At 41.3% G+C, this 115343-nt stretch carries 117 protein-coding genes, 5 tRNA genes, 1 other RNA gene and 1 other annotated feature (1 of these 124 running past the window's edge); of the genes, 85 read left to right on the top strand and 38 right to left on the bottom strand.

Annotated features, from left to right (window positions below; translation table 11 throughout):
* From ABID56_RS09685 to ABID56_RS09590, 20 genes are all read right to left on the bottom strand, one after another.
* A protein-coding gene (locus ABID56_RS09685; protein ID WP_354220646.1) for a S1C family serine protease crosses the window boundary here: on the bottom strand, window positions 1-1003 show its 5' portion. Its footprint begins 260 nt before the window's first position; the window shows 1003 of its 1263 coding nt (coding positions 1-1003); it begins with the start codon at window positions 1001-1003; its stop codon lies beyond the left edge, outside the window.
* A gap of 63 nt (window positions 1004-1066) precedes the next feature.
* On the bottom strand, window positions 1067-1861 hold the full coding sequence (locus ABID56_RS09680; protein WP_354220644.1) for an MBL fold metallo-hydrolase: 795 nt from the start codon (window positions 1859-1861) through the stop codon (window positions 1067-1069).
* Window positions 1858-2694 (bottom strand): two-component system regulatory protein YycI, encoded by an 837-nt coding sequence (locus ABID56_RS09675; RefSeq protein WP_354220642.1) that lies wholly within the window; start codon window positions 2692-2694, stop codon window positions 1858-1860. The genes ABID56_RS09680 and ABID56_RS09675 overlap by 4 nt, the downstream gene beginning before the upstream one ends.
* Before the next feature lie 2 nt (window positions 2695-2696).
* Entirely contained in the window at window positions 2697-4031 is a 1335-nt protein-coding gene (locus ABID56_RS09670) for a YycH family regulatory protein (RefSeq protein ID WP_354220640.1), read from the bottom strand.
* A gap of 5 nt (window positions 4032-4036) precedes the next feature.
* Window positions 4037-5857, bottom strand: a complete 1821-nt coding sequence (walK, locus tag ABID56_RS09665) for a cell wall metabolism sensor histidine kinase WalK (RefSeq protein WP_354220638.1) — start codon at window positions 5855-5857, stop codon at window positions 4037-4039.
* 5 nt (window positions 5858-5862) lie between these two features.
* Window positions 5863-6570, bottom strand: coding sequence for a response regulator YycF (gene yycF / locus ABID56_RS09660; RefSeq protein WP_354220636.1), 708 nt, complete (start codon window positions 6568-6570; stop codon window positions 5863-5865).
* A 167-nt stretch (window positions 6571-6737) separates the two neighbouring features.
* Complete coding sequence (locus ABID56_RS09655; protein ID WP_354220634.1) at window positions 6738-8309, bottom strand: LysM peptidoglycan-binding domain-containing M23 family metallopeptidase; 1572 nt, start codon at window positions 8307-8309, stop codon at window positions 6738-6740.
* 304 nt (window positions 8310-8613) lie between these two features.
* A tRNA-Phe gene (locus ABID56_RS09650) sits at window positions 8614-8689 on the bottom strand.
* Between the two features lie 173 nt (window positions 8690-8862).
* Window positions 8863-8939: transfer RNA gene (locus ABID56_RS09645), tRNA-Asp, on the bottom strand.
* A 238-nt stretch (window positions 8940-9177) separates the two neighbouring features.
* Window positions 9178-10467, bottom strand: coding sequence for an adenylosuccinate synthase (locus ABID56_RS09640; RefSeq protein WP_354220632.1), 1290 nt, complete (start codon window positions 10465-10467; stop codon window positions 9178-9180).
* A gap of 163 nt (window positions 10468-10630) precedes the next feature.
* Entirely contained in the window at window positions 10631-11995 is a 1365-nt protein-coding gene (dnaB, locus tag ABID56_RS09635) for a replicative DNA helicase (RefSeq protein ID WP_354220630.1), read from the bottom strand.
* A 33-nt stretch (window positions 11996-12028) separates the two neighbouring features.
* Window positions 12029-12475: a 50S ribosomal protein L9 gene (gene rplI / locus ABID56_RS09630; protein WP_354220628.1), complete on the bottom strand. Its 447-nt coding sequence runs from the start codon at window positions 12473-12475 to the stop codon at window positions 12029-12031.
* Window positions 12472-14445, bottom strand: a complete 1974-nt coding sequence (locus ABID56_RS09625; protein WP_354220626.1) for a DHH family phosphoesterase — start codon at window positions 14443-14445, stop codon at window positions 12472-12474. The genes rplI and ABID56_RS09625 overlap by 4 nt, the downstream gene beginning before the upstream one ends.
* Before the next feature lie 33 nt (window positions 14446-14478).
* Window positions 14479-15420: a YybS family protein gene (locus tag ABID56_RS09620; protein WP_354220624.1), complete on the bottom strand. Its 942-nt coding sequence runs from the start codon at window positions 15418-15420 to the stop codon at window positions 14479-14481.
* A 231-nt stretch (window positions 15421-15651) separates the two neighbouring features.
* Window positions 15652-15879, bottom strand: a complete 228-nt coding sequence (gene rpsR, locus ABID56_RS09615; protein WP_167261504.1) for a 30S ribosomal protein S18 — start codon at window positions 15877-15879, stop codon at window positions 15652-15654.
* Window positions 15880-15907: 28 nt separating this feature from the next.
* Window positions 15908-16390 (bottom strand): single-stranded DNA-binding protein, encoded by a 483-nt coding sequence (gene ssb, locus ABID56_RS09610; RefSeq protein ID WP_354220621.1) that lies wholly within the window; start codon window positions 16388-16390, stop codon window positions 15908-15910.
* Between the two features lie 12 nt (window positions 16391-16402).
* Window positions 16403-16690, bottom strand: coding sequence for a 30S ribosomal protein S6 (gene rpsF, locus ABID56_RS09605; RefSeq protein WP_354220619.1), 288 nt, complete (start codon window positions 16688-16690; stop codon window positions 16403-16405).
* A 128-nt stretch (window positions 16691-16818) separates the two neighbouring features.
* Entirely contained in the window at window positions 16819-17919 is a 1101-nt protein-coding gene (gene ychF / locus ABID56_RS09600; RefSeq protein ID WP_354220617.1) for a redox-regulated ATPase YchF, read from the bottom strand.
* 194 nt (window positions 17920-18113) lie between these two features.
* Window positions 18114-18308 carry a DUF951 domain-containing protein gene (locus ABID56_RS09595; RefSeq protein ID WP_354220615.1) on the bottom strand — a complete coding sequence of 65 codons (195 nt, stop codon included), beginning with the start codon at window positions 18306-18308 and terminating at the stop codon, window positions 18114-18116.
* A gap of 29 nt (window positions 18309-18337) precedes the next feature.
* On the bottom strand, window positions 18338-19363 hold the full coding sequence (locus ABID56_RS09590) for a YkvI family membrane protein (RefSeq protein WP_354220613.1): 1026 nt from the start codon (window positions 19361-19363) through the stop codon (window positions 18338-18340).
* An 81-nt stretch (window positions 19364-19444) separates the two neighbouring features.
* Between ABID56_RS09590 and yyaC the strand changes: the two genes are divergently transcribed.
* Window positions 19445-20035: a spore protease YyaC gene (gene yyaC, locus ABID56_RS09585; protein ID WP_354220611.1), complete on the top strand. Its 591-nt coding sequence runs from the start codon at window positions 19445-19447 to the stop codon at window positions 20033-20035.
* A gap of 23 nt (window positions 20036-20058) precedes the next feature.
* Here the strand turns inward: yyaC and ABID56_RS09580 are convergent, their stop codons facing one another.
* From ABID56_RS09580 to rpmH, 11 genes are all read right to left on the bottom strand, one after another.
* Window positions 20059-20778 carry a DUF554 domain-containing protein gene (locus tag ABID56_RS09580; RefSeq protein WP_354220609.1) on the bottom strand — a complete coding sequence of 240 codons (720 nt, stop codon included), beginning with the start codon at window positions 20776-20778 and terminating at the stop codon, window positions 20059-20061.
* Between the two features lie 109 nt (window positions 20779-20887).
* Window positions 20888-21721 carry a ParB/RepB/Spo0J family partition protein gene (locus ABID56_RS09575; RefSeq protein ID WP_354220607.1) on the bottom strand — a complete coding sequence of 278 codons (834 nt, stop codon included), beginning with the start codon at window positions 21719-21721 and terminating at the stop codon, window positions 20888-20890.
* Entirely contained in the window at window positions 21702-22475 is a 774-nt protein-coding gene (locus ABID56_RS09570) for a ParA family protein (protein WP_354220605.1), read from the bottom strand. The genes ABID56_RS09575 and ABID56_RS09570 overlap by 20 nt, the downstream gene beginning before the upstream one ends.
* A 364-nt stretch (window positions 22476-22839) precedes the next feature.
* Window positions 22840-23700: a nucleoid occlusion protein gene (gene noc, locus ABID56_RS09565; protein ID WP_354220603.1), complete on the bottom strand. Its 861-nt coding sequence runs from the start codon at window positions 23698-23700 to the stop codon at window positions 22840-22842.
* A 212-nt stretch (window positions 23701-23912) separates the two neighbouring features.
* Window positions 23913-24635, bottom strand: coding sequence for a 16S rRNA (guanine(527)-N(7))-methyltransferase RsmG (gene rsmG / locus ABID56_RS09560; protein WP_354220601.1), 723 nt, complete (start codon window positions 24633-24635; stop codon window positions 23913-23915).
* A 9-nt stretch (window positions 24636-24644) separates the two neighbouring features.
* The gene (gene mnmG / locus ABID56_RS09555; protein WP_354220598.1) at window positions 24645-26534 is read right to left on the bottom strand and encodes a tRNA uridine-5-carboxymethylaminomethyl(34) synthesis enzyme MnmG; all 1890 of its coding nucleotides are present in this window, start codon (window positions 26532-26534) and stop codon (window positions 24645-24647) included.
* 18 nt (window positions 26535-26552) lie between these two features.
* Window positions 26553-27929, bottom strand: coding sequence for a tRNA uridine-5-carboxymethylaminomethyl(34) synthesis GTPase MnmE (mnmE, locus tag ABID56_RS09550; RefSeq protein WP_354220596.1), 1377 nt, complete (start codon window positions 27927-27929; stop codon window positions 26553-26555).
* Between the two features lie 286 nt (window positions 27930-28215).
* On the bottom strand, window positions 28216-28839 hold the full coding sequence (jag, locus tag ABID56_RS09545; protein ID WP_354220594.1) for an RNA-binding cell elongation regulator Jag/EloR: 624 nt from the start codon (window positions 28837-28839) through the stop codon (window positions 28216-28218).
* The gene (gene spoIIIJ / locus ABID56_RS09540) at window positions 28836-29615 is read right to left on the bottom strand and encodes a YidC family membrane integrase SpoIIIJ (RefSeq protein WP_167263027.1); all 780 of its coding nucleotides are present in this window, start codon (window positions 29613-29615) and stop codon (window positions 28836-28838) included. The genes jag and spoIIIJ overlap by 4 nt, the downstream gene beginning before the upstream one ends.
* 91 nt (window positions 29616-29706) lie before the next feature.
* Window positions 29707-30048 (bottom strand): ribonuclease P protein component, encoded by a 342-nt coding sequence (gene rnpA / locus ABID56_RS09535; protein WP_354220592.1) that lies wholly within the window; start codon window positions 30046-30048, stop codon window positions 29707-29709.
* A 125-nt stretch (window positions 30049-30173) separates the two neighbouring features.
* Window positions 30174-30308 carry a 50S ribosomal protein L34 gene (gene rpmH, locus ABID56_RS09530; protein ID WP_354220589.1) on the bottom strand — a complete coding sequence of 45 codons (135 nt, stop codon included), beginning with the start codon at window positions 30306-30308 and terminating at the stop codon, window positions 30174-30176.
* 689 nt (window positions 30309-30997) lie between these two features.
* Here rpmH and dnaA point away from each other — a divergent pair.
* The 15 genes from dnaA to ABID56_RS09455 all read left to right on the top strand — a co-directional run bounded on the left by dnaA (window position 30998) and on the right by ABID56_RS09455 (window position 47796).
* Window positions 30998-32344, top strand: a complete 1347-nt coding sequence (gene dnaA / locus ABID56_RS09525) for a chromosomal replication initiator protein DnaA (protein WP_354220587.1) — start codon at window positions 30998-31000, stop codon at window positions 32342-32344.
* Window positions 32345-32529: 185 nt separating this feature from the next.
* Window positions 32530-33675: a DNA polymerase III subunit beta gene (gene dnaN, locus ABID56_RS09520; protein WP_354220585.1), complete on the top strand. Its 1146-nt coding sequence runs from the start codon at window positions 32530-32532 to the stop codon at window positions 33673-33675.
* A gap of 137 nt (window positions 33676-33812) precedes the next feature.
* Window positions 33813-34034: a S4 domain-containing protein YaaA gene (gene yaaA, locus ABID56_RS09515; protein WP_354220583.1), complete on the top strand. Its 222-nt coding sequence runs from the start codon at window positions 33813-33815 to the stop codon at window positions 34032-34034.
* A gap of 18 nt (window positions 34035-34052) precedes the next feature.
* Entirely contained in the window at window positions 34053-35162 is a 1110-nt protein-coding gene (gene recF, locus ABID56_RS09510; protein WP_354220581.1) for a DNA replication/repair protein RecF, read from the top strand.
* Window positions 35163-35180: 18 nt separating this feature from the next.
* Window positions 35181-35468 (top strand): extracellular matrix regulator RemB, encoded by a 288-nt coding sequence (gene remB, locus ABID56_RS09505; RefSeq protein WP_354220579.1) that lies wholly within the window; start codon window positions 35181-35183, stop codon window positions 35466-35468.
* A 41-nt stretch (window positions 35469-35509) separates the two neighbouring features.
* Window positions 35510-37432 (top strand): DNA topoisomerase (ATP-hydrolyzing) subunit B, encoded by a 1923-nt coding sequence (gene gyrB, locus ABID56_RS09500; protein ID WP_354220577.1) that lies wholly within the window; start codon window positions 35510-35512, stop codon window positions 37430-37432.
* A 57-nt stretch (window positions 37433-37489) separates the two neighbouring features.
* Window positions 37490-39964 carry a DNA gyrase subunit A gene (gene gyrA, locus ABID56_RS09495; RefSeq protein ID WP_354220575.1) on the top strand — a complete coding sequence of 825 codons (2475 nt, stop codon included), beginning with the start codon at window positions 37490-37492 and terminating at the stop codon, window positions 39962-39964.
* A gap of 44 nt (window positions 39965-40008) precedes the next feature.
* The gene (locus ABID56_RS09490) at window positions 40009-41076 is read left to right on the top strand and encodes an HD-GYP domain-containing protein (RefSeq protein WP_354220573.1); all 1068 of its coding nucleotides are present in this window, start codon (window positions 40009-40011) and stop codon (window positions 41074-41076) included.
* A 178-nt stretch (window positions 41077-41254) separates the two neighbouring features.
* Window positions 41255-42577, top strand: a complete 1323-nt coding sequence (locus ABID56_RS09485; protein ID WP_354220571.1) for a serine hydrolase — start codon at window positions 41255-41257, stop codon at window positions 42575-42577.
* Between the two features lie 28 nt (window positions 42578-42605).
* Window positions 42606-43490, top strand: coding sequence for a pyridoxal 5'-phosphate synthase lyase subunit PdxS (pdxS, locus tag ABID56_RS09480; RefSeq protein ID WP_354220569.1), 885 nt, complete (start codon window positions 42606-42608; stop codon window positions 43488-43490).
* Window positions 43491-43502: 12 nt separating this feature from the next.
* Window positions 43503-44090 carry a pyridoxal 5'-phosphate synthase glutaminase subunit PdxT gene (gene pdxT / locus ABID56_RS09475; protein ID WP_354220567.1) on the top strand — a complete coding sequence of 196 codons (588 nt, stop codon included), beginning with the start codon at window positions 43503-43505 and terminating at the stop codon, window positions 44088-44090.
* 35 nt (window positions 44091-44125) lie between these two features.
* Window positions 44126-44336: a binding site (T-box leader), on the top strand.
* 78 nt (window positions 44337-44414) lie between these two features.
* Window positions 44415-45692 (top strand): serine--tRNA ligase, encoded by a 1278-nt coding sequence (gene serS, locus ABID56_RS09470; RefSeq protein ID WP_354220565.1) that lies wholly within the window; start codon window positions 44415-44417, stop codon window positions 45690-45692.
* A 558-nt stretch (window positions 45693-46250) separates the two neighbouring features.
* A tRNA-Ser gene (locus tag ABID56_RS09465) sits at window positions 46251-46343 on the top strand.
* A gap of 110 nt (window positions 46344-46453) precedes the next feature.
* Complete coding sequence (locus tag ABID56_RS09460; RefSeq protein ID WP_354220563.1) at window positions 46454-47386, top strand: M23 family metallopeptidase; 933 nt, start codon at window positions 46454-46456, stop codon at window positions 47384-47386.
* A gap of 14 nt (window positions 47387-47400) precedes the next feature.
* Window positions 47401-47796, top strand: a complete 396-nt coding sequence (locus tag ABID56_RS09455) for a bactofilin family protein (protein ID WP_354220561.1) — start codon at window positions 47401-47403, stop codon at window positions 47794-47796.
* 39 nt (window positions 47797-47835) lie between these two features.
* Here ABID56_RS09455 and ABID56_RS09450 read toward each other — a convergent pair whose 3' ends face one another.
* Both ABID56_RS09450 and ABID56_RS09445 read right to left on the bottom strand, forming a co-directional pair.
* The gene (locus tag ABID56_RS09450; RefSeq protein ID WP_354220559.1) at window positions 47836-48507 is read right to left on the bottom strand and encodes a deoxynucleoside kinase; all 672 of its coding nucleotides are present in this window, start codon (window positions 48505-48507) and stop codon (window positions 47836-47838) included.
* Window positions 48504-49151: a deoxynucleoside kinase gene (locus ABID56_RS09445; protein WP_354220557.1), complete on the bottom strand. Its 648-nt coding sequence runs from the start codon at window positions 49149-49151 to the stop codon at window positions 48504-48506. The genes ABID56_RS09450 and ABID56_RS09445 overlap by 4 nt, the downstream gene beginning before the upstream one ends.
* Before the next feature lie 174 nt (window positions 49152-49325).
* Here ABID56_RS09445 and ABID56_RS09440 point away from each other — a divergent pair, with 174 nt between their 5' ends.
* The 16 genes from ABID56_RS09440 (at window position 49326) to ABID56_RS09365 (ending at window position 62183) form a co-directional block, all read left to right on the top strand.
* Window positions 49326-49880, top strand: coding sequence for a CotY/CotZ family spore coat protein (locus tag ABID56_RS09440; RefSeq protein ID WP_354220555.1), 555 nt, complete (start codon window positions 49326-49328; stop codon window positions 49878-49880).
* 247 nt (window positions 49881-50127) lie between these two features.
* A complete protein-coding gene (locus tag ABID56_RS09435; RefSeq protein WP_354220553.1) occupies window positions 50128-50388 on the top strand; it encodes a metal-sensitive transcriptional regulator in 261 nt (86 codons plus the stop codon).
* Window positions 50389-50486: 98 nt separating this feature from the next.
* Entirely contained in the window at window positions 50487-50714 is a 228-nt protein-coding gene (locus ABID56_RS09430; protein WP_354220551.1) for a sulfurtransferase TusA family protein, read from the top strand.
* Window positions 50715-50784: 70 nt separating this feature from the next.
* Entirely contained in the window at window positions 50785-51012 is a 228-nt protein-coding gene (locus ABID56_RS09425) for a sulfurtransferase TusA family protein (protein ID WP_354220549.1), read from the top strand.
* Window positions 51013-51068: 56 nt separating this feature from the next.
* Window positions 51069-51548, top strand: a complete 480-nt coding sequence (locus ABID56_RS09420) for a DsrE/DsrF/DrsH-like family protein (RefSeq protein ID WP_354220547.1) — start codon at window positions 51069-51071, stop codon at window positions 51546-51548.
* A gap of 73 nt (window positions 51549-51621) precedes the next feature.
* Window positions 51622-51918, top strand: coding sequence for a rhodanese-like domain-containing protein (locus tag ABID56_RS09415; protein ID WP_354220545.1), 297 nt, complete (start codon window positions 51622-51624; stop codon window positions 51916-51918).
* 21 nt (window positions 51919-51939) lie between these two features.
* Window positions 51940-52509: a sulfurtransferase TusA family protein gene (locus tag ABID56_RS09410; RefSeq protein ID WP_354220543.1), complete on the top strand. Its 570-nt coding sequence runs from the start codon at window positions 51940-51942 to the stop codon at window positions 52507-52509.
* A gap of 35 nt (window positions 52510-52544) precedes the next feature.
* The gene (locus ABID56_RS09405; protein ID WP_354220541.1) at window positions 52545-53675 is read left to right on the top strand and encodes an MBL fold metallo-hydrolase; all 1131 of its coding nucleotides are present in this window, start codon (window positions 52545-52547) and stop codon (window positions 53673-53675) included.
* Window positions 53676-53746: 71 nt separating this feature from the next.
* Entirely contained in the window at window positions 53747-55414 is a 1668-nt protein-coding gene (locus ABID56_RS09400) for a SulP family inorganic anion transporter (RefSeq protein WP_354220539.1), read from the top strand.
* A 64-nt stretch (window positions 55415-55478) separates the two neighbouring features.
* A complete protein-coding gene (locus ABID56_RS09395) occupies window positions 55479-56261 on the top strand; it encodes a sulfite exporter TauE/SafE family protein (RefSeq protein ID WP_354220537.1) in 783 nt (260 codons plus the stop codon).
* A gap of 122 nt (window positions 56262-56383) precedes the next feature.
* Complete coding sequence (locus ABID56_RS09390) at window positions 56384-56740, top strand: YidH family protein (RefSeq protein WP_354220535.1); 357 nt, start codon at window positions 56384-56386, stop codon at window positions 56738-56740.
* Between the two features lie 136 nt (window positions 56741-56876).
* Window positions 56877-57179 carry a rhodanese-like domain-containing protein gene (locus ABID56_RS09385; protein ID WP_354220533.1) on the top strand — a complete coding sequence of 101 codons (303 nt, stop codon included), beginning with the start codon at window positions 56877-56879 and terminating at the stop codon, window positions 57177-57179.
* Between the two features lie 440 nt (window positions 57180-57619).
* Window positions 57620-59341, top strand: a complete 1722-nt coding sequence (gene acsA, locus ABID56_RS09380) for an acetate--CoA ligase (RefSeq protein WP_354220531.1) — start codon at window positions 57620-57622, stop codon at window positions 59339-59341.
* Between the two features lie 136 nt (window positions 59342-59477).
* Window positions 59478-60791, top strand: a complete 1314-nt coding sequence (locus tag ABID56_RS09375; RefSeq protein ID WP_354220529.1) for a lysine N(6)-hydroxylase/L-ornithine N(5)-oxygenase family protein — start codon at window positions 59478-59480, stop codon at window positions 60789-60791.
* Between the two features lie 80 nt (window positions 60792-60871).
* Window positions 60872-61381 carry a type 1 glutamine amidotransferase domain-containing protein gene (locus ABID56_RS09370; RefSeq protein WP_354220527.1) on the top strand — a complete coding sequence of 170 codons (510 nt, stop codon included), beginning with the start codon at window positions 60872-60874 and terminating at the stop codon, window positions 61379-61381.
* A gap of 49 nt (window positions 61382-61430) precedes the next feature.
* Window positions 61431-62183 carry a DUF3891 family protein gene (locus tag ABID56_RS09365; RefSeq protein WP_354220525.1) on the top strand — a complete coding sequence of 251 codons (753 nt, stop codon included), beginning with the start codon at window positions 61431-61433 and terminating at the stop codon, window positions 62181-62183.
* On the opposite strand, the gene ABID56_RS09360 is transcribed toward ABID56_RS09365, so the two are convergent.
* Window positions 62175-63458, bottom strand: a complete 1284-nt coding sequence (locus ABID56_RS09360; protein WP_354220523.1) for a glycosyl hydrolase family 18 protein — start codon at window positions 63456-63458, stop codon at window positions 62175-62177. The two genes, ABID56_RS09365 and ABID56_RS09360, sit on opposite strands and share 9 nt — an antisense overlap.
* 93 nt (window positions 63459-63551) lie before the next feature.
* On the opposite strand from ABID56_RS09360, the gene tadA reads away from it, so the two are divergent.
* The 7 genes from tadA to ABID56_RS09325 all read left to right on the top strand — a co-directional run bounded on the left by tadA (window position 63552) and on the right by ABID56_RS09325 (window position 67809).
* Window positions 63552-64016, top strand: coding sequence for a tRNA adenosine(34) deaminase TadA (tadA, locus tag ABID56_RS09355; RefSeq protein WP_354220521.1), 465 nt, complete (start codon window positions 63552-63554; stop codon window positions 64014-64016).
* A gap of 98 nt (window positions 64017-64114) precedes the next feature.
* An RNA gene (gene ffs, locus ABID56_RS09350) (signal recognition particle sRNA large type) lies at window positions 64115-64382 on the top strand.
* 155 nt (window positions 64383-64537) lie between these two features.
* Complete coding sequence (gene dnaX / locus ABID56_RS09345) at window positions 64538-66277, top strand: DNA polymerase III subunit gamma/tau (protein ID WP_354220519.1); 1740 nt, start codon at window positions 64538-64540, stop codon at window positions 66275-66277.
* Between the two features lie 33 nt (window positions 66278-66310).
* On the top strand, window positions 66311-66613 hold the full coding sequence (locus ABID56_RS09340; RefSeq protein WP_354220517.1) for a YbaB/EbfC family nucleoid-associated protein: 303 nt from the start codon (window positions 66311-66313) through the stop codon (window positions 66611-66613).
* A gap of 15 nt (window positions 66614-66628) precedes the next feature.
* The gene (recR, locus tag ABID56_RS09335; protein ID WP_354220515.1) at window positions 66629-67225 is read left to right on the top strand and encodes a recombination mediator RecR; all 597 of its coding nucleotides are present in this window, start codon (window positions 66629-66631) and stop codon (window positions 67223-67225) included.
* A gap of 67 nt (window positions 67226-67292) precedes the next feature.
* Window positions 67293-67556 (top strand): pro-sigmaK processing inhibitor BofA family protein, encoded by a 264-nt coding sequence (locus ABID56_RS09330; protein ID WP_354220513.1) that lies wholly within the window; start codon window positions 67293-67295, stop codon window positions 67554-67556.
* Between the two features lie 67 nt (window positions 67557-67623).
* Window positions 67624-67809: a sigma factor G inhibitor Gin gene (locus tag ABID56_RS09325; RefSeq protein WP_354220511.1), complete on the top strand. Its 186-nt coding sequence runs from the start codon at window positions 67624-67626 to the stop codon at window positions 67807-67809.
* A gap of 73 nt (window positions 67810-67882) precedes the next feature.
* Here the strand turns inward: ABID56_RS09325 and murB are convergent, their stop codons facing one another.
* Window positions 67883-68806, bottom strand: a complete 924-nt coding sequence (gene murB / locus ABID56_RS09320) for a UDP-N-acetylmuramate dehydrogenase (RefSeq protein ID WP_354220509.1) — start codon at window positions 68804-68806, stop codon at window positions 67883-67885.
* Between the two features lie 187 nt (window positions 68807-68993).
* Between murB and ABID56_RS09315 the strand changes: the two genes are divergently transcribed.
* From ABID56_RS09315 to rsmI, 9 genes are all read left to right on the top strand, one after another.
* Window positions 68994-70427, top strand: a complete 1434-nt coding sequence (locus ABID56_RS09315) for an aminotransferase class I/II-fold pyridoxal phosphate-dependent enzyme (RefSeq protein WP_354220507.1) — start codon at window positions 68994-68996, stop codon at window positions 70425-70427.
* A gap of 13 nt (window positions 70428-70440) precedes the next feature.
* Window positions 70441-71076, top strand: a complete 636-nt coding sequence (gene tmk, locus ABID56_RS09310; RefSeq protein ID WP_354220505.1) for a dTMP kinase — start codon at window positions 70441-70443, stop codon at window positions 71074-71076.
* 88 nt (window positions 71077-71164) lie between these two features.
* Window positions 71165-71494, top strand: coding sequence for a cyclic di-AMP receptor DarA (gene darA / locus ABID56_RS09305; protein WP_354220503.1), 330 nt, complete (start codon window positions 71165-71167; stop codon window positions 71492-71494).
* A gap of 15 nt (window positions 71495-71509) precedes the next feature.
* Window positions 71510-71950, top strand: coding sequence for a YaaR family protein (locus ABID56_RS09300; RefSeq protein ID WP_354220501.1), 441 nt, complete (start codon window positions 71510-71512; stop codon window positions 71948-71950).
* Between the two features lie 19 nt (window positions 71951-71969).
* Window positions 71970-72962 (top strand): DNA polymerase III subunit delta', encoded by a 993-nt coding sequence (gene holB, locus ABID56_RS09295; RefSeq protein ID WP_354220499.1) that lies wholly within the window; start codon window positions 71970-71972, stop codon window positions 72960-72962.
* Window positions 72963-72968: 6 nt separating this feature from the next.
* Entirely contained in the window at window positions 72969-73796 is an 828-nt protein-coding gene (locus ABID56_RS09290) for a PSP1 domain-containing protein (protein WP_354220497.1), read from the top strand.
* Between the two features lie 13 nt (window positions 73797-73809).
* On the top strand, window positions 73810-74142 hold the full coding sequence (gene yabA / locus ABID56_RS09285) for a DNA replication initiation control protein YabA (RefSeq protein ID WP_354220495.1): 333 nt from the start codon (window positions 73810-73812) through the stop codon (window positions 74140-74142).
* A gap of 99 nt (window positions 74143-74241) precedes the next feature.
* Window positions 74242-74979 carry a tRNA1(Val) (adenine(37)-N6)-methyltransferase gene (locus tag ABID56_RS09280; protein ID WP_354220493.1) on the top strand — a complete coding sequence of 246 codons (738 nt, stop codon included), beginning with the start codon at window positions 74242-74244 and terminating at the stop codon, window positions 74977-74979.
* Between the two features lie 16 nt (window positions 74980-74995).
* The gene (gene rsmI / locus ABID56_RS09275; protein WP_354220491.1) at window positions 74996-75877 is read left to right on the top strand and encodes a 16S rRNA (cytidine(1402)-2'-O)-methyltransferase; all 882 of its coding nucleotides are present in this window, start codon (window positions 74996-74998) and stop codon (window positions 75875-75877) included.
* A 50-nt stretch (window positions 75878-75927) separates the two neighbouring features.
* On the opposite strand, the gene abrB is transcribed toward rsmI, so the two are convergent.
* The gene (gene abrB / locus ABID56_RS09270; RefSeq protein ID WP_354220489.1) at window positions 75928-76200 is read right to left on the bottom strand and encodes a transition state genes transcriptional regulator AbrB; all 273 of its coding nucleotides are present in this window, start codon (window positions 76198-76200) and stop codon (window positions 75928-75930) included.
* 257 nt (window positions 76201-76457) lie between these two features.
* On the opposite strand from abrB, the gene metG reads away from it, so the two are divergent.
* From metG to ABID56_RS09145, 25 genes are all read left to right on the top strand, one after another.
* The gene (gene metG / locus ABID56_RS09265; protein WP_354220487.1) at window positions 76458-78419 is read left to right on the top strand and encodes a methionine--tRNA ligase; all 1962 of its coding nucleotides are present in this window, start codon (window positions 76458-76460) and stop codon (window positions 78417-78419) included.
* Between the two features lie 63 nt (window positions 78420-78482).
* A complete protein-coding gene (locus tag ABID56_RS09260) occupies window positions 78483-79250 on the top strand; it encodes a TatD family hydrolase (RefSeq protein WP_354220485.1) in 768 nt (255 codons plus the stop codon).
* A gap of 202 nt (window positions 79251-79452) precedes the next feature.
* Entirely contained in the window at window positions 79453-80670 is a 1218-nt protein-coding gene (locus ABID56_RS09255; RefSeq protein WP_354220483.1) for a resuscitation-promoting factor, read from the top strand.
* A gap of 94 nt (window positions 80671-80764) precedes the next feature.
* A complete protein-coding gene (rnmV, locus tag ABID56_RS09250) occupies window positions 80765-81325 on the top strand; it encodes a ribonuclease M5 (protein WP_354220481.1) in 561 nt (186 codons plus the stop codon).
* A complete protein-coding gene (gene rsmA, locus ABID56_RS09245) occupies window positions 81322-82194 on the top strand; it encodes a 16S rRNA (adenine(1518)-N(6)/adenine(1519)-N(6))-dimethyltransferase RsmA (protein ID WP_354220479.1) in 873 nt (290 codons plus the stop codon). The genes rnmV and rsmA overlap by 4 nt, the downstream gene beginning before the upstream one ends.
* 133 nt (window positions 82195-82327) lie before the next feature.
* A complete protein-coding gene (yabG, locus tag ABID56_RS09240) occupies window positions 82328-83227 on the top strand; it encodes a sporulation peptidase YabG (protein ID WP_354220477.1) in 900 nt (299 codons plus the stop codon).
* Window positions 83228-83395: 168 nt separating this feature from the next.
* Window positions 83396-83650 (top strand): biofilm formation stimulator Veg, encoded by a 255-nt coding sequence (veg, locus tag ABID56_RS09235; protein WP_354220475.1) that lies wholly within the window; start codon window positions 83396-83398, stop codon window positions 83648-83650.
* A 136-nt stretch (window positions 83651-83786) separates the two neighbouring features.
* Window positions 83787-83945 (top strand): small, acid-soluble spore protein, alpha/beta type, encoded by a 159-nt coding sequence (locus tag ABID56_RS09230; protein WP_354220654.1) that lies wholly within the window; start codon window positions 83787-83789, stop codon window positions 83943-83945.
* Between the two features lie 113 nt (window positions 83946-84058).
* Complete coding sequence (gene ispE, locus ABID56_RS09225) at window positions 84059-84913, top strand: 4-(cytidine 5'-diphospho)-2-C-methyl-D-erythritol kinase (protein WP_354220473.1); 855 nt, start codon at window positions 84059-84061, stop codon at window positions 84911-84913.
* Window positions 84914-84972: 59 nt separating this feature from the next.
* On the top strand, window positions 84973-85788 hold the full coding sequence (gene purR / locus ABID56_RS09220; RefSeq protein WP_354220471.1) for a pur operon repressor: 816 nt from the start codon (window positions 84973-84975) through the stop codon (window positions 85786-85788).
* 186 nt (window positions 85789-85974) lie between these two features.
* Complete coding sequence (spoVG, locus tag ABID56_RS09215) at window positions 85975-86262, top strand: septation regulator SpoVG (protein ID WP_354220469.1); 288 nt, start codon at window positions 85975-85977, stop codon at window positions 86260-86262.
* A 218-nt stretch (window positions 86263-86480) separates the two neighbouring features.
* Window positions 86481-87854, top strand: coding sequence for a bifunctional UDP-N-acetylglucosamine diphosphorylase/glucosamine-1-phosphate N-acetyltransferase GlmU (gene glmU / locus ABID56_RS09210; RefSeq protein ID WP_354220467.1), 1374 nt, complete (start codon window positions 86481-86483; stop codon window positions 87852-87854).
* A 56-nt stretch (window positions 87855-87910) separates the two neighbouring features.
* Window positions 87911-88864 carry a ribose-phosphate diphosphokinase gene (locus ABID56_RS09205; protein ID WP_354220465.1) on the top strand — a complete coding sequence of 318 codons (954 nt, stop codon included), beginning with the start codon at window positions 87911-87913 and terminating at the stop codon, window positions 88862-88864.
* Between the two features lie 85 nt (window positions 88865-88949).
* Window positions 88950-89597, top strand: a complete 648-nt coding sequence (locus ABID56_RS09200) for a 50S ribosomal protein L25/general stress protein Ctc (protein WP_354220463.1) — start codon at window positions 88950-88952, stop codon at window positions 89595-89597.
* A 104-nt stretch (window positions 89598-89701) separates the two neighbouring features.
* Complete coding sequence (gene pth / locus ABID56_RS09195; RefSeq protein WP_354220461.1) at window positions 89702-90262, top strand: aminoacyl-tRNA hydrolase; 561 nt, start codon at window positions 89702-89704, stop codon at window positions 90260-90262.
* A 72-nt stretch (window positions 90263-90334) separates the two neighbouring features.
* The gene (locus ABID56_RS09190; protein WP_354220459.1) at window positions 90335-90559 is read left to right on the top strand and encodes an anti-sigma-F factor Fin; all 225 of its coding nucleotides are present in this window, start codon (window positions 90335-90337) and stop codon (window positions 90557-90559) included.
* A gap of 377 nt (window positions 90560-90936) precedes the next feature.
* Window positions 90937-94476: a transcription-repair coupling factor gene (gene mfd, locus ABID56_RS09185; protein WP_354220457.1), complete on the top strand. Its 3540-nt coding sequence runs from the start codon at window positions 90937-90939 to the stop codon at window positions 94474-94476.
* A 92-nt stretch (window positions 94477-94568) separates the two neighbouring features.
* Window positions 94569-95102 (top strand): stage V sporulation protein T, encoded by a 534-nt coding sequence (gene spoVT, locus ABID56_RS09180; protein ID WP_354220455.1) that lies wholly within the window; start codon window positions 94569-94571, stop codon window positions 95100-95102.
* Between the two features lie 75 nt (window positions 95103-95177).
* Complete coding sequence (locus ABID56_RS09175; RefSeq protein ID WP_354220452.1) at window positions 95178-96743, top strand: polysaccharide biosynthesis protein; 1566 nt, start codon at window positions 95178-95180, stop codon at window positions 96741-96743.
* 18 nt (window positions 96744-96761) lie between these two features.
* Window positions 96762-98207 carry a bifunctional methyltransferase/pyrophosphohydrolase YabN gene (gene yabN, locus ABID56_RS09170; RefSeq protein WP_354220450.1) on the top strand — a complete coding sequence of 482 codons (1446 nt, stop codon included), beginning with the start codon at window positions 96762-96764 and terminating at the stop codon, window positions 98205-98207.
* Window positions 98208-98219: 12 nt separating this feature from the next.
* Entirely contained in the window at window positions 98220-98486 is a 267-nt protein-coding gene (locus tag ABID56_RS09165; RefSeq protein ID WP_354220448.1) for an RNA-binding S4 domain-containing protein, read from the top strand.
* A 59-nt stretch (window positions 98487-98545) separates the two neighbouring features.
* Entirely contained in the window at window positions 98546-98851 is a 306-nt protein-coding gene (gene yabP, locus ABID56_RS09160; protein ID WP_354220446.1) for a sporulation protein YabP, read from the top strand.
* Window positions 98848-99462 carry a spore cortex biosynthesis protein YabQ gene (gene yabQ / locus ABID56_RS09155; RefSeq protein WP_354220444.1) on the top strand — a complete coding sequence of 205 codons (615 nt, stop codon included), beginning with the start codon at window positions 98848-98850 and terminating at the stop codon, window positions 99460-99462. Before yabP ends, yabQ begins: the two co-directional genes overlap by 4 nt.
* A complete protein-coding gene (locus ABID56_RS09150) occupies window positions 99428-99829 on the top strand; it encodes an FtsB family cell division protein (protein WP_354220442.1) in 402 nt (133 codons plus the stop codon). Before yabQ ends, ABID56_RS09150 begins: the two co-directional genes overlap by 35 nt.
* 73 nt (window positions 99830-99902) lie before the next feature.
* Complete coding sequence (locus ABID56_RS09145; protein WP_354220440.1) at window positions 99903-100277, top strand: S1 domain-containing RNA-binding protein; 375 nt, start codon at window positions 99903-99905, stop codon at window positions 100275-100277.
* Window positions 100278-100943: 666 nt separating this feature from the next.
* On the opposite strand, the gene ABID56_RS09140 is transcribed toward ABID56_RS09145, so the two are convergent.
* Window positions 100944-101015 (bottom strand) — tRNA-Glu (locus tag ABID56_RS09140).
* 15 nt (window positions 101016-101030) lie between these two features.
* Window positions 101031-101104, bottom strand: a tRNA-Met gene (locus tag ABID56_RS09135).
* Between the two features lie 263 nt (window positions 101105-101367).
* Between ABID56_RS09135 and spoIIE the strand changes: the two genes are divergently transcribed.
* From spoIIE to lysS, 12 genes are all read left to right on the top strand, one after another.
* Window positions 101368-103815 carry a stage II sporulation protein E gene (spoIIE, locus tag ABID56_RS09130; protein ID WP_354220438.1) on the top strand — a complete coding sequence of 816 codons (2448 nt, stop codon included), beginning with the start codon at window positions 101368-101370 and terminating at the stop codon, window positions 103813-103815.
* A gap of 63 nt (window positions 103816-103878) precedes the next feature.
* Window positions 103879-104628: a vWA domain-containing protein gene (locus ABID56_RS09125; RefSeq protein ID WP_354220436.1), complete on the top strand. Its 750-nt coding sequence runs from the start codon at window positions 103879-103881 to the stop codon at window positions 104626-104628.
* Window positions 104594-105514 carry a serine/threonine protein kinase PrkT gene (prkT, locus tag ABID56_RS09120; protein ID WP_354220434.1) on the top strand — a complete coding sequence of 307 codons (921 nt, stop codon included), beginning with the start codon at window positions 104594-104596 and terminating at the stop codon, window positions 105512-105514. The genes ABID56_RS09125 and prkT overlap by 35 nt, the downstream gene beginning before the upstream one ends.
* 76 nt (window positions 105515-105590) lie before the next feature.
* Window positions 105591-106961, top strand: coding sequence for a tRNA lysidine(34) synthetase TilS (tilS, locus tag ABID56_RS09115; RefSeq protein WP_354220432.1), 1371 nt, complete (start codon window positions 105591-105593; stop codon window positions 106959-106961).
* 11 nt (window positions 106962-106972) lie between these two features.
* Window positions 106973-107509 carry a hypoxanthine phosphoribosyltransferase gene (hpt, locus tag ABID56_RS09110; RefSeq protein WP_354220430.1) on the top strand — a complete coding sequence of 179 codons (537 nt, stop codon included), beginning with the start codon at window positions 106973-106975 and terminating at the stop codon, window positions 107507-107509.
* Between the two features lie 149 nt (window positions 107510-107658).
* Window positions 107659-109680, top strand: coding sequence for an ATP-dependent zinc metalloprotease FtsH (ftsH, locus tag ABID56_RS09105; RefSeq protein ID WP_354220428.1), 2022 nt, complete (start codon window positions 107659-107661; stop codon window positions 109678-109680).
* Between the two features lie 183 nt (window positions 109681-109863).
* Window positions 109864-110646, top strand: coding sequence for a type III pantothenate kinase (locus ABID56_RS09100; protein ID WP_354220426.1), 783 nt, complete (start codon window positions 109864-109866; stop codon window positions 110644-110646).
* Window positions 110643-111512, top strand: coding sequence for an Hsp33 family molecular chaperone HslO (hslO, locus tag ABID56_RS09095; protein WP_354220424.1), 870 nt, complete (start codon window positions 110643-110645; stop codon window positions 111510-111512). Before ABID56_RS09100 ends, hslO begins: the two co-directional genes overlap by 4 nt.
* Before the next feature lie 29 nt (window positions 111513-111541).
* Entirely contained in the window at window positions 111542-112375 is an 834-nt protein-coding gene (folP, locus tag ABID56_RS09090; protein WP_354220422.1) for a dihydropteroate synthase, read from the top strand.
* Window positions 112368-112742 (top strand): dihydroneopterin aldolase, encoded by a 375-nt coding sequence (gene folB, locus ABID56_RS09085; RefSeq protein WP_354220420.1) that lies wholly within the window; start codon window positions 112368-112370, stop codon window positions 112740-112742. The genes folP and folB overlap by 8 nt, the downstream gene beginning before the upstream one ends.
* Complete coding sequence (gene folK, locus ABID56_RS09080; RefSeq protein ID WP_354220418.1) at window positions 112729-113250, top strand: 2-amino-4-hydroxy-6-hydroxymethyldihydropteridine diphosphokinase; 522 nt, start codon at window positions 112729-112731, stop codon at window positions 113248-113250. The genes folB and folK overlap by 14 nt, the downstream gene beginning before the upstream one ends.
* 19 nt (window positions 113251-113269) lie before the next feature.
* Window positions 113270-114760, top strand: coding sequence for a lysine--tRNA ligase (lysS, locus tag ABID56_RS09075; RefSeq protein ID WP_354220416.1), 1491 nt, complete (start codon window positions 113270-113272; stop codon window positions 114758-114760).
* Window positions 114761-115343: the final 583 nt, after the last annotated feature.

Genomic DNA, 115343 nt, shown 5'->3' with positions numbered 1-115343 from the left:
GCCAATGGTATTGCGGAATATCCGCTAATGACATTGGTGAAATACCGACGTAAGAACGGGTTACTGTACCGTCTTCTTCGAGTTCATCCATGATTGGTTTCGCTGAATTAATTGGGATCGCAAAGCCTAAGCCTTCTAATTGGGCTGATGAGATCTTCATCGAGTTAATCCCGATTAATCGTCCGTCCATGTTCACGAGTGCGCCACCTGAGTTACCAGGGTTAATCGCGGCATCGGTTTGGAGGACTTCCATTTGCCAGTCTTGCGTACCGTTTTCGTCTAAATCAACTGGAATTAAGCGGTCTTTCCCGCTCACGACACCTTGTGTGACAGAGCCTGCGAACTTAAGGCCTAATGGGTTACCAATCGCTACGACAGGTTCACCGACTTCGAGTGAATCCGAATCGCCTAGCTCGATCACTTGGGAGACGTGTTCATCATCGACGCGTAACACGGCTAAGTCTGTGTACATATCACTGCCGACGATTTCCGCTTCAACTTGTGTTTCGTCTGGGAATACAATCTCAACAGCATCAGCTCCTTCAATGACGTGATGGTTCGTCACGACATAGGCTGAGCCGTCTTCTTGTTTATAAACAACACCAGAGCCTGTGCCGCCTTGTTGAGAACCTTGTTGAGGTTGTTGACCGAAAATATTATTTTGGTTTTGGATATTCACAACACCGACAATCGCGTCCGATACATTTTCGACGACGTCTGTTGTCTGTGTCGCAATATCAATATTCATGCTGTTTTGACTCGATGAGTTGTCATTCGCTTGATTGTCGTCGCTACTTGATTCATCGGTGTTCTCCTGTTGCTCATCTGAATTATTGGTATCATCTGATGACGCCACATTTTGTCCTGTGAACGTCGTCAATAAGAAAAACATTAAGACAGAGCCGAGAATAGCACCGACGATCGCGGCAAACCACGGCTTACCTGGTTTTGATTTGGATTGGGTATCATGATGTTGATTGTACTGTTCATCTTCATAACTCATTGTTATCACCTCACTAAAGCTTGTTTTTAAAAAATACCCACTATTTTATCACGTTAAACATCCTCACAATTTCGTGATCGGCGTTGGCTCAATCGGGCTGGTTGATTCTAGTTGTAGTTTGTCGCCAACAGGATAATCGTATTGCGATAATGTTTGCGATACGCTCATTTGGGCCAGGTCTACCATATTGTTATCTTGGCTTAAATGCCCTAAAAATATTTTCTTCGTCTGATCACCGATGACATCCATCATGGCCCATGCGGCATCGTCATTCGATACGTGGCCTAGGTCGCTTAAAATGCGCCGCTTCACATTCCACGGATAACGACCCATTTGCAACATACCCACATCATGGTTCGTTTCAAACAAAATCGCATCGGCATTTTCGACGGTCCGCTTCATCCGCTCAGAAACGTAGCCGGTATCGGTTAATAAGGCGACTTTCTTACCTTCATGATGGAACACGTAAAACATCGGATCAGCTGCGTCATGCGAAACACCGAAGCTTTCGACGTCTAAATCGGCAAATGTCCGGACAGTTTCCATATCGAATTCGAACTTTTGGTCGTCACTTACCTTCCCAATTGATGACGCCATCGCTTGCCACGTTTTTTCGTTCGCATAGATCGGTAACTCGTAGCGACGCGCCATAATGCCGAGTCCCTTAATGTGGTCGCTATGTTCATGTGTGACTAAGATACCGTCTAGATCGTGCGGGTTGACCTGGACTTGGTCGAGTAAGGTTTCGATTTTTTTGCCACTTAAGCCGGCATCGACGAGCCATTTCGTCTGGCCTGTCCCGATGTAAAATGCGTTGCCTGAACTCCCTGATGCTAAAACACTAAATTCTAAACTCATTCTACTTCACTCCGGATTAATTCTTCTACTTGATAGTCGACGAAGTACGTCATCGATTCCACGAATTCTTGTTCCTCTGTCGTAATTAATTGTCCTTCTATCGCATTGACAAAATGAATGTCTTCATGATTGATCGTAATCTTCCACGTCGGGGTAAAAATTTGTTCCCCTTCTTCTAATGGCACTAACGTGTGATAACCCAGGCTCATATCCGTGATCTCATCGCCTCGTTCTAGGACGTCCGAATAAAGCACTTCGATTGCGCTCATCGGGGCTAGCACCGTTTGCGCATCACTTTCGACTTGGGCTTCGTTTAATAAGGTTTGGGCGTAACTCGTGACGTGCCCTTCCTCGTTTAATTTCACCGCTAACACCCCGGAATAGTTAAAGAAAACGGGGCGGCCGTTTTGCTTTTGAAAAAACAGCACGAGGTTATCGTTATATTCTTTCCAAAATTGATATTCATCGCCTCTAAACACGTAATCGAGGACATCATTATCGCCACCGTCTAGTTCCAGTGGCTCGTTAAATTCACTGACGATCGTGTCGTTGTTCATGATCACCATACGCTGATTATCGAAGTTCGATTCAATCTCATTTAAGTCATCTTCAGTTAATTCATAACGGCTTGATGACACGTAAACTTCTTCTTGCCCTGATTCTGGTAAATCACTGTATTCAATGTTTTGCGCTTCTAATCGATCTTCAAAACTGGTTTGTGACAATGTTTCGAGATTGGTGTCGCTTATTTTCTCTAAAAACTGCTGTGCTAAGAAGATATTTAGCACTAAGAAACTGATGATGAATAACGTTTTGATCTGTCCCCATTGCATGACTATCCATCCTCCTGCAAGGTGATACGTTCATTAAAGTATTCTAATGGACGCCAAATGCCTGCGTACTGTATAAACCATGTCGGCTCTAAAAAGAGGACATTATTCAAGCCATCACCAGCACTAATGTCATAACCTAATTGAATATCACTCACTAATGACCACGAAATAGACTGTGAACTCTCATGCAACAACTCATGGACTGACACTCCTGAATCAATCTCAATCATTTCACCTTGTTGAAATGGGGCTGTCAGTTTAAACAATGGACGCGATAACGATTGCAGTTCGATGTTTGACCATTCTTGTTGCATCGTCATATAGCCATTACGATCAAAAATCGGATAACCCGCAAAATGGTTACGATATTGAATGACTTGATTCGACTCATTTAATTGATTCACGCGAAAATCATCTGTCCAACCAAGATAATCATTCGTATGACTTAAACTGTTAAGCAATAATTCAGTATGCGTTAAACTATTCGTTTCTTGTGACGGAGGTTTATGATACGACGCATACTGATTCACGCCAAACGCATCGTTTAACCGTAACAAGCGCGTCCCGTCAGTTAAATATGTTTCTGAAGAATTTCCAGAATTTTGTTGGCGAACGAGCGACGGATTATTAAAAAGCACATTAATTAATGGCTGTCTGTCTAAGCGGTCCACTAACACGGTTTCTTCTGGCAAGCTTATACTTTCATTTGTCACATAGACATAGTCTTTCGCTTGATCCTCATGTAGTTGTACTCGTTCCATACTCGTCATATCATTTTCGGTAAAATACGATTGTAATTGATCATAAGCACTAACCGAATCAACCCGTCCGTTTAACACATTCGGTTGTACGTCCGACGTAAAACTAACACGAATTCGTTCTTCCGACCCTCTCGTTAGTTGAAAAAATATACGATTAAACGTATCCGAACCTTCATAATCTAATTCGTCTACATTAAACAACCGACTAATAACATTAAACGGTACTTCTGTAGGCATTACGAGTTCAATATTCGGATTCCATACATCAGTGGATCGGTTTGTCGGAAATTGGTCGATCTCTGAAAACGTCCACTCAGACATATCATTAAAGAGTTGTTTTTCTTCTTGTTTGGATGTCAACATACTATACTGACGCGATTGATTAAAAATCATTTTATCCGGTAAAACAACGTCTTTCAACACTTTTTGTTTACCGTCTAATTCCGTCTCTTCTAAGTACGTGATTTGGCCTGGCTCTTCATATTGGGGCTGATACGTCCATAAGGCAAAGGTTAACCCTAAACTACTGATCACGAGGATGAACAGTATGCCTGATTTAAAATGTTCTTTCGTCATGTCGATCACCCACGTTTCTTCCGCATCAACGGTAAACTAAATGAAATCGTTGTCCCTTGTCCTTCACGACTATCAGCCCAAATCGCCCCATCATGCGCTTCGATGAGATCTTTTGCAATCGCCAGGCCTAGTCCTGTACCGCCCATTTGACGCGTTCTAGCTTTGTCCACGCGATAAAAGCGGTCAAAGATCTTGTCTACTTTTTCTTCTGGAATGCCGACTCCTTCGTCTGACACTTTCGTCACGATGTGGTGTTTTTGTACTTCAACCGTCACATCGATATCGCCACCTTCAGGCGAATACTTCATTGCATTGGAAATGATATTATCAAGCACTTGCGTTAATTTATCAGAGTCCATATAAACATAAGACGCTTTAGACGGTAAATGACGTTTAATCGTCAGCCCTTCTTTTGCATTAAACGCAAAACGCTCAATAATATGATCAATAAATTGAACGTATTCGACGCGATGTTTTTCGATGCGGTGGTCTTGGTTATCCATCTTCGACAATTGCAACAAGTCATTAACGAGACGGATCATTCGTTCTGATTCGTTTTGAACGACATGTAAAAACTTCGGCGCAATCGTTTCGTCTTTCCACGTCGTGCCGTCTGTTAATGCTTCTAAATAACTGCGCATCGTCGTCAGTGGTGTGCGCAACTCGTGCGAGACGTTCGCCACAAATTCACGGCGTTCGCGTTCGACTTTTTGTTCTTCTGTCACGTCACTCAAGACCGTTAAAAATCCGTTCATTTCTTCCGCTTCATCTTGGAAAACAGAGAAATTCGCTTTTAACAATAATTCTTGGTTGTCATCAGAAAAATCAATGATGGTACTGCTTAATGTTTTAATTTCGTCTAACTGATCGACATGGTCGTGTAAACCTAGTACATCGAGCAATGGTTCGCCTTGGACTTCGACGTAATGCTTCCCGATTAATTTCGACGCTGGTTCGTTCATTAATATAATATCACCGTGATCATCCGTCGCAATCACGCCGTCTGTCATATTCGATAAAACGGAACTTAACTTTCGCCGTTCTTCTTCTGTCGTCGCTTGAGCGAGCTGCAATTGTTCGTTTAATTCGTTGAAACTGACAGCCAATTGTCCGATCTCATCTTCACCGTGGACATTGACTTTGCTCGTATAATCACCTGTTGCCATCACTTTCGTCTGCTTACGCATTTCCATAATCGGACGCGTAATCGTTCGAGCCACTAAGACACCGAGTAGCGCAGAAATCGTAATTGCAAGCATAGTCCCGTTGGCGAAAATCCGGTTAATATCATCTAACTGCGAATAAACACTTTCAATCGATGCCTCTAGTGATAGCGCACCAACGATATTGCCATCGACCTCAATCGGCGTCGAAATAACGAGCGTACGATGACCTATCTCAGGATTGTAGACGACTTTCTCTTCTCGGTTACCCGCTGACAACGCTCGTTGAATCCTCGTTTCAGTCGTTCGGTTCCCGACAATTTCTTGGTCGAACTGGCTCGTCGTACCGAGCACACGATTGTTACTATCAATCACTTGAATTTCAGTAATTTCGTCTGAGTCAAAGTCATAAATAATCGACTCGACGTCTTCCTCTAATGGTTGATCGTCATCATCTCGCTCAGCGACCAATGCCTGTTCTAAGTTATAGTTCAACAATTCGACACGGTCGTTGATCGATTCAGTGAAATTTTCGAGTAATTGCGTTTCAAGTTGGCGCGCAAAATACGCACCGATCACTTGAATCGCTATAAGTAACAACAAAATATAGATGATAATAAACTTTAACTGAATCGATTTGAAAAAGGTTTTTAGCCTAGCCATGTCATCTACTCCCGCTCAGGGTTGCGAAGGTAATAACCAACTCCCCGTCGTGTCACAATCCAAGTTGGGTTACTCGGACTGTCTTCGATTTTTTCACGTAGTCGGCGGACGGTCACATCTACTGTGCGCACGTCACCGTAATAATCGTAGCCCCATACCGTTTCAAGTAAGTGTTCACGGGTCATGACTTGTCCGATATGTTTCGCTAAGTATAATAACAATTCAAACTCACGGTGCGTCAGATCGACAGGCTCCCCGTAGCGGGTAACCGAGTAATTTTCACGATTAATGTCTAATCCGCCAATTTGAATATTAGGAATGGATCCAGTTGAGTGTTCTTGGCCTTCTGAGCTACGACGACGTAAATTCGCTTTCACCCGTGCAATCAATTCTCGGTTACTAAACGGCTTCGTGACATAGTCATCAGCACCAAGTTCGAGGCCTAACACTTTATCAATTTCTGAGTCTTTCGCCGTTAACATAATGATTGGGATTTGGTAGTCTTGACGAATTTCACGGCACACTTCCATGCCGTCTTTTTCGGGTAACATGATATCTAATAAGATTAAATCGGGTTCTTCCTGTTTCGTAAGTTCAATGGCTTCATTTCCATCATATCCGATTAAAACATCGTAACCTTCTTTTTCGAGGTTAAATTTTAATATATCTGCAATGGGTTCTTCATCATCGACAACTAATATCGTATGTCGCATTGTCTGACACCATCCTTCGTGTATTTACTTTCTATTTTAACGTACTTCCTCGTTAATGTCTTACGTGACTACCATTTTTTGATTTATTGTAGTGTGTCATAGCCAAAACAGAATAAGCCTTTAAGTGTAATAAAACCTCTAGCTACCATAGCTAGAGGTTTTACTGTTTATCTGAAATACGGTCCTGGATTAATCGTTCGACCATTCTTCTGTAATTCTAAATGTAAGTGAACGCCTGTTGAACGTCCGGTTGAGCCCATTTGACCAATAGCTTGGCCTTTACGTACTGTTTGACCAGGACTGACGCTAATTGATGATAAATGTGCGTATAGTGTGCGGTAACCGTTGTTGTGGTCAATGATGACTCGATTACCGTGGCCACCTGAGTGGTAACCCGCTTCAACGACTGTTCCATTATCAGCCGCTTTAAGTGTACGGTTGCTTACACCCGCAATATCCATGCCATTATGGTGTGAGCCCCATCTTGGGCCGTACGTACTTGTTACATAACCACCTACAGCAGGCCATACAAAGTTACCCGTTCCGCGCGATGGTACCACTTTCGTACCTTCTTTAACGATTTTATCTTGCGCTTCTTCGATGACATTTTCGTCGACTTTTTCACGGCTCACTTCTTCACCGTTTTCGACTTCTACTTCATATGTGACTTCTTTTTTACCGTCTGAACCTTGTTGCGCAACTTCTGAGTCACCTTTGTACAGTTCATCTGTCTTCTCAACGACTTCTTCATATTCTATCGTTTCTTCTTCTGTTACCGTTTCTGTGTATGACACGTCTACTAATGAACTCATACCTGTTACTTTCATTTCTTGGCCGACTTGAATGACGCTATCTTCTTCTATGTCTGGGTTTAATTCAATGAGTTCATCTGTACTTATATCATGCTTACTAGCTACTGTTGTGATTGCATCGTTTTCTTGGACTGTGTACGTCTGTTGCGTTTCCGTGCCACGCTCTAATAGTTTTACCAATTGCTGGACCTCTAGTAACTGTTGAGCATCAACTTTTGTTTCTGTTACTGTAACATCTTTCGTAAATCCAACGTCTATGACTGTAGAACCGTCATCAAGTTCGATCGTTTCGTTAAAACTCGAGTCGTCGTTTTGTTCTCTGTTTTGTAATGTCCCTGTTTGTAAGAGATTATCTGGTAATAGAGACGAAAGTGACGTTGTTTGGTCTAAGTCATTGGAATCGTCTTTTAATAAATTAATGCTTTGATCGACGCCTTCCGGTAAGTATTGCGAAATGACCTGATTGACCGCTTCGTTCGCTTCATCTAAGTTATTGACGTAACCGAGTACTTGATCGCCTGCTTTAATTTCAATTGCTGAAGCAACGAAAGATAAATCTTCTTTTAACGTCGACTTAACCTGATCTGATTGATGTTTTGTCGAGAACACCATTTCTTCAACGAAATCAATTTCTTCTGATGGAACTAAATCAACATTGTCTTGATAGTGATCATTTTCAGCTTGTTTCTCTTGTTCGTCGATAAAATCTTGAATAGTTTCTTTTTGATCGAATGTTCCTATATGTTTATCACCCATATAGACGTGGTATACAGATGATAGATTATCGTTAGTTGATTGATTGTTCATAGAGTCAGCATAAACGGAACCGACTATAACACCGCTACCGATAACAGCCGTTAGGGTTACTTTTTTCGCCCATGATGGCTGGAAGATGCGACGTGCTCCACTCGATACTAACTTTCTCAAGTTATTCACTTCTTTTTCCCCCAATAAGCGTCTACATATTTAATTATCTATATCGTTCAATTGTATATAAAACTCACATTTTATAATCTACCATAACTTTATCGTGTTAATAAACCTTTTTAACATACTTGTAATGAAATTGTATAGAAGTTGGTATAATTTTGAATTTGAGATGTTCGTTTGGTAGGTGTGGCCGTCATTTTTCAATGACATTCGACAAGGAGCTGTTATGTCGAGTTGATGATGATGATTTTTCGAAGGTTATTCTACTAAAAAAACACAGTTCATTACTGTGTTTAAAAAATGGTGGCTCGGGACGGAATCGAACCGCCGACACACGGATTTTCAGTCCGTTGCTCTACCGACTGAGCTACCGAGCCAATGGAAGATAAAAGGGTAATCTTATAAATTAAATTGTCTTTTGAATAGTTAAGTACTGTGCTCACAGACTTAGCATTCCAAAGAAGTTTTCTTGCTCGCAAAGCTACGGAGCCAAATAATATAATCGACTTGTTTGGGCCATCATTTTTTCACGTGAAACATTGAATAAAAATGGCGGTCCGGACGGGACTCGAACCCGCGACCTCCTGCGTGACAGGCAGGCATTCTAACCAACTGAACTACCGGACCATTTTGCCGACAAATTAAATATTACCACAGCATTTTTTATTTTGACAAGCTATTTCGGAAAATATTTTTGAAAAAGTGACATCCCCGTGTTCAGACAAGCTGATCACGGGGATTTATTGTGTATTACATTAAGATTGTTAGATAATTCAGGCCAATTGTTAGACAATGTCCTGACATTGTTAGATAGTTTGAAGAGATTGTTAGACAATCTACAAGGATTGTCTAACAATCTTCAATTTTACTGAAAGATCGGTTCGCGGACGATGGTTTGGTCGCGGTCTGGACCAACTGAGAAAATCGACACGCGTGTTTGTGTTAGGGCTTCGATTCGTTCAATATAGTGCTGAGCCGCTTCCGGCAACGCTTCAAATGAGCGAACATTCGATAAATCGCCGTGCCAACCAGGGAGCGTTTCGTAAACAGGTGTACACTCTGTTAACGCTTGGTGCGTCGCTGGATAGCTGCGGATCGTCTCACCGCGATACTCATAACCGACACAAATCTTAACCTCTTCAATCCCCGAGAGAACATCGAGTGAATTGAGCGACAGATCTGTCACACCGCTTGTACGACGAGCGTGATTAATCACAACAGCATCAAACCAACCGACACGGCGCGGGCGTCCAGTCGTCGTCCCGTACTCACGACCGACTTCGCGAATCGTTTCACCAATCTCATCCTCTAATTCAGTCGGAAATGGGCCGTCACCGACTCGCGATGTATATGCTTTAGACACGCCGATAATCCGATCAATTTTATTTGGACCAATGCCGCTTCCCGTCGCAACGCCTGCAGCGGACGTGTTCGACGATGTGACATACGGATACGTGCCTTGGTCGATGTCGAGCATGACGCCTTGAGCACCTTCAAACAACACGTTGTCCCCATTCGTTAATGCTTCATCAAGTGTGAATGATGTATCCGTGACATAAGGCGCTAGTTGTTCGCCATATTGACGATACGTGTCATAAATCGCTTCAGCATCCAATGGTTCAGCCTGATAAAGCTTGGTTAACCATTCATTTTTCTCTGCCACTTCACGTGTCACGCGATCGTACAATTGATTGGCATCCAGTAAATCGGCAATACGAATACCTGACCGATTGATTTTATCACTATAAGCTGGGCCGATCCCTTTTTGCGTTGTGCCGATTTGTTCGTCTTTGCCTTTACGGGCTTCTTGTAAACGATCTAACTCAATATGATAAGGCATAATGACTTGAGCGCGGTTGCTGATTCGTAAATGATCGAGTTCAATACCCGCTGCCTGAACATACGCCATTTCCTTTATTAACGATTCTGGATTAATCACCATTCCGTTTCCTAATAAACATAATTTATCTGGGTTAAAGACCCCTGAAGGAATGAGGTGTAACTTATATGTATCCCCATTAAACTGAATTGTGTGCCCGGCATTATCGCCACCTTGATAACGGGCTACGACATCTGCTTGTTTCGCGAGAAAATCGGTAATCTTGCCTTTCCCTTCATCTCCCCATTGTGTTCCTACAACCACTGCTGTCGTCATATATAATCCTCCTAAACATTCCGATATCCAATTGATCCACGCCTATATTATCATAATTATTTACTGTTTTGAATTAAAATCCGAATAAAATAATAAATGTGTTGAAAAATGTACGTTTATTGTAACAAAAAAAAGAAACCTACACATCCTCATGATGCGTAGGTTAAGCTGGTGGAATATCGGCGTCATCATATCGCCTGTCTAAATCAACGAATTTATTGTATTCTTTCACAAAGGCTAGCTCAACTGTTCCAACTGGGCCGTTACGTTGTTTAGCGATCATGATTTCGATAATATTTTCTTTTTCGCTTTCTTCTTCATAATAATCATCACGGTATAAGAAGCCAACAATATCCGCGTCCTGCTCAATACTTCCAGATTCACGTAAGTCTGACATGATTGGGCGTTTGTCTTGGCGTTGTTCTACACCACGCGATAACTGTGATAACGCGATGACAGGGACGCCTAATTCAAGCGCTAATGCTTTCAGTGAACGGGAAATCTCAGATACTTCTTGTTGACGACTTTCACTACCGCCTGGAGAGCCTTGAATGAGCTGTAAGTAGTCAATCATGATCATGCCGAGGCCTTGGTCTTGCTTAAGACGACGACACTTCGAGCGGATTTCATTGATTTTAACACCTGGTGTATCGTCAATGTAGATACCTGCTGTCGAAAGACTACCCATAGCCATCGTCAGCTTGCCCCAGTCTTCATCTTCTAAACGGCCTGTCCGTAACCGCTGCGCATCAATATTACCTTCTGCACACAACATACGGCTGACGAGTTGTTCAGCCCCCATCTCTAAACTGAACAGCGCGACATTCTCATCCGAATTAATCGCCACGTTTTGTGCAATGTTTAACGCAAAGGCCGTCTTACCGACTGATGGACGCGCCGCAATAATGACGAGATCATTTTTTTGGAAACCTGATGTGATTTGGTCTAAATCATTGAAGCCTGTTGCAACACCGGTGACATCTTCGTCATTATGGTGCAATTGCTCAATGTTATCGTACACGTTCACTAAGACGTCTTTAATATTACGGAACTTACCGGAAGCCTGTTCTTGCGAAATATCTAAAATCGAGCGCTCAGCATAATCGAGTAATTCTGGCACTTCTTCGTTTTCTTCAAACGTCTTCGTGACAATGCCCGTAGCTGATGAAATAATACGACGCAAAGTCGATTTTTCGTTCACGATGCGAGCATAATACTCGATATTCGCTGCTGTTGGGACTGAATTTGCGATGTCGGTTAAATACGAGACACCACCGATATCGTTTAACATTTCAGCATTCGATAATTCAGTCGTCACGGTAACTAGGTCAATGGGCTCGCCTTTGTCCATTAATTGAACCATGATTTCAAAGACGCGCTTATGACTGACGCGATAAAAATCTTCAGGTTGGATAATTTCACTTGCCGTCACAATCGCATTCGGTTCTAGGAAAATAGCACCCAAAACCGCTTGTTCGGCTTCTATATTATGAGGTGGGGTGCGATCGTTTGTTGGATCATCTGCCACGTCATTCCCTCCTTTTGTTTCGGAGTGGGTCGATTACTTTTCAGCGACATGCACTTTAAGCGTGCCACTCACATCCGGATGTAATTTAACAGGGACATTCGTATAACCGAGTGTGCGAATCGGTTCGTCTAATTCAATTTTACGTTTATCAATTTTAATGTTGTGCGCTTGCTTTAATTCATCAGCGATGTGTTTGCTTGTAACAGAGCCAAACAAACGACCACCGTCACCTGATTTCGCTGATAATTCAACCGTTAGATCTTCTAGTGTGTCTTTTAGTCGTTTCGCTTCATCGAGTTCTTCTTGCTCTTTTTCTTGTTGTTTTTTCTTCTGGCCTTCAAGCTGCTTTAAGTTTCCTTTTGTCGCTTCTACAGCCAGGTTGTGTTTAAATAAATAGTTACGCGCATAACCTTCGTTAACGTCTTTCACTTCGCCTTTTTTGCCTTTGCCTTTAACATCACTTGTGAAAATTACTTTCATGATGAGTCCCCTCCTTGCATATAGTCATCGATAATATCACGCAATTGTTCTTCTACTTGTTCAATTGTCGTATCTTCTAATTGTGTCGCAGCATTCGTTAAATGTCCACCGCCGTTCATTTTTTCCATTAAAACTTGAACATTAATTTCACCTAAAGAACGGGCGCTAACGCCAATTTGGTTATCACTTCGCTCTGAAATAACGAACGAGGCTTTAACCCCATCCATCGTTAATAACGTATCAGCGGCTTGAGCGATAATGATCGGGCCGTAACTCACACCCGTATGGCCTTTCGCAATCGCCACGCCTTCTTTGAAAATCGTCGCGCTTTTGACCAGCTCACTGCGCTTCACATACACGTCTAAGTCTTCTTTGAGTAGCTTTTGGACAAAAACGGTGTCTGCCCCTTTAGAACGTAAATAAGACGCTGCATCGAACGTACGCGACCCTGTGCGCAAGGTAAACGACTTCGTATCCACAATGATACCAGCTAATAACGAGGACGATTCAAGTGTCGTTAATTTCACACGTCCATCTTGGTATTGTAACAACTCCGTTACGAGCTCTGCAGTTGATGAAGCATATGGCTCCATATAAACCAATGTTGGGTCATTAATAAATTCTTCCGCACGTCTATGGTGGTCAATAACGACAACATGTTCTGTGCGGTTTAATAGTTTTTCTTCCATCACCATTGATGGCTTGTGCGTATCGACGACAACGATGAGTGTATTTTTCGTCACCATGTCGAGCGCTTCTTCTGGTGAGGCGAACTGTTCTGACAACTCTTCGTCCTCATCGATTTCGTCAATTAACTTCTGAACGCCTGTATTCATACCATCGCGGTCAAACACGACGTAACCTTCTTTGTTATTTTGTTGGGCCAGCTTTAAAATTCCGATCGAGGACCCGATCGAGTCCATATCAGGCATCTTGTGCCCCATAATCAACACTTGATCACTTTCATTCACTAATTCACGAAGCGCGTGAGAAATGACACGTGCGCGAACGCGAGTCCGTTTTTCCATCGGATTCGTTTTACCACCATAGAACTTCACTTTACCTTGCTCATCTTTAATCGCGACTTGGTCACCACCACGACCTAAAGCTAGATCAAGACTCGATTGAGCCATGTCACCTAACTCACGTAAATCAGCTGTACCACGGCCAATGCCAATACTAAGTGTTAATGGTACATTTTGATCTGAAATAAGTTCGCGAACGTCATCTAATATTTCAAATTTATTCGCTTCTAACTTTTCTAATGTTTTACGATCCATGACCGCTAAAAACCGTTCTTGTGATGTTCGTTTTAAATAAAAGCCATTCTCTTTTGACCATCGATTCAATATTGACGTAACTCGTGAGTTCATGCGGCTTTTTGATGTGTCATCCATCGCCTGAGTTAATTCTTCGTAATTATCAAGATAAATAATCGATAGAACTGTTTCTTCATTTTGATAACGTTTCTCTAAATCGGCATACATCGTGCGGTCGAAGAAATAAACAAGCTTTTCTTCGCGTTTAATAACGGCGCGATAAATTTTGCCGTCAATCTCGACTCGCAAATCATCGTTCTCATCTTTGATGGCTTTAATCAAATCACCTGATAGGTCTGACAAATTCTCGCCAATGAGGGTGTCATCCGATTCCATGAAATCATTCATGTACGGGTTAGCCCACTCGATCTGATAGTCATCATTATATAGCACGATTCCGAACGGCATTTCGAGCAACGCTTCTTCACCGACTTTTTTCACGCGGTACGATAGCGTCGAAATATATTGTTCGATTTTTCGCTTCAGTCGATCTTCTGTTCGAAGGCCCGAGAAAATAATTAATCCGAAAATTAACGATAACGCCAGACCAATCATCCAGTGATTATAAATGACGATACATAATGATACGACCGTTAACGCATGAAGAAACCATATATTTTTGTTTGTGATTAACTTTTTGACATCATTCATAAACGTCATCTCCTAAGATGTTTCAACACATCTTTATTTGTTTCCAGTTAAGCGTTGCCGCAAGCGAAAACCTAAATCGAAAATCCCTAATATCCGTAATGGGAACGTTATAATAAATGGAAATAACACAAAAGCGACAACGACTAACACTGGTAACGTATTAGACCAGTTTTTATAATGTGCATAGTAAAAGACAAATGCCATGCCTTGTAAAACGAGCAATAATCCTGGTAGCGCATATAAATTCGTTGCTGCTAAATACATCGTATCAGTTGGCTCGGTATAAATCCATGACATAATGATGCCTAATAGGAAGATCCAAATCAAGCTATTCGGAAACGTAAAATACCTAAATGGCGGAAATCGATGTTTTCGCTGTTCCGATCGATTGAGCCATTTATAACTCAACCATTGAGCGATAAATGCAAGACCAAGACCTAAGAGCACTATCGAGGTCGGAATGAGATAAACGAGATCATAGAAACTGTTCCGGACGATTTCTAGATCCTCTGGTGCTACATCGACACCTGTCTCTTCTAACATGGTCGTCGTTGATGTTAATGATTCTTCCATTAACGTTTCAGCTTGTTGTGTCCAATTCACGTCAAATATTAATTGCGTTGATGCGTATAGGAGCGCAATCGTCACAGCAAACCCTATCGTCCCTCGAGCTAACACTTCATAAGGATGACGTTGTCCGTGCATCGCTGCTCCAATGATCACTCCACTTAGACCCATCACAATTGAAAGTGGCAATGAGTAGAGTGTTAATAACGGAATGCTCACTAAAGTGGTGATGATCCAAACGACACCACCCACCTTCCATCCGTAACGATATGTTAAAAGGATGAATGGTATCGGTAATAGAAAAATCGTGATAATACTTATAAATGGTATAAAAAACGTCATGAGCAACAACGCGATAAACGCTAAGGCGAATAACGCCCCTTGTTGCACGATCGATCTGTCAGTCATAGCTTGCACCTCAATACTTTTATTGCGCAACCGTCTATTCACTTGCCAATGAACAGTCGCATGTTTCTATTTTACCAAGTAACTAATTGATATGTAAAAACAAACCACTAATAAAAGATTACTTATATCATATATGAAAAAACCGTCGTTGAATAGGTGGTATGTCATATCACACACCTTCAGTTAAAAAAAGTGTTGTAAACGTTTGTTTACAACACTTTTGAAAGCTTACTATTCGTTAACGTATGGCAATAGAGCCATTTGTCTAGCGCGTTTAATCGCTACCGTTAATTTACGTTGATACTTAGCAGACGTTCCAGTTACACGACGAGGTAAAATTTTACCACGTTCAGAAATGAAACGTTTTAGAAGATCAACATCTTTATAGTCAATATGCGTAATCCCGTTTGCTTTGAAATAACAAACCTTACGACGTTTGCGTCCGCGACGTGCTGCCATAAGTGACTACCTCCTTTAAATAAATGATTTAGAATGGTAAGTCATCGTCTGATAAATCGACTGGTTCAGCGTTATCAAACGGTTCTTGGCCACTCGATTGAGATTCTTGTTGCGGTTGAAATCCGCCTTGATTTTGTTGCGTTTGATTTGATGTGTTTCCAGGCTGTCCACCTTGTTTACCCTGGTTGCTGTTTCGTGATTCAAGGAATTGAACGCTTTCGGCTACAACTTCGGTCATGAAGATTCGTTTACCTTCTTGGTTATCGAAGCTACGCGTTTGAATACGTCCATCAACCCCAACCATACTACCTTTGCCCATGTAGCTAGCTAGGTTTTCCGCTTGTTTCCGCCAAATAACACAATTAATGAAATCCGCTTCACGCTCACCTTGTTGGTTCGAGAATGGGCGGTTAACAGCTAATGTGAAATTGGCAACAGCAACACCGTTCGCTGTATAACGTAACTCAGGGTCTTTCGTTAATCTACCGACTAGAACTGTACGATTTAACACATCAAACACTCCTTATTGATCGTTGCGAATAGCCATGTGACGAATGATATCGTCTGAGAACTTCGCTTGACGATCGAATTCATCAATTGCAATCGGTTCACTTGCGAAATTAACAACGACATAATAACCATCACGGTAGTCTTTAATTTCGTAAGCTAAACGACGCATACCCATTTCATCTACATTTTCGATCTCCGCACCATTGTCAGTTAAGACTTTTTGGAAGCGCTCAACAACACTTTGACGAGCTTCTTCTTCTACGTCTGGGCGGATGATGTACATGATTTCGTATTTATTCATCCGTTTTCACCTCCTCTTGGACTTAGCGGCCCTGTTTATAGGGCAAGGAGTAATTTTTTTGTCTTAATTACTCACATCATAAGATTATAACAAAAACCTAACGCCCTGACAACCATTTATTGACCCTGTTATACGTTAAATCTGAAATGAATGACATCGCCGTCTTTCACGATGTATTCTTTTCCTTCTAAACGAACATTACCTTGTTCTTTCGCAACACTCATAGAACCTGCTGACATCAAATCATCATACGAGACGGTTTCGGCACGAATAAATCCACGTTCAAAATCTGAGTGGATCACGCCTGCTGCTTGTGGTGCTGTCATGCCTTGCTTAAATGTCCACGCACGCACTTCTTTCTCACCCGCTGTAAAGAACGTCGCTAGGCCAAGCATATCGTAAGACGCTTTAATCAATTGATCTAATCCTGCTTCTGCTATCCCTAACTCATCAAGAAATTCTGCCTTTTCTTCTCCTTCTAATTCAGCAATTTCTGATTCGACTTTAGCGCATACCACGATGACGCCAGCCCCTTCATTCTCAGCATATTCCTTCACTTGCTGAACCTTTTCGTTTTGGTCAACTTCTAATAATTCATCTTCACCCACGTTCGCCACGTAAAGAATCGGCTTAATCGTTAATAAATGAAGCGATTTTACATACTTCATTTGTTCTTTCGTAAATTCAATCGCGCGAGCTGGCTGTTCTGCTTCAAAAGCGTTTTTCAGTTTTTCTAACACTTCAAACTCATACTGCGCGTCTTTATCTTTTTGTTTCATCAGTTTCTCAACTTTTGGATAACGTTTCATGACCGTTTCCAAATCCGCTAAAATTAACTCTAAATTAATCGTTTCAATATCACTGATAGGATCGACGCGACCCGATACGTGCGTGATATCATCATCCGCGAAACAACGGACTACGTGGCAAATCGCATCCACTTGGCGAATATGTGAAAGGAATTGGTTCCCTAAACCTTCACCTTTACTCGCCCCTTCCACAATACCGGCAATATCCGTGAATTCAAAAGCCGTTGGAATGGTTTTTTGTGGCTGTACTTGTTCTGATAAATTATATAAACGTTCATCCGGCACTTCGACAATACCGACGTTTGGATCGATCGTCGCAAATGGATAGTTCGCTGATACGGCGCCCGCTTGCGTAATCGCATTAAATAGCGTTGATTTCCCGACGTTTGGTAAACCAACGATTCCTGCTGTTAATGACATGTAACTTACACTCCTTCAAATTCCGTTCCCAAATTCAAGATTAGTCATACCAATTATAGAGACAAATTTCGAAAAAAACAAGCTGTAGGAAAATCAAAAAAACAAAGGCGAAACCACCTTTGTTTACAAAAAATAAAGATTTAATTATCTTATTGTGACTATTCATTAAAATGTTTCACGTGAAACATCGTCATTTAGTCATGATTTTTTATCACTTTTTTGACGCTTTTGTTGAATTTTTTGCGAGGGATCATGACACTATGTTCGCACCCCTGACATTTAATTCGAATATCCATGCCCATACGTATAATTTGCCATTCGTTCGAGCCACACGGATGTTCTTTTTTCATTTCAACATAATCATATAATTCGTAGTCTAATGAATTCATCATTACCCCTCCTATTCATGATTAGTTTATCACGTTTTAAATTGATTTGCTCGTTTTGTTAACGGAAACAACAACAACATCGCTAAAACGTATAAATTAATAACGCCATAAAGTGGATATAAATAACTGATTAAATCCGAAAAACCGACTAATGTAAATGGTAGAGCTAATACGATTAACGCTAAGCCTAGCTTCCCTTCCGTTAATGGAAAATACGACTGAATCCGAGCGATTAATCCAAACAAACTCGTCAACGCCGTTGTATAAATAGCAAAAATCAATAACCCTGCCATTCCAAAAAAGATTTCAATTCGATAACCGTACAAAATCGCAAATAGCGGCACATCATAAAAATACAACTGATCAGCGACTTGAACAAGGCTCATATTATATAAATACGAAATAACGCCTAAAATAAGGCCGCTACCAATGCTAGCAACATATATTTCTTGAGGTTGTTTAATATTTTTCCCGACGGCTCCTAATACCGCTATTAAGGGTAACACATTGAGTGATGTGAATGGAATAGAAGCCATCCAATTCCCTTGTCCACCCATGTCATATCCCCATAGTGGAATGTGTTCTCGCCAAACAAACAATATTAGCACTAGACTTAACGCAACGACCATCAACGGCAGTAATAACCGGTTCACTGATAAAATACCATCCATCCCTTTAGGAACAACAATTAGCAATCCTATAACCATCAGAGCAATCCCAATTACAGGTGGCCATTCAAATACAGCGACCGTCGCCCCGCTGCCGGAAATCATAACAAAAATCGTCGAAAATAAATACAATAAAATGCTCCAATCGTACAGTTTGGCCCAATTGTCGCCTAACAACCGACGAAGCAACGGCATGTAATCGTCACTTTTCAATTCATAACTTAATGATAAAATCACATGACAACTAATCGTAAACAAGATCGCAAACAAAATGATGGCAAAACTACTATCATGTCCAAAAAACTCCCATATCTCTCGCCCTGATGCATACCCTGCCCCGATCATGGTTGCGACAATCAACCCAATCCATTTAAACCCTTTCATCATAGCCGTCCTCCAACTCTCCTACGTATAAAGGCATGAGCTTATCCATATACTATTTATAACTATGCGTAAGGAGTGACGCCTATGTCAGAATCTCATGGTGAGCCTGAACGATTAATCGCCGTTCATTATGACGAGACATTAGCATGTAAGAAACTCGTTGATGTCATTTTGCATCACCTCCCGCAACAACGGGTTATTGTTATACTGTGTATAGGAACGGATCGATCGACTGGTGATAGTTTTGGGCCACTGACAGGAAGTTTATTAAGCCAACGTCAACATGATCAACTACATATTCACGGAACGTTAGAACACCCTGTCCACGCGAAAAATTTAGAAGCAACCATCCATGATATACATGAACAATACGATCACCCATTTATTATGGCGATTGATGCTGCTCTCGGTTCCTATCAGTCACAACATATGATCACGATTCATAAAGGGGAATTACAACCTGGTGCTGCGACAAAACAAGCCATACCTGCTGTTGGCGATTTATCAATTAAAGGCATTGTGAATATAAGTGGATTCGTATCGTTAGCTGTTCTACAATCGACGCGATTGCATAATGTGATGACCTTAGCTAAAACACTAACGCAAGCTCTTTCGATTGTGAATTTAAAATTAAGACAACAATCCGCACATCAGACAAAAACATCAGCTCTGTGATCGCGATCAGAGCTGATGTCTCATTAGAACAAACCTTGTAATTGTACATAAATATATAATATAATGCCTACGGTAATTAAACTCGGTAGCAAGTTAGCCACCCGGATATTAGTGATTTTAATTAAATTTAAGCCAATAGCTACAATCAGTAGCCCACCTGTCGATGTCATATCTTCAATAAACAAATCTAAAAAGGACTCTGAAATAAATCGATCGATTTGCGTTGCGAATAGGGCTATCCCACCTTCGTATAGTAGGACTGGTATGGCCGAAAAAATAACGCCGATACCAAGCGTCGTCGTTAATACGAGCGCGACAAACCCGTCAATTAATGCCTTCGTAAACAACACTTCATGGTCACCGCGCAATCCACTATCTAATGCGCCAACAACAGCTAATGCACCAATCACAAAAATGAGCGATGCAGTCACGAACCCTTCTGCAATTCGCGAATCTGATTGAGAACTTCCTTTCATTTTTGCTTCGATATAGGCACCTAATCGGTTCAATTTTTCGTCTAAATCGAATAACTCCCCAATAATAGCACCTGTCAGTAAACTTAATAATATAACAACCATTCGATCAGACGTCATACTCATCGATAACCCGATTAAAATGACGGTTAGCCCAATCCCGCTCATCACCGTCTCTTTAAATCGCTCTGGAATACGACTAAAAAAGAGGCCAATTAATGTTCCGAGAATAATTCCCGCCCCATTCACAAGCGGCCCTAACAATTCCATATGTAACACCACACTTCATTCGAAAATCAATGTTTCACGTGAAACATTATCAACTACTCTATCTAAAAGTGAAAAAAGAGTCTATCCCAAAGTTAGGATAGACTGCCTATTATGCATCAGTTAGTAACTCAATAATACGATCTAAATCATCTCGATCAAAGTATTCGATTTCAATTTTACCTTTTCGTTTACCTTGTTGGATGCTGACACCTGTGCCTAATCGTTCTTGAAGTTCATTTTCTTTAGAAGTAAGGAATACATCTTTTTTCGTCTTTGTTTTACGTTTCGGCTTTTCGTTCATTTTCGTAATCAGTTGCTCGGTTTGACGCACATTCAAGCCTTCTTTACGAATCTTTTCCGTCACCAGTAAAAGCTGTTCTTCATCTTTAATCGATAACAATGCACGAGCATGCCCCATTGATAGCTCTTTACTATTGACTAAAGCCCGAACGCGCTCAGGTAACGATAATAAACGAACCATATTCGCAATATGCGGACGACTTTTACCTAAACGTTTCGCTAAATCGTCTTGTTTGATATTTAAATCATTAATTAAACGATCGAACGCTTCCGCTTCTTCAATCGGGCTTAAATCTTCACGTTGCAAGTTTTCAAGCAACGCGAGTTCCATCATTTGTTCATCCGTTAATTCACGAACGACAGCTGGTATCGTCGTTAAACCAGCTTCTTTTGATGCACGAAAACGCCGTTCACCGACAACAATTTCATAACCTTTAATCGATTGTCGTACGATAATCGGCTGCAACACACCATGTTCTAATATCGAGTCTTTTAATTCTTCGATCGATTCCGTATCAAATACTTTACGTGGTTGATACGGGTTTGGGCGACATTGACTCATTTCGACTTCTTGAACCGATTCTTCATGATAATCCACATCTTGAAAGATCGAATTCAATCCTTTACCCAACCCTTTGGCCATTGGCAATCACTTCCTTCGCTAATTCGTGATACACTTCAGCACCTTTTGATTTCGAATCGTATTGTATAATCGGTTCGCCATGACTTGGTGCTTCACCTAGCCGCACATTTCTCGGAATGACAGCATTGAACACTTTATCTTGGAAATATTTCTTCACTTCTTCAATGACTTGAATTCCTAAGTTCGTACGAGCATCTAACATCGTTAAAAGAACGCCTTCAATTTGTAATTGCTGGTTTAAACGACGCTGCACTAATCGAACCGTGTTCAATAATTGGCTTAACCCCTCTAATGCGTAATACTCGCATTGAACAGGGATAATGACACCGTCAGCGGCAGTTAACGCATTCAATGTTAATAATCCGAGAGACGGTGGACAATCGATTACGATATAATCATAGTCGTTACGAATATCTTCTAATGCTTTTCTTAACCGTAATTCACGAGAAATAGTTGGAACGAGTTCGATTTCTGACCCCGCTAACTGAATCGTTGCTGGAATCGCGTCCAAATTCGGTACCTTAGATGGGACGCAAACCGAATATGCATCTTCTTCTTCTATTAAAATATCATAAATACACGATTCCATATCACCTTTGTTGATCCCGACGCCACTCGTTGCATTTCCTTGTGGGTCAATATCAACGAGCAATACTTTATGATCTAAATTCGCTAAGCAAGCACTTAAATTCACTGCTGATGTTGTTTTTCCGACGCCACCTTTTTGGTTAGCGATGGCGATTACTTTGCCCATAATGTCACCTGCCTGTATCTTACATTCTATTATCATGTGTCTATCACACGTTAAGGTTTCTAACGTATTAGTTTTATCCTTTACTAAAAGAGAGTTTCCTTAATGTGAAGGCTTTGTTAAAGTCCGTTGTTGATATTGTGATCCGCTGCCGGTGGACGCTTTCCGCGGGCACGGCTCGAGCCTCCTAGGCCCAAAAACGTGGCCTGCGGGGTCTCGAGACTCGTGCTGTTCCCGCAGGAGTCGCCACCTTCGCTTCTCACAATTCAACAACTCAGTGCTATATCATTTAAAATCAACATTAGACTTTAACAGAGCTAAAGTGAAAAAAGTCCCATCTTTATTATGAAAGATGGGAAAAAGATTATTATCGCTTCGGAAGTTTGATCGTAATTTGATAATAATCGTCTGCCTCTTCTTCTTCTGTTTCAACATCCATCCCAGTATCTTGTACCATATTAAGCGATTGACGAATCGTATTCAACGCAATTCGGATGTCCTTATTGACCCCTTGCACTTTCGGTTTAGGCTTTTTCTGCTCTTCCTTCGTACCGTCCTCAGGATTCAACAACGCCTCGACCCGTTCTTCGGCTTGTTTGACACTGAGTTGCTCTTCAATAATAGCCGTCAACGCTTCTTCTTGTAAGGATTCATCTTTTAATCCAATTAAAGCGCGCGCATGACGTTCGGTAATTTGTTTATTGAGTAACGCTTGCTGTACCACACTTGGCAATTTTAATAACCGTAACTTATTGGCAATAGTGGATTGGCTTTTACCTAACCGTTGGGCCAACGCTTCTTGAGTTAATCCGTGAGAGTTTAACAATTGATCGTAAGCAATCGCTTCTTCAATAACTGTTAATTCCTCACGTTGCAAGTTTTCAATTAAAGCAACAGATGCCGTTTCCGTATCTGTCATGTTTTTAATAATAGCCGGAACCGTTTCCCATTCTAACGTTGAAACCGCACGCCACCGTCGTTCACCAGCAATCAACTCATACGTTTCACCATCATCTGATTGACGAACAACAATCGGTTGAATCATGCCATGTGTATGAATCGTTTGGGCCAATTCAGCAATCTTTTCTTCATCAAAAATCGTTCTCGGTTGATATTGGTTTGGCTGAATACGTTGAACCTCAACTTCAACAACTTCATTCGTTTGAAGATTCGTTTGTGATTCGTCTTTCGAATCGCCTTTGCCAAACAATCTACTTAGCGAACTCATTCAGTTGGCACCTACCTTCTACAACTCTCTATAGCTATGTAAAAAATGAAATGTTTCACGTGAAACATTTCATTTCTAACTTAACAAACTTAATCTATTAAACCGTACTAAACCTTGTCACTCTATTTCTATAATACCATAGAACGAAGTGAAATATAAAGAAAAACTTAGAGGCAAACAATCGTCATCATCTGGCAAAATCCGCGTGATAACTACGATTCTATCGGGTCTTTGTTCGGCGTCCCCGGTTTTCTAGGGTATTTTTTGGGTGTTTGACGTTTTTTCGCAATTTGAACGATGTGGCGTTCGCTCTGTTCAATCGGCAATTTGAATTGATCCGTTCGCATGAATTCACCGCCAAGTGCTTTCGTTGCCATCTCACCCATTTTCAACTCTTCTTCAATATCCGCGCCTTTCATCATCATGAACAAGCCACCTGGTTTAACGAGTGGTAAACATAATTCACTTAACACGGATGTTCGAGCCACAGCACGGGCCATCACAACATCGAATGTCTCGCGGAACTTTGCATTTTTACCAAACGATTCCGCCCGGTCGTGATAAAAAGCGACACCTGTTAAATTTAATTGGTCAGCTAAATGATTTAAAAATGTAATCCGCTTCTTTAGTGAATCAACGATCGTAACCTTTAAATGCGGAAAAACAATTTTAAGCGGGATGGATGGAAACCCCGCTCCCGCTCCAACATCACAAACCGACAACGATTCAGAACTGAAATCCGTATAAAACGCAGCCGAAATCGAATCGTAAAAATGCTTGAGATACACGTCTTCTTTTTCTGTGATCCCAGTTAAGTTCATCTTTTCGTTCCATTCGACTAACGTTTGGTAATACGTTTCAAATTGTTGAATTTGTGTGTCGTTTAACGCAATGCCTTGGTCATTTAACGCTTGAAAAAATTGCTCTTCGTTCATAAGCACCCTCTATTCGTTCGCAGCAGCTTTTGCATGCCTTCCTTGTTCTAAATATACGAGCAGAATCGATACGTCAGCTGGGTTCACACCAGAAACTCGTGACGCTTGACCAACAGATAATGGACGCACACGTTTCAAGCGTTCGCGCGCTTCAGTTGCCAAGTTATCGACATCATCATAATCGATATCTTCTGGAATCTTCTTGTTTTCCATTTTACGCATTTTATCTACTTGTTGGTTTGATTTCTTAATATAACCTTCATACTTCACTTGAATCTCGACTTGTTCTTCGACATCAGCTGGTAAATCATAATCGCGCGGCGCTAACTCAACGATGGTGTTGTACGTCATTTCTGGACGACGCAGTAAATCGACAGCTAACACGCCATCTTTTAGCGGTGATCCACCTTTAGCTTCTATCGTTTGCTGCACGTCATCCGTTGGTTTCAAACGAATGTCTGATAGCCGTTTGATTTCCGCTTCAATCATTTCTTTCTTCTTATTAAATCGTTCATATCGTTCTTCTGGGATCAGTTCCATATCATGTCCGATATCTGTTAGACGCAAATCAGCATTATCATGACGTAATAATAAACGATATTCCGCACGTGATGTTAACAGACGATACGGTTCATCCGTTCCTTTCGTCACAAGATCATCAATCATCACACCGATATAAGCTTGTGAGCGATCGAATATGAGCGTCTCTTTGTTTAAGGCTTTCGCTGCCGCATTAATACCAGCCATCAACCCTTGGCCAGCCGCTTCTTCATAACCGCTTGTGCCGTTAATTTGTCCAGCTGTAAACAAGCCCTCGATCTTCTTCGTTTCGAGTGTCGGCCACAATTGTGTTGGCACAACCGCATCATACTCGATAGCATAGCCAGCACGCATAATTTCAGCGTTTTCTAAACCTGGTACGGTTTCGAGCATTTCTTTTTGCACATATTCAGGTAATGACGTCGATAACCCTTGGACATAGACTTCATCCGTGTTACGTCCTTCTGGCTCTAAAAAGACTTGGTGACGTGGTTTGTCGTTAAAACGAACAATCTTATCTTCAATGGATGGGCAATATCTCGGCCCTGTCCCACGCTCAGCGCCCGAATACATCGCGGATTTTGCTAAGTTATCATCGATAATCTGATGCGTTACTTCACCTGTATACGTTAGCCAACATGGAATCTGGTCCATAATGTATTCCGTCGTTTCATACGAAAATGCCCGTGGCTCGTCGTCACCTGGTTGAATTTCGGTTTTTGAATAATCAATGCTGTGTGAATTAACACGCATTGGCGTTCCTGTTTTGAAACGAACGATGTCAAAACCTAAATCATCGAGTTGTTCAGATAATGAAATCGTTGGGCGTTGGTTGTTCGGTCCACTTTCGTACTCGATGTCACCGATGAGCACTTTACCACGCATAAACGTTCCTGTGGTCACGATCACTTGATCAGCATAATAGCACGCTTTCGTCTCGGTTTTGACCCCTTTAACCGCCCCATCTTCAATTAACAGTTCCTCTACCATACCTTGACGTAAGGTTAAGTTTTCTTGATTTTCGATGACGCGTTTCATTTCTTGTTGATATAACACTTTATCAGCTTGCGCACGTAAAGCGCGAACAGCCGGGCCTTTACTCGTATTTAAAAGGCGCATTTGGATATGGGTTTTATCAATAGTTTTCCCCATTTGACCGCCCATTGCGTCGATTTCACGAACGACGACGCCTTTAGCGGGACCGCCAACGGATGGGTTGCACGGCATAAAAGCAATTAAGTCAAGGTTTAACGTGAGCATTAACGTTTTCGCTCCGCGTTTAGCCGCTGCTAAACCTGCTTCGACACCTGCATGACCCGCGCCGATGACGATGACATCATAACGTCCTGCATCATACATGACGATTACCTCCTTCTATTATTTTCCTAAACAGAACTGCGAGAATAACTGATCAATCAATGAATCACTAACGTCTTCACCGATAATCTCACCGAGTAATTCCCACGTTCTCGTAATATCTATTTGAACAAGATCTAATGGCATATCCATCTCTAACGATTCTAATGCATCATTCAACGCGTCTTGTGCTTGCTCGAGCAGTTGAATATGGCGCACATTCGATACGTAGGTTAAATCGCCTTGGTCGACTTCACCGTCGAAAAACGTATCGGCTATCGCTTGTTCGAGTTCGTCAATGCCTTGTTCTTCAATTAAGGATGTTGTAATAACAGGCGCTCCTTGAGCCACCTCATTTACATCATCCATATTAATTTGTTGTTCTAGATCGGTCTTATTCACGATGACGATGACATCTAAATCACGCGCTGCTTCGAATAGCGCACGGTCTTCTTCTGTTAACGGTTCATTTCCATTTAAGACGAGTAAAATAAGATCCGCATCTTGAAGTGCCTGTCGTGACCGTTCGACGCCGATTTTTTCGACGATATCTTCTGTTTCGCGAATACCAGCTGTATCAATCAGTCGTAACGGAACCCCACGCACATTCACATATTCTTCGATGACATCACGTGTCGTCCCTGGAATTTCTGTCACAATCGCCTTATCATCATGCGCTAAAATATTCATCAATGATGATTTGCCGACATTCGGCTTACCGATAATCGCTGTGCCGATACCTTCGCGCAAAATTTTACCTTGTTTTGCGGTCCGGAGTAGCGATTGCACTTCGCCTTTAACGTATTGCGCGCGCTGTTTTAATAGCTCATTCGTCATCTCTTCGACATCGTCGTATTCCGGGTAATCGATATTCACTTCGACATGTGCCACTGTTTCGATCAGTTGCTGTCTGAGGTCACGAATTAATTGCGATAGTCGACCGTCCATTTGTTTTAAAGCGAGTGACATTGCTCGGTCCGTTTTTGAACGAATGAGATCCATCACCGCTTCAGCCTGTGATAAGTCAATGCGTCCGTTTAAAAAGGCGCGTTTTGTGAATTCACCTGGTTCCGCTAATCGTGCGCCATGTCGTAAGACAAGCTGCAACACTCGATTCACAGAGACCATACCGCCGTGACAATTAATTTCGACGATATCTTCACGGGTGAAGGTTTTCGGTGCCTTCATAACGGAAACCATGACTTCTTCGACTTTATCGGCTGTTTCTGGCTCAACGAGTGTACCATAATGAATCGTATGGCTCGTAACGTCGGTTAAATTTTTATGTGAAAAAACATGATTCGCAATCTCTAATGCTTCATCACCGCTTAAACGAACAATCGCAATCGCCCCTTCGCCAAGCGGTGTGGAGATCGCTGCAATCGTATCTTGTTCCATGACCTTCACCCCTTTCGCATCAATTTCCTAACTTAAAACAATAACACAAATCAAGTCAAAAGAAAAGAATTATACTAACTGGTCAAAATTGGATTCCCGTCGTCTCGTAAGGCTCTCTTGACTCACTTTTATCCGTTCTTGATTCAAACACAAACAAGCTTGCACCACATAAGAAACAGCTTGACTCAAACTCGGCATCCCTTGAATCAATCAAGCGTTATCTTGCGTCAAACCCAAAAAAGTAGCTAACCCCAGTAATGAGGTTAGCTACTTTTTACTAATCCGCTTATGAATGCGGGCGAATCACGACTCTTCGATTAGGATCTTGTCCGTCTGAGTAAGTTGAAACACCGCTGTGGTCATGAAGAGCTGTGTGAATGACTTTCCGTTCATACGAAGGCATTGGCTCGATGAAAACATCTTCCTTCGTCCGCAATGCTTTCTTCGCTAAGTTTTGTGCTAATTGTTCTAATGTCTCATGACGTCTAGCACGGTAACCTTCAGCATCGACAACGACTGTGTAATGTACACCGTGATGCTGATTAACGACTAAACTCGTTAAATATTGTAACGCATTTAACGTTTGGCCACGCTTACCGATCAGTTGTCCCATGTCATCTCCGACTAGCTCGTACGTAATATTATCGTCATCTTGATGAACGAGAACATCTGTGTTCGCAACACCCATTTGATCGATCATTTGTTTTAAATACGTTTGACCGTCTGAGATTAAATCTTGTTTCTCTTGAACTTTCACATACGCGCTCTTAGCGCCGAAAACACCGAGTATTCCTTTTTTACCTTCCTCAATCACATCAACTGTCACTTGATCTTCGGTTAACCCTAATTGATCAAGTGCATGTTGCTTTGCCTCTTCTACTGTTTGACCACTCGCCGTTATTTCTCTCACTTTTTCGATCCTCCATTATTTTTTTCGAATTCACGCATCATTGGTTTACGAATTAATAATGTTTGAGCAATCATAAAGAAGTTACCTACAACCCAGTACAGTGCTAATGCTGATGGGAAGAAGAATGCGAATACACCAATCATAACTGGTAAAACATACAGCATGACTTTCATCTGCGGATTATCGCCAGCTGATGAGCCTGACATCATAATCTTCTGCTGCGCAAATGTTGTTGCGGATGTAATAATCGCTAATATCGGGCTCGGATCACCTAATTGGAACCACAAGAAGCCATAATTACTAATTGCTTCTGTTCTAGAGATCGCATGATAGAATGCGATTAAGATCGGCATCTGTGCAAAGATCGGTAAACAACCTGCTAATGGGTTTACACCGTGACGTTGGAATAACGACATCGTTTCCTGCTGTAATTTTTGCTGTGTTTCAGCATCTTTAGATGAATACTTTTCACGGATTTCTTGTAATTCAGGTTGTATCATCTGCATCGCTTGTGTTGATTTCAATTGCTTAATGTTCAATGGTAAGATTAATGTTCTTAATAAAATCGTTACAATCACAATCGCTAAACCGAAGCCATGATTGAAAATATCTTCAGCAATATATGTGATGAGAAACGATAAAGGATAAACAAAGAAACTATTCCAAATTCCTTCGCTTTCTGATGTGATCGGTTCATCAATATTAAAACAACCCGATAGTAAGGTTGTCATGGCAATTAATACACCGATGAGTAATAATCTTTTACTCACTTTCATGTTCCTCCTATCTTTCTAAACAAAGAAAAGCTATTTTACTAAACGTATTTTAGCATTATTCCATAAGTGATACTACAATTTATTAGACTTTTTAGTGACGAATTTTTTTCGTTTTCTTTAAAACATGTTGTAAACTGCTTTTAATATCATGATAGCCCATCTCACGAGTCGGCATTCTGGCAATAATAATATAATCATAATCAGGTTTAATATAAGGTTCTAAATCAGTGAATGCCTGACGTAAATAACGTTTAATTTGGTTACGCGTTACTGCATTACCTATTTTCTTCCCTACTGAAAAACCGACACGGAAATGAGATTGTCCTTCTTTCTTTAATGAATAAATAACGAGTTGTCGATTGGCAAAGGACTCACCAGATTTGAAAATCGCCTGAAACTCTTCATTCTTTTTCACACGATAAGCTTTTTTCAAACATCATCATCCCAACTGTGGACACATCTCTATGATTTATATTGGTAGGTCGATCCGTGTACCAATGAATATCTGGTCATTTAAAAGAAAACTAGAAAAAAGACCACTGATCAATCTTCAGTGGTCTAGACAGAAAGTTCTTTTCTACCTTTGCGACGGCGACGCGCTAATGTTTTACGGCCGTTTTTCGTAGCCATACGTGCGCGAAAGCCATGCACTTTGTTGCGTTTACGTTTATTTGGTTGATAAGTGCGCTTCATATTCTACACCTCCTAGTGACAAACTTACACGTTCAATAAGCAGTCCAAATTAGTATATAAAATTATTCCCTTGAATGTCAATAGACAAACCAATAAACATTATAACGCATGTCTGAAGATAACTCAAATAAAGATTAAAACTCAATCTTTTCCTTACATGTTGTCGTAATATCGTAATGTTTACCTTTCATTTATCTCTCTGATCCATTTTCTTCACATCCTTCAAGCAGCTTTTACATTTGCTAAACACACCTTTTATTTTCTGTCTCATTTTTGTATAACTTCAGCTTCAATTGCCACATCCATTTATCCACACCCTATGTTTAATTCTTATTATGGAATACTTAACTATCCACACCACAAAACAGATTCCACCCACACCATTCACGGTTGTGGATAAGAATTGTAAAGGTTTTTGTTGTTAATGTGGATAAGTTGCTAAATCCATTGCAACTAGTGGTGTAATTTGATATGATGATAGTGTTTTTCTCGTGGATAACTCATTAACCAAACACACGTTTTCCACAGACTGTGGATACGTTGTGTATAACTATACACATACTGTTTTTAATGTTATGCACAATAATGTGGATGTTGTCGATAAATGTTATAATAACCGATATACATCGTATTAAATCATCCACATTCTTTTTTTCATCATTAGCATCACAGAAAGGATGTGTCATTGGTTGCAAAACATCGCTGATATCTGGAAAGAAACCCTTACAGAACTCGAAAAGCAAGTGAGCAAACCAAGTTTTGATACATGGCTACGATCAACGGAAGCGAAGTCAATTCAAGGTGATGTTATCTACATTACAGCACCTAATGAATTTGCACGTGACTGGTTAGATAATAGCTATGCTGACTTAATTTCAGAAACCGTTTATAGTATTACCGGTTCTCAACTAACACCGAAGTTCGTCATTCCTGAAACGAACGAATCCGAAGAAGATATCGAACCACCTAAGAAAAAAATGAACGAACCAAAATCCAATGAACAAGACTCAAAAACGATGCTCAATTCTAAATACACTTTTGATACATTTGTGATTGGATCAGGCAACCGTTTTGCCCATGCAGCATCGCTCGCCGTTGCAGAAGCACCCGCCAAAGCATATAATCCACTATTCATCTATGGTGGTGTTGGCTTAGGTAAAACGCATTTAATGCATGCGATCGGACATTATGTCATCGAACACAATCCCGATGCGAAAGTTGTTTATTTGTCATCTGAAAAATTCACGAACGAATTTATTAACTCGATACGTGATAATCGGACCATTGATTTTCGTAACAAATACCGTAATGTGGACGTGCTTTTAATTGATGATATTCAGTTTTTAGCTGGAAAAGAACAAACGCAAGAGGAATTTTTCCATACATTTAATTCGTTACATGAAGACAATAAACAAATCGTCATTTCCAGTGATCGTCCGCCAAAAGAAATTCCGACATTAGAGGATCGCTTACGCTCACGATTTGAGTGGGGATTAATTACAGATATTACGCCGCCTGATTTGGAAACGCGTATTGCTATATTACGCAAAAAAGCAAAAGCTGACGGGCTTGATATTCCAAATGAAGTGATGCTTTATATCGCGAATCAAATCGATACGAATATACGTGAGCTAGAAGGTGCCTTAATACGCGTTGTAGCGTACTCGTCTTTGGTTAATGAAGACATTAATGCGTCGCTTGCAGCTGATGCGTTAAAAGATATCGTCCCGCATTCCAAACCGAAAGAAATTACGATCAAAGGCATTCAAGAAATCATCGCCAATCGTTTTAACATCCATCTCGAAGATTTTGCAGCGAAAAAACGGACGAAATCAGTCGCATTCCCGCGTCAAATCGCAATGTATCTTACACGCGAGCTAACGGACTTTTCATTACCAAAAATTGGCGAAGAATTCGGTGGACGCGATCATACAACCGTCATTCACGCACACGAAAAAATCTCCAAAATGATGGCCGATGATATTCAATTACAACGAGAAATTGATGATTTAACCGAACAAATTAAATCGCATTAATAAAAATCAATTGTGAACATTGTGGATAGAGGTAACAACCTTAAGAACAAGATATACACATGTGGATAACTGAACGTATCATGACTTTTCGACAGTTTTCCACAAATCCACATGCCCTACTAGTATTATGACGAATTTTATTTAAACAAAATAAATAATAGACATGTAATTATGAGGAGGCGCTTATGAAAATCGTCATTAACCGCGACCAATTAATGAACAGCATTCAAGACGTCATGAAAGCTATTTCGTCTAAACCAACGATCCAAGTCTTATCAGGAATGAAAATCGAAGCCACAAATGAAGAAGTAAAATTAACAGGAAGCGATTCAGATATCACAATCGAATCCATTATTCCAAAAGAAGAAGACGGGATTGTTCACATTCATGATGTAACCCCAGGAAAAATCGTCGTTCAAGCTAAATTCTTACCAGACATTATTAAAAAACTACCAGACGATACCGTCGAAATTGAATCAGATGATGATCTCAATATTTTAATTCGATCTGGGCAAGCGGAATTTAAATTAAATGGCCAAGACCCTGAAGAATATCCACAATTACCGTTGCTTGAAACAGAAAATAGTTTTCATATTCAAATTGACTTACTGAAAACATTAATTCGCCAAACGAATTTTGCTGTCTCAACATCAGAAACGCGTCCCGTCTTAACAGGGGTTCATTTTAAACTTGAAAATAATCAACTTGAATTAGTCGCAACTGATAGTCACCGTTTAGCATCACGCCAAATTGCGATGGATGAAGATACTAGTCAAATCGAGTTTAAAAACATCGTCATTCCAGGTAAAAGTTTAGGGGAACTCAATAAAATTCTAGATGAATCACAAGAATCGATTCAGATTAGTGTCTCTGATAACCAAATTTTATTTAGAACAAAACATTTATTCTTCTTATCGCGTTTACTCGATGGAAATTATCCAGAAACATCGCGTTTAATTCCTGATCAAAGCAAAACAGAAGTCCAAGTTAATGCGAAAGACTTAATGCAAACGATCGATCGCGCTAGTTTATTAGCGAAAGATAACCGCAATAATATCGTAAAACTGATGACGCAAGATCAACATAAAATCGAAATTTCAAGTAACTCACCTGAAATCGGAACAGCGGAAGAAGTGTTACAAACGAATTCTATTTCAGGTGAAGATTTGAAAATTTCGTTTAATGCGAAATATATGATCGATGCATTAAGAGCGATCGACGCTGACGAAGTCAAAATCAGTTTCACAGGGGCGATGAGACCGTTTATTATCGAACCGATTGATGATGCTGAACACATTCTCCAACTCATTACACCAGTAAGAACATATTAATTAAATCCACCTATTTGACTGAGCTAATAGAGAACTTTGAACTCTACGGCTCAGTTTTCTTTTCTTATCGGCAAATTTTTAGTAAAATATATAGTTAGGGAAATTCTACGAGGTATAAAAAAAGTTAGGGTGACGATATGGCTGAACCAATAGCAATCGAAACGGATGAAATAACATTAGGTCAGTTTATTAAGCTGGCGAATATCGTGGAATCTGGCGGTATGGTGAAACTGTTTTTACAAGACTTTGCTGTTTACGTTAACGGTGAACAAGATCAGCGTCGCGGCCGTAAGTTGCGAGTTAATGATGAAGTAGAAATTGAAGACGTCGGCACATTCGTTGTGACGAAAGAAGAATAACGACCTAGGAGTCTCATGATGCATATTGAAAATATCACAGTTGAACATTATCGTAATTACGATTCATTATCTTTACAGTTTGACCGGCAAATCAATGTCATTATTGGTGAAAATGCGCAAGGTAAAACGAACTTGATGGAAGCGATCTATGTGTTAGCGTTTACGAAATCACATCGCACATCAAAAGATAAAGAATTAGTAAAATGGGACTCAGAATATGGTAAAATAAAAGGTAGTATCTTTAAACGAAATCGAACCTTCCCGCTTGAAGTTATTTTTTCTGCAAAGGGTAAAAAGGCCAAATTCAATCATATCGAACAGAAACGGTTGAGTGATTACATTGGCTCTTTAAACGTCGTCATGTTTGCCCCAGAAGATTTGAACTTAGTGAAAGGAAGTCCACAAGAACGGCGCAAATTTATTGATATGGAGCTCGGTCAAATTCAACCGGTTTATATTTATCATCTCGGACAATATCAAAAGATCTTAAAACAGCGAAATGCCTTATTAAAAGATTTACAACGCCAAAAACAACACGACAGAACGATGTTACACATATTAACCGAGCAACTCATAGAACATGGCAGCATTGTATTAGAGAGACGTCTTCGATTTTTACACAAATTACGAGACTGGGCCGTTCCGATCCATCACGGCATCAGTAGAGGATTAGAGCAGTTAGCTATTGCGTATGAGCCATCAGTTGATGTATCAGAGGATACGGATTTGGAAACGATAATAGAAACATATAAAACACATTATGAAACGATGGAAGACCGTGAAGTAGAGCGTGGCACAACACTAGTAGGCCCACACCGAGACGATTTAACGTTTTATGTAAATGATCGTAATGTTCAAACTTATGGCTCCCAAGGCCAGCAACGAACGACAGCGTTGTCTTTAAAATTAGCTGAAATTGAGTTAATCGATCAAGAAGTTGGGGAGTACCCTATTTTATTACTCGACGATGTATTAAGTGAATTGGACGACCACAGACAGTCGCATTTGCTTAATACGATTCAAGGTAAAGTCCAAACGTTTGTGACGACAACGAGTGTTGATGGTATTCATCATGAGACGCTCGAACAAGCGAAACTATTTAATATTCACAACGGGCAGTTGGCATGAGAAAGGTGAGGTTTTAGGTTGTTTATCCATATTGGTGATGAACACGTTGTTCGTTCGGAGGATGTCGTTTCGATGATTGATTATAACTTGTATCATTCATCGTCAATCATTGAAGAAATGATTGATAAACAACGAGAAAATGGCAATTTAACAGAAGTGGTCTATGAAGAGCCGAAAGCGATCGTAGTGACAACGGATCATATTTATTTCAGCTCGTTATCGGTTGCAACGTTAAATAAACGTTCGCAGCTGTCACACATGTTAGACGGAATTGACGATGTGGCAGATGAAACACCGGATTTATAAAGTAGAACGATCATTATGAAAATGAAGGTGAGACAATGTCTATGGAAGATAATGCAATACAACAAGGCGATTATGGCGCGAGCCAAATTCAAGTTCTTGAAGGCTTAGAAGCGGTTCGAAAACGACCAGGGATGTATATCGGTTCAACGAGTGAACGCGGTTTACACCATCTCGTTTGGGAAGTCGTCGACAACAGTATTGACGAAGCATTAGCCGGTCACTGTGATACGATTGATATCCAAATCGGTCAAGATAATAGCATTACCGTGATTGACAACGGACGCGGTATCCCAGTTGATCAGCATAAAAAAGCGGGTAAACCAGCACTTGAAGTCATTATGACCGTGCTACACGCAGGCGGTAAATTTGATGGCGGTTCTTACAAAGTGTCAGGCGGCCTCCATGGTGTCGGTGCTTCGGTCGTGAACGCGCTATCAAGTGAGTGTGAAGTATACGTTCACCGTGATGGTCAAATTTATTATCAAAGCTATACTCGCGGTATTCCTGACGCCGAAGTCAGAGTCATTGGTGAAACGGATATTACAGGAACGAAAACGCGTTTCAAACCTGACCCGACTATTTTTAGCGAGACACAAGAATATTCGTATGAACAATTATTATACCGTACCCGTGAATTAGCTTACTTAAACAAAAAGCTACAGATCTCGTTAGAAGATTTGCGCGAAGATGATCCGAAACGGGAAGAATTTTATTTCGAAGGCGGTATTTCGGAGTATGTTGAGCATTTAAATCATACACGCCAAGCGTTACACGCACCGATTTACGGTGAAAATGACATGGACGATATTACCGTTGAGTTCGCGTTGCAATATAACGACGGATTTGCGAGTAACTTATATTCGTTTGCGAACAACATTCAGACGACTGAAGGTGGTACGCACGAATCTGGCTTTAAGACCGCTTTAACACGTGTGATTAATGACTACGCACGACGCAATAATTTATATAAAGAAAACGACCCGAATTTAATCGGCGATGACGTCCGTGAAGGTATTACAGCGATTATTTCTGTGAAGCACCCTGACCCACAATTCGAAGGTCAAACGAAAACGAAGCTTGGTAACAGTGAAGTACGGACGATTACCGATCATATTTTTGCGGATAAATTTTCACAGTTTTTAGCTGAAAATCCGAAAGTCGCTAAACAAATCGTCGAAAAAGGGTTGATGGCATCACGTGCTCGTATCGCTGCGAAAAAAGCGCGTGAAGTGACGCGACGTAAAAGTGCATTAGAAGTATCGAGCTTACCAGGTAAATTAGCCGATTGTTCGTCAAAAGATGCTGATATTAGTGAATTATACATCGTTGAGGGTGACTCAGCAGGTGGATCAGCTAAACAAGGACGCGATCGCCATTATCAAGCGATATTACCATTGCGCGGTAAGATTATAAACGTTGAAAAAGCGCGTTTAGACAAAATTTTATCCAATAATGAAATTCGCTCGATGATTACAGCGCTCGGTACAGGCATTGGAGAAGAATTCGATCTATCTCAAGCGAGATACAAAAAAGTTGTGATTATGACAGATGCCGATGTGGATGGCGCGCATATTCGAACGTTATTATTAACGTTCTTCTATCGCTATATGCGTCCGTTAATCGAAAACGGCTACGTGTATATCGCTCAGCCACCATTGTATAAAATGACACAAGGTAAACAAGTGTACTATGCGTATAATGATGCGGAAATGGAACGAATTTATAGTGAATTGCCAGCGTCACCTAAAGTGTCCTATCAACGTTACAAAGGTTTAGGTGAAATGAATCCATCACAATTATGGGAAACGACGATGGACCCAGAGACACGGACGTTACTCCAAGTCAATTTAGAAGACGCGATGGATGCGGATGAGGTTTTCCAAGTCTTAATGGGTGACCACGTTGAGCCAAGACGCGACTTCATTCAACAAAACGCACAATACGTACAAAACTTAGATGTTTAATATGAGTCATGAACGTTATATAACGTTCATGTTCTTCTGTTAGGGAGGTAATTACTTTTGGATCAAGAACGTCCTCAAGTCCAAGAAATTAATTTAAGTCAAGAAATGCGAACCTCGTTTTTAGACTATGCGATGAGTGTCATTGTCTCACGTGCACTGCCAGATGTTCGTGACGGTTTAAAACCAGTACACCGTCGTATATTGTATGCGATGCACGATTTAGGCATGTATTCAGATAAAGCATACAAAAAATCAGCTCGTATCGTCGGCGAAGTGATCGGTAAATACCACCCTCACGGTGATTCCGCTGTATATGAAGCAATGGTTCGAATGGCGCAAGACTTTAACTTCCGTTATATGCTTGTTGATGGTCATGGTAACTTTGGTTCTGTTGATGGTGATTCAGCTGCTGCGATGCGTTATACAGAAGCTAGAATGTCCAAAATTTCAATGGAAATCTTGCGCGATATTAATAAAAATACAATTGATTACGATGATAACTATGACGGCACCGAAAAAGAACCCGTCGTCTTACCGGCTCGTTTTCCGAATTTACTCGTCAACGGTGCTTCAGGGATTGCCGTTGGTATGGCAACGAATATTCCGCCACACCAACTCGGTGAAGTCATCGATGGGGTATTAGCTTTAAGCGAGAATCCAGATATTTCGATTCAAGAATTGATGGATGGTTATATTCAAGGGCCTGATTTCCCAACAGGTGGCGAGATTTTAGGCCGGAGTGGGATCCGCCAAGCTTATGAAACAGGTAAAGGTTCGATTACCATTCGTTCAAAAGCGGATATTGAAGAAGATGCTAATGGAAAAGCGCGCATTATCGTCAACGAAATTCCGTTCCAAGTAAATAAGGCCCGTTTAATCGAAAAGATCGCCGAATTAGTTCGCGATAAGAAAATTGATGGGATTACAGATTTACGTGATGAATCAGACCGTGAAGGCTTACGTATTGTCATTGAAATTCGTCGCGATGCGAATCCGAATGTTGTTTTAAATAATTTATATAAACAAACAGCCTTACAGACGTCTTTCGGCATCAACATGTTAGCGCTCGTAGGCGGCCAGCCGAAAGTATTGAATTTAAAACAATCACTGAGCCATTACTTAGAGCATCAAAAAGAAATTATTACGCGCCGGACTCAATTTGAACTCGATAAAGCGGAAGCCCGTGCCCATATTTTAGAAGGGTTAAGAACGGCGCTCGATTACTTAGACGAAGTGATTACACTCATCCGCGAATCGCAAACGACCGATATTGCGCGTGATGAATTAATGTCACGTTTCGGCCTATCTGAAAAACAAGCTCAAGCCATTTTAGATATGCGCTTGCAACGTTTAACCGGCCTAGAGCGTGAAAAAATCGAAAATGAATATCAGGAATTAACGGAATTAATCGCTGAGTTAAAAGCGATTCTAGCAGACGAACAAAAAGTACTTGAAATCGTCCGCGAAGAATTACTCGAATTAAAAGAACGCTTCAATGATAAACGCCAAACGGACATCGTTGTCGGTGGTATGGATATGATTGAAGATGAAGACTTGATCCCAGAAGAAACAGTCGTCGTCAGTGTGACGCATAAAGGCTATGTCAAACGACTTCCAGCGACCACCTATAAAACACAACGTCGTGGCGGTCGTGGCATTCAAGGGATGAATACGAATGATGACGACTTTGTCGAACATTTACTGACGACATCGACGCACGATACGCTGTTATTCTTCACAAACAAAGGAAAAGTATACCGTACAAAAGGTTATGAAATTCCTGAGTTTAGCCGTACAGCTAAAGGTCTTCCATTAGTCAACGTGATCGAAATTGAACAAGACGAATGGGTCAATGCAGTGATTACGGTGAAAGAATTCGTTGATGACTGGTATCTATTCTTTACGACGAAAAAAGGCATTTCCAAACGGACAACGCTCGAACAATTTGCGAATATTCGTCGCGGCGGATTAAGAGCGATCAATTTACGAGATGATGATGAATTGATTTCCGTTCGCTTAACGAATGGTGACAAACAAATTATAATTGGTACAAAAGATGGACTTTTAATCCGATTTAACGAAGATGATGTTCGAGTGATGGGCCGTACAGCGACTGGTGTCAAAGGTGTCACATTACGAGAAGGCGATGAAGTCGTCTCGATGGATATGCTAGAAGCAGGCGCTGACGTCTTAACAGTGACATCGAAAGGGTACGGTAAACGGACGCCAGAAGACGAATATCGTATGCAAAATCGTGGCGGTAAAGGCATTTTAACGTGCAAATTAAACCCACGTAACGGCCATGTCGTTGCGGTTAAACCAATTACTGGTGACGAGGATCTCATGATTATGACAGTTGATGGTGTGTTGATTCGAATGCCATCTGAGTCGATTTCGACAATTGGTCGTAATACGCAAGGGGTCAAACTGATTCGTCTCGGTGAAGATGAAGAAGTTGCAACCGTTGCGCGCGTTGATAAAGAAGACATCGATGAGACAGAGAACGAAGAGGAAGTTGACGTAGAAGACTAAACGGACTCGACTGAGGATTAAATATTTTGATGAGGTGTTAGGTTATGAAAGTGCATCCACAACAATTGGTGCCAGGTTGTTTAATTACAAAAGATGTCATGGGGTTGACCATCACCCCATTGATTCCACGTAATACGGTTGTGGATCCTGTTCATATGCAAGTACTGGAGAAGTTCCGCATTAGTGAGGTTGAAGTCGCCAATAAGCTGGTTACGGGTGAGGATTTTGAAGTAGAAGAACAATCAGAAGATGAGCAGCAAAATACTCAAGAAATCCCGTTTTTCGAGCATTATGTAGATGCTGTGAAAGAAACGCGGTTAATGTTTGAAAATTGGGGTTCACGAGCGGCGCTTGATTTTAAAGGAATCCGTGAGTTAGTGTTACCACTCGTACAAAAAGCTGAGGATAAGCGTGATGTCGTCTTAAAATTACACCACTACAATGATCCGAAGACGTATATGTATTATCATATGGTTGCGATGGCAGTCATTTCAACTTACTTAGCGAAACGTCTCGGTTATGAAGAAAGTGAACGTAACAACATTGCCATGGCCGCTTATTTATCTGACTTAGGCATGCTTAAGTCGCAAAAAGATAAATATTTAAAAGATCGTTCACTTAAACATGAAGAATATGAGCAAATTCAGAAACATCCAATCGAGTCGTATCATATTTTAAATGATGAACCGTTCAGCCAAGATCTGAAAATGGCGGTGTTACAGCACCATGAGCGTTTAGATGGTTCTGGGTATCCGATGGGGGTTAAGTCGGATAAAGTGCATCGTTTCGCTCGTATTCTTGCTGTAGCCGATATGTTTCATGCGATGACGTCTGAACGGATGTATCGTCAGAAACAATCTCCATACAAGGTCATCGAAGAAATGCGGAAAGATCACATTAATAAGTTAGATATGAAAGTGTTAAACGAACTCGTTTGCTGTATTGTGAACTTTGGAAACGGGACGAAAGTGAAGTTGTCGAATAACGATTACGGGACGATTGTTTTTACAGATGAACGTTATCCGACACGCCCGTTGATTCTTTTAAACAAAAATAAAGACATTATTAATCTCGTCGATGAAAAAGATTTATACATCGATGAGATTTTATAGAGTCATTAGCTAGTGATTAGCTAGTGACTTTTGTTTTATAGCGAGTCATAAGGTTTAAGTCCATCTTCACATTTTTAATTTTCTTGATTTTGGCGATGTGGTGGCGCTGAAAATATTGTATAATAAGAACCGTCGAATACTGAGATTAATAGAATGAATAACATATGGGGGAACGAGAATGACACAAACAAAGAGATACTTAGTACGCCTCGCTGTCATACTAGTGTTTATGGTTAGTACACTGTTTATGGGCGTAACGACTGCACATGCTGAAGTTAACGTGGATGCTGAATCAGCGATTTTAGTCGATGCTGAAACAGGCGATATATTATTTGAGAAAAGTTCGGATGTCGCCCTTCCACCAGCTAGTATGACAAAAGTCATGACAGAATATTTAGTGTGGGAAGCGATCGAAAATGGCGAAATTAGCTGGGATACGACAACAGAAATAAGTGAGTATGCGTATTCTATTTCAGCTAATAATGCGTTTTCAGGTGTTGGATTACGATTAGATCATGAATATACAGTGAAAGAATTATATGATGCCATGGCAATTAACTCTGACAATGCGACGTCGATTGCATTAGCTGAATTAATTGCTGGTTCTGAAGGCGAATTTGTGAAAATGATGAATGAGAAAGCAGAGGAGATGGGCTTACAAGATGCTCAATTTGTGAACTCGACTGGGTTGAATAATAGTAGTCTTGGTGAGAATTATCCTGAAGGGACAAACCCTGATGATAATAACTTAATTTCAGCAAGGTCGATGGCGAAGCTCGCTTATCATTTGATTAAGGATTATCCTGAAGCATTAGAAGTATCAAGTGTGCCAACGCAGGAGTTCGAAGGCAATGAAATGTTAAACTGGAACTGGATGCTCCCAGGAATGCCAGGACATATTGCACAGTACACGTATGACGGTTTGGATGGTCTTAAAACGGGTCATACGGATTTAGCGGGATACACGTTTACTGGGACGGCGAAACGCGATGGTACGCGTTTAATTTCCGTTGTGATGCGAACGAATAGTGTGGAAGAGCGTTTTTCTGAAACGCAGAAACTATTAGATTACGGTTTTAGTCATTTTTCACGTGAAACATTGTTTGAAGCGGGGCATCAAATTGAAGATGAGTCGACGTTGCCTGTCGTAAAAGGTAAAGAAAACGAAGTCGAGATTGCTTCAAGTGAACCGATTGAGACAATCGTTCGTGAAGGTGAAGAAGATCTATATTCTGTTAGTTATAACATTAATGATGAGGTTTTAAATGATGATGGGGCGATTGAAGCGCTGGTTGAAGATGGTTTAGAAGTCGGTGAATTAGTGTTAACATATGACGGAGAGCTTGATTATGGTAATATTGTATCAGAAGAAGAAACGACATCTGTTCCAGTTGTGACATCAAATGGCGTTGAAAAATCAAATTGGTTCATGTTGATGCTACAAGCGATTGGCGATTTCTTCGTCGGTTTATTTAACAGTATTAAAGGGATTTTTGTTTAATAGATAAATTATCTAGGGGGAGTAAGGTATGTCAAAAGTCGGTACAGATCGTGTGAAACGAGGAATGGCAGAGATGCAAAAAGGTGGCGTCATTATGGACGTCATCAATGCTGAGCAGGCTAAAATTGCTGAAAACGCAGGGGCAGTCGCTGTTATGGCGTTAGAACGTGTGCCATCTGATATTCGTGCAGCAGGTGGTGTCGCTCGCATGGCTGATCCTACTGTAACGGAAGAAGTGTTAAACGCTGTGAGCATTCCTGTGATGGCTAAAGCACGTATTGGTCATATTGTTGAAGCTCGTGTCCTTGAAGCGATGGGAGCAGATTACATTGACGAAAGTGAAGTGTTAACGCCAGCAGATGATATTTATCACATTGATAAAAATGACTACACGGTTCCATTCGTATGTGGTTGCCGTAACTTAGGTGAAGCGTTACGCCGTATTGGCGAAGGGGCATCGATGTTACGGACGAAAGGTGAGCCAGGCACAGGAAATATCGTTGAAGCGGTTCGTCACATGCGTGAAGTTCAGACGCAAATTCGTCAGGTACAGAGTATGGCGAAGGACGAATTAATGGTCTATGCAAAAGAAACTGGCGCTCCGTATGAGTTACTATTACAAGTCCAAGAAGAGGGTCGTCTGCCAGTCGTCAACTTTGCAGCAGGTGGTATTGCAACACCGTCTGACGCGGCGCTTATGATGGAATTAGGAGCTGATGGTGTGTTTGTCGGATCTGGTATTTTCAAATCAAATAATCCAGAGAAATTCGCACGCTCAATCGTTGAGGCAACAACACATTATCAAGACTATGAACTAATCGCAAAACTGTCTAAAGATCTTGGGACAGCAATGCCAGGTCTTGAAACGTCAACGCTTGAAGGCTATGATCGTATGCAAGATCGTAGTGAATAAAGGGGAATTATCATGGCTACAATTGGAGTATTAGGATTGCAAGGCGCTTTTCGAGAACATATGAAATCGATTGAAGCTTGTGGTCACGATGCTGTACTGATTAAAAAGACAGAACAATTAAGCGATATTGATGGTTTAGTGTTACCAGGTGGCGAAAGCACGACGATGCGCCGTTTAATCGATCGGTATGAATTTTTCGATGCGCTCGTACAATTTGGTCAAGCAGGTAAACCGATGTTCGGGACGTGTGCGGGTCTTATTTTACTTGCAACACAAATTGAAAACGATGCCGACAACCATTTAGGTTTAATGAATATGACCGTTGCCCGTAACGCATTTGGTCGTCAGAAACAAAGTTTTGAAGCACCGCTTGATATAAAAGGGGTTGCAGAGGATTTTGAGGCTGTGTTTATTCGTGCACCTTTTATTATGGAAGTCGGGAATGATACAGAGGTGTTAGCGACTTATGATGACAAAATCGTCGCTGCGAAACAAGATCATTATTTAGCCACCGCTTTTCACCCAGAATTAACGGATGATCATCGCCTTATGGCTTATTTTATCGATATGGTGGAACAATCAAAACTTGCATCTGTTTAACAGATAAGGTATATTAATGGCTATAACAATACGTTTGAAATGCACCGAAAGGACTTAGTAACAGATTGCGTTTATCTCAGAGAGCTAGTGGTTGCTGTGAACTAGTATAAACCGTCTGTGAATCCATCCTGGAGCAGGTGAGCCGAAATAAAGTAAGCGAACCCGGAAACAGTACCGTTACCACTGTCAAAGTTGGAAGGTAAACCTTCAACAAGGGTGGCAACGCGGGTTCAACTCGTCCCTTTACTGCATCAGTAGTAAAGGGGCGTTTTTTATTTGCCCAAACAAAATCAATAGGGTTATAAAACGAAGGAGGTCTTTGCAATGTTAGACATGAAGTTTTTACGAGACAATTTTGATGACGTGAAACAAAAGATGCAAAACCGAGGAGAAGATTTAACGGATCTTGATCAATTTCTTGATTGGGACGAAAAGCGTCGTCGCTACATCCAAGAATCTGAAGAATTAAAGGCGCGCCGTAATGAGGTTTCAAAAGAAATTTCGCAGCTGAAGAAAAACAAAGAAGATGCGGATCATTTAATTCAAGAAATGCGTGAAGTCGGCGATCGCATTAAAGAGATCGACAATGAACTCAATGAAGTTGAGACGAAATTAAATCAGTTAATGCTTTCGATTCCAAATGTGCCACATGAGTCAGTCCCAATTGGTGAAACAGAAGACGACAATGTTGAAGTGAGACAGTGGGGCGAGGTGCCGACATTTGATTTTGATGTAAAACCCCATTGGGATGTTGCTGATGAGTTAGGCATTATTGATTTTGAACGCGCCTCAAAAGTAACGGGTAGCCGTTTTGCATTTTACAAAGGGCTTGGCGCTCGCTTAGAACGCGCATTAATTAACTTTATGATGGACTTGCATGCTGATCGTCACGGATATGAAGAAATGATGCCACCACAAATCGTTAATCGTGATAGTCTAACCGGAACAGGTCAGCTTCCGAAGTTTGGAGAAGATGTGTTCAAACTAGAAGAATGGGATTATTTCTTAATTCCGACAGCAGAAGTGCCTGTGACAAACTATCATCGTGATGAGATCTTATCGGGTGACGACCTGCCGAAGAAATTCACAGCGTTTAGTACAAACTTCAGGAGTGAAGCGGGCTCAGCTGGCCGTGATACACGTGGATTAATTCGTCAGCACCAATTCAATAAAGTCGAACTCGTTCAACTTGTAAAACCTGAAGAATCTTATGACACGTTAGAGTCGCTCACAAACGACGCAGAAGAAGTCTTACAGCAACTAAAATTACCGTACCGTGTCATGAATATGTGTACAGGTGATTTAGGCTTCACAGCGGCTAAGAAATACGATATCGAAGTATGGATCCCGAGTTATGAAACGTATCGCGAAATTTCATCTTGTTCGAACTTTGAAGACTTCCAAGCGAGACGTGCCGGTTTACGTTTTCGTCGTGAAGCAAATGGTAAGCCAGAATACATGCATACTTTAAATGGTTCTGGCGTCGCTGTTGGTCGAACAGTTGCAGCTATTTTAGAGAACTATCAAAACGACGATGGCTCTGTTACGGTTCCAGAGGTATTGAAGCCTTATATGGGCAATGTGGAACGCATTGGTCAATAATTAACTTAAACTACAGATGGTGAATGATCAGAGGCTGGGACAGAAGTATATTCAATTGTTCAAAAGACGAATGTTTGAGCGCCATAACAGTTAAGCACTTATGAAGCGGAATCAAAATGCGCAGACTCCTGCGGGAACAGCACGAGTCTCAAGATCCCACAAGCCCCGCTTTTGGGCTGAGGAGGCTTGAGTCGTGCCCGCGGAAAGCGAAGCGTTTTGATGGAGCGAGATTCAAGCAGAAAACCCGAACGTTTTATTTTTCAATAAAACGTTCGGGTTTTCTTTTATGAGGTTTTTTGTCTCAAGCTCTTTATTTGTTCTATAAATCGTTCAACAAAACTCTATCACCTTCCTAATTTGTTAGAACATTAAGAATATAAATTTCGCTAAGATTTTTTTGAATTTCCTCTTTATAATTATTTAGAAGCTGTGGTATACTAACAATCGTTGGTCGACGAAATGCGTCATAAAGACGGCAAGATAAAAAATATAAAACTTTTTCACAAAACACCTTGCATAACGTCGAACCATGTGATATATTTTGTTTTGTGAGTTCACGGAGGAGTACCCAAGTCTGGCTGAAGGGAGCGGTCTTGAAAACCGCCAGGGGGTTTACGCCCCGCGGGGGTTCGAATCCCTCCTCCTCCGCCATAATTATTTTAAGCCAGTGGTTACATTAACGTAGCCATTTTTTTTATATCATTATAAGTTGAAAGAAAATTCTAACAATATTTTATGATTAAAGGTAGGTTTCGTTTGGTATGAAGCGGCATCATCGTTGGCGTATTTTAATCATGTCTGAAACCGATCAGCAGGTAAAACGTTTTTCACTACATAAAATAGTCGCTTTCAGTGCGATTGCCATTGTGTTTGTCTTAGCTGTGAGTGTCACAGTGACCCTCACGATGCTCAACCAATTATCAGCTGACAATCAAGCGTTACAAGAGAAAATTAACGAACAAGAAGGAACGATTACAGCACAACGAACCAACATTGAAACGTTTGAAGAAGAACATGAGAAAATTGAATCGGATTTAGTTGAATTATCCCAACTAGAAACACAAATCAGTGAAATGATTACGGCATTAGAACCGTCGGATATTCCACCCGTCGATGAGGATGGTCCCCAAGGTGGTATCGAGTTAGCGATTAACGAATCAACTCACGAGGAGAATTCAGAAACAATTGAATTAGCTCGTTTATCTGATACGGGTTCTTCATTACTCGAACGTTATGAAAAGGCAGTGTCGGAATTAGATGAGGTGCGTTCAGATTTAAAAACGGTTCCGATTGAATGGCCAGCTGATACCGATCGAATTACATCAGAATTTGGCACGCGAGAAGATCCTTTTACATATGCAGAATCGTTTCATAGTGGATTGGACTTGGCAGATGACTGGGGCACAGAAATTTATGCAGCAGCTGATGGGACCGTCACATTAGCTGGTCGTGATGGTGGTTATGGCTTATCGGTCGAAATTGATCACCCTAATACTTATGAAACGAAATACGCTCATTTAGCTGATATAGATGTCGAAGAGGGCCAATCGGTTGAACAAGGTGATCTTATTGGCCTTATGGGCTCAACAGGACGCAGTACAGGGGTTCATTTACATTATGAAGTATTTAATAACGGGGAAACGATTGATCCGTATCCTTATATGACGTTTTTACAACGTGTATTAAATGACTAAAGGTGGTAGAGTGAATGTTTTCGAAACAAGATAAACAAGTGAGCCAAGTCGATACTGTCATTGGTGCTGGAACGTCAGTTGAAGGGCAAATTAAGTCACAAGCAAGCGTGCGTATTGATGGATCGCTTAAAGGTGATATTTATTGTGAAGGCGATTTAGAAGTAGGAGCAAGTGGCCATCTTGAAGCAGATGTTCATGGTCGTGATGTGACGGTGTCCGGTCATATTCACGGAAATGTCCACGCGTCAGGCACCTTAACGATCCAATCAACAGGTGTCGTCGATGGCGATATCACCATGGGGGTATTCGTCATTGAAGAAGGTGGTCGCTTTACCGGCCATAGCCATATGCGAGATCATCAGTCGTCAAACCAATCACAAAACCAAGATGAAACGGAACATGCTTCATAAAAAGGCGCTATACGTCGACTAACGTATAGCGCCTTTTGATTATGATTTAATATATTGTCTAGATGTTTGAATATGATTACCGATGCGTTCGAGAATGGGTTCGACTGACGTATCTGGATTTAAGAGATCGTAATCATTGATGTTAATTCGCATCACAGGGCATGTATTGAAGTTATTAATCCATTCTTCATACCGGTCGTACATTTCGCGCCAATAATCAACTGGCGTTTCTTGCTCCATTTCACGTCCGCGGTTTTTAATTCGATCTAAGACATCTTCAAACGGTCCCTCTAAATAAATAAGTAAGTCTGGATGAGGGAAATAAGGAGTCATCACCATCGAATCGAATAAATGTTTATACGTATTGTAATCTGTCGGTGTCATCGTCCCTTTATCATAGTGCATTTTCGCAAAGATCCCTGTATCTTCATAAACGGAACGGTCTTGAATGAACCCACCCCCGTATTCGAAAATGCGTTTTTGTTCTTTAAATCGTTCAGCTAAAAAGTAAATTTGCAGGTGAAAACTCCAACGTTCGAAATCGTTATAAAACTTATCTAAATAAGGGTTGTTTTCGACCTTTTCATAAGATGTACGGAAACCGATCGCATTGGCTAATGTTTTCGTCATTGTCGATTTGCCGACGCCGACCGTTCCTGCTACGGTAATGACTGCATCTTTCGGAATGCCGTATTGATTAATGTTGCTCATGAGATGACTTCTCCTTTATTAATATGTTCTTTAATGGTTGTTAAGATATCGTCTAGATCCGATTGATGTTCTATAAAATCAACTTCATCGCCATTAATACGGATGACCGGGATATCTGGATTTTGTTGTTCGAAATGGTTCATAAATGCTTCATAATCATCGGATAATTGTTGTAAATAATCGGCTTGAATATTTTGTTCGACTTCACGGCCACGTTTTTCGATTCGCTTTAATAACGTATCCAGACTGGCATGAATGTAGATCATGACATTCGGCTTGGCTAAATCCGTCGTTAAAATATCAAAGATTTGCTCATACTTCTTATATTGTTCTGGCTTAAGTGTACGTTTCGCGAAAATCATGTTTTTCATAATATGATAATCCGATACGACAGGCTTTCCTTCATTTAAATAATGCTTCTCAATATCTTCGAGTTGTTTAAACCGATTGCATAAGAAAAACATCTCCGTTTGAAAACTCCACTCTTCGATATTATCGTAGAATTTCCCTAAAAACGGATTTTCCTCGACGATTTCTTTTAATAAATGAAAATAAAAGTGCGTTGCAATTTTATTAGACAAAGACGTTTTGCCAACGCCAATTGGTCCTTCAACAGCGATGAACGGTGTCTGTTCTGAGCTCACTGAGATTCCTCCATTCGTGACATAGTTCGACTACTGTTATCCATCATATCAAATTTTAATGACTAGTTGGGCATCGAATTCAATGAAAAAATCCTCATACTCTTATCAAGCACCTATACATAAATAAGTCGACAACATACTCTATAATATCGAAACGAAAAGGGGTGAATAAATATGTGGGATGATTGCAACGAATTAGATTGTAAAGATTCAAAATGCGTATGTAAAACTGTACGCAAAATAGCTGATGCCCAAGATGCAGTTGAAACACCTGGTTGTGAAGTCGGTTGTAAGCAGTCGATCGATGATTTATTATCACCAACGACAACGTCAGGAAATGATACGGTGCCGTTTATCTTATACTGTAAAGGATCGTGTCGTCCGTTTGTCGGTAACGGTGTTTTACAAGCAACTGCCGGTAATAATCGTACCTTCCAATGCTTTGAATCGCCAATTTTCCGTGTCAGCAAAATTCATAAAGACTGCTGTGCCGATTTAGAGTTATTATTACCAGTCACTGAAGGTGGATCAACACCAGGCCCCGGGGGGCATGATGTGTGTAACTACTTCCCTGGCAACTCAATTCGCAACTTACAACGTACCGGTATTTGTGTCAAAGTCGATTTATGTGACTTTGTCGGCATTGCCTGCCTTGAACCAGTACGCGCACTACCGGTTTCTGATTTTAACGCTTCCAATGGTCATAACTGCGGATCTTCACATTCTTAATAGTAAAACGGTTGGTATCAATTGATGCCAACCGTTTTTTTATGTTTCATTTTATACACAAGGGGGTATTATATAATCGTGCATGATTTAGATGATCAATCAAAGACTAACCTTATGAGAACGCATGAAATCAACGTTTAAAAAATTTCATGCATATGTTTGACAAAATACCTGCAGGGGTATATAATTACGAATGTAACGTCAAACAACAACTTTTCAAGCGTATAGATAGAAGGAGGTTATGACCATGGAATACGATGCAAAAGTTAAAAATAGAATTAAGCGCCTAGAAGGTCAGTTACGTGGTGTCCTACGTATGATGGAAGAAGGCGAAGATTGCCAAGAAGTGATCAACCAACTGTCAGCAAGCCGCACCGCAATCGACCGCACAATCGGTGTTGTCGTGAGTGAGAACTTAATTGAATGCGTACGCGATGCTGAAGCGTCTGGTGAAGATACGGACGAACGTGTCAAAGAAGCGGTCAATCTACTCGTTAAAAGCCGCTAATTAAAAAACGAAATCGAAGTGTTGACAAAATATATTTCACCGTTTAATATACCCCTTAGGGTATCGGATGAAAAACAAATTTTAAGGAGGATTTTCAAATGGAAATCGCAAAAATATTAGATGCAACAGGTTTAGCATGCCCAATGCCAATCGTGAAGACAAAGAAAGCAATCGAAGATGTGAATACAGGTGAGATTTTAGAAGTTCAAGCAACAGACGCAGGAGCGAAAAGTGACTTAACAGCATGGACGAAATCATCAGGTCATGAACTAGTTGATTCAAAAGAAGACAACGGCGTTTATACGTTCTACGTTAAAAAAGGTTAATGTTTAATAATTGATCGAAAAGGTTACATCATTAATAAGTCATGATTAAAAATGAAGGAGGATTTTCAAAATGGAAATCGCAAAAACATTAGACGCAACAGGTTTAGCATGCCCAATGCCAATCGTAAAGACGAAGAAAGCGATTGAAGATGTAAATACAGGTGAAATTTTAGAAGTTCAAGCAACAGACGCAGGAGCGAAAAGCGATTTAACGGCATGGACGAAATCATCAGGTCACGAGCTTGTTGATTCTAAAGAAGAAAACGGTGTTTATACCTTTTACGTGAAGAAAGGCTAAAAAATTTACAGAATCATATACCCTAACCGGTATGAAAAATTGCAGGAGGTTTTAGAATGGCTGAAAAGAAAAAGACAAATATCATTTTATTTAGTGGAGAATACGATAAAGCGATGGCAGCTTACATTATCGCGAACGGTGCAGCTGCTTATGATCATGAAGTGACAATCTTCCATACGTTTTGGGGATTAAACGCATTAAGAAAAGACGAAAAGCTACGCCCACAAAAATCATTCATGGAGAAAATGTTCGGCAAAATGATGCCACGTGGCGCTAAAAACTTACCATTATCGAAAATGCACTTTGCTGGTATGGGGCCGAAAATGATCAAAAGTGTCATGAAGAAGCACAATGCGATGCCAGTTGAAGACTTAATTGATATGGCGAAAGAACAAGACGTCACGTTACTAGCGTGTACGATGACAATGGATCTTCTCGGTATTAAAGAAGAAGAGCTTATGGATGGTATCGAATTAGGTGGCGTGGCTGCATATATCGCTGAAGGTGAAGACGGCGCAGTTAACCTATTCATCTAATTGATAATAAGTGCATGAATGCAAGTAAATGAATGATACTATAGATGAACATGGGCGAAAGTGAGGATAAATTATGAAAGAGATCACAACAGATGAAGTGAAGGATTTATTAGAACAAGATAAAGATGTGAAGTTAATCGATGTGCGTGAAACAGATGAAGTAGCGCAAGGTCATATTCCAGGTGCGACAAACATTCCACTCGGCTTATTAGAATTCCGTGAGAATGAATTAGATAAAAATGAAGAATATATTATGGTTTGCCGTTCAGGTGGCCGTAGTGGTAAAGCGACACAGTTTTTAAAAGAACGTGGTTATAATGTACAAAATATGGTCGGCGGCATGTTAGCTTGGGACGGACCGACTGAATAATACTTAAGGAGGGATTGTGTGATGAAAGAGATTAAAACGGATCACGTGTTGGACGCGAAAGGGTTAGCGTGTCCAATGCCGATTGTGAAGACGAAAAAAGAAATTGAAAATGTTGAAGCAGGTCAAGTGCTGCTAGTTGAAGCGACTGACCCAGGTTCAAAGGCAGATATTAAAGCGTGGGCAGAACGCGCGGGTCATCAGTATTTAGGAACGGATGAAGAAGGTGACACATTAAAGCACTATTTACGCAAAGCGTCAGATGATGAAAGCGAAGACAGTGAAAAATCATTTGATAATGTTGTCAATAATGAACAGTTAAAAGAGCAGCTAGACTCAGGAAATGTGACGGTTGTTGACGTGCGTGAATCAGCAGAGTATGCATTTGGACACATCCCAGGTGCGAAATCCATTCCACTTGGTGATTTAGAAAACCGTTTAGATGAATTAGATCAAAACGACAATATTTATGTCGTATGCCGTACTGGTAACCGTAGTGATATGGCAGCGAAGACATTGTCTGAAAAAGGCTATAACAACGTGACTAACGTAGTCCCTGGCATGAGTGAATGGGACGGCGAATTAGAGCAATAAAAAATAAACTTTAAATTTTGGGGAGGTATTGAATCATGGGTTTTGAAACAATTACAGTTGATCAATTAGCGAAAAAAGTGATGAATCAAGAAAACTTATTCTTATTAGACGTTCGTAACGAAGAAGATTTCGAAGATTGGAAAGTTGAAAGTGACAGCTTTGACTATTTAAACAAACCATATTTCGATCTAATTGATGGCGTGGAGCCAATCAAAGACGACATTCCAGAAGACAAAGATGTGGCGGTTATTTGTGCAAAAGGTGGTTCGTCACAGTTTGTTGCTGAACAACTAGCTGACGAAGGCTTTAACAACATTTATTCCGTAGAAGGCGGTATGAAAGCGTGGAGTGAACACCTAGAGCCAGTTAAATTAGGCGATTTAGAAGGTGGCGGTGAGCTGTATCAGTTCGTACGCTTAGGTAAAGGTTGCCTATCATATATGATCATCTCTGAAGGTGAAGCGGCGTTAATCGACGCGACACGTATGGTTGATACGTATATTAACTTCGCTGAGCAAAAAGGTGCGACGATCAAGCACGTATTCGATACGCACTTACACGCAGACCACATTTCTGGTGGCCGTACGATCGCTGAGAAAACAGGTGCAACTTACTATCTACCACCGAAAGATGCGGAAGAAGTACAATTCGATTACACACCAATTCAAGACCAAGATGAAGTGACAGTTGGTTCATCTAAGATCGACGTTCAAGCACTTTACACACCAGGTCACACAATTGGTTCAACATCATTCGTTGTTGACGACCAATACTTGATGACAGGTGACATTCTTTTCATCGAATCAATCGGTCGCCCAGACTTAGCTGGTAAAGCAGACGATTGGGTAGGCGATTTACGTACAACACTATATGAGCGTTATAAAGAACTATCAAACGATCTAATCGTTCTACCAGCACACTTCTCATTCAAGAACGAATTGAATGAAGATGGCTCAGTCCAAGAAAAATTAGGTGTATTATTCGAACAAAACGATGGTCTTCAAGTAGACGATTCAGAAGAGTTCCGTAAAATGGTAACAGAAAACTTACCACCACAACCAAACTCTCACCAAAAGATTCGTTTTACGAACATGGGGAAAGAAACGCCAGAGCTTGAAGAACAACGTGAAATGGAAATTGGCCCTAACCGTTGTGCAGTAAGATAAAAAATAGGCTCATTTAAGAAGGGGCGTTTTCAGCTCCTTCTTAAATTTTGCCCATATAAGAGGGTGAAGTCATGTTAAGTAAATATGTACCATCAGTTGATTGGTTAAAACGCTACAATGGCATGGATTTTAAAGCGGATATCATCGCTGGTTTAATCGTAGCAATCATGTTAATTCCTCAAGGTATGGCTTATGCGATGCTTGCTGGTCTACCACCTGTCATTGGTCTATATGCGTCAACCATTCCATTAATTATATATGCCTTATTTGGTTCATCAAGACAGCTCGCTGTCGGACCAGTGGCGATGGTGTCGTTATTAGTTTATACCGGGGTTTCAGCATTAGCTGAACCAGGTAGCGATCAGTTCGTATCGTATGCGTTATTACTTGCGTTAATGGTTGGTGTGATTCAACTAGCGATGGGGCTGTTCAGACTCGGCTTTTTAGTTAATTTCTTATCACATGCCGTCATTAGTGGTTTTACATCAGCTGCGGCAATCATTATTGGTTTATCACAATTAAGCGATCTGTTAGGGATTGAACTACCGAGTGATGCGAACGTCGTTGGATTATTAGCTGAAGCAGTTATGAATTTAAATGCAGTTCATGGTTATACATTAGGTCTCGGTCTAGCGAGTATTCTCATTTTAGTTGTGTTTAAGAAGTATGTTCCGAAAATCCCTGGCCCATTGGTCGTTGTTGTCGTAACGAGTTTAGCTGTTTATGGCTTTAACTTACACAATCAAGGTGTTGCGATTGTCGGTAATGTACCGTCTGGTTTACCAACGTTAACAATGCCGGCAATCGATTGGAATTCAATTACACAGTTACTTCCAATTGCTTTAACGATTTCTTTTGTCGGTTTCATGGAATCCGTTGCTGTCGCGAAAAAAGTCGCGTCAAAAGAAGGCTATAAAATTAATTCAAACCAAGAGCTTAATGGACTTGGTGTAGCTAATATCATTGGTTCATTCTTCTCAGCGTTTCCTGTCACAGGTGGTTTCTCGCGTACAGCGGTTAACTATCAAGCAGGTGCACGTACAGGAATGGCGAGTATATTTACAGCTGTCTTGATCATTATTACACTTATTTTCTTTACGGATTGGTTTTATTATTTACCACAAGCAACATTAGCAGCAATTATTATGGTAGCTGTTTATTCGTTAGTTGACGTGAAAGAAGCGGTTCACCTATTCAAGATTCGTCAAATTGATGGTTGGACGTTAGTCATCACGTTTGCTGCCACATTATTAACGAATATTGAAACAGGTATTTTAGTCGGTATTGCGACGTCACTCATCGTCTTTATTTGGCGCAGTGCTTACCCGCACTCAGCGGAATTGGGTTATTTAGAAGATGAAGGCGTTTATCGTAATGTCGATCGTTATCCGAATGCGAAAACATTCGATAATACGATTATTTTCCGTGTCGATGAGGCCTTGTATTTCGCGAACATTGCCTTTTTAGAAAATAAATTAGAGCAATTAACAGAAGACAAGCCTGACACGAAACGAATCATTCTAGATTTTGCCCCTGTCAATGACATGGATGCTGTTGCTGTTGATGAGCTTGATCAATTGATGCAAGAGTATGATGATTATGGAGTAGAAATTCATATTGCAAATATGAAAGGTCCGATCAAAGATTTAGTTGCGAAAGCGGGTTGGTTCGATCGATATGAGGATCGTATTCAATATTTATCGATTGATCAATCGTTAGACCAACAATCCAATAGTTAAAGAGGGAGAGCATTTGTCCCTCTTTTTATTTTTCAACATTATAATACCCTAGGAGGTGTTCAAAATGGAATATAGCTTACTATTTATGCTTATTATCTTTTTAATTGGTTTTTTAGGCTCTTTTATATCGGGTATGGTCGGTATAGGTGGCTCAATTGTTAAATATCCTATGCTATTATATATCCCACCATTATTAGGGTTTGCGGCATTTACTTCCCATGAAGTATCCGGAATTAGTGCTGTTCAGGTTTTCTTCGCCACAATCGGCGGTGTTTGGGCTTATCGAAAAGGTGGCTACTTGAACAAAGAACTCATTATTTACATGGGTATCAGTATTTTAATCGGTAGTTTTGTCGGTGGTTTTGGTTCTCGGTTCTTATCAGAAGATGAAGTGAATTTTGTTTATGCTTTACTAGCGACAGTCGCTGTTGTCATGATGTTTATGCCTAAGAAAGGTGTCGACGATCAATCATTTGACCAAGTGACATTTAATAAAACATTAGCCGCAACATTAGCCTTTATCGTCGGTGTTGGTGCTGGTATTGTCGGTGCTGCCGGTGCATTTGTGTTAGTGCCAATCATGTTATTAGTATTAAAAATACCAACTCGCATGACGATTGCCTCGTCACTCGCGATCACGTTTATTTCTTCAATCGGTGCCACGACTGGTAAATTAATGACAGGACAAGTCTTATTGATTCCTGCTATTATTATGATTGTAGCAAGCTTAATTGCATCGCCATTAGGTGCAAATGCTGGTAAGAAGATTAATACGAAATTATTACAAGGTATTTTATCAGTTTTAATTTTGGCATCAGCTATTAAAATCTGGCTCGATTTTCTATGATATAATGAAACTCACCTCATTAAAGGTGAGTTTTTGTATAGCTTGAAATTGTGCATGACATGCTAAAGGCGTCATCTTTAGAATACATAACAAACGATGTACGATTCGGAAGGATGGTATAAATGAACGAAACCGAAGACTCAAAATATATTCAACAACACTTAGCAAATGAACGAACGTATTTAGCCTGGATTCGAACAGCACTTGCTATTATGGGGATTGGCTTTTTAATCGTGAATATTCATTTTTCGACGAATGCTAATATGAATGGACGGTCGGATCAGCTTGTTGAAATGATTGGGGTTTTGTCTGTTCTAATTGGGCTGATCGCTATTATCTTCTCAACCATTCATTACGTCCGTAAGAAAAAACAAATCAACCAACAAACATTCACATCTGCCCTTCACCTCGTTTGGTTAATTTCAGCTTTAATGCTTGTGATGGCTGGTCTGTTTTTCGCTTACTTTTATTTATACTAAGTTATAGAGTCATCTCATACTGTTTGTATGGGGTGACTTTTTTATATTGGATAGGCTTACACGTTTAATTGGTGATTAAACAGATCGGTATGGTATATTATAAGGGACATTAATTTAAGAAAGCGAGGCGTTATCGATGAATGAAATTACAACAGACGAAGTGAAACAATTACTTGAAAATAAAGAGGATGTTAATTTACTCGATGTTCGCGAACCAGAAGAAATTGAACAAGGACATATCCCTGGTATCAAACATATCCCACTAGGTTCGTTAGAAGAACGCAAAGACGAGTTAAGTCAAGACCAAGAGCATGTCGTCATTTGCCGCTCAGGTAATCGCAGTGGTAAAGCCGTTCAATACCTTGAGCAACATGGCTTTAACGCGAAGAATATGGTGGGTGGCATGCTTGATTGGAATGGTACGGTAGAGCGGTCGTAAATATTTGAAGCGGGCTAACCTATTACAAAGCACTCACACGTTTGATGTGTGAGTGCTTTTTTTAGTTTGTTCTTTAATTTCGCATATTTACTAGATCACTTAATTTTATTAACTTGTTTTTAATTACTTTCCGCTAACAATATATAGTGATACGGATTTTAAATTATCAATTCTAAAGGAATTTTATTTTTAAAGCAGTTTGCGTGCAAAGATTGAGAGTGGGGATAATCATAACTCTGCTCTCTTTAATTTGGATTATGCCTATTGTAAGGTTGTGGTTGTTTCATTAGTTAAGTCACTATGATCATCTATAACATCCCTTATGCAAAAAATTAGGCGATTTCAAGTTCATCACTTTTAATATAAAGCGATTTCATATACAATATTAGTACAGAATTTTTAAACAATTAAATAAGTTTGACAACAATTCGAATGAGGTGATGGTCATGAGTGAAAACGTTTTAAAAGGTAGTAACAAACAACACAACTTAAACAATTATGAAGAAACATACCAAAACTTCAGCTGGGATGAAGCGAAACAGAACTTCACTTGGAATGAAACAGGGAAAGTAAATATCGCATATGAAGCGGTCGATCGTCATGCTGAAAATCCCTATAAAAAAGATCAGGTCGCGTTACAATACGTCTCACCTGACCGTAAAGAATCGTTAACATTTGATCAGTTGAAAAAACAAAGTAATCAGTTTGCGAATGTGTTAAAAGATCAAGGCATTGAGAAGGGTGATCGCGTGTTTTTATTCATGCCGAGATCGCCTGAATTTTACGCGAGCTTCTTAGGTGTTTTGAAAGTCGGTGCCATTGCTGGTCCGTTGTTTGAAGCATTTATGGAGCAGGCGGTACAAGACCGTTTGGAAGATAGTGAAGCGGTTATGCTCATTACGACGCCTGAATTATTATCACGCGTACCCGAAGATCAATTGCCTGACTTAAAGAAAGTCGTCTTAGTTGGTGATTCAAGTGACATTCCAGATGGTTATATTGATTATCATCAAGAGATGGCAAAAGCGAGTGAATCATTCGATCTTGAATGGGTCGATTTAGAAGACGGTATGGTGATTCACTATACATCAGGTTCAACAGGTAAACCAAAAGGGGTTTATCACGTTCATAATGCGATGATCCAACATTATCAAACGGGTAAATGGGTGCTCGATTTACAAGAGGATGATGTATATTGGTGCACCGCTGACCCAGGTTGGGTAACAGGCACGAGCTATGGTATCTTTGCGCCGTGGTTAAACGGGGTGACGAACGTCGTTGTTGGTGGTCGTTTTAGTCCAGAGGCATGGTACGGAACATTAGATGATTACCAAATTTCCGTATGGTATTCTGCGCCAACCGCATTCCGTAAGTTAATGAGTTCAGGTAAAGAGATTGTAGATGATTTTAAATTAGACAGTGTGCGTCATATTTTAAGTGTCGGTGAACCGTTAAATCCAGAAGTCATTCATTGGGGCAAAAAAGCCTTTAATTTACGGATTCACGATACGTGGTGGATGACCGAAACGGGTGCGCAATTGATCTGTAATTATCCAACGATGGATATTCGCCCTGGCTCGATGGGTAAACCGATTCCAGGTGTAACCGCAGCGATTGTGGATGACCAAGGTGAAGAATTGCCTCCAAACCAAATGGGTAACCTGGCGATTAAAGCGGGCTGGCCATCCCAAATGCGTGCCATTTGGAAACGTCCTGAGAAATTCGAAAGTTATTTCTTAAACGGTTGGTACGTGTCTGGTGATAGTGCTTATAAAGATGAAGATGGCTATTTCTGGTTCCAGGGCCGTTTAGATGATGTCATTAATACATCGGGTGAACGTGTCGGACCATTTGAAGTCGAAAGTAAATTAATCGAACATGAAGCTGTCGCTGAAGCGGGTGTCATCGGTAAACCTGACCCTGAACGCGGTGAGATCATTAAAGCGTTTGTTGCGCTTAACGACGGTTATGAAGAATCGGAAGACTTATTAGAAGATATCCGTCAATTCGTGAAGAAAGGGTTCGCAGCCCATGCAGCCCCACGCGAAATTCAAGTAACGGATGCCATTCCGAAAACACGTAGTGGTAAGATTATGCGTAGACTCCTTAAATCGCGTGAACTAGGCCTACCAGAAGGCGATACGTCGACGTTGGAAGAATAATTACTGATTTTAATAAAAGCGCAGTACTCGAACATGAAGTTGAGTGCTGCGCTTTTTCATATAAAACAAGTTTAGATTCCCACAAAATAGGAAACTTAAATAAGTACAGACTACACAATAGAAAAAGGTGATCTTAATGGATGATAAACTTTACACTTTTATTGGTGTTGGTATTGGACCTTTCAACTTAGGCTTAGCCGCATTAACTGAAGATCTAGATGACGTTGATCGAATCTTTTTCGATGAAACGCCGAAAATGAATTGGCATCCAGGTATGCTGATTGACGGGATGGATTTACAAGTATCGTTTTTAGCGGACCTGGTGACATTCGCAGATCCAACCAATCGCTATTCGTTTTTAAATTATTTGCATGACCATGAACGACTTTATAAATTTTTCTTTTATCATCGACTAGAAATTCCGCGTCAAGAATATAATGATTACTTACAGTGGGCAGCGGCTCAGATTAATGGCCTTTATTACGGGCATCGCGTGGTTGATGTGATTGATCATCAAGACGCCCCTGAACCTCATTATGAAGTCGTCGTCGAAGATGTTGAGAGCGGTGAACAATCACATTATTATGCCAAGCATGTTGTGATGGCAACAGGGTCAAAACCGCTTGTTCTCAGTGCCTCAGATGATTTGCCCGAAGAAGATGTGTTGCATACGAGTCAATATTTAGAACATAAAGATGAATTATTGAAGTCTGACCATGTGATGGTGGTCGGTTCAGGTCAAAGTGCAGCAGAAGTCTTTAATGATTTACTACAAGAACGGAAAAATTATTCGTTTCATTTAACCTGGTTTACGCGAAGTAAAGGGATTTTTCAGCTCGAAGCAGCCAGTATTGGACAGGAGTTTTTCTCGCCGAAGTACGTGGATTATTTTCATCAATTAGATTTTGATAAACGCATGAATACATTAGAAACGTTAGATCCGTTACGTAACGGTGTAGATGTGAAGACGTTGGATCATATCTATCATTTATTATATAATTTATCGATTGGTGAAACAGACCCGCAAGTTACTATTCAACCGTTAACGGAAGTCAATGACATCAAACCGAAAAACGGAAAGTATGAATTAGCCTGTCGTCAATGGCAACAAGAACAATCATTTAACTATGAGACGGAAAAAGTCGTCCTCGCAACGGGGTATAAACCGGATATTCCGCAGTGGTTTATCGACCGTTTTGACGATCAAGTCCAATGGGAAAATAAAGATAAATGGATGTATGATTTAACACGAGAATATCGCCTGCAATTTAACGACGACCGTGATCATCAGTTTTATGTCGTGACTAACTTGGATCATTCACACGGAACAGCGGCGACGAACTTGGGATTATCCGTTCAACGTAATATGGAAATTATAAATGATATCGTAGGTCGACCAGTGTATAAAGCGCAGGATCATTCAATTTTTCAACAGTTTCGCTATGAATAACCATTGGTAGATGATTTGTTTTTGAAGGTAGCGGGAATAGTATCACTAACTCATATAAATAGGTTAAGGAGGAGTTCGCTGTGTTCAAGCGTATTGCGTGTCTCATGACGAATGACTTCGAAGACCGCGAGTATACCGAACCAGCCTACGCCTTTCGTGAGGCAGGTCATTCGGTCGAAACGATTGAGAAAGTGAGCGGGCAAGTAGTGAAAGGGAAGCGTGGAGAAGTTGAAGTGGCGATTGACCATGGTATTGATGACGTATCCCCAGACCTATTTGACGCGTTACTGATCCCTGGAGGCTTTTCACCAGACCGATTGCGAGCTGACGACCGATTTGTCCAGTTTGTGCGTCATTTTATGGATCAAGCAAAACCAGTGTTTGCGATTTGTCACGGGCCACAACTGTTAATTACGGCAAAAGTTTTAAAGGATCGTCGTGTGACAGGTTATGACTCAATTGTCGTTGATTTAGAAAATGCAGGTGCAATTTATCATGACCAGCCTGTTGTTGTATGCGACAATTTGGTGACGAGCCGTTATCCAAGTGATTTAACTGATTTTAATCGAGAATCATTAAAACAACTGTGAGCTAGATGAGTCTAGCTCACAGTCTGTTTAAAAAAGGTGGTGTGTTGCCATGATTGTAACAGAATACGATGATGCTTATTTGATGATCCGCCAGCACGATCATGCGCTTGTCAGTGGTGAATTAGCTAAACAATGGTCACCTGAGCTATTTAAAGGTGACAAATGGCGTGAACAAGTTGAATATGCTGTCTCACAACATGACTACGCTTGGGTGCCACTCGATAAGAAGCCCATTTGGAACGATGATAAACAACAGCCTCATTCATTCATGGACTATCCTGTCCAACCGAAAGTCGATCACTATTCGTGGGGGGTCGACCACGTACAAGAACAATACTATTATGCTGCCTTATTATGTAGTTGGCATTATGCATCATTTTTCGATCAAAAATCGAATCATTCGACGATTTCCGAATTCATTTCCCGGGAAATGAATCGACAACAATCGATACAACAACAAGTATTACCCGAATGGCCTGTGCAGCAATTTCATTTTGAGCTACTGCAATTTTGTGATGACCTATCCCTTTATATGTGTTTGAACGAACCAGGGGCATCAAAAGAAAATGAGATTACGATGTTTAAAGATGGATTTAGGCAACGATTTGATGGCTTACATGAGCCTATACAAGCTAAATGGTTAGACGAACAACGTATTGCTGTGTCGCCTAACCCATTCCAGTCATCATTTAATGTGACTATACCGTATAAACAAGTTGGTAAGATGATGATTCAAAATCGAGGATTGATGCAAGCATTTGATTTAACGCCTGTTGAGTATCGCACCATTCAATTAGTTTAATTTTCGGATGTTGAATTCGTGATCGAGTAGGGCCCAGTTTTGTGGGAAAGCAATGCCGAGTTTCCAATAACTAATCCCTCTTAAACCGAGTTCTTTTATTAAATCAAATTTCGCTTGAATACTGCGTGCGTCTTCAAACCAGACTTCATGTTGGTTGCCGTCTTTATCCCAATAATAAAAGTAAGGGGCCTGTGCTTCTTCATCGAATTCAATTGATTGGTTATATTCTCGTGCGAGTTGGATTGCTTGGTTTGGACTAATCGCTTCAGCAGGTTCACCGCCTTCTTCAAATGGTAACGTCCAGTCGTAGCCGTACGTATTTTGACCGAGCATGATTTTGTCGGCAGGAATTTCAGTTAAGGCGTAATCGACAACATCGGTGACTGGGCCGATCGGTGACACTGCCATAGCTGGCCCGCCACTGTACCCCCACTCATAAGTCATCAGCACAACAAAATCCACAATATCGCCATGAGCTGCATAATCATGTGCTTCATACCAAGCACCTGTTTGTTCAGCACTCGTTTTTGGAGCTAGAGCGGTTGAAATCATAAGTCCTTCAGGTGCTAAACGGTCTTTTGCTCGGCGTAAAAATTGGTTGTACGCTTCACGTAAATCAGTCGGTAAAAATTCGAAATCAAAATGAATATCTTCGTAACCGATGTTATTCGCTGTTTCAATGATGTTATCGAATAATTGGTTTTGGACCGATTCGTTCGTTAAAATCCTACGACCGAGCTCTTGGTCAAATGCGCCGTCTCGCAAGTTTGTCACGACCATCATGAGAGCTGTGTTATTTTGAGTAGCGATATTTGGCAGTGGTTCGATCGGTGGTGCTGTTAGAGACCCGTCATCATTCACTTCATAACTAAACAGTCCTAAATAGGTTAAGAGTGGGGAACGATAGGTGACCGAGTCAATGAGTTGATCGCTCACTGTATCACCAAAAGGTTCGACATAGGCATTTGTTGAAATCGTTGTTTTTTCAGGTTGCGGTATTATGAGCCCCTGCCCAATCATTAGCGGTTCATTGTAATCTAAATCGTTGTATGACGCTAACGTTTCAAACGGAATATTTAGCATTTGGCCGATTGAATAAAAACTATCACCGGGTTGAACGGTGTATGCTTCAATAGGGACCACCAATGTTTGACCGACGACGAGTTCACTTGGTGCATCGAGCTGGTTGATCATGATTAAGTCTTCAGGTTGGACTTGATATCGCCTTGAAATTGTATATAAAGAATCACCGCGTTTGACTACGTGTACAAGCATGTTAGCACTCCTCTCCATTACTCACTTTGAATTTATGTGGCTTGATGGCTCATTATGCATGGATCCCGTGTTATAATTATTGTGGTGATAACAATGCATGATAAGTTTATGGATGAAGCTATTAAACAAGCTAAACAAGCTGAAGCGATCGGAGAAGTACCGATCGGCGCTGTCATCGTCTATCAAGGTGACGTGATTGCGACAGGGTATAACAGACGTGAGTCGAATCAATTAGGGACATCACACGCAGAAATGATTGCGATAGAAGAAGCTAACCGACATATAGGTAGTTGGCGCCTAGAAGATTGCACGCTTTATGTTACATTAGAGCCGTGCCCGATGTGCGCTGGTGCGATCGTTCAATCACGCATTCCGCATGTCGTTTACGGTGCGAAAGACCCGAAAGCAGGTTGTGCTGGGACATTAATGAATTTGCTAGAAGAGTCACGATTCAACCACCAAGCTACTGTAGAACATGGTGTCAAAGAAGCGGAATGCGCTGCATTACTGACTGATTTTTTCCGTCAATTAAGAGAACGCAAAAAATCGTCAAAATAAGTAACGAAATTGGATTTCTTTGTTATTGCAAAAACGGTTTAAACGTAATATACTAGTAAGTGCGCTTTTAAAAGGCGCTATAACTAAATGAACTCTTGCCGTGCTAGGTGGGGAGGTAGCGGTGCCCTGTTACCCACAATCCGCTATAGTGGGACTGAATTCCCGTCTGAGGTAAAGTAGCTTTAAGGTCTGACGTCAGTGATCAGTGTTGACGTCTGGGTCCTGTGCAACGAAAACCCGTGAACCCTGTCAGGTCCGGAAGGAAGCAGCAGTAAGCGGCCCCTTTCGTGTGTCGCAGGGCAACCTGGACCGAGCTAGAATCTGATGTAACGCTTATGGGTTACTTTATCGAAGATGGGTGCACGGCGTACATAATGAAGACAACTCACCTGTTTAGACGGGTGAGTTTTTTTAGATAGATGTAAACCTACACGTCTGTTAAATCGATTTTGTTTCGTTTTGAAATGTCTGAATCGAATCGGTTATAATGGAATGAGAGACCGTAAAAGGAGATTACGCCCATGGCTTATCAAGCATTGTATCGTGTCTGGCGACCGCAACAATTCACCGATGTCGTCGGTCAATCTCATATTACTCGAACGTTACAAAATGCGATTGTACAATCCAAAGTCGCGCATGCTTATTTGTTCACTGGCCCGCGCGGTACCGGGAAAACAAGTGCAGCGAAAATTTTTGCGAAAGCGATCAACTGTGAACAGGCACCTGTTGAAGAGCCATGCGGTGAATGTGATGCTTGTCGTGGCATTCAAGATGGTTCAATTTCAGATATTATCGAGATTGACGCAGCGTCGAATAATGGCGTGGATGACATTCGTGAAATTCGCGATAAAGTGAAATACGCACCGAGTGCAGTGACGTATAAAGTCTATATTATTGACGAAGTGCATATGTTATCGACTGGGGCGTTCAATGCGCTTTTAAAAACACTTGAAGAACCACCTGAACATGTCATGTTTATTTTAGCGACGACAGAACCGCACAAAATTCCGTTAACGATTATTTCGCGTTGTCAGCGGTTTGATTTTAAACGGATTTCGCAACAGGCGATAGTCGATCGGTTAAAAGTGATTTTAGATGATGGTGCGATTCAATATGACGACGAAGCAATTGTACATGTCGGATTAACGGCAGAAGGTGGTATGCGTGATGCGTTAAGCATCCTCGATCAGGCAATTGCTTATAGCGAAGATGGTCATATTCATATGGATGATGTGCTGGCGGTGACCGGGTCGATTGCGCAAGAACAACTCCTCGCGATGATGGAGTCACTCGTCCAACAAGACGGTAAGGAAGCTCTGACGTTACTCGATCAAATGATCCAAGAAGGTAAAGATCCGAGCCGCTTCGTGTTTGATTTCATTAATTTCGTGCGCGATTTATTAATGTACAACAGTGCAGCAGGAATGGACGACGCGTTAGTGCGCGCGATTCCGAATGAACAGTTTCATCACGTCAGACAACAACTTCCGACGCATTGGTTAGAAGAAGCCATTTCAATACTAAATCAAACGCAACAAGATATGAAATGGACGAATAGCCCGAAAATCTTAGTCGAAGTCGCACTCTTAAATATTCAAGATATGTCGGTTGAATCAGAAACAGCGACATCAGGTCAAACCGCTTCACCGGAATTGCTACAACAAATTGCAACCCTTGAGAAAGAGTTAAAAGCTTTAAAAGAACAAGGTGTGACTACAACGGCTGAAGCGCCACAACCAGAGTCAGCAAAACGCCAACAACCGAATCGACAGAAAAAGTATAAAGTACCTTATGAAAAAGTCCGTCGAACACTATCCAATGCGACGAAACCAGATATTCAGGCTGTCCGGCAAAATTGGGCTGCGTTTATGGATAGTTTGAAAAAGACAAGTCCGCCTGCGCATGCTAAACTAGCTAATAGTGAGCCGAAAGCCGCTTCACCTGACACACTTATTTTAGCATTTGAATACGAGATACATTGTAAGCTGATTGAAGAAAACCAAGATATGATTGAAACAGCGTTAAGTGAGTTCGTTGGCAAACGCCTGACGATGATCCCGATTCCGAAAGATGAGTGGCAGCCGATTCGTGAAGATTTCTTAAGTCAACAAGAGCAATCGGATTCGCCTGAGGACGATCAATCAGTTGAAGCAGCAGACGACGACGTTCAAGATAGAGCTCAAGCAGAAGATGACGACAGTCACGTAACAGAAGCGCAACAATTATTTGGTGATGACTTGGTGGAAGTGAAAGATTCTTAATATATATTTTCAAAAACGAAAGGACTGACTGTTATGAATAACATGATGAAGCAAATGCAGAAGATGCAAAAGAAAATGATGAAAGCGCAAGAAGAGTTACACGAAATGACGTTTGAAGCAACAGCTGGCGGTGGCATGGTCAAAGTCGTCGCAAACGGCAAAAAAGAAATCATTGATGTGGAAATGAATGAAGAAGTTGTCGACCCTGATGATGTCGATATGCTACAAGATTTAATTATCGCAGCAACTAATGACGTATTAAAACAAGTTGACGATACAACGAATGAAAAGATGGGACAGTTCACGAAAGGTATGAATATGCCAGGAATGTTCTAGGAGGCATGCCAACATATGTATTATCCGGAACCGATTACGAAACTAATCGATAGTTTCACAAAATTGCCAGGCATTGGTCCGAAAACTGCCGCTCGCCTGGCTTTTTTTGTGTTAGAAATGGAAGAAGATGACGTGTTAGATTTTGCGAAATCGCTCGTTAATGCTAAGCGCGAATTAACGCATTGCACTACGTGTGGCCATATTACTGACCAAGATCCGTGTAGTATTTGTAGTGATCCATCACGCGATGGTTCAGTGATTTGTGTCGTGCAAGACCCGAAAGACGTGATTGCCATGGAGAAAATGAAAGATTTTCAAGGCAAGTATCATGTTTTACACGGCACGATTTCACCAATGGAAGGGATCGGACCTGAAGATATTAATGTTTCGACATTGATTGAACGGTTGAAAGATGAGCAAGTAGAGGAATTGATTTTGGCGACGAACCCGAATGTTGAAGGGGAAGCGACGGCAATGTATATTTCTCGCCTCGTGAAGCCATCGGGTATTCGGTTAACACGAATTGCTCATGGCTTACCTGTCGGCGGCGATTTAGAATATGCCGATGAGGTGACGTTATCGAAAGCGTTAGAAGGTCGTCGTGATTTATAAGCCATGAGTTCTAAATATGCTAATGCCTACATAAATTGATACTAGGACAAGCGAAAGGAGTTCTGGTATGGATCCGGTTGTGGTGGCATTAGCATTTTTAGCGTTGTTGGTTCTTTTATTGTCGTTTGGGTTACCTGTAAAACTGATGCAATGGGTGTCGACAGGTGTGTTTAAAATCGTGATTGGGGCGTTATTTATTTTTATCGCGAATGTGTTTGGCTCGATGTTTGGCTTACATATTCCGATTAATTTATTTACATCAGTCGTTGCTGGCTTTTTAGGCATAATGGGCGTCGGATCACTCGTGGCGATTCATGTGTTGATTTTATAAAAAAATTCATAGATCCATGTATAGTAATCTATTAAGTTGTGCATGCTAGGTAGTGGAGGTGGAGCCGATGAATCAACAATCACTACATCACTGCCAAGTGTGTGACGAGTGGCAAGCAGAAGGAATCTATGTCTTAATGACGTTTATTTGCAAGTCTTGTGAACGAACGATTGTCCAAACATCACCAGATGATGAGCTCTATCAACAATTGGTAGAGCGAATGAAATGTCGTCCGTTAATGAAGCAAATGTAATAGAATGATGAAAGACGCAATGAGAGAACTCACTGCGTCTTTTTTGTCGTGCGATGTTATATTGTTTGAATGGTTATGACGTCGGATCTTCGCCGATAATCCGAACTTCACGTTCTAAATCGACGCCGAATTGTTCTTTAACAGATTGTTGGACCATTTCAATCGAGCGAATGTAATCGGTCGCAGTAGCGTTGTTTTTGTTCACGATGAAGCCGGCATGTTTGGTCGATACTTCTGCTCCTCCTACGCCTTTACCTTGTAAGCCGCTATCTTGAATGAGCTTGCCAGCGAAATAGCCGGGAGGTCGTTTGAACACACTGCCACATGACGGGTATTCAAGTGGCTGTTTAGATTCACGCTTATGCGTTAAATCATCCATCACCGCTTTAACATCATCGTATTGGCCCGGTTTTAAGGCGAAAAGCGCTTCGAGGACGATGTAGCCTTTTTCTGGGATATTGCTGTGGCGGTATTGTAAGTCAAAGGCGTCGGCTGGAAGTGTTAGCAATTGTCCGTCACGATCGACGACAACTGCCTCTTTCAAGACGTCTTTAATCTCACCACCATAGGCACCCGCATTCATGAATAGGGCGCCTCCAACTGTCCCTGGAATACCACAAGCGAATTCGAGTCCTGTTAACGATTCGTCTAGTGCGCGGTAAGATGCGTCGATAATACGTGCCCCGCTTTGGACAATCATTTCGTTACCGTCTACTTTAATGTCTGTTAATGCTTTTAAGCTTAATACGATGCCACGAATGCCGCCGTCTTTCACAATTAAATTGGATCCATTGCCGAGTAACGTGAATGGAACATCTTCTCGGTTGGCTAATTGGACGACTTGTTGAACGGCTTCGTAACTACTTGGTGTGACAAAGAAATCCGCTTCACCGCCGAGCTTGGTGTACGTATGGTTGTTTAAAGGTTCGTTGATTAATATATGATCATCGTCTAAAATATCACGTAATTGCTTTTCGATTGTTTGAGAATTCGACATGATACGGTTCACCTCGTTATATATAATCTCTATGATTTGTATGAGACATGGATCGTCATCGTGACGTCTCTAGTATAAGTATTTTATTATTATAACATGAATATCATGCTCACCGTTTCATGCTGTGTGTTTTGGGACTTTTTTCGTGTAAACTAGATGTATTAAAAGTTAAGGATAGGTGGTTTCTTTGGATCAAACGCAAAAGCCTTTAGTTGACGCATTACAACGCCATATTGAGTCATCGCCTTATTCGTTTCATGTGCCGGGTCATAAAAATGGTCAATTGTTGCCCGAGGCATTTGCTTCGTTTCAGTCGTTATGGGCTTATGATGTGACGGAATTACCGGGTTTGGATGACTTGCATGAACCGAGTGAAGCGATTGCAGAAGCGGAATCATTAGCAGCAGACTTCTATGATGTTGACCGTACATATTTTCTCGTTAATGGCTCAACGGCAGGGAATTTGGCGATGATTTTGGCGGCGTGTGAAGCGGGCGATCGTGTGTTAGTCCAGCGAAACAGTCATAAATCAATTATGCACGGATTGCAGTTAGCTGGCGTGAAGCCTGTGTTTATCGCACCTGACTATGATGAACAAACGCAACGGTATAGCCGTATATCACCTCAAACGGTTGAACAAGCGTTTGTGCATGAGCCATCTATTAAAGCCGTCGTTTTAACATACCCAGATTATTTTGGCGCTACTTATAATTTACCTGACGTTGTATCAATAGCACACCGGTATGGTGCAGCTGTGTTAGTCGATGAAGCGCACGGGGCTCATTTTAAAATAAGTGATCACTTTCCGCCTTCAGCAGTGGATTGCGGTGCTGATGTCGTCGTTCAATCGGCACATAAAACATTGCCCGCATTAACAATGGGGTCGTGGTTGCATCTTCAGTCGTCTCGAGTGAATGAAGCGTCATTACGTTTTTACTTGCAAATGTTCCAATCGAGTAGTCCGTCGTATTTAATTATGTTTAGTCTTGATTTAGCGCGTCATACGGTTGCGAATATGACGAAAGCTAATCTTGATCGAACCTTAAAGCATATTGCTGATTTTAACCGAACGATTAATCAATGGACGGATTTTGATGTCATGACCGTCAGACAAGGGGTGGATGACCCGCTTAAAACCGTTATAACGTCTCAAGACGCTAATCTGTATGATGTGTTACAGTGGTTACATCATCATGGCATTGACGTCGAATTAGTAGATCAGCATCAGCTGTTATTTATTCATGGGTTAATGATGCGTGATGACGAGATGTTTAAGCGGATTCAAGTGGTGAAGGATTGTTTAAATACCATTCCATTTGAGTCAAAGCATGGTAAAATAGATATAAAACTAACGATGAATGAACCTTTAATAGATTTACCTTATTCTTACCGAGAGTTGAGTCAAGTTTCAACTGAACGTGTTTCGTGGCAAGACGCTGTCGGTCGTGTTGCCGCTCAATCGTTTACGCCTTACCCACCTGGTATACCGATTATATTAGATGGTGAGCCGATAACGAGTGAAGCGGTCACAACGATTCAACAAGCGATGTCAGCTGGTATTCATATCCAAACGACAGCGGAAAAAATCGAACACGGTGTTGAGGTTTATTCGATTAAGTAAAGGAAGAGATTGTGTGAGCGGATTATTTATAACATTTGAAGGTGTTGAAGGGGCAGGAAAATCAACTGTTATTCAACACATCGCATCTAAACTTGAAGAAACAGGGTACGACGTGATGATGACGCGCGAACCAGGCGGTATAGATATTGCGGAGAAAATTCGCCAAGTGATTTTAGACCCGACGCATACGGCGATGGATGCGCGGACAGAAGCTCTCCTCTATGCTGCGGCAAGACGTCAACATTTAGTGGAGAAAGTCATGCCAGCTTTAGAAGCGGGGACGATTGTGCTATGTGATCGCTTCGTAGATAGTAGTTTAGCGTATCAAGGTCATGCGCGTGGTTTAGGGATCGATGACGTTTATGATATTAATCATTTTGCGATTGAAGATTGCATGCCTGATTTAACGATATTATTCGATTTAGATCCACAAGTCGGGCTTGACCGAATTCAAGATAACGACAAGCGGGAGAAAAACCGCCTTGATTTAGAAAAAATTGATTTTCATAACAAAGTGAAAGAAGCCTATGATATCTTGAAAGTTCGTTTTAACGACCGCATCCAAAGCATCGATGCACACCAATCACTGGAAGAGGTTGAAAAAGCGTGTGAGGCAACGATTAATCAATACTTAAGCGAACAATTATAAAAAAAAATCATGCATATTATGTGCTAAATCGTCAGAAAACTTGTTATAATAAGTAATAAGTATACCGACGTTTAAGAGGAGGAAAAGGATGAAACTAATCCTTGCGATTGTACAAGATAAAGATGCGAACCGATTAGCGGATGCGTTGGCGGATGAAGATTATCAGTCAACGAAATTATCATCTAGCGGTGGTTTCTTAAAAGAGGGAAATACGACATTAATGATTGGTTGCAATGATGATTATGTCGATCATGCATTAGAAATCATTGAAAATAGTTGTAGCCATCGTGAGCAAATGGTAGCACCGATCTCGCCAATGGGTGGTAATGCGGATTCGTATATTCCGAAGCCTGTTAAAGTCGAAGTAGGTGGCGCGACGGTCTTTGTATTACCAGTCGAAGCCTTTCACCAATTTTAGTAGGAGTGACTCATTGTGAAAGTAACTCAAGAAATGCGTGCGCAGCTAGAGGCGACGCAACAAAAACAACCGAAACAGCTGAATACGAAAGCCTCGTTTCAAAGTGTCGTCGGACAAGAGTCACAGAAGATGAAAGAAACGGAGCTTAACCGTCTGTTAGGCGACTTAACAAAGCAAGGGGAGAAAGTAGCGAAGTTTCGCTCATTCCCTGACTTGGGAAAATATAAACGAATGGTTCGCCAATTCATTCAAGAGGCGACGAACTATGGGTTGGAATTAGAACAGTCTCGGAAATGGGACCTTAACGGGGGTAATCAGACCTTATCACTCGTTAAACAAGTCGATGAAAAGCTAGTTCAACTAACCGACGATGTGTTAGATCAAGAAAAAGACTCGATCGATGTCTTAGATGTTATCGGTGAAATTAAAGGTTTATTGATGAATTTATACGCATAAATAGAACAGGATGACCAAAATGGAAACGTGGGAACAATTGCGAGATGTTCAACCCGTTGCAACACGTATGCTCCAAAACAGTATTGTCAAAAATAGAATGGCTCATGCTTATTTGTTTCATGGGCCTAAAGGGACTGGCAAACAAAACGCCAGTCTTTTATTTGCTATGCGCTATTTTTGTGAATCGGCTGACCCGCAATCGAGTGAACCGTGTGGTAGCTGTCGTTCGTGTAAACGAATTCAATCAGGTAATCACCCTGATGTCCACTGGATTGAGCCAGACGGTCAGTCGATTAAAAAAGACCAAATTGAGTTTTTACAAAAAGAATTCACATATACAGGGTTGGAATCGAATCAAAAAATTTATATTTTGTCTGAAGCTGATAAAATGACAACGAACGCCGCTAATCGGTTGTTGAAATTTTTAGAAGAGCCGAGTCAACAGACGGTCGCGATTTTAATGACCGAAAATGTTGGGTCGGTATTGAATACGATTTTATCTCGTTGTCAGCGTATTCAGTTTCATGCTTTAAACGACGACGATTTGTATCAACAGTTTGTCGAACAAGGTATTCCCGAAACGACGGCGAAAATGTTTGCGGCGTTGAATTTTGATCTGGCTGATGTGGAAACATATAACCAAGATAGCTGGTTTGCCGAAGCTCGAAAGATAGTGATACAATTAATAGATAAAGTCATGAATCCTAAAGAAGAAGGATATCTGTTTCTCCATCAAGTGTGGCTACAACATTTTCAGGAGCGCCACCAGCATGAGTTAGGTATAGACTTGTTACTACTGTGGTATCAAGACTTGATGTCCTATCATTTAGGCCGACAAGATCGTATTGTTTTAATTGACCAAACGGATCGGTTAAAACAATTTCAATATACCGTATCATTACAAGAGACTAAGGCGTGTGTATATGAATTGCTTCAAACGAAGCGTAAAATAGCCTATAACGTTCACAATACACTTGCAATGGAACATTTAGTCCTTCAATTGCAGAGGTGATAGAGTGTGATAGAAATTATCGGTGTCCGCTTTAAACAAGTGGGTAAAATATATTATTTTGATCCAGGCGATTTATCATTAACGACAGATGATTACGTTATTGTTGAAACGTCACGTGGTATTGAGTTTGGCCGTGTCGTGATTTCCAATCGTCAAGTGGATGAAGAAGATGTCGTGTTACCGCTTAAGAAGGTTATTCGCGTGGCGGATGATAAAGATAAATTAACGGTTTCTGAGAATAATGACATGACGAAAGAAGCTGTTTCGGTTTGTAAAGATAAAATAAAAGAGCATCAATTAGATATGAATTTAGTTGATGCAGAGTACACGTTTGACCGAAATAAAATCATTTTTTATTTTACAGCGGAAGGTCGCGTGGATTTCCGTCATTTAGTGAAAGATTTAGCATCTGTGTTTAGAACACGTATTGAATTGCGTCAAATCGGCGTGCGTGATGAAGCAAAAATGCTAGGCGGCATTGGACCGTGCGGACGTATGCTTTGTTGTTCTACGTTCTTAGGAGATTTTGAACCAGTGTCGATTAAAATGGCAAAGGACCAAAACTTATCGCTAAATCCAGCGAAGATCTCAGGTCTATGTGGCCGACTCATGTGTTGCTTAAAGTATGAAAACGATATGTACGAAGAAGCGAAACAAGAACTTCCGGACATTGGCGAAAGTTTAACGACATCTAACGGTGAAGGAAAAGTCGTTGGGTTAAATATGTTAGAACGTCTTGTGCAAGTTGAATTAAGTGAATTAGAGCGCACGGTTGAGTATACTGTTGATGAATTGATCGATGAAGGTGCGCTTAAAGTGTCAGCAACAGAGTAATGAGGTGGATGTTGTGAACAAAAAGGAAGTGTTGAACCGTTTTTCGCATTTGGAAAAACAGTTTCAAGAATTACAGCAAGATTTTTCGTTGTTGAAAAGTGATCTTGTGCAATTGATGGAAGAGAATCACCAGTTGTCGCATGAGAATCATCATTTGCGTCAACGTGTGGAAGATTTGACGCAAGATGAACCGGCGAAACATGAACATAAAGCAGCGAAACGTGTTGGTGAAGGGTATGATAATTTAGCACGTATTTATGAAGAAGGCTTCCATATTTGTCACGTCTATTTCGGAACACCACGAGAAGAAGAAGATTGCATGTTTTGTTTGAAGTTTTTTAATTAAATAGCTCTTACATCGAACATCCTTTACTGCTATTTGTAGTAAAGGATGTTTACTGTAAGGATAGAATGTAGAGATCATCTCAGGAGAGGAAGCGGCTGTATGGTAGAATTAAAAGGCGATGAACGAATTGATTATTTATTTACGGACGATGAACGTCAAGTGATCCAAAGTCCGTCTGCTTTCGCTTTTTCAGCTGACGCCGTGTTGTTAGCTGATTTTACATATTTACCAGTGAAGCGAGGGCGTGTGATGGATTTGTGCACAGGAAACGGTGTTATTCCGTTGTACTTATCCAAGCGTTCGAATGCATCGATCTATGGTGTCGAAATCCAAGAGCGCCTTTATGATATGGCCGTGCGAAATGTCAAGCTGAATCAGCTAGAAGACCAACTTGAGATGGTCCACGGTGATATCCGTGACGTATCGAAACAGTACAATCAACAGTTCGATGTCGTCACGTGTAATCCACCCTATTTCAAGACAGAATCAAAAGATAAACAAAATCAAAACGAGCATTTAACCATTGCGCGCCACGAAGTATACGGCGGACTAAGTGATGTATTACAAGCGTGTAGTCGCACAGTGAAATCAGGTGGTAAGGTGTCTATCGTACATCGTCCGAATCGGTTAACTGAGATCATGACACTAGCCGAAACGTACAAATTAGCGATCAAACGATTGAAGTTTGTTTATGCGAAACCTGATCGCGATGCGACGATGGTGCTCATTGAATTTTTAAAAGATGGAAAGCCGGATATCAAAGTCGAACCACCGTTTTATATTCATCAAGAAAATGGTGATTACACGGATGCGATGAAGGCGATTTTGCACGGGTAGAAAGGAATGTGTGGCAATGGTTCAACGTCAAAAAAGTTTTTCAAAAGAAGTAGTTCCGACCTTATATATCGTCCCAACACCGATTGGCAATTTAGATGATATGACGTTTCGAGCTGTGAATGTGCTTCACCAAGTCGATTTGATTGCTTGTGAAGATACACGGCAGACGAAGAAGTTGTTAAATCATTTCGATATAGACGGAGCGTTAGTGAGTTTTCATGAGCATAGTGATGAAGCAAAACGAGCCAGTTTGTTAGCGGATTTACGTGAAGGAAAATCGATAGCGCTAGTTAGTGATGCCGGCATGCCCCTTATATCAGATCCTGGCTATACGTTGGTGCGTGATGCACGCGAAGAAGGGTTGCATGTTGTCGCGTTACCAGGGGCGAATGCGGCGTTAACAGCTTTAGTCGCATCAGGTTTGCCGACAGATAGCTTTACGTTTGCAGGGTTCTTACCGAAAAAGGAACAAGATATGCGGAAACGACTTGAAGCGTTAGATCAAACGGGACATACGTTAGTGTTTTATGAGTCGCCTTATCGTGTAAAACAAACCGTTAAGCGTATGGCGGATGTTTATGATGAAACGCGTCGGGTTACACTGGCAAGAGAGTTAACGAAAACGTTCGAAGAGTATGTTTCAGGGACGATTCGTGAGGTCTATGAATGGGTGGAGTCTAATGATGCTACAATACGTGGTGAATTTTGCATCACTGTTGAACCAGCCGATCTGGACAACCAAGAAATTGAACGATGGTGGGATTCGTGGACAATTATTGAACATGTTGATTACTATAAAGCGAATGAAGGTATCAAAACGAAAGCAGCGGTTAAAAAGGTAGCTGAAGATCGAGGTGTTCCGAGTCGTGACGTGTATGACGCTTATCACGAGTCGTAAAAACAAATAAAGCGGGGAATAGTCATCCCCGCTTCATCGATTGAATGTCATTACATTTTCTTTTGAATTTCATCAATCAGCTGTTGAGCGCCTTCTTTACTAAGCACGATGTTTCCGTCGCCAACGGTAATGTTGTCGTTTGAAACTTCGCCAGTAATTTGGCACGCCATGTTTGGTTGGTATTTCTTAAGGACGATTTGATCGTCGTCAACGTAAATTTCTAGTGCGTCTTTCACGTTGATGTCTAGTGTACGACGAAGTTCAATAGGGATAACCACTCGGCCTAATTCGTCGACTTTTCTTACAATACCTGTTGATTTCATTTTGTTTCTCCCCTCTTGATCATAGTTTCGCTATCTTTCAAGACTAAATTTACCACTCTTTGTATGTATAGTCAATTAATTAAAAGGCAATTCCTAACAAAGTGTTTCATTTTTAAACAACATACATGATTGGTCAAGATGAAAGGGCTTGAAAAATGATGAACAATGAAAAACAATGGAAATCAACGCGCTAAATCGTTACAATAGAACATAACTGAGTATAATTATAATGGAACAGAAGTGTAGGAGGTTTATAGATGCCAGAGGAGAAGAATACGTTTTATATTACAACACCGATCTATTATCCGAGTGGTAATTTACATATTGGGCATGCGTATACGACTGTTGCGGGTGACGCTATGGCTCGATATAAGCGGTTAAGAGGCTACGACGTCATGTACTTAACCGGAACAGATGAACACGGGCAAAAGATTCAACGCAAAGCGGAAGAAGATGGTGTGTCACCTAAAGAGTATGTGGATGATATCGTCAGTGGTATTCAATACTTGTGGGATAAGCTTGATATTTCGCATGACGATTTCATTCGTACAACGGAAGATCGTCACAAAGCAATCGTGGAGAAAATTTTTGATCAGCTCCTCCAGCAAGGGGACATTTATCTCGATGAATATGAGGGTTGGTATTGTACGCCGTGTGAATCATTCTTTACGGATCGTCAATTAGAAGATGGTAATTGCCCAGACTGCGGTCGTCCAGTTGAGAAAGTAAAAGAAGAATCGTATTTCTTCAAAATGAGTAAATACGTGGACCGTCTCGTGCAGTTTTACGACGATAATCCTGGCTTCATTCAACCAGAATCGCGTAAAAATGAAATGTTAAGTAACTTTATTGAACCGGGCTTAGAAGATTTAGCGGTATCACGTACAACATTTGATTGGGGTATTAAAGTGCCTGGTGATCCTAAGCACGTTATTTATGTATGGATCGATGCGTTAACGAACTACATTACAGCGCTCGGTTATGGAACAGAAAATGACGAACGTTACCAAAAATATTGGCCAGCTGACGTTCACTTAGTCGGTAAAGAAATTGTCCGTTTCCATACGATTTATTGGCCGATCATGCTCATGGCACTTGATTTACCATTGCCGAAAAAAGTATTCGCGCACGGTTGGTTACTCATGAAAGATGGCAAAATGTCGAAGTCTAAAGGAAACGTCGTCGACCCAGTCGATTTAATTGATCGTTACGGATTAGATTCACTACGTTATTATTTATTACGTGAAGTCCCGTTTGGTTCGGACGGTGTTTTCACGCCAGAAGCATTCGTTGAGCGTTCTAATTACGATTTAGCGAATGACTTAGGTAACTTATTAAATCGAACGGTCGCAATGATTAACAAATACTTTGATGGTCAAGTTCCAGCGATCAAGTTAAATGAAACAGATTATGATAAAGACTTAATGGCATCGGCGGAAGAAACGAAACAAAAAGTCGAAGAAGCGATGGATAAGATGGAGTTCTCTGTCGCGTTATCGACATTATGGCAGTTTATTAGCCGCACGAATAAATATATTGATGAAAACGAACCATGGGTATTAGCGAAAGATGACGCACAACGTGATCGCCTAGGCAATGTCATGGCCCACTTAGTCGAGTCATTACGTAAAATCGCGATTATGCTTCAACCTTATTTAACGTCAACACCACAAAATATGTTTGAACAGTTAGGGTTGCAAGATGAAACGTTACAAACGTGGGATAGCATCGCGCAGCATGACCTGATTCAAAACGCGCAAGTCGTGAAAAAAGGTCAGCCGATTTTCCCTCGTTTGGATACAGATGAAGAGGTGCAAGCAATCGTCGATATGATGACGAAAAATGCACCGAAACAAACAGAAGAGCAAGAAGAAAACGAAGAAGAATCGTCGAATGAGATTACGATCGATGATTTCTTTAAAGTTGACTTCCGTGTCGCTGAAGTCATTCATGCAGAGCCTGTCCCGAAAACGGATAAATTACTGAAGATTCAACTCGATTTAGGCTATGAAAAGCGTCAAGTTGTCTCGGGTATTGCTGAAACATATTCACCAGATGATTTACTCGGTAAGAAAGTCATCTGTGTGAGTAACTTAAAACCAGCTAAACTACGTGGCGAATTGTCAGAAGGTATGATCTTAGCTGGCGAAGACGATGATGGTCGTTTAAGTCTAGCGACGATTGACCAAACGTTACCAAATGGAACACAAATTAATTAATGTATAAAGAAAAAGGGGCGTCTGTCGTCCCTTTTTCACGTCGATAAAAGGAGTGTGAACACGATGTTATTCGATACACATGTACACTTGAATGCTGATCAATTTATGGATGATCGTGATGAGGTGATTCAACGCGCATTAGACGAAGGGGTCACCCACATGGTTGTCGTTGGGTTTGACCGAAAAACGATACCGCTTGCTATCGAAATTGCTGAACAATATGATTTTATTTATGCAGCAGTTGGTTGGCATCCTGTTGATGCGATTGATATGCAAGATGAGGATTTACAATGGATTGAAGAATTAAGTGCGCACGAAAAAGTCGTCGCCATTGGTGAGATGGGCTTAGATTACCATTGGGACAAGTCACCGAAAGACGTGCAAAAAGACGTGTTCCGTAATCAAATTGCTTTAGCGAAGCGTGTGAACATGCCGATTATTATTCACAATCGTGAAGCGACAGAGGATATTGTGGAGATTTTAAAAGAAGAACAAGCAGGCGATGTCGGCGGTATTATGCATTGTTATAACGACGATGTATCGTATGCGAAAGAATGTTTAGATTTAGGGTTTCATATTTCGTTAGGTGGCCCGGTCACATTTAAAAACGCGACCGATCCGAAAGTCGTCGCACAAGAGGTCCCAATGGATAAATTGTTAATCGAAACAGATTGTCCATTTTTAGCGCCTCATCCTAATCGCGGGAAACGAAATGAACCAGCTTATGTAAAACTCGTTGCTGAAAAAATTGCTGAGTTAAATGATATGGCAATAGAAGATGTAGAAAAAATCACAAATCGTAACGCCAAAACGTTATTTGGCATTGATTAACCTGACGTGTCATAGACTAGTGTTACCCTGTACGTATAAAAACGGTTAGCATTGGCGATGATGTTGTTGAACCTAGGAACAAACGCGTTTGTCAAAAACTATCAAACTTTGTCATCAAGATGTAATATTCTGTTGAAACGTTTTTAGTTGACTTATAGGTGTGGGGTGCCTATAATCGATTGCGTACAAGGAGGCATATGTTATGGCAAGTATTGAACAGGCAAATGGAAGTGTGAAGCGCTTCACAACGCCAAAAAGCATGACAATCATGTTTTTAGCAGTAGTTGTTGCCTTTTTCTCAGTTGCCATGTTTATCTCTGATTCTATGAAAGCCGAAGTGACTGTTTCAATCAACGGTGAGGAAGAGACTGTTGTCACGACTGCTGAAACAGTGGAAGACTTAATGGCTGAATTAGACATTGAAGTCGGTAAACATGACGAGTTATCGCGTTCATTAAACGCATCTGTAGAAGAAGGAATGCAAATTACGTATAACGAAACAGATCAAGTCCACGTTACAATAAATAATGAAACTAGTGAATACTATACAACTGAAGATACCGTACAAGCATTTTTAAATGACCAAGACATTGAATTATCGCAGCATGATCGAATGACAGTCGATGAATCGGATCGAATCGAGAACAATATGCACATTGCGATCGACCGAGCAGTTGAAGTCACGATTAACGACGGCGGTGAAACAAAGACGGTCATGGAACCGAATAAAACGGTTCAGAAACTATTAGCCGAACAAGATATTAAGCTAGACGACAACGACCGTATTAATGTGGAACCAACTCAGAAAATCAAAGACAATCGTTCGATCGAAATCGTTCGCGTATCAACAGAATATGAAACAGTTGAAAAAGATGTGCCATATGAAACAGAAACGCGTGAAGACGATTCTATGATGCGCGGTGAAAGTAAAGTCGTTCAATCAGGTCAAGAAGGTAAAAAAGTAGAAGAATATAAGATTACGAAAGAAAACGGCGAAGAAGTTTCGCGTGAATTAGTTGACGAAAAAGTTGTTGAAGAGAGCGAAAATCGTGTTGTGGCAGAAGGAACGAAATCACAACAAGTACAGTTAGCGTCTTCATCATCTTCTTCTGGCGGGTTCCAGACCTTTACTGCAACGAAATATACAGCGGATTGTTCAGGTTGTTCAGGAATAACCGCGACAGGTGTTGATGTTCGTAATACGATTTATTATAACGGTATGCGTGTCATTGCTGTTGACCCAAGTGTCATTCCGTTATATTCAACGGTTGAAGTGAAATATCCATCAGGTTCATTTAAAGCGATCGCACTTGATACAGGTGGCGCGATCAATGGACGTAAGATTGATATTTTAACAAACTCAACGTCTGATGCTTATCGCTGGGGCAGAAGATCTGTTCAAGTACGCGTACTTGATTAATATTTTCGCCTTTACAAGAATCCTGCTATACTATTCATGTGTAGCAGGATTTTTTTATGTTAAATGTTGACCAGAATAAAAGTGAGGCATACATGTGAAAATACAAGAGATCATTGTCGTTGAAGGACGTGACGACACTGCGAAAATTAAACAAGCCGTTGAAGCTGATACGATTGAAACAAATGGATCAGCGATAAACGACGAGACATTAGAACGCATTAAGCATGCGCAAGCTAAACGAGGCGTTATCATTTTTACAGACCCTGATTATCCCGGCGAGCGAATTCGGCGTATTGTTCAAGAGCATGTACCAGGATGTAAACACGCCTTCATGCCGAAAGATTTAGCAAAAGGTACGAATGGTCTTGGTGTCGAACACGCAACGAAACAAGCGATTCGTGATGCGCTGCAGTCCGTTTACGCCCTTCGAGAAGATGAACAAGAACCGATTGATTGGCGCCCACATTTATTAGCGTATGGCTTGTTTGGTGGCGCCCAAGCAAAAACGCGCCGTGAACAATTAGGCGAGCGTTTAAATATTGGCTATGCTAATGCGAAACAATTAGAAAAACGACTCACCATGTTCCAAATCACTGTATCAGAATTCGAGGCAACAATGGATCAGATTTTATTAGAGGAGCGACAGCAGACATGAAAGCGATAGCGACGATTACCCGAACAAAAGAGATTATGGCACGTCATGATTTATCGTTTAAAAAAAGTTTAGGTCAAAACTTTTTGATCGATGTGAACATATTAGAAAATATCGTGTCGAAAGCGGGCGTCGATAGTGAGACGGTTGCTATCGAGATTGGGCCAGGTATTGGTGCTTTAACCGAACAGTTAGCTAAAAAAGCGCACCATGTCTATGCGTTTGAAATCGATGGTCGGTTGATCGATGTATTAGCCGATACGATGAGTCCATACAGTAATGTTACAGTGACACATGAGGATATTCTTAATGTTGATTTAAAGCAATTTATCGCCGAACATGTCCCGAGTGATAAACGAGTTAAGGTCGTCGCTAATTTGCCGTATTATGTGACGACACCGATTTTGATGAAGCTGTTAACGAGTGATTTACCGATTGAATCGATTACCGTCATGATGCAAAAAGAGGTGGCCACTCGTATGGCAGCGAGTCCGAACACGAAAGATTACGGGTCGTTGTCGATTGCCGTGCAATATTATACGACGTCAAATGTGATCATGACTGTGCCGAAGACGTGTTTTATGCCGCAACCGAATGTGGACTCGGCGATTTTGCAATTAAATGTCAGGTCTGAGCCGTATGTTGATGTCATTGATGAGGATTTATACTTTGACATTGTTCAGGCTAGTTTTGGACAACGGCGGAAAACATTGCGCAATAATTTGAAACGCGTGTTTAGTGATCTTAGCGCCGAAGAATTAGACCAGGTATTTTTAGCATCTGATATTGATAGTAAAAGGCGTGGGGAGTCGCTATCTTTAGAAGAGTTTGCTCAATTAGCGGATGCGATTCATCCGTTTGTTAGATCATAAATCATGATGAATTTGACCGGGAGATGATGGGCATCTCTCGTTTTTTTATGCTAAACAATCGTTGTGAAATGCACAATTTTCTGCGCGCTTAATATGTTGTATAAGAAGGGCATGCGCGGAAAGGACGTACGATATGGCTTGGCAAAAAGGAGACATGGTCACACGTTATTCTCATAACCATGATTTATTGTTTCGTGTGCAGTATCAACAAGGGGATAATATCATCTTATATGGGGAAAACTTTCGGTTAGAAGTTGATGCACCGCAGTCAGACTTAAGGCGTGTCACAAACGATGAACGACAACAGTTAGAACAGCCAGTACGTGAAGATGAGGCGAGTTCATATAGAATGTTTCGACAAGATTATTATTTGCGCTCATTTCGTCATTATGCAACGACTGCGTTAAAAGAGGATCCGATTATTCAATTTCAATTATGTCCCAAAGTACTGCATATCGACGGGGACCAATTGTTTTTAAAAAAATGCATTATGTTATACAAACGGCTCGGATTACAAGTTCACGGCATACACGTTCAAGAATCAGAAATGCCAGAGAAAACGAAAGAATTGGTGCGAAAAATTCAGCCTGATGTGTTAGTCATTACGGGCCATGATGCTTATTCGAAAGATAAGGGAGACAAAGAAAATTTGCGGGCTTACCGCAATAGTAAATACTTTGTTGAAGCGGTTCGTGAAGCTAGAAGAGTGCAGCCGAGTTTAGATCAATTAGTGATTTTTGCTGGTGCTTGTCAGTCGCATTTTGAATCGCTTATTAAAGCAGGAGCAAATTTTGCAAGCTCACCGACGCGTATTAATATTCATGCGTTAGACCCTGTTTATGTAATCGCAAAGATAGGATTTACATCATTTATGGATCGCGTCGATTTATACGACGTTCTCCATAAAACCGTCACACGTGAAAAAGGTATTGGTGGAGTGGAAACAAGAGGCTTGTTTCGCGTCGGCTTGCCGTATATGCAAGGCCTGCCACACACCACCGAACAACCACAAGACAACGAACACCGTTCATAGCGGTGTTTATTTTTTGTTATAAATAATGTATGAATTTGCTGAATTCGGTCATGTTAAGAAAAAGAGGGCGATTTTTGTTGACATGCCAGTGTCCATATTGGTATAATTAAAAATTTTTGACTACGAGCAGGAAATGTGTTACAGTATTAATTAGTGAGGTGGAGTCTAATGGGGAAAACATTGGGTGAAATTAAAGAAACTTTAGATGTCAAAATTGGTCAGCGATTAACGTTAGAAGCGAATGGCGGTCGTCGTAAAACGATTGAACGTTGCGGTATATTAGCTGAAACGTACCCATCCGTTTTTATTGTTGAGCTTGATCAAGACGAGCATGCGTTTGAACGCGTGTCCTACAGTTATGCAGATGTTTTGACTGAAACGGTCAAAATTACCTTCTCAGACGAAATCACCAAGATGGCTTAATAAAGCCTATTGATTTTTACTTCTTTTTGTTAACGCCTTCAACACTTTCCATGTGTTAAATCCCTGTACGTACATAACATAAGAGTGTCGTGATACACGACAGAAGGGGTTGTCATCGTTGGGACGACGTGGTGTCATGTCAAATCGTTTCAAAGAGGAAATCGCTAAAGATCTCGGGTTTTACGACACGGTGCAAAAAGAAGGTTGGGGCGGCATCAAATCACGAGATGCTGGTAACATGGTGAAGCGAGCTGTTGAGATGGCGCAAGAACAAATGGAAAAGGAACAACGTTAAATCGTTGGGAAAGCAGGCCTTTTATAAGGTCTGCTTTTTTCTTATTCATTGATAACAACGCGTCGTTCGTATATGATACAATCACAACGACGAAAAAATAGTAGGTGAAAACGATGTTGTTTGAAAAAGCGCCAGCTAAAATTAACTTAACACTTGATGTACTACATAAACGTGATGACGGCTATCATGAAGTCAACATGATCATGACGACTGTTGACCTTTACGATCGGATGAGTTTTGAGGTGCTTGATCACGATGAGATTGTTGTCGAGTCAGAAAATCGTTTCGTCCCTGATAATGAACACAACTTAGCGTATCAAGCAGCCCAGCTGTTCAAACGTAAGCAAGGAATCACACAAGGTGTCAAAATTGGCATCGATAAACAAATCCCGGTTGCTGCTGGTTTGGCGGGTGGAAGTAGTGATGCTGCTGCCACATTGCGAGGCTTAAATCGATTGTTTGAAACGAATTTAACGTATGAACAATTAGAAGCGTTAGCTGAGGAAATCGGGTCCGATGTGCCTTTTTGTATTAAAGGAGGTACGCAATTAGCACAAGGACGAGGCGAAAAATTAACGAGTATATCACAACTTCCGCCGTGTTATGTCGTGATTGCGAAACCGAATATCGGCGTTTCAACGAAAGATGTGTATAAACAAGTTGACGTAGCGCAGATGAACCATCCTGATACTCAGGCTATGATCGAGGCGTTAGATGCGCAAGATTTTGATGGTGTGTGTAATCAGTTAAACAATGTGTTAGAGCCGATCACCGTTAATATGCATGAAGAAATTGCGCAAATTAAAGAACGGATGGAAAAAGCAGGGGCGCCAGGAGTACTCATGAGTGGTAGCGGCCCAACAGTTTATACACTCGTTCAACAAGAGGCTAAAGCGGAGCGAATTTATAACAGCTTGAAAGGGTTTTGTCACGATGTCTATGTCGTTCATGCCTTACGTTCATCATAGTCAATACAAATGATTCGTGGTATAGTGATACTTATTATTCGGTTTTTGAGGTGTAATGAATGAAACGTAGTCAACGGATAGCAGCCATGACGCATTATTTTAAAGAAAATCCGCGAGCACTCGTCTCCCTTCCTTTCTTTGTACGGACGTATGAAGCGGCGAAGTCGTCGATCAGTGAAGACATTGATATTATTGACGATATGTTTCGTCAATTAGGGATCGGTCGAATTGAGACGGTCTCAGGATATTCGGGCGGCGTCAAGTATGTTCCGGATTATCCGCTCGCATCGAGTCAGCAATTTGTCGATGAATTAATCGATTTGTTACAGGTTCCGTCCCGTATTTTGCCTGGCGGTTATTTATATATGAGTGATTTGCTTGGTCATAATTATTATATTCGCAGGATTGGTAAAATCTTCGGCGCAGCGTTTCAGCAAACGGAAGCGGATTATGTCGTGACCGTCGCCACTAAAGGAATTCCGATTGCTTACGCGGTTGCTGAAGCGCTCAATTTACCTGTGGTGATCATTCGTCGGGATCCCATTGTGACAGAAGGGTCGACGATTAGTATTAATTATGTATCCGGCTCATCGCGCAAAATCCAATCGATGGCTTTAGCTAAACGTCATATTGAACCCGGCTCTAATGTGATTTTAGTAGATGACTTCATGAAAGCGGGTGGGACGATTAAAGGTATGGAAAGCTTAATGGCTGAATTTGATGCAAAAGTCCAAGGCATTGGGGTACTAGCTGAAGCAGAAGATGAGGAAGAAGAACGTCGCGTGAATAACTACACGTCGTTATTAAAGATTCAAGATGTCAATGAAATAACGGGTGACGTTAGCGTCTTACGTGGCAATTATTTTGATCAATAAACGAAGAAGGGTGAGCAGCCCTTCTTTTTTTAATACTATTTTTGTCGCAAAATTATAAAAAAATAAATATTTTGGGCAGGAATTTCTAGTTGGCTGTTGAATGGTAACTGTAGAGTCCTATAAAATTTGCGTTCAAAGCTCGCGCAAATGGGGTCAGTTTATATTGTTAAAAGGTGGTGAGACAGAATGCAGGTTACAGACGTAAGGCTTCGTCGCGTGGACACGGATGGTCGCATGCGCGCTATTGCATCGATTACATTAGATGATGAATTTGTTGTGCATGATATTCGTGTCATTGATGGAAACAACGGGCTATTTGTAGCGATGCCTAGTAAACGAACGCCAGACGGAGAGTTTAGAGACATCGCCCACCCTATTAATTCTGGTACACGTGGTAAAATTCAAGATGCTGTCTTAGAAGAATACCATCGTGCTGGTGAAGAAGTGGAATATGAAGAAGCAGGTGCTTCTTAATATGGAATGAATAGAGATCCAATCGTGTCTGCGGTTGGGTCTCTTTTTTTATTATTAACCGAAAAATGGAACGGTAAAACATAAACTGTGGCGAAACGGTGATAATCCTGTGATTAAGTTGCATGATGCATGAATTTAAGATATATTCATATTGGATGATTGTAAGGGTTATCATACCGTTACAATCGAAAGTGTTAGCGATAGTTGGAGGGACAATCATGGCCAATCGAAACGCTGTGGTTTTAGCTGCTGGGAAAGGGTCCCGCATGAAATCACAATTATATAAAGTACTCCACCCAGTCTGTGGTAAAGCGATGGTCCAACACGTGCTTGATCAATTGCATCAAGTCGGTTTAAACCAAATCGTTACCATTGTTGGTCACGGAGCTGAATCAGTGCAAGAGCAATTAGGTGATCAAACACAATACGCAATTCAAAGCGAGCAGCTAGGAACAGGTCATGCGGTGCAGATGGCGAGTTCTGCGCTAGAAGGTGAAGAAGGAACTACTGTTGTCGTTTGTGGTGATACGCCGTTATTAACGGCTGACACGATAAGCCAATTAATGGATGAACATGAAGCACAAAACGCTAAAGTAACCGTGCTCACGACTGATGTCGATCAACCATCTGGCTATGGTCGTATCGTTCGACAAGCGAACGGTCAAGTTGAGAAAATTGTAGAAGAAAAAGATGCAACCGATGCGGAAAAAGCGATAACAGAAATTAATACAGGTACATATTGTTTTGACAATGCATTATTATTTGAAGCGTTAAAACAAGTGTCGAATGATAATGCTCAAGGTGAGTATTACTTACCTGACGTATTAGAGATTGCGAATCAACGCGGGGAAACGGTTGCAGCCTATCAGACGGCCAATGTAAATGAAACAGTTGGCGTCAATGACCGGGTGGCATTGGCTAATGCTGAAAAGTTAATGAAACAACGCATTAATGACCAGCATATGCGTGAAGGCGTTACGTTAATTGATCCTGACCAAACGTACATCGGACCTGACGTTACAATCGGGACAGATGTTACGATAGAACCTGGTGTCCATATCCACGGTGATACAGCGATCGGTTCGTTTTCACACATTGGTGCGCACTCTACAATTACCGATGCCACAATTGGTGAGAATACTGTGATTCGCCAAAGCGTCGTAACAGATAGCCAAGTCGGATCTAACGTCCAAATTGGTCCTTTTGCTCACATTCGCCCTGACAGCACATTAGCTGAAGGCGTTAAAGTAGGTAATTTCGTCGAAGTGAAGAAAACGTCAATGGCTGAAGGCAGTAAAGCATCTCACTTATCTTATTTAGGTGATGCAGAAATCGGACAAGACGTGAATGTAGGATGTGGCAGTATTACGGTCAATTATGACGGTCAGTCTAAACACAAAACGGTTATCGGGGATGATGCCTTTATTGGCTGTAATTCCAATTTAGTTGCGCCTGTTACGATTGAACAAGGTGCTTATGTTGCTGCAGGGTCGACAATTACGAAAAATGTTCCTGAAAAAGCACTCTCGATTGCACGTTCAAGACAAGAAAATAAAGAAGGTTATGTCGACCGGTTAAATAAACGGTCTTAACATAAGGATGTGAATTCCTAAAATAAAAACTTACAAGATGGTGGAGGTTCCTTTTTATGACTAATCAATACCAAGACTCTAGCTTAAAAGTATTTTCGCTAACGTCGAACCCAGAATTAGCGCAAGAAATTGCTGATTCAGTAGGTGTCGAACTCGGTAAATCGTCGGTTAAACGGTTTAAAGATGGTGAAGTCCAAATTAATATTGAAGAAAGTGTTCGGGGTTGTGATGTTTTCGTTGTTCAATCGACGAGCAACCCTGTTAATGAGCATTTAATGGAATTACTCATTATGATTGATGCGTTAAAACGCGTGTCAGCTCGGACGATTAATATTGTTATGCCGTATTATGGCTATGCACGTCAAGATCGTAAGGCGCGTTCTCGCGAGCCGATCACGTCGAAGCTTGTTGCTGATCTGTTAGAAACAGCTGGAGCTGACCGTGTTGTGTCAGTTGACTTACACGCAGCACAAATTCAAGGGTTCTTTAATATTCCGATTGACCACTTAATCGCTGGTCCGACGCTTTCTGATTACTTCTTAGATAAAGGGTTAGAAGATGTCGTTATCGTATCACCCGATCATGGTGGTGTAACGCGTGCTCGCCAAATGGCTGATCGTTTAGGCGCGCCGATTGCGATTATCGATAAGCGTCGCCCGCAGCCAAATGTTGCTGAAGTGATGAATATTGTTGGTAATATTGAGGGCAAAACAGCTATTCTTGTGGATGATATCATCGATACAGCTGGCACGATTACATTAGCAGCCAATGCGATGATCGAAAACGGCGCGAAAGAAGTTTATGCTTGCTGTACGCACCCAGTTTTATCGGGACCTGCAATTGAACGTATTGAGAATTCAGCGATTAAAGAATGTGTTGTGACAAACACTATTAACTTGTCTGATGACTTAGGCACTGACAAAGTCGTCCGTTTGTCGGTCGGTGATTTAATCGGTGAATCGATCAAACGCGTCCATGAACACCGTTCGATTAGCTCTCTATTTGATTAATAATTTTACTTTTTCGTTTAAAACGGTATAATAGAGGGTAAGAGTAAATATCAGATATTTTCTAACAAACGGAGGTTGAATACACATGGCAGCAGTAATTCAAGCGCAAGAAAGACAAGACACTACACGTTCTGAAACAAAACAGATTCGTGCAGCGGGTCGCGTACCGGCAATTGTTTACGGTAAAGGGAAAGACCCAATCACGGTTTCAGTAGATAGTATGGATTTACTTAAGAAAGTAAGAGATGAAGGCCGTAACGCGGTGTTCTCTTTAGAAATTGAAGGTGGCAAGTCGTTAAATGCGATGCTTTACGATTATCAAACAGATGTTGTAAAGAATGATTTAACGCACGTTGACTTCTATCTAGTCGATATGTCTACTGAGGTTGACGTTGAAGTGTCTGTCAATATTGAAGGCGAATCGAAAGGTGAAAAGGAAGGTGGCGTCCTGCAACAAACAATGCATATGCTAAACGTTCGTGCAACGCCGCGTAATATTCCTGAAGATATTACCATCGATTCGAACGAATTAGACATTGGTGACAGTGTAACGGTAAGTGATTTGAAATCTGGTAAGAATTTTGAAATTCTAGATGACGAAGATACAACAATCGTTACGATCTTACCACCACAACAAGAAGATGTTCCTGAAGTAGGCGAAGAAGGAACAGCAGCTGAAGACACTGAGCCTGAAGTGATTAACGAGAAATCCGAAGACGAAAACGAAGAATAATTTGATATTTACTTGAAGTGAACAGATCGAAGTCAACTTATGTTGTGCGCTTCGATCTGTTTTTTCCTTATAATTACATAGTCGTTTAAAAGGAGTTAAGAACCATGAAGTGCATCGTAGGCCTTGGCAATCCAGGCTTAAAATATAAAAAAACACGGCATAATATCGGCTTCCAAGTGATCGATCATTTGGTAAGTCAAGAAAACTGGAAATTAAAAAAAGATAAATTCAAAGGTCATTACGTCCAAGAAAACTGGCACGGCGAACGCGTATTATTACTAAAACCTCAAACCTACATGAATTTATCCGGTCAATCAGTACGTGAAGCGGTTGATTATTTCAATCTAGAGCCGTCAGACGTACTGGTTATTTATGATGACCTTGATCTTCCTACAGGCAAGATACGTCTACGTCAAAAAGGTGGACACGGTGGTCATAACGGAATCAAAGACATTATCAATCAACTAGGCACTAAGGAATTTAATCGCTTACGGTTTGGTATCGATAAACCAGAAGGCGAATTATCGGTCGTTGATCACGTTTTAGGTAAATTCTCAAAAGCAGAACAAAAAACGATCGAACCATCAATACAAGATGCTGCACGCGCGTGTGAAGCATGGTGTGAAAAGCCATTTTTAGAAGTCATGAACGATTTTAATCAATAATAGACTCGAATATGAACCCTTCACGTTGGTTACGCTAAATCATAGTATGACTGATATAAGGGAGGGTTTGGTGTGGCCCATGTGGTATGTCGCCATTGTCAAAAAGAAATACAACACGTCGCAGATGACGAATCGTTACATCAATGGTTGCGTCAAGAAACGACTGAATCAGAATTTCGTGACATATTAAGAATGGACGAGACAGGTGTGTTGCACATTATGCTTGTTTGTGAAGAGTGTGAAGAGATATTAGCACAAAATCCGAATTTGTTTGAACATGATTATTTCATTCATTAGTTGGGGTTGGGGCAGAAGGTTATTACATTGTGCAAAAGATGAATGTTCGAGCATCATATCAGTTAAGCACTTATGAAGCGGAATCAAAATGCGTAGACTCCTGTGGGAACAGCACGAGTCTCGAGACCCCGAGAGATGCACCTGCGTCTTCTAGCAGTGCTTCGTAGCAGGCTTCCTCGGTGCAAGTTGCAAGGTAGCTTACTCGATGATGTTGCCTGGCTTGAGCCGTGCCCACGGAAAGCGAAGCGTTTTGATGGAGCGTCATTCAAGCAGAAAAACCGAACGATTTATTTTATTAAAATCGTTCGGATTTTACTTTGTTTAATTAGGCTTTGTTCCAAGCTCATTTTTCTGTTGGGTAAAAGGGGGAGTACGGCATGAAGAACGTCAAAGACTATTTAGCATTACAAGATGATTTTACGACCATGATTGCTGGTTTAGAGCATGATATGAATGAACAACAAGTGTCCGGCTTAACGAATCCCATGCGTGCTGTTTTGGCCGGTGTATTAGCTGAATCCACAGAACGACCAGTTGTCTATGTCACACATCAATTATCCCAGGCGCAAAAAGTATATGAAGAGTTATCAGCAGTGGCAGACGAACCAGAAGATATCCATCTCTATCCGGCGAATGAATTATTAGCAGCGGAAATCGTGTCGGCTTCTCCTGAATTAAAAGCACAACGATTAGAAGCATTAAAGCTTTGGCGCAAACGACAGCAAGGAATTCTAATTGTTCCTGTGTCTGCATTCAAGCGATTGTTACCACCTGCTGAGATGCTCGATCATTATGAAGTGTCATTAACAGTTGGTGAAGAGTCGCCACCAGATGATGTCGTGGCGAATATGCATCATCTCGGCTATAAAATGGTCGAACTCGTTGATGCCCCGGGCGAAATGAGTCGTCGTGGTGGTATAGTGGATGTTTATCCTTTAACGGAATCATACCCGATACGAATCGAATGGTTTGATGATGAAGTCGAATCGATTCGTTATTTTGATGCTGAATCGCAAAGGTCTCAAGGTGAAATCGAGACGATCGATATTAGCCCAGCTGAAGAATTTATCGCAACAGCTGAGCAAATGGAAAAAGCAGCGACGGAACTTAAAATGTTGCGCCAAGAGATGATTCAGCAACTTGATGATAAAACAGACCGTCAACAATTGTATGATCATGTGAACTACGATATCGAACGACTTGAACAAGGTGAAGTGTTTGATGGCATTTCACAATATGTCCCGCAATTGTACGGTCAAAAAACGAGTTTACTAGATTACTTTCCAGATCAAACAGTGCTTATGCTAGACGAAATGAGTCGTATATCAGAAACGGCTGAGCAGCTCGACCGTGAAGAAGCGAATTGGTACACAGATATGCTTGAGCGTAAGTCAATGCTTCGAGGATTGTCATTGTCGTTTGATTGGTTGACTGTTTGGCAAGGTATGACGTACCCAAAAGTGTATATGTCGTCATTTTTACGCCATATCCCGAATACGAAACCGGAAAATGTCATCAATATGTCGAGTCGGCAAATGCAGCAGTTTCACGGACAAATGAACTTATTAAAAACCGAGATGGATCGTTGGTTTGAAGCGCAATTCTCTGTCGTTATTGTGGCGGCTAATGAGGAGAGAGCTGAACGTGTCGAACGTGTGCTAGCTGATTATGAGATGACAGCTAACCGCGCCCAAGATACAACGGCCTTGCCTGTCGAGCAGCCGATTGTCATCACGGGATATATTAGCGAAGGGTTTGAAATGTCTGGTTATCGTTTAGCAGTCTTAACAGAAGAAGAATTGTTCAAAAAGAAAATGCCGAAGAAACGTAAAAAACAGACGTTATCAAACGCCGAACGAATCAAAAGTTATCAAGAGTTAGAAACAGGCGACTATGTCGTTCACACGAATCATGGTATCGGTAAATATTTAGGGATTGAAACGTTACAAGTAAATGATGTGCATAAAGATTATATGGTGATTCGTTATTCGGGTAATGATAAATTATTCGTGCCCGTTGAACAAATCGACCAAGTGCAAAAATACGTCGGGTCTGAAGGTAAAGAGCCGAAACTGTATCGTTTAGGTGGCACGGAATGGAAGAAAGTCAAATCGCGTGTTAAATCATCGGTTGAAGACATCGCTGATGATTTAATTAAGTTGTATGCCGAGCGCGAATCGTCGAAAGGCTTTGCGTTTTCACCTGATGATGATATGCAACGCGATTTTGAAGCGGCTTTTCCATATGAGGAAACAGAGGACCAAATGCGTTGTATTGATGAAGTGAAAACGGATATGGAAAAAGAGCGCCCGATGGACCGGCTATTATGTGGTGACGTGGGTTATGGTAAAACGGAAGTCGCGATACGGGCGGCGTTTAAAGCGATCATCGATAATAAGCAAGTGGCGATGTTAGTCCCAACGACGATTTTAGCGCAACAACATTATGAAACGTTTAAAGAACGGTTTGAAGAATACGGCATTAATGTACGTGTGCTAAGCCGATTCCAAACGAGTAAACAACAGAAAGAGACGATCTCTGATTTACAAAAAGGACTCGTCGATGTCGTGATTGGGACGCACCGTTTACTGTCTAAAGATATTCAGTATAAAGATTTAGGCCTCCTCGTTATTGATGAAGAACAGCGCTTCGGTGTGAAGCATAAAGAGAAGATTAAACAAATTAAAGCAAATCTTGATGTGCTGACGCTCACGGCAACACCGATTCCGCGTACTTTGCATATGTCGATGGTCGGCGTGCGTGATTTATCTGTTATTGAAACGCCGCCGGAAAACCGTTTCCCGATTCAAACATATGTTGTGGAATATAATCCACCGTTCATTCGTGAAGCCATCGAACGAGAAATGGCACGTGATGGGCAAGTTTTCTTTTTATACAATCGTGTCGATATGATCGACCGAGTGGCCGCTGAGATCGATGAATTGGTGGACGATGCGCGGGTCGCTTTTGCGCACGGTCAAATGAATGAACGCCAGCTTGAGAATATTATGTTTGACTTTCTAGAAGGCAATTATGATGTGTTAGTTAGCACAACCATTATCGAAACAGGCGTCGATATCCCGAATGTGAATACGTTAATTGTCAATGATGCGGACCGCATGGGGTTAAGTCAGCTTTATCAATTGCGCGGGCGTGTTGGGCGTTCGAATCGATTGGCGTACGCTTATTTCACCCACCAGCAAGATAAAGTGTTGTCAGAAGTGGCCGAGAAACGGCTTGAAGCGATTAAGGAATTTACCGAATTAGGCTCAGGATTTAAAATCGCCATGCGTGATTTATCGATTCGGGGAGCCGGTAATTTATTAGGGACAGAACAACATGGCTTTATCGATTCAGTCGGTTTTGACCTCTACTCGCAAATGTTGAACGAGGCGATTCAAGCGAAACAAGAAGGTAAACCATATGAAGAGACGAAGCCGTTTGAGGTTGAAATGACCCTTTCACTTGATGCATATATTCCGAGTGATTATATTCAAGATGAAACGCAAAAGGTTCAAATGTATAAACGAATTCATGCGGTGCAAGACGTTCAAGAAATATTTGAGTTAAAAGACGAAATGTTAGATCGGTTCGGACCCTATCCTCAAGAAGTCGATGAACTGATGCAAGTCGCGCGCATTCGTTTGTTAGCGCAGCAAGAACGGGTCGAAACCGTGCATGAGAAAAACAACATGATTGAACTCATGATGGAAGAAGAAGCGAGTTTATCCGTCGATGGTTCGGCGTTGTTCATGTTAGCGAATGAATACGGTCGCATGGTGCAACTCGGGACGGAAGGTAATAAGTTAAAGATTATGATTCAGTACGAACGGAAACAAAAAGCTGAACGTTATAATGTGTTAGAGGACATCTTATCGAAATTACACCAGGTGAAAAAACAACCAACGAATGCATAGTTTTCTTCTTTTGCTTCATACTACAAGCACGTACCAAACATGAGACTCATCTAAAGATGGGTAGACATCAGAGAAAGTGGGGATTGAACAGTATGAAAGCGACAGGAATTGTACGCCGTATTGACGACTTAGGACGTGTGGTGGTTCCGAAAGAAATAAGACGCACATTGCGAATACGTGAAGGTGACCCGCTTGAGATTTTCGTTGATCGTGATGGAGAAGTGATTTTGAAGAAGTATTCGCCGATTAATGAATTAAGTGAATTTGCTCAGGAGTATGCTCATGCCTTATTTGATGCAACGGGCTATAAAGTTTTAGTGTCAGATCGGGATGAGTATATAGCAGTCGCTGGCGCGTCGAAAAAAACGTATTTAAAACAACCGATTGGCCAAGCAATCGAAAAAGCGATGGAGAAACGTGAAGCGGTTGTGGAGCGCCAAGAATATTCAGTGGATTTGATCCAAGGACAAGATGAAACGTTACCGTCGTATATTATCCAACCGATTGTATCAAACGGCGACCCGGTTGGTAGTATTATCATGTTCGCTGAGCATGGATCATTATCGGATATTGAAATTAAAGTGTGTGAAACGGCGAGTAACTTTTTAGCAAGACAAATGGAATAGTCGTCATTATCTGTCCGGCTGTCTTATGTTTTTATGCTATAATGGACATGGATTATATCGTAAAAGAGGTTTTCTATGGCGCGGGCGGATGAATGGATTAAAGGGACAGTCTTGTTAACGATCGCAGGACTTGTAGGCAAAATATTAGGCATGGTTTACCGGATTCCACTGCAAAATTTAGCGGGTGATGAAGGGCTGTATATTTATCAGCAAATATACCCGTTTGTATCACTAGCTTTGTTATTATCTATATATAGTTTCCCAAGTGCGGTATCTCATGTCTTAACACACCAAACGTCACAAAACGCCCAGATACGTTGTAAAAACGCATCTGCGGTGTTTTATTTATTAGGGGGCGTTGGGCTTTTTTTGAGTGTTAGCTTATTTGTATTAGCCCCATGGGTTGTTCAGCTCATGGGCGATGCGGATTTGTTAAATGCGGTAAGAATGAGCAGTTTGTTATTTCTACTCATTCCCGTAACGTCGTTTTATCGTGGATGGTTTCAAACGCATAATCATTCTAATATGGTGGCGTTGTCACAAGTGATCGAACAAGTTGTAAGGGTGTTATTGATTATTGTGGCAACCGTTGTGATAACTCAAACGGCTTTATCACCATATGCGTTAGGGTATGCCGCGAGTATAGCAACGATAGTGGGAACGGTGGCAGCGATTGGTGTTTTAATAGTGGTAGAGAGACGGCAACATCGTGACTCCATCTATTGGCAATCGACCGTTCGCCCTTCGCGTCCACTCGTTAAATCATTGTTTGTTGGTATCGTGATTTACGGCATGACACATGTCTTGCATTTAATGATTCAAATGGTTGATGTGTTAACGATGGTTCAGAGTTTACAGCAATTTGGTTACCTGTTTGAAGAAGCGAAAGTAATGAAAGGGGTTTATGATCGCGGTAATCCGTTGATTCAATTAGGGTTAGTGTTTGGATCAGCTTTAGCGTTTGCGGTCGTCCCAGCCCTTCAATCAGATGATAGGACATCTTCTGCCGGAGATGAGCAGCTAGCGGTTAAAGTGACATGGCTATTGTCTTTAAGTGCATCAATTGGACTAATCGTCATTATGCCATGGTTGAATCCGTTGTTTTATCAATCAATGGACGGAACGAGTGCGATTCGCTGGATGATGTTCCTCGTGTTTTTCTTATCGGTGATGATGACGATCTCAGTCATCTTACAACGCTACGGTTTACGTTTGCAGCAATTATGGTTGTTAGCGCTATTAATCGTGTTGAAGGTTATATTGAATCAATGGCTCATCCCGTCTTTCGGAATAGAAGGGGCTAGTCTAGCTTCTGTTGTTGCGAGTGTGATCGTCCTGGCGCTATTTTTAGTGATATTACAGAAGCAATGGGATGGTTGTGGTTTATATCCATTCATAATGCGTGCAACGACGACTGTTTTGATAATGGGAATTGTTGTGTATAGTTTGTCGTTTAGTTTGCGATCTTTTGGATTATTACAAGAGGAGAACCGTTTTGTATTGAGTGTCGTTGTCCTTGTACTGTGTAGCGTAGGTGTTCTCACAATGGCGATGACGATCCGCTATGTCAGGTTATTTACAACAGAGGAAAAACATCGATTTCATCATATCCCTTATGTCGGTCGATGGTTTCAAGATTAATAGAAAGAAGGGAAGTATATGGGGCAGATACATATTATCGGATTAGGGGCAGGGTCTATAGATCAATTGCCCTTAGGAGTTTATCGTAAGTTGCAACAAGCAGACAATGTTTATACTCGTACCCTTGATCACCCTGTGATTGCGTCATTGCAATCAGAAGGGGTATCGTTTACGAGTTATGATCATATCTACGAATCGAATGATGACTTTGAAACGGTTTACGACACGATAGCGCACGACTTAATTAGTCGAGCTCAAAACGATACAATTATTTATACCGTGCCAGGCCACCCTATGGTTGCTGAGCAGACGGTACGGTTGTTATTGCAAGCAGAAAGTGACTCACTAGAGGTCACGATTGACGGTGGCCAAAGTTTTATCGATCCGCTATTATCAGCGGTGCAAGTGGACCCGATTGATGGGTTCCAGTTGCTTGATGGAACAGCATTAGACCGCGATACGATTGAATATGAACACCATCTGTTTATTAGCCAAGTGTTTGATTCGTTTACAGCATCAGATGTGAAGTTAACACTTATGGAAGATTTACCGCATGACTATCCGATTACGATTGTTCATGCGGCGGGTAGTGACGAAGCGTGGCAACAAACCGTTCCGTTGCATGAATTAGACCATGATTTCCCGGTTAGTAATTTAATCACGTTATACGTGCCAGCACAAAGCCGAGATCAGTTGCATCATACGTTTAAAGCATTACGAGAAGTCATTGCCCGTTTGCGCGGCCCAGGCGGTTGTCCGTGGGATCAGAAGCAGACACATGAATCGTTAAGGCCTTACTTAATCGAAGAAGCGTACGAAGTGATTGAGGCGATTGATCAAGAGGATGATGATCATGTCGCTGAAGAACTCGGCGATGTGTTACTCCAAGTGATGCTCCACAGTCAAATCGGTGAAGATAACGGCTTTTTCACCGTCGATGATGTCATTCGACATATTACGGATAAAATGATCGAACGTCATCCACACGTCTTTGGTGACGATGAAGTGGACTCTGCAGATGCTGTAAAACAAAATTGGGATGAGATTAAACAAAAAGGTCGACCGAAGCAAGAATCGGTGTTAGACGATTTGAATGAAGCTCTACCACGCTTGTTATTCGCAAAAGAGATCCAGAAAAAAGTCGCCAAAGTCGGTTTTGATTGGCAAGATGAAGAGCCTGTTTGGGCCAAAGTTTTGGAAGAGATAGAGGAATTTAAGCAAGCAGTGGCGAATCAGTCAGTAGATGAAGCGGAATTAGAGTTCGGGGATGTGCTCTTTTCGTTAGTGAATTTAGGTCGGTTCTATCGAATTGACCCAGAAGTAGCGTTAAATCGGACGAGCAATAAATTTATGGACCGTTTTCAAACGGTTGAGTCACTCGTTAAACAAGATGGTTACGAACTAACCGAATTGACGTTAGAAGAACTCGATTCGTATTGGAAGCAAGTCAAAGACAAAAGGTAATGAGGTGAAACAATGCGTTTAGATAAATTTTTGAAACTATCACGATTAATTAAACGGCGAACAGTCGCAAAAGATGTGGCGAATCAAGGTCGTATTGAAATCAACGGTCAACCCGCCAAAGCATCTTCAGACTTAAATGTTGGTGATGAGATTATGATTCAGTACGGTCATAAAACGTTAACGATTCAAGTTGAGTCATTACAAGAACATGTCAAAAAAGATGAAACAGCTCGATTGTATTCAGTTATTCGTGAAGAAAAAAATGAATCAAACGGTTAAATCAGGCATGATTACTATTCACGAGTCATAGGATGGACTAGTGAATAGGAGGGGTAGACATGCCATATGATAAACCATTATATTCAATGGAACGTGAAGAGAAGCGGGAACACACACTGACATTGACCGATCGGAAACAACTACAATTAACCGGTGTGTTAGATGTTGATAGTTTTGATACGGAAGAGTTTCTACTCAAGACGACGTTAGGCTATTTGATGGTCCGAGGTCATAATTTGCATATGAAGAACTTAAATGTCGACGATGGTTCGTTGACGATCCAGGGCAAAATCCATGCGTTTGATTACATTGATGAGTCTAAACAATCGCCAGGGAAAGGGTTTTTCGGTAAGTTACTGAAATGACGTTAACTACACAATTTACTGCGATGATGTCGCTTGCATTGCTCGGAACCGCTGTTGCCGCCGTAATAGATGTTTATCATCAAAGCCTTCGCCCTCAAAAAAGTGCTCATCGCTATATTACGGATAGTTTAATATTCGTCATCAACGGGGTATTGGTGTATTACGTGATATTTCAAATTAACGGCGGCTCATTACGTTTTTATTTTGTTCTCGCATTTCTACTAGGTATTTCGACATACTTCGCGCTTATTCAATCATGGTTTTGGCGTTTGCTCACAACAATTTTGAATATTTTGTCGATTGTTTTCCGAACGATTGAACGCATAATTTATTATGTCATTGTATGGCCTATTAAGTGGCTGTTCGTTGTCATGCTCGGTTTTGTCACATTTTGGCTCAACGTATTATGGCGTCTTCTGGTCGGTATCTTACGATTGGTTCAAGTAATTGTGTCACCTTTTGTGCCAAGAATAGTAAAAATGTACCTTCACTTTTTTTGGAAATATTGCGATAATAGATTAAAAACGGTGTGGTCATTAATTCGGATTCACAAAAAGAAAAGGAGGCGACAAAGCTATGTTCAAGAGAAAGAAGTCGATGGAGAACGTTGAAAAATTAAATTCGACTTACGTGAGAGAACAAGAAGCTTACCTAGCTCGTAAAAAGCGTGAAAAAAAGCTTCTAAAACGGCGTATGATTGCTTTTGCCGTCCTTTTCTTAATTGTCGTCGGTACGTTGTCAGGTTATTATATGAAACAACAAGCGATACATAACGAGAAACAAGCTGAATATGAACAGTTATCTGAAGAGTTAAAAGCGGCACAACAAAATCAAGACCGCTTAGAGCGTGAAGTCGAACTGTTGAATGATACCGAGTATTTATTACAAATTGCTCGCAAAGATTATTTCTTCTCACGCGAGGGGGAAATTATTTTTAAGTTGCCTGAAGACAGTGAAGATGGTGAGCCTTCTTATTGACACTTTTAATCAAGCTTATATATAATAATATGGAATAGATTTTTTGATTACTTTAAGGAGGAGCATTTTCTTTATGTCAGTTGAAGTAGGCAGCAAGTTGCACGGTAAAGTGACCCGTATTACAAATTTTGGAGCTTTTGTCGAGCTTCCGGATGGGTCAACTGGCTTAGTCCACATTAGTGAGGTAGCAAATCAGTTCGTTAAGGATATTAACGAGCACTTATCTGTCGGTGATGAAGTTAAAGTCAAAGTATTAAATGTAGAAGACAACGGAAAGATTGGCTTATCGATCAAAAAGGCAGATGAGCAGTTTGAACGCGAAGAACAAAAGAAACGCGCGGAAAACTTTGAATCAAAAATGAACCAGTTTTTGAAGGATAGTGAAGATAAGATGTCCTCACTTAAGAAGCATACGGAATCTCGTCGTGGTGGACGTGGTGCTAGGTGAGGGTAGTCTTGCTGTCTATTTGAAGTATTAAATATATAGCGTTCGACACTTGATGACTACAACAGTGTAAGATCTGTTGTAGTTTTTTTATGTCGTTAATAATGGCACTACCAGGGTTGGAAAGCTTTCGTGTGATTGAGGCAAGAGAAGAGAAAGGGGTTTAACATGCCTGTTTGTCAAAACTGTGGGATAAAATGGACGTGGAAACAAACGGTTAGAAGATTGTTGAGATTAAGATGCCCATACTGCGAGAAAAAGTAATATGAGTCTGCCTCCTCTAGGTTGAGAAATGGAATAATAACTTATTTACCATTATTAGTGATAGTACCAGTTAGTCACCTATTCGATTTTTCCGTCGTTACAGTTATTATCATAGGGGTTGTTATGATGTTGGTGATATTTAGTATTTACCCTTTTATGTTGAATTTGTCCAGTGAAGAGGAACCTTTTTGGTAACAAAAAGTAATGAAAATGAAGTTATAAAGTTGCTTATTTAATCAGGTTGTGCAGGTGTAGTGTTTCACTTATGCGCTGTGGGGTGAAAACACGGTAACAGCGATGACCCGAAAACTTACTCTTAATGGTGCCGCTACCTTCAACTAATAGGGTATAGCTAATACAAAAAACCCGACATTGTTTTAAAACAATGTCGGGTTTCGTCTGTAGTGACCCGTACGGGATTCGAACCCGTGTTACCGCCGTGAAAGGGCGGTGTCTTAACCACTTGACCAACGGGCCTTGATAAAAAAAGAGTGGCGGCGGAGGGGATCGAACCCCCGACCTCACGGGTATGAACCGTACGCTCTCGCCAGCTGAGCTACACCGCCATATTTATGTGCCGTCTGTTGAGCACAAAGATTATAGTACACCACGATGATTTATGTGTCAACACGAATTTCATTTTTTCTTGTTGAATTTTTAGTCGTGCCCATTTTCATTGTCATAAAAAGAGGGTCGCACGTCGGAGTAAGACTGATTTCGTGATATTCGCCAATGTTTAGTCGAAGAAAAAAGGTTTGTCTCTTCGTGATTTTGACAAAGTTTTAGGCATAAACGTGTTTCAATCATCATATAAGGGGTGGTGATTGAAGTGGGTTTATTATCCGAACGATTAACGGCCGTAGCACCAACAGATGACCATAACCAGTCATTATGGTTCAAACGGTTACTGAACGGTTTACATCGACTGATGGTGACGTACGGCTTGTTGTGGTACATTGCTGGATTATTACTAGGGCGAGCGATGATTTTATCGATGATTTCACCGTTTGCGATCGCATTTTTAGCTGCAACGGTCATGACGAAGCGCTCGTTTGCTCCACTGACATTTTTGTGTATGATGTTAGGCGCCTTAACGATAAGTTTTGAACATGCTTTTTTTATTAGTTTGAGTGGTTTACTTATGTTACTAATCGACCACCACTGGGTGCGACACCGTGCGAAACGTTTGAAATGGCTAGCGATGATGACAGGCGTTAGTGTTGTCGTGACACGTTTAGCAATACAAGCATTCGAGGGCGTATTCTCATTGTATGATGGCGCCATGTTTGTTTTAGAAGGCATTTTAGCTGGATTTTTAGTGATGGTATTCATGCAGTCATATCCATTTTTAAAGTTACAACCGCCACGGGTGAAATATAAAGTGGAAGAAATGATTTGTTTAATGATTTTAGTCACCGCTGTTTTAACGGGGATGGTCGGGTTAACGATCGGTGGACTAGCGATTGAACAAATGATGGCGATGTATGTTGTCTTATTGTCGGCTTTGATTGCAGGCGCCACGGTCGGATCGGCGATTGGTGTCATGGTTGGACTCATGCTCAGTCTTGCGAGTGCGATTCAGTTATATCAAATTAGTTTGTTAGCATTGATTGGTTTATTATCCGGTTTATTAAAAAATGTGAATCGCTATGTAATGACGTTAGGGGCTGTGGTAGCAGCTGTATTAATCGGTTTATACAATATCGAAGCCATGTCATTACAGCAATTGTTGATGCAAACGGCTGTTGCGATAGGTGTATTTATTGTGACGCCACCATCTTTGTCAAAGCAAGTGGCTAAATTTATCCCAGGGACAGAAGAAGCTCAAGCTGAAAATGAACAGTATTTACAAAAAGTCCGCGATGCAACGGCTCATCGGGTTGAACGTTTTTCGGAAATGTTTGAGGCGTTATCGCATAGTTTTGCTTCGATTGATGCTGAATCAACGACGTTTGATAAGGCGCAAGATGTCGATGAATATTTAAGTCGGGTGACGGAGAAAACGTGTCAGACGTGTTTAAAAAAGCACACGTGTTGGGTGAATCAATTTGACAGGACATATCCGGTGTTAAAACAAATGATGATGGCGATAGAGGAACGCGATTCGTCGCAGTTAAATTTTCAAATGGGTAAATTACGCAACTTTTGTGTGAAAAGTGATCAAGTCGTCGACCAAATGCGGTATGAATTTTCGTTTTATAAGGCAAATAAGCGACTGAAACAACAAGTGAAAGAAAGTCGGCAGTTCGTATCAGAACAACTCAACGGCGTTTCTGAAGTGATGAATAATTTTGCGCAAGAAATGGTTAAGGAGCGCGAAGATTTCGTGTGGCATGAGCAAATGATTCGTCGTATGTTGTATGACAATCGCTTTGTACTCGAGCATTTAGAATTGTTTTCGATTGAAAAAGGAAACGTCGATTTGGAAATGACAGTTTATTTCAACGATTATCACGGAGAAGCTGACAAAATTATTGACCCGTTATTGTCGGATTTATTGGATGAGACGGTTGTCGTTGAAGCCGAACATGCTTCGTCTACTACACACGGTGACCGGACGTTTCAGTTTAGTTCGGTGAAAAATTACCAACTACAATCGGGCGTGGCACATGCGGCGAAACAAGGTAATTTATTGTCTGGTGATACGTACATGATGCTTGAGTTAGGCAAGAGCCGTTTCGTATTAGCAATAAGTGATGGCATGGGGAATGGTGAACGGGCTTACTTGGAGAGTTCTGAGACGTTGAAATTGTTGAAACAAATTTTGCAGTCGGGGATTAATGAGCAAGTTGCCCTTCAATCAATTAATTCGATTTTGTCGTTAAGAACGTCGGATGAAATTTATGCGACGCTCGATTTGGCGGTGATCGATTTACAAGAACCGCACGTTAACTTCTTAAAAATCGGGGCGATGATGAGCTTTATTAAACGCGGACATGGTGTCTATCCTATTGAGTCAGGTAATTTGCCGATTGGTATTTTAGATGAATTCGAAGTGGACCCTGTATACGAACAGTTAAAAGACGGCGATCTACTTGTGATGGTGAGCGACGGTATTTTGGAGGCGGCAGCATCAAATGAGAATCGTGAAATTTGGTTGAAGCGGAAAATTCGTGAGCTTGAAACGGAAGATCCGCAAGCTGTAGCTGATTTAATCTTAGAAGAAACGATTCGCAGTCACCGCGGTGCGATCGTCGATGACATGACGGTGTTAGTGACCAAAGTCGAAAAAAGTCGACCGAAATGGGCGTCATTCCCGTCTGTTGCCACAGTATAATCAGGTATATTTTACTGCTTCCTCGTCAACAATGGTGATAAATTGATGAGGAGGCGTTTCGACGTGGAAAAAGGAACGATTAAACAAGTGTTACTCATTACCGATGGATGTTCGAATCAAGGGGAAGACCCAGTCGATGTGAGTCGTCATATTGCAAAGTCTGGCTTATCAGTGAATGTGATTGGCGTCTTAGACGATGACCAAACAGAAGATCCGCTAGGCTTGCAAGAAGTGAATGACATAGCCGAAGCGGGTGGCGGCATTAGTCGTATTGTCTATGCAGAAGATTTGTCTGAAACGATGCAAATGGTGACGCAACAAGCGATGACGCAGACGATCCAAGGGTTTGTTCATCAAGAATTGCAACAAATATTAGGAGACGGACAAAGTGAAGATGCTTTACCACCTGAGACGCGCGGGGAAGTACAAGAAGTGATGGAAGACTTAAGTGAAACGTGTGACATGCAAGTGCTTGTGTTAGTCGATACGAGTGCGAGTATGCAAACGAAAATGCATGCTGTGAAAGAGGCGTTAGACGATTTAATGATTAGTTTAGATGCGCGAGAAGGTGAGTTTGAGTATACAGTCTATCAATATCCAACGCGCAAAGATGTGGTTAAAATGTTGCTTGATTGGACGAATGATGGAAAACGAATTGCTAAAGTATTTCCGAAGTTTGCCGTTGGTGGTATTACGCCGACTGGTGCTGCCTTGCGTGAAGCGGCAAAATCATTCCATGTCTCGAATCAAGAAAATGTGATGAGAGGAGCGGCATACGATGTCGTCGATTCATCCTACCGTTCGTCTAGCTAAAGGTATAACTGTAACAGGTTTGTGGCATAAGCGCCGGTATCAGGTTGAGCGATTGCTCGGAGAAGGGGCGCGCGGGTCAACGTATTTAGTCAAAGCGTCGAATAAACGGCTTGCGATGAAAGTGAGTCGCGATCCAACCGTCATTTCAGCTGAAGCCAACATATTAAAGAAGTTACAACAGGCCCAAGGTGTTTCGCTTGGGCCTTCTTTAGTCGATGTCGATGATGGGTATATGAATCGCGAGAAACATAGTTTTTATGTTATGGAATACGTACAAGGAAAACCGATGACATCGCTTGTCTCACGTATGCAGGTGATGGATTACGGCAAACTCATGTCACAACTATTAGCTGATTTACACGTGTTACACAAACGAGGGTATGTTTTTGGCGATTTAAAGCTTGATAATATGATATTTGATAGTGCTTGGAAGCGAATCCGATTAGTTGATGTCGGTGGTGTGACGCCGATTGGTCGTGGCATTAGGGAATATACGTCGGTTTATGATCGTGGGTATTGGCGGATGGGAAGTCGTAAAGCTGATGTCGCTTATGATTTGTTTGCACTTGGGGTATGTTTTGCGAAAGTGGATTCGAGTTTGACCATGCAACGGCAAGGTGATCATCGTTCGTTACCGAGGTTGATTGCACGTAGTAAGCGGTTGAAGCCATTTCACTCTGTTATTCATAAAGCAGTATCGGGTCAGTACCGAGACGCGTTAGCGATGAAGCGTGATATTGATCGTGTCGTCCTACCAGCACGACAATCGACATCCGTTTCGTCAAGGTTCCAATCTCAATCGTACGTCAATGTCGATAAACGTGATGTAATGACGTTAGGGTCAATGGTGGCGATTAATGCATGGTTTGTGTATTGGTTGATGTAGTGTGGTCGCTGTTAATTAAGTCGCAGTTTGGTATAATAGGGTGGTAATGTGATGATGCGAAGAGGCGGCTTGAATTATGGAAGAACGTGTAAAACAATTTATTCAAAACAATCAACTCATCGAACGCGGGGATGATTTATATTTAGCAGTATCGGGTGGTGTGGATTCTATGGCGATGCTGCATTTTTTTCATGCTATGCAAACGGAGTGGGATTTGTCATTAACGGTGCTAACGGTGGATCACCAATTGCGTGGTGAAGAGTCGGCGTGTGATGTAGCTTTTGTTCATGAGCAAGCAGAAGCGCTTGATATTCCGTGTCGCGTCCTCCGTGTTGAGACGGAAGACTATCAGCGTAAGCATCAGGTTGGCGTGCAAGAAGCAGCGAGAGTGTTGCGGTACGAGGCATTTCGCCATGAAGTGAGTTCTAATGGGAAACTAGTGTTAGCCCATCACGGGGATGACCAAGTGGAAACAATGTTTATGCGATTGACGAAAGGGGTTGTGCCGACGGGGATGGATTCTGACCGGCATATTGGATCGATGCAGATTATTCGTCCATTTTTATCAGTGACGAAACAAATGATTGTACAATACGCAGAAGCCTGTGCACTCGTTTATCGTGAAGACCCGTCTAACGAGAGTGATCGCTATACTCGCAACCGATTCCGTCACCAATTATTACCGTTTGTTCAAGCAGAAAACCCGAGCATACATAATAGCGCCATGAATTTACATCAAGAGCTTAGAGAAGATCAACAATTGCTTGATACGTGGGCAGAACGTCAAATGGCAGAGATAGGCCAATTTTGTGAACAAAGGGTGACCTTTTCAATTAATTCGTTTAACGCTTTGCCACAACCTTTACAAAGGCGTGGCTTTCATCTAATATTAAACTATCTTAGTGTATATAATCAGTCATATCGCAACGATTTCGAGGCGTTTAAAACATGGTTGAACAGTCATCATGCGAACAGTCAATGGACGCCACGACAAGGTTTTACGGCGATCAAATCGTATGATACGTGTACGATAACGTGTGAATCGTTACCACAGGGTGATTATACGTTTGAGCTAGACGTCGGAAGTTGGGTGTCATTACCGAACGGGTGGATTTTAAGTGCAGAAGCGGTGCAAAGCAATCAGTTATTTAATTATGAAGGTGACCGCTCTGTGATACTTGGACCAGCCGCTGACCTGCCTCAGCCATTGGTGGTTAGAACGCGTCAACGTGGTGACCGCATTCGCCCTCAAGGATTAAATGGTCATAAAAAAGTGAAAGATATATTTATTGACCATAAGGTTCCAACAGTTGAACGAGATACGTGGCCAGTCGTCACAGATAAGCATGGTCGACTGTTGTGGATTCCGTTTTTATGTCGAAGTGATTGGGCTGATGTAACGCATACGAATCTAATCAAACTGTCAATTGATGTTAATAAATATTAGGGGGATTAATCGTGCATAACGAAATTAAAGAAGTGTTGATTTCGGAAGAAGAGATTCAAGCTAAAGCGAAAGAATTAGGCGAACAAATTACACGTGACTTCGATGGGAAATTCCCTTTAGCGATTGGTGTCTTAAAAGGTGCGATGCCTTTTATGAACGATTTGCTAAAACGTGTTGAAACACATGTTGAGATCGATTTTATGGACGTATCTAGTTACGGTGGCGGTATGGAGTCATCAGGAGAGGTTCGTATTGTGAAAGACTTAGATACGCAAGTGAATGGTCGTGATTTGTTAATCATTGAAGATATTATTGATAGTGGTTTAACGTTAAGCTATCTAGTTGACTTATTTAAATATCGTCAAGCGAACTCCATTACGATCGTGACATTACTTGATAAACCATCTGGTCGCAAAGGTAATATTTTTGCAGACATTATTGGATTCGAAGTGCCAGATGCGTTCGTCGTTGGTTATGGACTAGACTTCCAAGAACGTTATCGTAACTTGCCATACATCGGCGTTTTAAAAGAAGAGATTTATTCGTAGTTATCATTTGAGTAAGGTAAAACGATTATGATAACATAAGTTTAGTTTTGCACTAAAATAATGGATAATTGTAGCATATCAATGATGAGTGGCTAGCCAACGGGTTAGTGAACAACTCAGTTTGCACATAGTTTAGGAGGAGGTTAGTGATGAATCGGGTGTTCCGAAATACCATATTTTACTTGATCATCTTTTTAGTTGTCATCGGAATTATCGGAATGTTGAACAATCCGAGTCCGGAAACGGAACAACTCAATTATAGCGACTTTCAAGAGGCCTTGAATAACGGTCAAATTGAAGAGCTAAACTTACAATATACGAACTTTGCGTATGATGTAACAGGTGAATATCAACCAAGCGGATCTGGAGAGGCTGAATCATTCCGCGCTGAAATTCCAGCAACTGATGAAATCGTTAATAATGTTGTGGAAACAGCTAGAGATCAAGGATTAGTCGATGTACAAGCGGCTGAAGAGCCAAGTGCTTGGGCACGATTTTTTACAACGCTTATCCCGTTTCTAATCATCTTTATTCTGTTCTTCTTCTTACTTAGCCAGATGCAAGGCGGCGGTGGCCGTATGATGAACTTCGGCAAGAGTAAGGCGAAGATGTACACAGAAGATAAGAAACAAACGAAATTCAATGAAGTAGCGGGTGCAGATGAAGAGAAACAAGAGTTAGTCGAGGTCGTGGACTTCTTAAAAGATCCGCGTAAATTCGCAGAACTCGGTGCACGTATTCCGAAAGGCGTGTTACTTGTTGGCCCACCTGGTACTGGTAAGACGTTACTTGCGAAAGCGGTAGCTGGTGAAGCGGGCGTACCGTTCTTCTCAATCAGTGGTTCTGACTTCGTTGAAATGTTCGTCGGTGTCGGTGCATCACGTGTTCGTGATTTATTCGAAAATGCGAAGAAAAACGCACCATGTATTATCTTTATTGACGAAATTGACGCAGTCGGACGTCAGCGTGGCGCTGGTGTCGGCGGTGGACACGATGAACGTGAACAAACCTTAAACCAATTACTCGTCGAAATGGACGGCTTTGGTGTTAATGAAGGTATTATTATGATGGCGGCAACAAACCGTCCAGATATTTTAGACCCAGCGTTATTACGTCCTGGTCGTTTTGACCGTCAAATTCCGGTTAACACACCTGACGTGAAGGGTCGTCAAGAAGTCTTAAAAGTACACGCACGTAATAAGCCATTAGGCGAATCGGTGGATGTTAAGGCGATTGCGCTAAGAACACCTGGCTTCTCAGGTGCCGACTTAGAAAACTTATTAAACGAAGCAGCACTCGTTGCCGCTCGTGCTAGTGCGAATAAGATTGAAATGGAACACGTTGACGAAGCAATTGACCGTGTTATTGCAGGTCCTGCTAAGAAGAGCCGTGTCATTTCTGAGAAAGAGAAAAATATCGTCGCTTATCACGAAAGTGGTCACACGGTTATCGGTATGGTGCTTGATGAAGCCGATATGGTTCACAAAGTCACGATTGTCCCACGTGGTCAAGCTGGTGGTTATGCAGTAATGCTTCCGAAAGAAGACCGTTATTTCCAAACGAAACCAGAATTGCTTGATAAGATCACCGGTCTATTAGGTGGTCGTGTCGCTGAGGAAATCATTTTTGGTGAAGCAAGTACTGGCGCGCACAATGACTTCCAACGCACAACGAGTATTGCCCGTAAGATGGTAACCGAATTCGGTATGAGTGAGAAACTCGGACCGTTGCAGTTTGGTAGTTCAGGCGGACAAGTCTTCTTAGGTAAAGACATCCAGAATGAACCGAATTACAGTGATCAAATCGCTTATGTCATTGATCAAGAAGTACAAGCGATCGTGAATGCTTGTTATGAACGTGCACACCAAATCTTATCCGAGCATAAAGAGCAATTAGAAGTGATTGCCCAAACGTTACTCGAAGTCGAAACGCTTGATGCTCGTCAAATTAAAGGATTGTTTGAAAACGGTGAGTTACCTGAACCGCTTGAGGAAGATGAAGAGGATCAGGCTCATGCAGATGATTCAGAATCTGATGCTGAACAAACAGAAACATCTGACGATCAAGATGTTCAAGTTAATATTCAGTCTCAAGACGATGAATCAACAGACGAAACAACTGATGACACATCATCGAATGAAACAGACGATGATGACCGTCGCAAAGAATAACGCAACATAAAAGGCCTATCCCCGATTGATTCGGGGTAGGTCTTTGTTATGTTTCAAGGGGTCAGACATACGTCTTTTTTGAGTTCGTTTCACGACAAATAATGACGGTTTGTGATATGATTTACGTTGAATGAAATGTGAAAAGATTGTAATAGACAAAAGATCAAGAAATGGTGTGACGATATGATTTTTGTGTTAGATGTCGGGAATACGAATACCGTGATGGGCGTGTTTGATGAAGGTCAGTTGACGTACCAATGGCGCATTGCAACCGATCGCCACAAAACAGAAGACGAGTATGCGATGCAAGTAAAAGCATTGTTGCAACATCATAACCTTCGCTTTGATGATTTTCATGCAGCGATTATTTCGTCTGTTGTGCCTCCGATTATGTTTGCTTTGGAAAAAATGTGCGAACGTTATTTTCTCTTAAAACCGATGATTGTCGGTCGTGACAACGTGGACACGTATTTAAAAATGGAATATCCCAATCCGAAAGAGATCGGAGCTGACCGTGTCGTCAACGCTGTCGGAGCCATTAAAACGTACGGTGCTCCAGCTATTATTATTGATTTTGGAACGGCGACGACGTATTGTTACGTCAATGAGAACGGCGCCTATGTTGGCGGGGCGATTGCGCCAGGCATTAATATTTCAACAGAAGCGTTATATGCTAAAGCCGCGAAGTTACCGCGAATTGAAATTGGCAGGCCGCAACAAGTTGTCGGTCAGTCGACAGTTGAAGCGATGCAGTCAGGGATATACTATGGTTATGTCGGGCAAGTGGATGCTGTTGTGAGTCAATTCAAATCACAAGCCAATGAAACACCCACCGTCATTGCGACAGGTGGTTTAGCTAAATTAATCGGCAAGGGTTCAGAAACGATTGATTATGTAGATACAGAATTAACATTGAACGGATTATATGAGATTTATCGACGAAATGAGGAAGGTGACAACGAATGAGCGATTATTTAGTAAAAGCGACCGCATTTGACGGTCAAGTGCGTGCGTTTGCGATAGATTCGACGCAATTTGTGAATGAGGCGTGCCGACGCCATGATACATGGGCAACAACATCAGCTGCACTAGGTCGTACGATGACGATCACAGCGATGATGGGTTCAATGCTAAAAGGTGATGATAAGTTAACGGTAAAAGTCGAAGGTGACGGGCCGATCGGGGCTATCGTTGCTGACGGTAATGCAAAAGGCGAAATTAGAGGATATGTGCAAAACCCTCACGTTGATTTTGATTCGAATGAACAAGGTAAACTAGATGTTCGTCGTGCAGTCGGTACAGATGGCACGATCAGTGTCGCAAAAGATATTGGTCTAAAAAACAATTTCACAGGGCAAGTGCCGATCGTGTCAGGTGAGATTAGTGAAGATTTCACGTATTATTTCGTTACGTCAGAACAAGTTCCATCAGCTGTTGGGGCAGGTGTGTTAGTTGACACAGATTACTCTATTTTAGCTTCGGGTGGTTTTATTGTTCAAATGATGCCTGGTGCGACAGAAGAGACGATTTCAACCGTTGAAGACCGTGTGAATCAAATGACGGCTATTTCAACACAAATTCAAGATGGCAAAACGCCTGAAGATATTTTGAAAGGATTCTTTGAAGGAGAGGAATGGCATGTCATCGACCGTCAAGATGTCGTGTTTAGTTGCACGTGCTCCAAGGAACGAACGGAAAACGCGATTGCTTCTCTAGGAAATGAAGAAATAGATGCGATGATCGAAGAAGATGGTGGCGCAGAGGCGACATGTCATTTCTGTAATGAAGTGTATCATTTAAGCGTCGAGGATCTACGAGAACTGAAAAGCTAATGGTTTAACGTTGTGAAAGGGGAAACATCATGCGTCATAAGAATGCTGTGGTTGATACTCTTCGATTACATGAAGAGACTGCGATTATGGGAATATTGAATGTGACACCTGATTCATTTTCTGATGGAGGTCAGTTTGATCGGTTGAACGACGCCGTGCAACAAGCGAAGCAAATGGAGTCAGATGGGGCTAAAATCATCGATGTCGGCGGCGAATCAACCCGCCCGGGACATACCCCTGTGACGGTTCAAGAGGAAATTGACCGTGTTGAACCAGTGATTAAAGCGCTGTCGGATACGATTAATAGTCCAATTTCGATTGATACGTTCAAAGCGGACACGGCTCAAGCTGCTGCTCGTGCAGGGGCAACGATGATAAACGATGTCTGGGGTGCCAAATATGACCCGGAAATCGCTGCGGTTGCTCATGAATTTGATATACCGATTGTATTGATGCACAATCAAACGCAACCCGTGTACGATGATATGGTCGATGATATGAAAGCGTCTTTGGTTGAATCGATTAATATCGTCAAACAGTACGGTGTATCGGATGATCAAATTATTTTAGACCCAGGTGTTGGATTCGGCAAAACGTTGCATCAAAATTTACTCGTCATGCGCAGATTACATGAATTCAAGGCTTTAGGCTATCCGGTTTTACTAGGGACATCGCGTAAATCGCTTATCGGTAAAACGTTAGACCTGCCAGTCGACGAACGGTTGGAAGGGACGATTGCCACGGTTTGTCAAGGTGTGAGTCAAGGTGTGGAGATTGTGCGTGTGCATGATGTTAAAGCGGTTTACCGAGCAACCAAAATGATGGATGCCATGTTAGGCAAAAGGTGGGATGTTAATGGATAAAGTGAAACTAAACGGTATGATGTTTTATGGCTATCACGGCTTATATCCTGAAGAAAATAAACTAGGTCAGCGCTTTACAGTTGATTTGGAATTGATGCTTGATTTATCTGAGGCAGGTCGTCGTGACCAGATGGGAGATAGCATTGATTATGGTCAAGCATATGAAGTAGCTCAGTCTGTCGTAGAAGGAAAAGCGTATAATCTAGTTGAAACGGTAGCCGAAACGCTCGCCGAGGAGATGTTTAAGTCGTTTTCAGTTTTACAGGCGATTAAAGTCACGGTCGATAAACCAGGCCCGCCTATTCCAGGATATTATCAATCTGTCGCTATAGAAATTGAACGGGAGCGCCCGCATGAGTTATCGTAGTTTTATCGCATTAGGATCCAATATTGAGCCGCGCGAGTCTTTTTTAGCTGAAGCGATCGAGATGTTGGCTAACGATCCGACTGTCGCTGTTAATGGAACGTCAAAGGTCTACCAAACAGCTCCTGTTGGCTATACGAACCAAGCCTCATTTTTGAATATGGTCGTAGAAGTGGAGACGACACGAACGCCAGAAGACCTATTGACGTTAACACAATCGATCGAGATGGATGTTGGTCGTGAGAAAACGTTTCGAAACGGGCCGCGTCAGATTGATTTAGATATCTTATGGTACGAAGGGACATATGTCGATACGGCAGAGCTTACGGTTCCGCACCCACGAATGACAGAACGGGCTTTTGTTTTAATTCCACTACATGACTTAGCGCCGTACATAAAGGTAAATGACCAACGAGTAGAAGAGTTAGTCAATCGACTTGATTATCATGAACGTGCTGGTGTAGAGTATTATGCAGAGCATGTGACCAAAATGGACAACCCTGATTATTAATACGATAGAGGTGAATAGTGTGTCAGAAGAAATGAATGATCAAATGCAGATGCGTCTTGAAAAGCTTAAAACATTACAAGAGTCAGGCATTAACCCATTCGGTGATAAGTTTGAACGGACGCATTTAGCGAAAGATTTAGAAGCAGCATACGATCAATACAGCAAAGAAGAATTAGAAGAAATGGAAGCTGAAACGACTGTCACGATAGCGGGACGCATTATGACGAAACGCGGGAAAGGTAAAGCTGGTTTCGCTCATATTCAAGACTTATCAGGACAAGTCCAAATTTACGTACGTCAAGACCGCATCGGCGATGAAGCGTACGAGGTGTTCCAATCAGCCGATTTAGGTGATATCGTCGGCGTTTCAGGTGTTATGTTCAAAACAAAAGTCGGCGAACTATCGGTTAAAGCCGATTCATTCGAATTCTTAACCAAATCACTCCGCCCGTTACCAGAGAAGTTTCATGGCTTAAAAGATGTGGAGCAACGTTATCGTCAACGTTATTTAGACTTAATCACAAACTTAGAAAGTCGCGATACATTTATTACGCGAAGTAAGATTTTGCAGTCTATGCGTCGTTATTTAGATGACCAAGGCTTTTTAGAAGTTGAAACACCAATGATGCACTCGATTCCAGGCGGTGCGTCAGCGCGACCGTTTGAAACGCACCATAACGCTTTGGATATACCACTTTTCATGCGTATTGCGATTGAGTTGCACTTGAAGCGCTTAATTGTTGGTGGGTTAGAGAAAGTGTATGAGATTGGACGCGTTTTCCGTAATGAAGGTGTTTCTACACGTCATAACCCAGAATTTACGATGATTGAATTGTATGAAGCGTATGCTGATTACTATGATATTATGGATTTAACGGAAACATTGATCGCTCATATTGCTCAAGACGTTTTAGGTACGACATCGATTACTTATGACGGCACATCTATTGACCTTTCGACTGGTTGGAAGAGATGGCATATGGTTGATGCGATTAAAGAGTATACGGGCGTTAACTTTTGGGAAGACATGTCAGATGACCATGCTCATGCTTTGGCGAAAGAACACGGTGTCGGTGTAGACCCGAATATGACGTTTGGCCATATCGTCAATGAATTCTTTGAACAAAAAGTAGAAGAACATTTGATGCAACCAACGTTTATTTACGGGCATCCAGTTGCTATTTCGCCACTTGCGAAGAAGAATGACGAAGACGGCCGCTTCACTGACCGCTTTGAATTATTCATTGTAGGCCGTGAACACGCAAATGCATTCTCGGAGTTGAATGACCCAATTGATCAACGTCAACGATTTGAAGCGCAAGTGAAAGAACGTGATGCTGGTAACGATGAAGCGCATCTAATGGACGAAGACTTCTTAGAGTCACTAGAATACGGTATGCCGCCAACAGGTGGTTTAGGTATCGGGATTGATCGTCTAGTGATGTTACTAACTGATTCGCCGTCGATTCGTGACGTCTTATTATTCCCGCAAATGCGTGATCGTTCATAATTGATATGAATTAAGAGATGACAAGGCTTGTTACACTAAATGAAGTGTGGCAAGTCTTTTTTATTGTCTTGATAATAAAAAGAGCAGTGCTAGAGAAAGCGTGTTTCATACATTAGATGGAGGCGGTGATTTGTCAGAATTAATTTACATTAAAAAACCTATTGCGTTACAAGAATAGCCGTGATAAATTATTAATTGTCGCATTGAGAGAGGCGCTCGCGACAATGGTTAGAGCGCTTTCGATGATCTAGCGATTTTAAAAAAGATATAAAAAGTAATTGACTTATTCGTCAAAACTTGATATATTTAAAAGGTCGCTTTTTGCGAATGAAATCGACTTAAACATTCGATTAAAAAGATTGATAAAAAGTTGTTGACTTTCTACTTTCAACTTGGTATATTAATCATTGTCGCTTTCGAACGCGGCACTCTATCGAACCTTGAAAACTAAACAAAATAGCCTGTCGTCAATTCGGTTTTCTTCTTATTTTTATGAAATGAGGAGAAAGCGGAGACGAAAAGAAACAATAAGCCAAATCAAACACTTTATGGAGAGTTTGATCCTGGCTCAGGACGAACGCTG

This window comes from Alkalibacillus flavidus, from assembly GCF_040545925.1.
Taxonomy (GTDB): domain Bacteria; phylum Bacillota; class Bacilli; order Bacillales; family Alkalibacillaceae; genus Alkalibacillus; species Alkalibacillus flavidus.
The sequence above is the reverse complement of the archived record's forward strand: the minus strand, read 5'-3'. Positions and strand labels throughout refer to the sequence as shown.

Coding starts and splice junctions, on each gene's coding strand:
- ABID56_RS09680 (WP_354220644.1), bottom strand. CDS start 1,861: ATGAGTTTAGAATTTAGTGTTTTAGCATCAGGGAGTTCAGGCAACGCA.
- ABID56_RS09675 (WP_354220642.1), bottom strand. CDS start 2,694: ATGCAATGGGGACAGATCAAAACGTTATTCATCATCAGTTTCTTAGTG.
- ABID56_RS09670 (WP_354220640.1), bottom strand. CDS start 4,031: ATGACGAAAGAACATTTTAAATCAGGCATACTGTTCATCCTCGTGATC.
- walK (WP_354220638.1), bottom strand. CDS start 5,857: ATGGCTAGGCTAAAAACCTTTTTCAAATCGATTCAGTTAAAGTTTATT.
- yycF (WP_354220636.1), bottom strand. CDS start 6,570: ATGCGACATACGATATTAGTTGTCGATGATGAAGAACCCATTGCAGAT.
- ABID56_RS09640 (WP_354220632.1), bottom strand. CDS start 10,467: ATGACGACAGCAGTGGTTGTAGGAACACAATGGGGAGATGAAGGGAAA.
- rplI (WP_354220628.1), bottom strand. CDS start 12,475: ATGAAAGTAATTTTCACAAGTGATGTTAAAGGCAAAGGCAAAAAAGGC.
- ABID56_RS09625 (WP_354220626.1), bottom strand. CDS start 14,445: ATGAATGATGTCAAAAAGTTAATCACAAACAAAAATATATGGTTTCTT.
- ABID56_RS09620 (WP_354220624.1), bottom strand. CDS start 15,420: ATGACTGACAGATCGATCGTGCAACAAGGGGCGTTATTCGCCTTAGCG.
- rpsR (WP_167261504.1), bottom strand. CDS start 15,879: ATGGCAGCACGTCGCGGACGCAAACGTCGTAAGGTTTGTTATTTCAAA.
- rpsF (WP_354220619.1), bottom strand. CDS start 16,690: ATGAATAAATACGAAATCATGTACATCATCCGCCCAGACGTAGAAGAA.
- ychF (WP_354220617.1), bottom strand. CDS start 17,919: ATGTCATTAACAGCAGGAATCGTTGGTTTACCAAACGTCGGGAAATCA.
- ABID56_RS09595 (WP_354220615.1), bottom strand. CDS start 18,308: ATGAATTCATTAGACTACGAATTATATGATTATGTTGAAATGAAAAAA.
- ABID56_RS09590 (WP_354220613.1), bottom strand. CDS start 19,363: ATGATGAAAGGGTTTAAATGGATTGGGTTGATTGTCGCAACCATGATC.
- yyaC (WP_354220611.1), top strand. CDS start 19,445: ATGTCAGAATCTCATGGTGAGCCTGAACGATTAATCGCCGTTCATTAT.
- ABID56_RS09580 (WP_354220609.1), bottom strand. CDS start 20,778: ATGGAATTGTTAGGGCCGCTTGTGAATGGGGCGGGAATTATTCTCGGA.
- ABID56_RS09575 (WP_354220607.1), bottom strand. CDS start 21,721: ATGGCCAAAGGGTTGGGTAAAGGATTGAATTCGATCTTTCAAGATGTG.
- ABID56_RS09570 (WP_354220605.1), bottom strand. CDS start 22,475: ATGGGCAAAGTAATCGCCATCGCTAACCAAAAAGGTGGCGTCGGAAAA.
- noc (WP_354220603.1), bottom strand. CDS start 23,700: ATGAGTTCGCTAAGTAGATTGTTTGGCAAAGGCGATTCGAAAGACGAA.
- rsmG (WP_354220601.1), bottom strand. CDS start 24,635: ATGAACGAAGAGCAATTTTTTCAAGCGTTAAATGACCAAGGCATTGCG.
- mnmG (WP_354220598.1), bottom strand. CDS start 26,534: ATGTATGATGCAGGACGTTATGATGTCATCGTCATCGGCGCGGGTCAT.
- mnmE (WP_354220596.1), bottom strand. CDS start 27,929: ATGGAACAAGATACGATTGCAGCGATCTCCACACCGCTTGGCGAAGGG.
- spoIIIJ (WP_167263027.1), bottom strand. CDS start 29,615: ATGAAAGTGAGTAAAAGATTATTACTCATCGGTGTATTAATTGCCATG.
- rpmH (WP_354220589.1), bottom strand. CDS start 30,308: ATGAAGCGCACTTATCAACCAAATAAACGTAAACGCAACAAAGTGCAT.
- dnaN (WP_354220585.1), top strand. CDS start 32,530: ATGAAAATCGTCATTAACCGCGACCAATTAATGAACAGCATTCAAGAC.
- yaaA (WP_354220583.1), top strand. CDS start 33,813: ATGGCTGAACCAATAGCAATCGAAACGGATGAAATAACATTAGGTCAG.
- recF (WP_354220581.1), top strand. CDS start 34,053: ATGCATATTGAAAATATCACAGTTGAACATTATCGTAATTACGATTCA.
- gyrB (WP_354220577.1), top strand. CDS start 35,510: ATGGAAGATAATGCAATACAACAAGGCGATTATGGCGCGAGCCAAATT.
- ABID56_RS09490 (WP_354220573.1), top strand. CDS start 40,009: ATGAAAGTGCATCCACAACAATTGGTGCCAGGTTGTTTAATTACAAAA.
- ABID56_RS09485 (WP_354220571.1), top strand. CDS start 41,255: ATGACACAAACAAAGAGATACTTAGTACGCCTCGCTGTCATACTAGTG.
- pdxS (WP_354220569.1), top strand. CDS start 42,606: ATGTCAAAAGTCGGTACAGATCGTGTGAAACGAGGAATGGCAGAGATG.
- pdxT (WP_354220567.1), top strand. CDS start 43,503: ATGGCTACAATTGGAGTATTAGGATTGCAAGGCGCTTTTCGAGAACAT.
- serS (WP_354220565.1), top strand. CDS start 44,415: ATGTTAGACATGAAGTTTTTACGAGACAATTTTGATGACGTGAAACAA.
- ABID56_RS09460 (WP_354220563.1), top strand. CDS start 46,454: ATGAAGCGGCATCATCGTTGGCGTATTTTAATCATGTCTGAAACCGAT.
- ABID56_RS09455 (WP_354220561.1), top strand. CDS start 47,401: ATGTTTTCGAAACAAGATAAACAAGTGAGCCAAGTCGATACTGTCATT.
- ABID56_RS09450 (WP_354220559.1), bottom strand. CDS start 48,507: ATGAGCAACATTAATCAATACGGCATTCCGAAAGATGCAGTCATTACC.
- ABID56_RS09440 (WP_354220555.1), top strand. CDS start 49,326: ATGTGGGATGATTGCAACGAATTAGATTGTAAAGATTCAAAATGCGTA.
- ABID56_RS09435 (WP_354220553.1), top strand. CDS start 50,128: ATGGAATACGATGCAAAAGTTAAAAATAGAATTAAGCGCCTAGAAGGT.
- ABID56_RS09430 (WP_354220551.1), top strand. CDS start 50,487: ATGGAAATCGCAAAAATATTAGATGCAACAGGTTTAGCATGCCCAATG.
- ABID56_RS09425 (WP_354220549.1), top strand. CDS start 50,785: ATGGAAATCGCAAAAACATTAGACGCAACAGGTTTAGCATGCCCAATG.
- ABID56_RS09420 (WP_354220547.1), top strand. CDS start 51,069: ATGGCTGAAAAGAAAAAGACAAATATCATTTTATTTAGTGGAGAATAC.
- ABID56_RS09415 (WP_354220545.1), top strand. CDS start 51,622: ATGAAAGAGATCACAACAGATGAAGTGAAGGATTTATTAGAACAAGAT.
- ABID56_RS09410 (WP_354220543.1), top strand. CDS start 51,940: ATGAAAGAGATTAAAACGGATCACGTGTTGGACGCGAAAGGGTTAGCG.
- ABID56_RS09405 (WP_354220541.1), top strand. CDS start 52,545: ATGGGTTTTGAAACAATTACAGTTGATCAATTAGCGAAAAAAGTGATG.
- ABID56_RS09400 (WP_354220539.1), top strand. CDS start 53,747: ATGTTAAGTAAATATGTACCATCAGTTGATTGGTTAAAACGCTACAAT.
- ABID56_RS09395 (WP_354220537.1), top strand. CDS start 55,479: ATGGAATATAGCTTACTATTTATGCTTATTATCTTTTTAATTGGTTTT.
- ABID56_RS09390 (WP_354220535.1), top strand. CDS start 56,384: ATGAACGAAACCGAAGACTCAAAATATATTCAACAACACTTAGCAAAT.
- ABID56_RS09385 (WP_354220533.1), top strand. CDS start 56,877: ATGAATGAAATTACAACAGACGAAGTGAAACAATTACTTGAAAATAAA.
- acsA (WP_354220531.1), top strand. CDS start 57,620: ATGGTCATGAGTGAAAACGTTTTAAAAGGTAGTAACAAACAACACAAC.
- ABID56_RS09375 (WP_354220529.1), top strand. CDS start 59,478: ATGGATGATAAACTTTACACTTTTATTGGTGTTGGTATTGGACCTTTC.
- ABID56_RS09365 (WP_354220525.1), top strand. CDS start 61,431: ATGATTGTAACAGAATACGATGATGCTTATTTGATGATCCGCCAGCAC.
- ABID56_RS09360 (WP_354220523.1), bottom strand. CDS start 63,458: ATGCTTGTACACGTAGTCAAACGCGGTGATTCTTTATATACAATTTCA.
- tadA (WP_354220521.1), top strand. CDS start 63,552: ATGCATGATAAGTTTATGGATGAAGCTATTAAACAAGCTAAACAAGCT.
- dnaX (WP_354220519.1), top strand. CDS start 64,538: ATGGCTTATCAAGCATTGTATCGTGTCTGGCGACCGCAACAATTCACC.
- ABID56_RS09340 (WP_354220517.1), top strand. CDS start 66,311: ATGAATAACATGATGAAGCAAATGCAGAAGATGCAAAAGAAAATGATG.
- recR (WP_354220515.1), top strand. CDS start 66,629: ATGTATTATCCGGAACCGATTACGAAACTAATCGATAGTTTCACAAAA.
- ABID56_RS09330 (WP_354220513.1), top strand. CDS start 67,293: ATGGATCCGGTTGTGGTGGCATTAGCATTTTTAGCGTTGTTGGTTCTT.
- ABID56_RS09325 (WP_354220511.1), top strand. CDS start 67,624: ATGAATCAACAATCACTACATCACTGCCAAGTGTGTGACGAGTGGCAA.
- murB (WP_354220509.1), bottom strand. CDS start 68,806: ATGTCGAATTCTCAAACAATCGAAAAGCAATTACGTGATATTTTAGAC.
- darA (WP_354220503.1), top strand. CDS start 71,165: ATGAAACTAATCCTTGCGATTGTACAAGATAAAGATGCGAACCGATTA.
- holB (WP_354220499.1), top strand. CDS start 71,970: ATGGAAACGTGGGAACAATTGCGAGATGTTCAACCCGTTGCAACACGT.
- ABID56_RS09280 (WP_354220493.1), top strand. CDS start 74,242: ATGGTAGAATTAAAAGGCGATGAACGAATTGATTATTTATTTACGGAC.
- rsmI (WP_354220491.1), top strand. CDS start 74,996: ATGGTTCAACGTCAAAAAAGTTTTTCAAAAGAAGTAGTTCCGACCTTA.
- abrB (WP_354220489.1), bottom strand. CDS start 76,200: ATGAAATCAACAGGTATTGTAAGAAAAGTCGACGAATTAGGCCGAGTG.
- metG (WP_354220487.1), top strand. CDS start 76,458: ATGCCAGAGGAGAAGAATACGTTTTATATTACAACACCGATCTATTAT.
- ABID56_RS09260 (WP_354220485.1), top strand. CDS start 78,483: ATGTTATTCGATACACATGTACACTTGAATGCTGATCAATTTATGGAT.
- ABID56_RS09255 (WP_354220483.1), top strand. CDS start 79,453: ATGGCAAGTATTGAACAGGCAAATGGAAGTGTGAAGCGCTTCACAACG.
- rsmA (WP_354220479.1), top strand. CDS start 81,322: ATGAAAGCGATAGCGACGATTACCCGAACAAAAGAGATTATGGCACGT.
- yabG (WP_354220477.1), top strand. CDS start 82,328: ATGGCTTGGCAAAAAGGAGACATGGTCACACGTTATTCTCATAACCAT.
- veg (WP_354220475.1), top strand. CDS start 83,396: ATGGGGAAAACATTGGGTGAAATTAAAGAAACTTTAGATGTCAAAATT.
- ABID56_RS09230 (WP_354220654.1), top strand. CDS start 83,787: ATGTCAAATCGTTTCAAAGAGGAAATCGCTAAAGATCTCGGGTTTTAC.
- ispE (WP_354220473.1), top strand. CDS start 84,059: ATGTTGTTTGAAAAAGCGCCAGCTAAAATTAACTTAACACTTGATGTA.
- purR (WP_354220471.1), top strand. CDS start 84,973: ATGAAACGTAGTCAACGGATAGCAGCCATGACGCATTATTTTAAAGAA.
- spoVG (WP_354220469.1), top strand. CDS start 85,975: ATGCAGGTTACAGACGTAAGGCTTCGTCGCGTGGACACGGATGGTCGC.
- glmU (WP_354220467.1), top strand. CDS start 86,481: ATGGCCAATCGAAACGCTGTGGTTTTAGCTGCTGGGAAAGGGTCCCGC.
- ABID56_RS09205 (WP_354220465.1), top strand. CDS start 87,911: ATGACTAATCAATACCAAGACTCTAGCTTAAAAGTATTTTCGCTAACG.
- ABID56_RS09200 (WP_354220463.1), top strand. CDS start 88,950: ATGGCAGCAGTAATTCAAGCGCAAGAAAGACAAGACACTACACGTTCT.
- pth (WP_354220461.1), top strand. CDS start 89,702: ATGAAGTGCATCGTAGGCCTTGGCAATCCAGGCTTAAAATATAAAAAA.
- mfd (WP_354220457.1), top strand. CDS start 90,937: ATGAAGAACGTCAAAGACTATTTAGCATTACAAGATGATTTTACGACC.
- spoVT (WP_354220455.1), top strand. CDS start 94,569: ATGAAAGCGACAGGAATTGTACGCCGTATTGACGACTTAGGACGTGTG.
- ABID56_RS09175 (WP_354220452.1), top strand. CDS start 95,178: ATGGCGCGGGCGGATGAATGGATTAAAGGGACAGTCTTGTTAACGATC.
- yabN (WP_354220450.1), top strand. CDS start 96,762: ATGGGGCAGATACATATTATCGGATTAGGGGCAGGGTCTATAGATCAA.
- ABID56_RS09165 (WP_354220448.1), top strand. CDS start 98,220: ATGCGTTTAGATAAATTTTTGAAACTATCACGATTAATTAAACGGCGA.
- yabP (WP_354220446.1), top strand. CDS start 98,546: ATGCCATATGATAAACCATTATATTCAATGGAACGTGAAGAGAAGCGG.
- yabQ (WP_354220444.1), top strand. CDS start 98,848: ATGACGTTAACTACACAATTTACTGCGATGATGTCGCTTGCATTGCTC.
- ABID56_RS09150 (WP_354220442.1), top strand. CDS start 99,428: ATGTTCAAGAGAAAGAAGTCGATGGAGAACGTTGAAAAATTAAATTCG.
- ABID56_RS09145 (WP_354220440.1), top strand. CDS start 99,903: ATGTCAGTTGAAGTAGGCAGCAAGTTGCACGGTAAAGTGACCCGTATT.
- prkT (WP_354220434.1), top strand. CDS start 104,594: ATGTCGTCGATTCATCCTACCGTTCGTCTAGCTAAAGGTATAACTGTA.
- tilS (WP_354220432.1), top strand. CDS start 105,591: ATGGAAGAACGTGTAAAACAATTTATTCAAAACAATCAACTCATCGAA.
- ftsH (WP_354220428.1), top strand. CDS start 107,659: ATGAATCGGGTGTTCCGAAATACCATATTTTACTTGATCATCTTTTTA.
- ABID56_RS09100 (WP_354220426.1), top strand. CDS start 109,864: ATGATTTTTGTGTTAGATGTCGGGAATACGAATACCGTGATGGGCGTG.
- hslO (WP_354220424.1), top strand. CDS start 110,643: ATGAGCGATTATTTAGTAAAAGCGACCGCATTTGACGGTCAAGTGCGT.
- folP (WP_354220422.1), top strand. CDS start 111,542: ATGCGTCATAAGAATGCTGTGGTTGATACTCTTCGATTACATGAAGAG.
- folB (WP_354220420.1), top strand. CDS start 112,368: ATGGATAAAGTGAAACTAAACGGTATGATGTTTTATGGCTATCACGGC.
- folK (WP_354220418.1), top strand. CDS start 112,729: ATGAGTTATCGTAGTTTTATCGCATTAGGATCCAATATTGAGCCGCGC.